At 66.6% G+C, this 112,408-nt stretch carries 106 protein-coding genes and 2 pseudogenes (2 of these 108 only partly in view); 48 read left to right on the top strand and 60 right to left on the bottom strand.

Annotated elements, in window-relative coordinates; genetic code table 11:
- The 6 genes from ppk1 to FG323_RS18760 form a co-directional block, all read left to right on the top strand.
- Positions 1-891, top strand: the 3' end of a protein-coding gene (ppk1, locus tag FG323_RS18785; RefSeq protein WP_141456249.1) for a polyphosphate kinase 1. Its footprint begins 1,200 nt before the window's first position; 891 of the gene's 2,091 nt are visible here — the last part of the coding sequence; its start codon lies beyond the left edge, outside the window; the stop codon is at positions 889-891.
- A 71-nt stretch (positions 892-962) separates the two neighbouring features.
- Positions 963-2,492: an exopolyphosphatase gene (ppx, locus tag FG323_RS18780; RefSeq protein ID WP_141456248.1), complete on the top strand. Its 1,530-nt coding sequence runs from the start codon at positions 963-965 to the stop codon at positions 2,490-2,492.
- Between the two features lie 176 nt (positions 2,493-2,668).
- On the top strand, positions 2,669-3,916 hold the full coding sequence (locus FG323_RS18775) for an EAL domain-containing protein (protein ID WP_141456247.1): 1,248 nt from the start codon (positions 2,669-2,671) through the stop codon (positions 3,914-3,916).
- A gap of 64 nt (positions 3,917-3,980) precedes the next feature.
- On the top strand, positions 3,981-4,952 hold the full coding sequence (locus FG323_RS18770; protein ID WP_141456246.1) for an aldo/keto reductase: 972 nt from the start codon (positions 3,981-3,983) through the stop codon (positions 4,950-4,952).
- Between the two features lie 340 nt (positions 4,953-5,292).
- Positions 5,293-6,435 (top strand): glycosyltransferase family 1 protein, encoded by a 1,143-nt coding sequence (locus tag FG323_RS18765; protein ID WP_141456245.1) that lies wholly within the window; start codon positions 5,293-5,295, stop codon positions 6,433-6,435.
- Positions 6,413-6,964, top strand: a complete 552-nt coding sequence (locus FG323_RS18760; RefSeq protein WP_141456244.1) for a phosphatase PAP2 family protein — start codon at positions 6,413-6,415, stop codon at positions 6,962-6,964. Before FG323_RS18765 ends, FG323_RS18760 begins: the two co-directional genes overlap by 23 nt.
- 78 nt (positions 6,965-7,042) lie before the next feature.
- Here FG323_RS18760 and FG323_RS18755 read toward each other — a convergent pair whose 3' ends face one another.
- The 9 genes from FG323_RS18755 to FG323_RS18715 form a co-directional block, all read right to left on the bottom strand.
- Positions 7,043-8,632, bottom strand: a complete 1,590-nt coding sequence (locus FG323_RS18755; protein WP_141456243.1) for a M20/M25/M40 family metallo-hydrolase — start codon at positions 8,630-8,632, stop codon at positions 7,043-7,045.
- Between the two features lie 121 nt (positions 8,633-8,753).
- The gene (locus tag FG323_RS18750) at positions 8,754-9,638 is read right to left on the bottom strand and encodes a carbon-nitrogen hydrolase family protein (RefSeq protein WP_141456242.1); all 885 of its coding nucleotides are present in this window, start codon (positions 9,636-9,638) and stop codon (positions 8,754-8,756) included.
- Complete coding sequence (locus FG323_RS18745) at positions 9,635-10,240, bottom strand: GNAT family N-acetyltransferase (RefSeq protein WP_141456241.1); 606 nt, start codon at positions 10,238-10,240, stop codon at positions 9,635-9,637. The genes FG323_RS18750 and FG323_RS18745 overlap by 4 nt, the downstream gene beginning before the upstream one ends.
- 38 nt (positions 10,241-10,278) lie before the next feature.
- Positions 10,279-10,605 (bottom strand): hypothetical protein, encoded by a 327-nt coding sequence (locus tag FG323_RS18740; protein WP_141456240.1) that lies wholly within the window; start codon positions 10,603-10,605, stop codon positions 10,279-10,281.
- Complete coding sequence (locus tag FG323_RS18735; RefSeq protein WP_141456239.1) at positions 10,596-11,048, bottom strand: hypothetical protein; 453 nt, start codon at positions 11,046-11,048, stop codon at positions 10,596-10,598. The genes FG323_RS18740 and FG323_RS18735 overlap by 10 nt, the downstream gene beginning before the upstream one ends.
- 9 nt (positions 11,049-11,057) lie before the next feature.
- Positions 11,058-12,437, bottom strand: a complete 1,380-nt coding sequence (gene creD, locus FG323_RS18730) for a cell envelope integrity protein CreD (RefSeq protein ID WP_141456238.1) — start codon at positions 12,435-12,437, stop codon at positions 11,058-11,060.
- Between the two features lie 191 nt (positions 12,438-12,628).
- The gene (gene creC / locus FG323_RS18725; RefSeq protein WP_141456237.1) at positions 12,629-14,050 is read right to left on the bottom strand and encodes a two-component system sensor histidine kinase CreC; all 1,422 of its coding nucleotides are present in this window, start codon (positions 14,048-14,050) and stop codon (positions 12,629-12,631) included.
- Between the two features lie 2 nt (positions 14,051-14,052).
- Positions 14,053-14,730 carry a two-component system response regulator CreB gene (gene creB, locus FG323_RS18720; RefSeq protein WP_141456236.1) on the bottom strand — a complete coding sequence of 226 codons (678 nt, stop codon included), beginning with the start codon at positions 14,728-14,730 and terminating at the stop codon, positions 14,053-14,055.
- 46 nt (positions 14,731-14,776) lie between these two features.
- On the bottom strand, positions 14,777-15,490 hold the full coding sequence (locus tag FG323_RS18715; protein WP_141456235.1) for an NAD(P)H-dependent oxidoreductase: 714 nt from the start codon (positions 15,488-15,490) through the stop codon (positions 14,777-14,779).
- A gap of 97 nt (positions 15,491-15,587) precedes the next feature.
- Between FG323_RS18715 and FG323_RS18710 the strand changes: the two genes are divergently transcribed.
- The 7 genes from FG323_RS18710 (at position 15,588) to mfd (ending at position 24,148) form a co-directional block, all read left to right on the top strand.
- On the top strand, positions 15,588-16,529 hold the full coding sequence (locus FG323_RS18710) for a LysR substrate-binding domain-containing protein (RefSeq protein ID WP_141456234.1): 942 nt from the start codon (positions 15,588-15,590) through the stop codon (positions 16,527-16,529).
- A 19-nt stretch (positions 16,530-16,548) separates the two neighbouring features.
- Positions 16,549-17,433, top strand: a complete 885-nt coding sequence (gene rlmJ / locus FG323_RS18705; protein WP_141456233.1) for a 23S rRNA (adenine(2030)-N(6))-methyltransferase RlmJ — start codon at positions 16,549-16,551, stop codon at positions 17,431-17,433.
- 71 nt (positions 17,434-17,504) lie between these two features.
- Positions 17,505-18,458, top strand: a complete 954-nt coding sequence (locus tag FG323_RS18700; RefSeq protein ID WP_141456232.1) for a DUF808 domain-containing protein — start codon at positions 17,505-17,507, stop codon at positions 18,456-18,458.
- 53 nt (positions 18,459-18,511) lie between these two features.
- Positions 18,512-19,063, top strand: a complete 552-nt coding sequence (locus FG323_RS18695) for a GNAT family N-acetyltransferase (protein ID WP_141456231.1) — start codon at positions 18,512-18,514, stop codon at positions 19,061-19,063.
- A gap of 138 nt (positions 19,064-19,201) precedes the next feature.
- Positions 19,202-20,251: a class I SAM-dependent methyltransferase gene (locus FG323_RS18690; protein WP_141456230.1), complete on the top strand. Its 1,050-nt coding sequence runs from the start codon at positions 19,202-19,204 to the stop codon at positions 20,249-20,251.
- Positions 20,252-20,267: 16 nt separating this feature from the next.
- Positions 20,268-20,540 carry a DUF4242 domain-containing protein gene (locus FG323_RS18685; RefSeq protein ID WP_141456229.1) on the top strand — a complete coding sequence of 91 codons (273 nt, stop codon included), beginning with the start codon at positions 20,268-20,270 and terminating at the stop codon, positions 20,538-20,540.
- A 122-nt stretch (positions 20,541-20,662) separates the two neighbouring features.
- Positions 20,663-24,148 (top strand): transcription-repair coupling factor, encoded by a 3,486-nt coding sequence (mfd, locus tag FG323_RS18680; protein ID WP_141456228.1) that lies wholly within the window; start codon positions 20,663-20,665, stop codon positions 24,146-24,148.
- A 458-nt stretch (positions 24,149-24,606) separates the two neighbouring features.
- Here mfd and FG323_RS18675 read toward each other — a convergent pair whose 3' ends face one another.
- Positions 24,607-26,163 (bottom strand): phospholipase D family protein, encoded by a 1,557-nt coding sequence (locus tag FG323_RS18675; RefSeq protein ID WP_141456227.1) that lies wholly within the window; start codon positions 26,161-26,163, stop codon positions 24,607-24,609.
- 188 nt (positions 26,164-26,351) lie between these two features.
- On the opposite strand from FG323_RS18675, the gene FG323_RS18670 reads away from it, so the two are divergent.
- The 4 genes from FG323_RS18670 (at position 26,352) to aqpZ (ending at position 29,444) form a co-directional block, all read left to right on the top strand.
- Entirely contained in the window at positions 26,352-26,873 is a 522-nt protein-coding gene (locus FG323_RS18670) for a phosphoglycerate mutase family protein (RefSeq protein ID WP_181444304.1), read from the top strand.
- A 53-nt stretch (positions 26,874-26,926) separates the two neighbouring features.
- A complete protein-coding gene (nfi, locus tag FG323_RS18665; protein WP_141456225.1) occupies positions 26,927-27,619 on the top strand; it encodes a deoxyribonuclease V in 693 nt (230 codons plus the stop codon).
- Positions 27,620-27,742: 123 nt separating this feature from the next.
- A complete protein-coding gene (locus FG323_RS18660) occupies positions 27,743-28,603 on the top strand; it encodes a pirin family protein (RefSeq protein ID WP_141456224.1) in 861 nt (286 codons plus the stop codon).
- A gap of 124 nt (positions 28,604-28,727) precedes the next feature.
- Entirely contained in the window at positions 28,728-29,444 is a 717-nt protein-coding gene (gene aqpZ, locus FG323_RS18655; RefSeq protein ID WP_141456223.1) for an aquaporin Z, read from the top strand.
- Positions 29,445-29,645: 201 nt separating this feature from the next.
- Here aqpZ and FG323_RS18650 read toward each other — a convergent pair whose 3' ends face one another.
- The 10 genes from FG323_RS18650 to FG323_RS18605 form a co-directional block, all read right to left on the bottom strand.
- On the bottom strand, positions 29,646-30,506 hold the full coding sequence (locus FG323_RS18650) for a pirin family protein (protein ID WP_141456222.1): 861 nt from the start codon (positions 30,504-30,506) through the stop codon (positions 29,646-29,648).
- A gap of 247 nt (positions 30,507-30,753) precedes the next feature.
- The gene (locus FG323_RS18645; protein ID WP_141456221.1) at positions 30,754-32,115 is read right to left on the bottom strand and encodes an NAD-dependent succinate-semialdehyde dehydrogenase; all 1,362 of its coding nucleotides are present in this window, start codon (positions 32,113-32,115) and stop codon (positions 30,754-30,756) included.
- 68 nt (positions 32,116-32,183) lie between these two features.
- Positions 32,184-33,026: an ABC transporter permease subunit gene (locus FG323_RS18640; protein WP_141456220.1), complete on the bottom strand. Its 843-nt coding sequence runs from the start codon at positions 33,024-33,026 to the stop codon at positions 32,184-32,186.
- Positions 33,023-33,937, bottom strand: coding sequence for an ABC transporter permease subunit (locus tag FG323_RS18635; protein WP_141456219.1), 915 nt, complete (start codon positions 33,935-33,937; stop codon positions 33,023-33,025). Before FG323_RS18635 ends, FG323_RS18640 begins: the two co-directional genes overlap by 4 nt.
- Complete coding sequence (gene potA, locus FG323_RS18630) at positions 33,934-35,082, bottom strand: polyamine ABC transporter ATP-binding protein (RefSeq protein WP_141456218.1); 1,149 nt, start codon at positions 35,080-35,082, stop codon at positions 33,934-33,936. Before potA ends, FG323_RS18635 begins: the two co-directional genes overlap by 4 nt.
- Before the next feature lie 107 nt (positions 35,083-35,189).
- A complete protein-coding gene (locus tag FG323_RS18625; RefSeq protein ID WP_141456217.1) occupies positions 35,190-36,326 on the bottom strand; it encodes a polyamine ABC transporter substrate-binding protein in 1,137 nt (378 codons plus the stop codon).
- Positions 36,327-36,486: 160 nt separating this feature from the next.
- Positions 36,487-37,617, bottom strand: coding sequence for a polyamine ABC transporter substrate-binding protein (locus FG323_RS18620; RefSeq protein ID WP_141456216.1), 1,131 nt, complete (start codon positions 37,615-37,617; stop codon positions 36,487-36,489).
- A 91-nt stretch (positions 37,618-37,708) separates the two neighbouring features.
- Positions 37,709-39,073 (bottom strand): aspartate aminotransferase family protein, encoded by a 1,365-nt coding sequence (locus FG323_RS18615; RefSeq protein ID WP_141456215.1) that lies wholly within the window; start codon positions 39,071-39,073, stop codon positions 37,709-37,711.
- Between the two features lie 131 nt (positions 39,074-39,204).
- Positions 39,205-40,596: a glutamine synthetase family protein gene (locus FG323_RS18610; protein WP_141456214.1), complete on the bottom strand. Its 1,392-nt coding sequence runs from the start codon at positions 40,594-40,596 to the stop codon at positions 39,205-39,207.
- Positions 40,597-40,639: 43 nt separating this feature from the next.
- On the bottom strand, positions 40,640-41,419 hold the full coding sequence (locus tag FG323_RS18605) for a gamma-glutamyl-gamma-aminobutyrate hydrolase family protein (protein WP_141456213.1): 780 nt from the start codon (positions 41,417-41,419) through the stop codon (positions 40,640-40,642).
- Positions 41,420-41,628: 209 nt separating this feature from the next.
- Here FG323_RS18605 and FG323_RS18600 point away from each other — a divergent pair, with 209 nt between their 5' ends.
- The 3 genes from FG323_RS18600 to FG323_RS18590 all read left to right on the top strand — a co-directional run bounded on the left by FG323_RS18600 (position 41,629) and on the right by FG323_RS18590 (position 44,870).
- Entirely contained in the window at positions 41,629-43,023 is a 1,395-nt protein-coding gene (locus FG323_RS18600; RefSeq protein WP_141456212.1) for a glutamine synthetase family protein, read from the top strand.
- Positions 43,020-44,309 (top strand): FAD-binding oxidoreductase, encoded by a 1,290-nt coding sequence (locus FG323_RS18595; RefSeq protein WP_141456211.1) that lies wholly within the window; start codon positions 43,020-43,022, stop codon positions 44,307-44,309. Before FG323_RS18600 ends, FG323_RS18595 begins: the two co-directional genes overlap by 4 nt.
- Positions 44,310-44,408: 99 nt before the next feature.
- On the top strand, positions 44,409-44,870 hold the full coding sequence (locus FG323_RS18590; RefSeq protein ID WP_141456210.1) for a bacteriohemerythrin: 462 nt from the start codon (positions 44,409-44,411) through the stop codon (positions 44,868-44,870).
- 113 nt (positions 44,871-44,983) lie between these two features.
- On the opposite strand, the gene FG323_RS18585 is transcribed toward FG323_RS18590, so the two are convergent.
- Positions 44,984-46,267 carry an MFS transporter gene (locus tag FG323_RS18585; RefSeq protein ID WP_141456209.1) on the bottom strand — a complete coding sequence of 428 codons (1,284 nt, stop codon included), beginning with the start codon at positions 46,265-46,267 and terminating at the stop codon, positions 44,984-44,986.
- Positions 46,268-46,608: 341 nt separating this feature from the next.
- Here FG323_RS18585 and FG323_RS18580 point away from each other — a divergent pair, with 341 nt between their 5' ends.
- A complete protein-coding gene (locus tag FG323_RS18580; protein ID WP_141456208.1) occupies positions 46,609-46,893 on the top strand; it encodes a hypothetical protein in 285 nt (94 codons plus the stop codon).
- 1,822 nt (positions 46,894-48,715) lie between these two features.
- Here FG323_RS18580 and FG323_RS18555 read toward each other — a convergent pair.
- Positions 48,716-50,218, bottom strand: coding sequence for an aldehyde dehydrogenase (locus FG323_RS18555; protein ID WP_141456205.1), 1,503 nt, complete (start codon positions 50,216-50,218; stop codon positions 48,716-48,718).
- 59 nt (positions 50,219-50,277) lie between these two features.
- Positions 50,278-50,826 (bottom strand): cupin domain-containing protein, encoded by a 549-nt coding sequence (locus tag FG323_RS18550; protein ID WP_141456204.1) that lies wholly within the window; start codon positions 50,824-50,826, stop codon positions 50,278-50,280.
- Between the two features lie 441 nt (positions 50,827-51,267).
- On the opposite strand from FG323_RS18550, the gene FG323_RS18545 reads away from it, so the two are divergent.
- The 3 genes from FG323_RS18545 to FG323_RS18535 all read left to right on the top strand — a co-directional run bounded on the left by FG323_RS18545 (position 51,268) and on the right by FG323_RS18535 (position 55,355).
- The gene (locus tag FG323_RS18545) at positions 51,268-52,644 is read left to right on the top strand and encodes an aspartate aminotransferase family protein (RefSeq protein ID WP_141456203.1); all 1,377 of its coding nucleotides are present in this window, start codon (positions 51,268-51,270) and stop codon (positions 52,642-52,644) included.
- Between the two features lie 81 nt (positions 52,645-52,725).
- A complete protein-coding gene (gene ald / locus FG323_RS18540; RefSeq protein WP_141456202.1) occupies positions 52,726-53,841 on the top strand; it encodes an alanine dehydrogenase in 1,116 nt (371 codons plus the stop codon).
- Positions 53,842-53,861: 20 nt separating this feature from the next.
- On the top strand, positions 53,862-55,355 hold the full coding sequence (locus tag FG323_RS18535; protein ID WP_141456201.1) for a CoA-acylating methylmalonate-semialdehyde dehydrogenase: 1,494 nt from the start codon (positions 53,862-53,864) through the stop codon (positions 55,353-55,355).
- Positions 55,356-55,817: 462 nt separating this feature from the next.
- On the opposite strand, the gene FG323_RS18530 is transcribed toward FG323_RS18535, so the two are convergent.
- Both FG323_RS18530 and FG323_RS18525 read right to left on the bottom strand, forming a co-directional pair.
- The gene (locus tag FG323_RS18530) at positions 55,818-56,939 is read right to left on the bottom strand and encodes an efflux RND transporter periplasmic adaptor subunit (RefSeq protein WP_141456200.1); all 1,122 of its coding nucleotides are present in this window, start codon (positions 56,937-56,939) and stop codon (positions 55,818-55,820) included.
- The gene (locus FG323_RS18525; RefSeq protein WP_141456199.1) at positions 56,936-60,163 is read right to left on the bottom strand and encodes an efflux RND transporter permease subunit; all 3,228 of its coding nucleotides are present in this window, start codon (positions 60,161-60,163) and stop codon (positions 56,936-56,938) included. The genes FG323_RS18530 and FG323_RS18525 overlap by 4 nt, the downstream gene beginning before the upstream one ends.
- A gap of 249 nt (positions 60,164-60,412) precedes the next feature.
- Between FG323_RS18525 and FG323_RS18520 the strand changes: the two genes are divergently transcribed.
- Entirely contained in the window at positions 60,413-61,348 is a 936-nt protein-coding gene (locus FG323_RS18520; RefSeq protein WP_141456198.1) for an AraC family transcriptional regulator, read from the top strand.
- A 4-nt stretch (positions 61,349-61,352) separates the two neighbouring features.
- Here FG323_RS18520 and xth read toward each other — a convergent pair whose 3' ends face one another.
- Both xth and FG323_RS18510 read right to left on the bottom strand, forming a co-directional pair.
- Positions 61,353-62,180 carry an exodeoxyribonuclease III gene (gene xth, locus FG323_RS18515; protein WP_141456197.1) on the bottom strand — a complete coding sequence of 276 codons (828 nt, stop codon included), beginning with the start codon at positions 62,178-62,180 and terminating at the stop codon, positions 61,353-61,355.
- The gene (locus FG323_RS18510) at positions 62,171-62,551 is read right to left on the bottom strand and encodes a VOC family protein (RefSeq protein WP_141456196.1); all 381 of its coding nucleotides are present in this window, start codon (positions 62,549-62,551) and stop codon (positions 62,171-62,173) included. Before FG323_RS18510 ends, xth begins: the two co-directional genes overlap by 10 nt.
- 130 nt (positions 62,552-62,681) lie before the next feature.
- Between FG323_RS18510 and FG323_RS18505 the strand changes: the two genes are divergently transcribed.
- Positions 62,682-63,248: an isochorismatase family cysteine hydrolase gene (locus FG323_RS18505; protein ID WP_181444303.1), complete on the top strand. Its 567-nt coding sequence runs from the start codon at positions 62,682-62,684 to the stop codon at positions 63,246-63,248.
- 12 nt (positions 63,249-63,260) lie between these two features.
- Here FG323_RS18505 and FG323_RS18500 read toward each other — a convergent pair whose 3' ends face one another.
- Positions 63,261-64,007 (bottom strand): metallophosphoesterase family protein, encoded by a 747-nt coding sequence (locus tag FG323_RS18500; RefSeq protein WP_141456194.1) that lies wholly within the window; start codon positions 64,005-64,007, stop codon positions 63,261-63,263.
- A 120-nt stretch (positions 64,008-64,127) separates the two neighbouring features.
- Here FG323_RS18500 and FG323_RS18495 point away from each other — a divergent pair, with 120 nt between their 5' ends.
- Together FG323_RS18495 and FG323_RS18490 are read left to right on the top strand one after the other, a co-directional pair.
- Positions 64,128-64,532: a VOC family protein gene (locus FG323_RS18495; RefSeq protein ID WP_141456193.1), complete on the top strand. Its 405-nt coding sequence runs from the start codon at positions 64,128-64,130 to the stop codon at positions 64,530-64,532.
- 50 nt (positions 64,533-64,582) lie between these two features.
- The gene (locus FG323_RS18490; RefSeq protein WP_181444302.1) at positions 64,583-65,044 is read left to right on the top strand and encodes a GNAT family N-acetyltransferase; all 462 of its coding nucleotides are present in this window, start codon (positions 64,583-64,585) and stop codon (positions 65,042-65,044) included.
- 5 nt (positions 65,045-65,049) lie between these two features.
- Here FG323_RS18490 and FG323_RS18485 read toward each other — a convergent pair whose 3' ends face one another.
- From FG323_RS18485 to FG323_RS19770, 9 genes are all read right to left on the bottom strand, one after another.
- Positions 65,050-66,675, bottom strand: a complete 1,626-nt coding sequence (locus FG323_RS18485; protein ID WP_141456191.1) for a PepSY-associated TM helix domain-containing protein — start codon at positions 66,673-66,675, stop codon at positions 65,050-65,052.
- A 21-nt stretch (positions 66,676-66,696) separates the two neighbouring features.
- Positions 66,697-66,999, bottom strand: a complete 303-nt coding sequence (locus tag FG323_RS18480; RefSeq protein ID WP_141456190.1) for a hypothetical protein — start codon at positions 66,997-66,999, stop codon at positions 66,697-66,699.
- Complete coding sequence (locus tag FG323_RS18475; protein ID WP_141456189.1) at positions 66,996-67,283, bottom strand: hypothetical protein; 288 nt, start codon at positions 67,281-67,283, stop codon at positions 66,996-66,998. Before FG323_RS18475 ends, FG323_RS18480 begins: the two co-directional genes overlap by 4 nt.
- Positions 67,280-68,338 (bottom strand): alpha/beta hydrolase-fold protein, encoded by a 1,059-nt coding sequence (locus FG323_RS18470; RefSeq protein WP_141456188.1) that lies wholly within the window; start codon positions 68,336-68,338, stop codon positions 67,280-67,282. The genes FG323_RS18475 and FG323_RS18470 overlap by 4 nt, the downstream gene beginning before the upstream one ends.
- Entirely contained in the window at positions 68,335-70,554 is a 2,220-nt protein-coding gene (locus tag FG323_RS18465; protein ID WP_141456187.1) for a TonB-dependent siderophore receptor, read from the bottom strand. The genes FG323_RS18470 and FG323_RS18465 overlap by 4 nt, the downstream gene beginning before the upstream one ends.
- A gap of 260 nt (positions 70,555-70,814) precedes the next feature.
- Positions 70,815-71,450 (bottom strand): DUF6348 family protein, encoded by a 636-nt coding sequence (locus tag FG323_RS18460; RefSeq protein ID WP_141456186.1) that lies wholly within the window; start codon positions 71,448-71,450, stop codon positions 70,815-70,817.
- A gap of 183 nt (positions 71,451-71,633) precedes the next feature.
- On the bottom strand, positions 71,634-72,020 hold the full coding sequence (locus FG323_RS19925) for a SymE family type I addiction module toxin (protein ID WP_255470232.1): 387 nt from the start codon (positions 72,018-72,020) through the stop codon (positions 71,634-71,636).
- A gap of 450 nt (positions 72,021-72,470) precedes the next feature.
- Positions 72,471-73,253 carry an aminoglycoside adenylyltransferase family protein gene (locus FG323_RS18450; protein ID WP_181444301.1) on the bottom strand — a complete coding sequence of 261 codons (783 nt, stop codon included), beginning with the start codon at positions 73,251-73,253 and terminating at the stop codon, positions 72,471-72,473.
- Complete coding sequence (locus FG323_RS19770; RefSeq protein WP_181444300.1) at positions 73,250-73,639, bottom strand: hypothetical protein; 390 nt, start codon at positions 73,637-73,639, stop codon at positions 73,250-73,252. The genes FG323_RS18450 and FG323_RS19770 overlap by 4 nt, the downstream gene beginning before the upstream one ends.
- A 374-nt stretch (positions 73,640-74,013) precedes the next feature.
- Here FG323_RS19770 and FG323_RS18445 point away from each other — a divergent pair, with 374 nt between their 5' ends.
- On the top strand, positions 74,014-75,219 hold the full coding sequence (locus FG323_RS18445) for an acyltransferase (RefSeq protein WP_141456184.1): 1,206 nt from the start codon (positions 74,014-74,016) through the stop codon (positions 75,217-75,219).
- 73 nt (positions 75,220-75,292) lie between these two features.
- Here the strand turns inward: FG323_RS18445 and FG323_RS18440 are convergent, their stop codons facing one another.
- Positions 75,293-75,913, bottom strand: coding sequence for a glutathione S-transferase (locus FG323_RS18440; RefSeq protein ID WP_141456183.1), 621 nt, complete (start codon positions 75,911-75,913; stop codon positions 75,293-75,295).
- A gap of 105 nt (positions 75,914-76,018) precedes the next feature.
- On the bottom strand, positions 76,019-76,915 hold the full coding sequence (locus FG323_RS18435) for a LysR family transcriptional regulator ArgP (RefSeq protein WP_141456182.1): 897 nt from the start codon (positions 76,913-76,915) through the stop codon (positions 76,019-76,021).
- 104 nt (positions 76,916-77,019) lie between these two features.
- On the opposite strand from FG323_RS18435, the gene FG323_RS18430 reads away from it, so the two are divergent.
- Positions 77,020-77,637 (top strand): LysE/ArgO family amino acid transporter, encoded by a 618-nt coding sequence (locus FG323_RS18430; protein ID WP_141456181.1) that lies wholly within the window; start codon positions 77,020-77,022, stop codon positions 77,635-77,637.
- Positions 77,638-77,656: 19 nt separating this feature from the next.
- On the opposite strand, the gene FG323_RS18425 is transcribed toward FG323_RS18430, so the two are convergent.
- From FG323_RS18425 to FG323_RS18410, 4 genes are all read right to left on the bottom strand, one after another.
- Complete coding sequence (locus FG323_RS18425; protein WP_181444299.1) at positions 77,657-79,072, bottom strand: GGDEF domain-containing protein; 1,416 nt, start codon at positions 79,070-79,072, stop codon at positions 77,657-77,659.
- 133 nt (positions 79,073-79,205) lie between these two features.
- Entirely contained in the window at positions 79,206-81,422 is a 2,217-nt protein-coding gene (locus FG323_RS18420; protein ID WP_181444298.1) for an EAL domain-containing protein, read from the bottom strand.
- A gap of 353 nt (positions 81,423-81,775) precedes the next feature.
- Positions 81,776-83,227: a serine hydrolase domain-containing protein gene (locus FG323_RS18415; protein WP_141456178.1), complete on the bottom strand. Its 1,452-nt coding sequence runs from the start codon at positions 83,225-83,227 to the stop codon at positions 81,776-81,778.
- 98 nt (positions 83,228-83,325) lie between these two features.
- Entirely contained in the window at positions 83,326-84,012 is a 687-nt protein-coding gene (locus FG323_RS18410) for a hypothetical protein (RefSeq protein WP_141456177.1), read from the bottom strand.
- Positions 84,013-84,312: 300 nt separating this feature from the next.
- Here FG323_RS18410 and FG323_RS18405 point away from each other — a divergent pair, with 300 nt between their 5' ends.
- Positions 84,313-85,110, top strand: a complete 798-nt coding sequence (locus tag FG323_RS18405; protein WP_141456176.1) for a winged helix-turn-helix domain-containing protein — start codon at positions 84,313-84,315, stop codon at positions 85,108-85,110.
- 59 nt (positions 85,111-85,169) lie between these two features.
- On the opposite strand, the gene arr is transcribed toward FG323_RS18405, so the two are convergent.
- The gene (arr, locus tag FG323_RS18400) at positions 85,170-85,571 is read right to left on the bottom strand and encodes an NAD(+)--rifampin ADP-ribosyltransferase (protein WP_141456175.1); all 402 of its coding nucleotides are present in this window, start codon (positions 85,569-85,571) and stop codon (positions 85,170-85,172) included.
- A gap of 307 nt (positions 85,572-85,878) precedes the next feature.
- On the opposite strand from arr, the gene FG323_RS18395 reads away from it, so the two are divergent.
- Positions 85,879-86,361 carry a LuxR family transcriptional regulator gene (locus tag FG323_RS18395; protein WP_141456174.1) on the top strand — a complete coding sequence of 161 codons (483 nt, stop codon included), beginning with the start codon at positions 85,879-85,881 and terminating at the stop codon, positions 86,359-86,361.
- 42 nt (positions 86,362-86,403) lie between these two features.
- On the opposite strand, the gene FG323_RS18390 is transcribed toward FG323_RS18395, so the two are convergent.
- Complete coding sequence (locus FG323_RS18390; RefSeq protein ID WP_141456173.1) at positions 86,404-86,808, bottom strand: VOC family protein; 405 nt, start codon at positions 86,806-86,808, stop codon at positions 86,404-86,406.
- A 127-nt stretch (positions 86,809-86,935) separates the two neighbouring features.
- Positions 86,936-87,328 (bottom strand): GFA family protein, encoded by a 393-nt coding sequence (locus FG323_RS18385; protein WP_141456172.1) that lies wholly within the window; start codon positions 87,326-87,328, stop codon positions 86,936-86,938.
- 177 nt (positions 87,329-87,505) lie between these two features.
- Between FG323_RS18385 and FG323_RS18380 the strand changes: the two genes are divergently transcribed.
- Positions 87,506-88,597, top strand: coding sequence for an alpha/beta hydrolase (locus FG323_RS18380; protein ID WP_141456171.1), 1,092 nt, complete (start codon positions 87,506-87,508; stop codon positions 88,595-88,597).
- A 60-nt stretch (positions 88,598-88,657) separates the two neighbouring features.
- Entirely contained in the window at positions 88,658-88,975 is a 318-nt protein-coding gene (locus tag FG323_RS18375) for a hypothetical protein (protein WP_141456170.1), read from the top strand.
- Between the two features lie 127 nt (positions 88,976-89,102).
- On the opposite strand, the gene FG323_RS19765 is transcribed toward FG323_RS18375, so the two are convergent.
- Positions 89,103-89,972 carry a type II toxin-antitoxin system RelE/ParE family toxin gene (locus tag FG323_RS19765; RefSeq protein WP_181444297.1) on the bottom strand — a complete coding sequence of 290 codons (870 nt, stop codon included), beginning with the start codon at positions 89,970-89,972 and terminating at the stop codon, positions 89,103-89,105.
- Positions 89,973-90,252: 280 nt separating this feature from the next.
- Here FG323_RS19765 and FG323_RS19920 point away from each other — a divergent pair, with 280 nt between their 5' ends.
- Positions 90,253-90,864, top strand: a complete 612-nt coding sequence (locus FG323_RS19920) for a DUF1294 domain-containing protein (RefSeq protein ID WP_181444296.1) — start codon at positions 90,253-90,255, stop codon at positions 90,862-90,864.
- 84 nt (positions 90,865-90,948) lie between these two features.
- Complete coding sequence (locus FG323_RS18355) at positions 90,949-91,689, top strand: hypothetical protein (protein ID WP_141456167.1); 741 nt, start codon at positions 90,949-90,951, stop codon at positions 91,687-91,689.
- A gap of 146 nt (positions 91,690-91,835) precedes the next feature.
- Here the strand turns inward: FG323_RS18355 and FG323_RS18350 are convergent, their stop codons facing one another.
- Positions 91,836-92,732 (bottom strand): SDR family oxidoreductase, encoded by an 897-nt coding sequence (locus FG323_RS18350; RefSeq protein WP_141456166.1) that lies wholly within the window; start codon positions 92,730-92,732, stop codon positions 91,836-91,838.
- A gap of 26 nt (positions 92,733-92,758) precedes the next feature.
- A complete protein-coding gene (locus FG323_RS18345; protein WP_141456165.1) occupies positions 92,759-93,502 on the bottom strand; it encodes an SDR family oxidoreductase in 744 nt (247 codons plus the stop codon).
- Between the two features lie 106 nt (positions 93,503-93,608).
- Here FG323_RS18345 and FG323_RS18340 point away from each other — a divergent pair, with 106 nt between their 5' ends.
- The 4 genes from FG323_RS18340 to FG323_RS18325 all read left to right on the top strand — a co-directional run bounded on the left by FG323_RS18340 (position 93,609) and on the right by FG323_RS18325 (position 95,687).
- Complete coding sequence (locus FG323_RS18340) at positions 93,609-94,502, top strand: LysR family transcriptional regulator (protein WP_141456164.1); 894 nt, start codon at positions 93,609-93,611, stop codon at positions 94,500-94,502.
- 107 nt (positions 94,503-94,609) lie between these two features.
- Positions 94,610-94,903, top strand: a complete 294-nt coding sequence (locus tag FG323_RS18335; RefSeq protein WP_141456163.1) for an autorepressor SdpR family transcription factor — start codon at positions 94,610-94,612, stop codon at positions 94,901-94,903.
- On the top strand, positions 94,900-95,274 hold the full coding sequence (locus FG323_RS18330; protein WP_181444295.1) for an ammonium transporter: 375 nt from the start codon (positions 94,900-94,902) through the stop codon (positions 95,272-95,274). Before FG323_RS18335 ends, FG323_RS18330 begins: the two co-directional genes overlap by 4 nt.
- A gap of 47 nt (positions 95,275-95,321) precedes the next feature.
- A complete protein-coding gene (locus FG323_RS18325; RefSeq protein ID WP_141456162.1) occupies positions 95,322-95,687 on the top strand; it encodes a cupin domain-containing protein in 366 nt (121 codons plus the stop codon).
- 45 nt (positions 95,688-95,732) lie between these two features.
- Here the strand turns inward: FG323_RS18325 and FG323_RS18320 are convergent, their stop codons facing one another.
- Genes FG323_RS18320 through FG323_RS18310 form a run of 3 tightly spaced genes read right to left on the bottom strand, consistent with a single transcriptional unit; the run spans position 95,733 to position 98,928 of the window.
- On the bottom strand, positions 95,733-96,299 hold the full coding sequence (locus FG323_RS18320; protein ID WP_181444294.1) for a gluconate 2-dehydrogenase subunit 3 family protein: 567 nt from the start codon (positions 96,297-96,299) through the stop codon (positions 95,733-95,735).
- Entirely contained in the window at positions 96,296-97,978 is a 1,683-nt protein-coding gene (locus FG323_RS18315; protein WP_141456160.1) for a GMC family oxidoreductase, read from the bottom strand. Before FG323_RS18315 ends, FG323_RS18320 begins: the two co-directional genes overlap by 4 nt.
- A gap of 2 nt (positions 97,979-97,980) precedes the next feature.
- Positions 97,981-98,928 (bottom strand): DUF1080 domain-containing protein, encoded by a 948-nt coding sequence (locus FG323_RS18310; RefSeq protein ID WP_141456159.1) that lies wholly within the window; start codon positions 98,926-98,928, stop codon positions 97,981-97,983.
- A 409-nt stretch (positions 98,929-99,337) separates the two neighbouring features.
- Here FG323_RS18310 and FG323_RS18305 point away from each other — a divergent pair, with 409 nt between their 5' ends.
- Positions 99,338-99,664, top strand: a complete 327-nt coding sequence (locus tag FG323_RS18305; RefSeq protein WP_141456158.1) for a YciI family protein — start codon at positions 99,338-99,340, stop codon at positions 99,662-99,664.
- A gap of 421 nt (positions 99,665-100,085) precedes the next feature.
- On the opposite strand, the gene FG323_RS18300 is transcribed toward FG323_RS18305, so the two are convergent.
- Positions 100,086-100,901: a trypsin-like serine protease gene (locus tag FG323_RS18300; protein ID WP_141456157.1), complete on the bottom strand. Its 816-nt coding sequence runs from the start codon at positions 100,899-100,901 to the stop codon at positions 100,086-100,088.
- 317 nt (positions 100,902-101,218) lie between these two features.
- Between FG323_RS18300 and FG323_RS18295 the strand changes: the two genes are divergently transcribed.
- Genes FG323_RS18295 through FG323_RS18280 form a run of 4 tightly spaced genes read left to right on the top strand, consistent with a single transcriptional unit; the run spans position 101,219 to position 104,186 of the window.
- Positions 101,219-102,370, top strand: a complete 1,152-nt coding sequence (locus FG323_RS18295) for an SPFH domain-containing protein (protein WP_141456156.1) — start codon at positions 101,219-101,221, stop codon at positions 102,368-102,370.
- 19 nt (positions 102,371-102,389) lie between these two features.
- The gene (locus tag FG323_RS18290) at positions 102,390-103,706 is read left to right on the top strand and encodes a TFIIB-type zinc ribbon-containing protein (protein ID WP_141456155.1); all 1,317 of its coding nucleotides are present in this window, start codon (positions 102,390-102,392) and stop codon (positions 103,704-103,706) included.
- Entirely contained in the window at positions 103,703-103,954 is a 252-nt protein-coding gene (locus FG323_RS18285) for a hypothetical protein (protein ID WP_141456154.1), read from the top strand. Before FG323_RS18290 ends, FG323_RS18285 begins: the two co-directional genes overlap by 4 nt.
- Positions 103,944-104,186: a hypothetical protein gene (locus FG323_RS18280; RefSeq protein ID WP_141456153.1), complete on the top strand. Its 243-nt coding sequence runs from the start codon at positions 103,944-103,946 to the stop codon at positions 104,184-104,186. Before FG323_RS18285 ends, FG323_RS18280 begins: the two co-directional genes overlap by 11 nt.
- 122 nt (positions 104,187-104,308) lie before the next feature.
- On the opposite strand, the gene FG323_RS18275 is transcribed toward FG323_RS18280, so the two are convergent.
- The 3 genes from FG323_RS18275 to FG323_RS18265 all read right to left on the bottom strand — a co-directional run bounded on the left by FG323_RS18275 (position 104,309) and on the right by FG323_RS18265 (position 106,062).
- A complete protein-coding gene (locus FG323_RS18275) occupies positions 104,309-104,872 on the bottom strand; it encodes a hypothetical protein (RefSeq protein WP_141456152.1) in 564 nt (187 codons plus the stop codon).
- Positions 104,820-105,338 carry a hypothetical protein gene (locus FG323_RS18270; RefSeq protein WP_255470231.1) on the bottom strand — a complete coding sequence of 173 codons (519 nt, stop codon included), beginning with the start codon at positions 105,336-105,338 and terminating at the stop codon, positions 104,820-104,822. Before FG323_RS18270 ends, FG323_RS18275 begins: the two co-directional genes overlap by 53 nt.
- 142 nt (positions 105,339-105,480) lie before the next feature.
- On the bottom strand, positions 105,481-106,062 hold the full coding sequence (locus tag FG323_RS18265) for a hypothetical protein (RefSeq protein ID WP_141456151.1): 582 nt from the start codon (positions 106,060-106,062) through the stop codon (positions 105,481-105,483).
- Between the two features lie 51 nt (positions 106,063-106,113).
- On the opposite strand from FG323_RS18265, the gene FG323_RS18260 reads away from it, so the two are divergent.
- Both FG323_RS18260 and FG323_RS18255 read left to right on the top strand, forming a co-directional pair.
- Positions 106,114-106,701, top strand: coding sequence for a helix-turn-helix domain-containing protein (locus FG323_RS18260; RefSeq protein ID WP_181444293.1), 588 nt, complete (start codon positions 106,114-106,116; stop codon positions 106,699-106,701).
- Between the two features lie 156 nt (positions 106,702-106,857).
- Entirely contained in the window at positions 106,858-107,817 is a 960-nt protein-coding gene (locus FG323_RS18255; protein ID WP_181444292.1) for a glycosyltransferase family 4 protein, read from the top strand.
- A 139-nt stretch (positions 107,818-107,956) separates the two neighbouring features.
- On the opposite strand, the pseudogene FG323_RS19915 reads toward FG323_RS18255, so the two are convergent.
- The 3 genes and pseudogenes from FG323_RS19915 to FG323_RS18240 all read right to left on the bottom strand — a co-directional run.
- Positions 107,957-108,064 (bottom strand): annotated as a pseudogene (locus tag FG323_RS19915) (DUF4440 domain-containing protein); the annotation flags it as partial.
- A 1,172-nt stretch (positions 108,065-109,236) separates the two neighbouring features.
- Positions 109,237-109,695, bottom strand: a pseudogene (locus tag FG323_RS19910) (nuclear transport factor 2 family protein); the annotation flags it as partial.
- Between the two features lie 602 nt (positions 109,696-110,297).
- Positions 110,298-110,783, bottom strand: coding sequence for a hypothetical protein (locus FG323_RS18240; RefSeq protein ID WP_141456148.1), 486 nt, complete (start codon positions 110,781-110,783; stop codon positions 110,298-110,300).
- A 397-nt stretch (positions 110,784-111,180) separates the two neighbouring features.
- Here FG323_RS18240 and FG323_RS18235 point away from each other — a divergent pair, with 397 nt between their 5' ends.
- Complete coding sequence (locus FG323_RS18235) at positions 111,181-111,402, top strand: SymE family type I addiction module toxin (RefSeq protein WP_141456147.1); 222 nt, start codon at positions 111,181-111,183, stop codon at positions 111,400-111,402.
- 38 nt (positions 111,403-111,440) lie between these two features.
- On the opposite strand, the gene rlmKL is transcribed toward FG323_RS18235, so the two are convergent.
- On the bottom strand, positions 111,441-112,408 hold the 3' portion of the coding sequence (rlmKL, locus tag FG323_RS18230) for a bifunctional 23S rRNA (guanine(2069)-N(7))-methyltransferase RlmK/23S rRNA (guanine(2445)-N(2))-methyltransferase RlmL (RefSeq protein WP_141456146.1). Its footprint extends 1,165 nt past the window's final position; 968 of the gene's 2,133 nt are visible here — the last part of the coding sequence; the start codon falls outside the window, past its right edge — the gene reads right to left on this strand; the stop codon is at positions 111,441-111,443.

Raw genomic sequence — 112,408 nt, 5'->3', positions numbered from 1 at the left:
CAGGCGGCGCGCAACGGCAAGGACGTCACCGTGGTGGTGGAACTGCGCGCGCGCTTCGACGAGGACGCCAACCTGGGCGTGGCCGATCGCCTGCAGGAAGCCGGCGTGCAGGTGGTGTATGGCGTGGTCGGCTACAAGACCCACGCCAAGATGCTGCTGATCGTGCGACGCGAGGGCAAGAAGCTGCGTCGCTACGTGCACCTGGGCACCGGCAATTACCACAGCGGCACCGCCCGCGCCTACACCGATCTGGGCCTGATCACCGCCGATGCGGACATTGGCAACGACGTGCACCTGCTGTTCCAGCAGTTGTCCGGCCTGGCCCCGTCGACCAAGCTCAAGCGCCTGCTGCAATCCCCTTTCACCCTGCATGCCGGCCTCATCCGCAAGATCGAGCGCGAGGCGAAGCTGGCCAAGGCCGGCAAGCCGGCCCGCATCATCGCCAAGATCAACGCGCTCAACGAGCCGCGCCTGATTCGCGCGCTGTACGCGGCCTCGCAGGCCGGCGTGCGCATCGACCTGATCGTGCGCGGCGCCTGCGCGCTGCGGCCGGGCGTGCCGGGGGTTTCCGAGAACATCCACGTGCGCTCGATCGTCGGCCGCTTCCTGGAACACAGCCGCGTCTACTGGTTCGGCAACGACGGCAACCCCGAGCTTTACTGCGCCAGCGCGGACTGGCTGGAACGCAACCTGCTGCACCGTGTCGAGACCTGCTTCCCGATCCTGGATCCGGACCTGGCCAGGCGGGTGTTCCGCGACGGCCTGCAGAATTACCTGGACGACAACCAGAACGCCTGGGTGCTGGATGCCGACGGCAACTACCACAAGGTCGTACCGGCCGAGGGCGAAGCGCCGCATTCGGCGCAGGCGACCCTGCTGGCCGGGGTCTGAGGGCGATGCAAGTGCCTGAAATGGCACGGACCGCGTTGCCAAGCCGCCGTCCCTGCCTCTAGGCTTTTCCGATGCCGCCCGTCTCCGCCCCCGTCTCGCCGCCGCCCCACGACGGCGAACAGCTTGCCGCCATCGATCTCGGTTCCAACAGCTTCCACATGATCGTGGCACGCTACACGCTGGGCCAGTTGCGCGTGGTCGATCGCCTGCGCGAGACCGTGCGCATGGCCGACGGCCTGGACGGCAAGGGCGGGCTGTCGCAGGCGGCGCGCGAACGCGCGCTGGATTGCCTGTCCCGCTTCGGCCAGCGCATCCGCGACATCCCGGCCAGCCGGGTACGCGCGCTGGCGACCAACACGGTCCGCCAGCTGGCCGATCCGCAGTCTTTCCTGGTGCCGGCCGAAGCCGCGCTGGGCAAGCCGATCGAAGTGGTGTCCGGCCGCGAGGAGGCGCGCCTGATCTACCTGGGCGTGGCCCACGCGCAGCCGCCCAAGGCTGGGCAGTTGCGCCTGGTCATCGACATCGGCGGCGGTTCCACCGAATTCATCATCGGCCGTGGCATGGAGACCCTGGAGCGCGAAAGCCTGCAGGCCGGCTGCATCGCCAGCACCCGCCGCTTCTTCCCCGGCGGCAAGCTGTCCAAGAAGCGCTGGAAGGAAGCCCTCACCGAAATCGCCGCCGAGTTCCAGCAGTTCGCCGGCCAGTACCGCTCGCTGGGCTGGCAGGAGGCGATCGGTTCCTCCGGCACCAACAAGGCGATCGGCGAAATCTGCGCGGCGATGAAACTGACCAAGGGCGCGGTCACCGCCGAGGCCCTGCCGCAGGTGCGCGATCGCCTGCTGCAGGCGGAGCGCATCGACGCCATCGACCTGCCCGGCCTGTCCAGCGACCGCCGCCCGATCATCGCCGGCGGCGTGCTGGTGCTGGAGGCCGCCTTCGAGGCGTTGGGCCTGCAGCGGCTGATGGTCAGCAAGGCGGCCATGCGCGAAGGCATCCTGTACGACATGCTGGGCCGCGGCAGCGACAACGATCCGCGCGACATGTCGGCGGCCGCGCTGACCCAGCGCTACGGCATCGATGAAACCCAGGCCGCGCGGGTGGAAGCCACCGCGCTGCGCCTGCACGAGCAGGTCGCCGGTGCCTGGAAACTGGACGATGACGATGCCCGCATGCTCGGCTGGGCCGCGCGCCTGCACGAGATCGGCCTGGTCATTGCCCACAGCCAGTACCACGCGCACGGCGCCTATGTGCTGGAGAACTCCGACATCGCCGGCTTCTCCCGGCAGGAGCAGCAGGTCCTGGCGGCGCTGGTGCGCACGCATCGGCGCAACATTCCCAAGACCGCCTTCGACGCCCTGCCCGACCGCCTGCTGTTGTCGGCCAAGCGCAAGGCGGCGCTGCTGCGACTGGCGGTGCTGCTGCATCGCGCGCACGAGGCCGCGCCGATTCCGCGCCTCGAGCTCACCGCCGAGGGCGACGAACTCCGGCTGGTGGTCGATCGCCGCTGGATCGAGGCCCGGCCGCTATTGAAGTCGGACCTGGTCGGCGAGCCCGAGGACATGCAGGGCCTGGGCATCACCTTCAAACCCTTCGTCGCCTGAGCCGATCCGCCTGGCCGCTGCAAACCGCAAACGCCCGCGCTAGACTCCGCCCGGGAAACCGTCGAGGCCACGCCGGGCGGCGCCGGATCGGACAGGGGACCGATCCCGCCTCGCCATAAAACCGCCCTGCGCCCGTGTCCGCCGATCGTTTTCCGCCCTGCCTTCAGGAGGAAGTCATGCGGAACGATGCTCCCTGGAATGCCATCCTGGCCCAAGGCGGGCCCGGCGCGCTGGCCATCGGCCACAACGTCGATCGCGTGCTCGACGCGGTACGCACCCATCTGGGCATGGACGTGGCGTTCATCTCCGAATTCGGTGGCCACTACCGGACCTTCCGCCACGTGGCGGGTTCGATTGAACCGATGCCGATCCGTCCCGGCGACAGCAGCCCGCTCGATGAAGGCTACTGCCTGCGCGTGGTCGAGGGCCGCATTCCGCAGTTGATACCGGATACCACCGCGGTGCCGGCGCTGGCCGCGATTCCGGAGACCGCGCAGGTGCCGATCGGCGCGCACATCAGCGTTCCCATCCGCCTGCGCGACGGCCGCGTCTACGGCACCTTCTGCTGTTTCAGCCTGCGCCCGCACCTGTCGCTGGGCGAACGCGACCTGCACATGATGCGCGCCTTCGCGGATCTGCTCGCCTACCAGATCGACGGCGATCTGGATGCCGTGCGCCAGCACCAGGAAAAGGTCGAGCGGATCACTTCGGTGCTCGAAATGGGCCAGCCCAGCATCGTCTACCAGCCGATCTACCACCTCGCCGAAGAACGCATCATCGGTATCGAATGCCTGTCGCGGTTCGATATCAATCCACCGCGGCCCCCGGACCTGTGGTTCAACGAGGCGCGCGAAATCGGCCTGGGCGTGCGGATGGAACTCAACGCGATCCTTACCGCGCTCGATGGCCTGCGCCACGTCCCCGGCGACTTCTATGTATCGGTCAATGTCTCGCCGCAGACGCTCATCGGCGGCGAGATTGCCGGCTACCTGGACGAACTTCCGCCGCATCGGCTGGTGCTGGAAATCACCGAGCACGACTACGTGGAGGACTACGCGGTGCTGCGGGAGCGGCTGGCGCCGCTGCGCCGGCTGGGCGTGCGCGTCGCGGTCGACGATGCCGGCGCCGGCTACGCGAGCATGCGCCACGTATTGGCCACCAGCCCGGACATCATCAAGCTCGACATGACCCTGACCCGAAGCATCGACACCGATTCACCGCGCCGCGCACTGGCCGCGGCGCTGATCGCCTTCGCCCGCGAAACCCACAGCGGCATCGTCGCCGAAGGCGTGGAGACGGCGGAAGAACTGGCCGCGCTGCGCGCGCTGGGCGTGCCGGACGCGCAGGGCTATTTCCTGTCGCGACCGCTGTCGTTGCCGGCGCTGCTGGCGCTGCTGGAGCCGCCGGGCAATCGGGTCCACTGATAGGTCGCCTCCGGAGCGGTGCGCCGCTCTGGCATGATCCGGCGTCCTGACCGGAACCCGTCCCATGCGCCGCTATCCCATTCCCCATACCGACCTGCGCGCCTCGCGGATCGCCTGCGGTTGCATGCAGCTGAGCCGCGCCTGGGACGACACCGATCCCACCGCGGAGGAACGCCGGCAGGCCGCGCAGCTCATCGAGACCGCGCTGGAACAAGGCATCAACCTGTTCGACCATGCCGACATCTACGCGCGCGGCAAGTCCGAAAGGCTGTTCGGCGATTGGCTGGTGGCATCGCCCTCGCGCCGGGACGAACTGATCCTGCAATCCAAGTGCGGCATCCGCTTCGCCCATGATCCGCGCCCGGATTCGCCGGGCCGCTACGATTTCAGCCACGCGCACCTCATCGCATCCGTCGAAGGCAGCCTGCGCCGACTGCGCACCGACTACCTGGATCTGCTGTTGCTGCACCGACCGGATCCGTTGGGTGTACCGGAAGAAGTCGCGCGCGCCTTCGACGATCTGCATCGCAGCGGCAAGGTGCGGCATTTCGGCGTCAGCAACCACACCGCCAGCCAGATCGCGCTGCTGCGGGCGCATGTCGATCGGCCACTGGTCGCCAACCAGGTCGAAATCAGCCTGCTGCACCATCACCTGATCAACGAGGGCGTGATCGCCGCCACCAGCGGCACCGCCTATACCGCCTCGGCCGGCACGCTGGACGAATGCAGGCGCCAGAGCATCCTGCTGCAGGCCTGGTCGCCGCTGGCCGGTGGCCGGATCTCGCACCCAGAAACCGCCGAGCCCGCACTGCGTCCGACCGCCGAGGCCGTCGCCCTGCTCGCCGACCGCCACGGCGTTTCGCCCGAAGCGATCCTGCTGGCCTGGCTGCTGCGCCATCCCGCCGGCATCCAGCCGGTCATCGGCACCACCCGCCCCGATCGCCTGGCCGCGGCCTGCGCCGCCGACCGCATCGAACTGAGCCGCGAGGAGTGGTATGCACTGTTCACCGCGGCGCGGGGTGGTCCGGTGCCTTGAGGGCGGGGATGACCGGCCATACGGCCGTTGAAAGCGGGGATTGGGGATTGGGGATGGCGGGATCTTCCGCTTTTGCGTCCCCCTTTGAAAAAGGGGGATTGAGGGGGATTTTGCTTTTTGCGCCAAGAGCAAATCCCCCGTCACCTGCTTCGCAGGTGCCCGCCCCCTTTTTCAAAGGGGGCTGAGCCGGGCGGCTACTCGATAGGGAACTCCGCCTTGGCTCCTCGAAGGCATCTTCCGCGGAAATCCAATCCCACCGCGCCCTGTCACGCGAACGCCATGTAACTGCAATGCGGGTTTCATCGCCGGTCTCCACCATACGCAAAACGTGGAGTCGCGCATGCGGTACGCCATCGTCACCGAAACCTATCCGCCCGAGGTCAACGGCGTTGCCTTGACCGTGCAGGGGCTGGAACAGGGTCTGCGCGCGCGCGGGCATCGGGTCTCGCTGGTGCGGCCGCGCCAGGAAGGCGACCCGCGCGAGCTCGACGACACCACCCTGGTGCGTGGCGCGGCGCTGCCCCGCTATCCCGGGCTGAAATTCGGCCTGCCGGCGGCGCGCCGCCTGGTCCGGCTGTGGAGCGAATCCGCACCGGATGCGATCTACGTGGCCACGGAAGGCCCGCTGGGCTGGTCGGCGCTGCGCGCGGCGCGGCGGCTGGGCATTCCGGTCGCGACCGGCTTCCACACCCGCTTCGACGAATACATGCGCGACTACGGCGCGGCGTTCCTGCAACAAACCGCGATGCGCTGGATGCGGCGATTCCACAACGGGGCCGACGCCACCCTGGTGCCGACCCGCGAGCTGCAGGAATTCCTGACCACACAGGGCTTCGCGCGGGTGGTGCGACTGGCCCGTGCGGTCGACACCTCGCAGTTCTCGCCGGTGCACCGGGATCACGGCCTGCGCGCGGAATGGGGCGCGGGCGCGGACACGCCGGTGGCGATCTACGTGGGCCGCATCGCCGCGGAAAAGAACCTCACCCTGGCCGTGCAGGCGTTCCGCGCGATCCAGCGCGACCGCCCCGACGCGCGTTTCGTCTGGGTCGGCGACGGTCCGGCGCGCGAGCGGTTGGCGGCGGCCAATCCCGATTTCGTGTTCTGCGGGGTTCAGCGTGGCACGGCGCTGGCGCGGCATTTCGCCAGCGGCGATCTGTTCCTGTTCCCCAGCCACAGCGAAACCTTCGGCAACGTGACCCTGGAAGCCATGGCCAGCGGCGTGCCGACCGTGGCCTTCGACTACGGCGCCGCGCGCGAGCACCTGCGCAGCGGCGTGCACGGCTTCGCGGTGCGCGACGACGATGCGTTCGTGGCCGCGGCCGTGCGGCTGGGATCCGACGACGCGCTGCGTCGGCGCCTCGGCGCCGATGCCAGCGAGGCCGTGCGGGTACTGCGCCCGGAACAGGTCGCCACCGATTTCGACAACCTGCTGGCCGGTCTGGCCGCGCAAAGGAGGCCGCATGAGAACGTCGCTACCGCGTAACGCGCTCCGGGGCCGCGACGCGGGCTGGTGCCTGCGCGCCAACCGCTGGGGCGAATGGCAGGGCGTGCGCCGCTTCTTCGCGGTGATCAGCCGCCTGGGCGACGGCGTGTTCTGGTACGTGCTGATGGGCGCGCTGATCGTGATGGACGGGCTGGATGGCCTGGCCGCCTCCGCGCACCTGGCCGCCACCGGCGTGATCGCATTGACCCTCTACAAGCTGCTCAAGCGCTGGACCCGCCGCCCGCGCCCGTTCGCTTCGGACGTGAGGATCCGCGCGTGGATCGCGCCGCTGGACGAATTCAGTTTTCCCTCCGGCCACACGTTGCACGCGGTCGCCTTCACCGTGGTCGCGATGGCCCATTACCCCGCGCTGGCGGTGCTGCTGATTCCGTTCGCGGCTTGCGTGGCGGTATCGCGGGTGGTGCTGGGCCTGCACTATCCCAGCGACGTGCTGGCCGCCACCGCGATCGGCTCCGCACTGGCCGGATTGTCGCTATGGCTGGTGCCGGGCGTGTCGCTGTTCGCCTGAGCGAACCGGAAAACCGCAGGAAAAAAAGAAGGCCGGATTCCTGCGAATCCGGCCTTCTTCACATCACGAGGATGATGCTCAGTTTTCCAGCAGCGGCTTGCGCGGCAGTTTCTGCTCGCGCATCGCGGCGTGGTAGGCGAACGAGGCCAGGATCGCCGCCGCCTGCTTCAGGTCTTCCGGCGACGCGTGATCGTAGGTGTCCAGATCGCTGTGGTGGACGTTGCTGAAGTAATCCAGGCCATCCTGCACGAACTGGAAGCCGGGCAGGCCGACGCGATCAAACGAAACGTGGTCGGTGCTGCCGGTGTTGCGCACGGTCACGATGGTGGCGCCGACGTCGTTGAACGGCTTCAGCCAGGCTTCGAAGATCGGCATCGCCGCCTGGTTTTCCTGCGCGTAGATGCCGCGAATCTTGCCGGAGCCGTTGTCCAGGTTGAAGTAGGCCGAGAACTTGTCGTAGTCGCGCTTGCGCTGGAGCGGGCCGGTGCGCTCCTGGAAGTAGCGCGGCAGCTTCTTCTGTTCCGGATCGGTGGCTTCCGGGTAATCGGCGAAGTGCTTGGCGACGTAGGCCGCCGAACCGATCAGGCCCTGCTCCTCGCCGCTCCACAGCGCCACCCGGATGGTGCGGCGCGGCTTGGCGCCCACCGCCTTGAGGATGCGCATGGCTTCCATCATCACCGCCACGCCGGCGGCGTTGTCGGCCGCGCCGGTGCCGGCGTGCCAGGAATCCATGTGTGCGCCGATCATCACGATCTCGTCGGCCTTGCCGCTTCCCGGGATCTCGGCAATCGTGTTGTAGCCGGGATCATTGGTCTCGCTGGTGAACTGCGCGTCCACGTTGATGCGCAGGCGCACGTCCTGCTTGCGCTCGATTGCGCGCAGCAACGGGTTGTAATGCTCGGCCGCCACCGCCAGTTCCGGAATGCCGGCCGGTTCGCCGGCACGGCGCGAACCGCCGCCGCCGACCCGGATGATGCCGTTGTCCCAGCCACTGATGCTGAGCGCGGCCAGCGCGCCTTCCTCGGTCAGGAAACGGTTGGTCGCCTGCACCAGATCCTGGCGCTGCCGGTACTCGGCCAGGCGCTTGCCGCGCTCGGCCGGGTTGGTGTCCTTGGGCACGCTGAAGGACAGCAGTTCGGTCAGGCCGGCTTCGTCGTAGCGGCGCGAATCCGCCTCGGTGCCGGGCTTGTACTCGCGGGCTTCGCTGAGCAGGACAATCTTGCCCTTCAGCTTGCCTTTGTACTTGTCCAGGTCCGCCTTGGTCTTGAGGGTGACGACCACCGCCTCGCCTTCGACCGGGCCCTGCGTGCCGGGGGTCCAGGCCTTGGGCACGGCGCGCAGCGAGGTCACCCGCGGCGCCAGCAGTTCCACGCTCGCGGAGCGATAGGTCCAGCCGCGGCCGAAGTCGTCGAACGCCTCGTCATGGACGTTCGACAGTCCCCATTCGGTGAACTTGCCGCGCGACCAGGCATTGGCCTGCGCCATGCCCGGCGAGTTGGTCAGGCGCGGCCCGATTTCCTCGGTCAGGTGGCCGAAGGTCGCCATCACCTGCGACCGGTGGAATGCCTCCTGGCGGATGCGGTTGACCATGTCCAGGTCCACCGGTTCATTCGCCTGCGCCATTCCGGCCAGGCCCAGGCACAACGCCATCACGCTCCGCTTCAACACGCCCCTGCTCTCCCCGGGTTAGTCCCCGAATGTGCACAAAGGATCGAGTCTGCCCCGGCCAAAGGTCATGGTCCCCCTGCCATCAGTCATGGTCGGGGCGGAGAGCCAGCGAGAGCCGGGCTCAGCGGAACGGTTCGCGGCGGGCGCGTTGCAATGCGGGAATGCCCTGCCCGGTCCAGTCGCGATCATTGGCCACCTGCGCCTGGCCACGACTGGCATCCAGCGCGTCGAAGTCGAGCTCGGCGATGGCCCAGACCTCGTCGCCGCGGGTCTGCGCCAGCGCGCCGTCGGCCGGAAAACCGCGATCCATCGGCGCGAACAGGGCCGCCTCGCCGGTATTCACGTCCAGCGCCGGACTCCATTCGGCGATGCCGGCGGTAACCGCCTGAGCCACGAAGAAACGGTTCTCCAGCGCGCGCGCCAGGCAACCGACCCGCACGCGGGTGGCGCCTGCCTCGGTATCGGTGCAACTGGGCACCACCAGCAGGCGTGCACCGGCTTCGTACTGCGCGCGCACCGGCAGCGGGAACTCGCTGTCGTAACAGACCGCGATGCCGGCGCGGACGCCTTCCACATCGAACACATTCAGCGCGTCGCCGCCCTCGATCACGCCGGTGGCCTTCTCGAAACCGGTGAGTTGCAGTTTGTCCTGCCAGCCATGGCGGCCGTTAGGCGTGAACCAGTAGCTGCGATTGCGGTAGCGCCGTTCGCCCACGGCGAGCAGGAACGAGCCGGCCACCACATGCAGGCGCAGTTCCGTCGCCAGCTTCGGAAACAGCATCATCCAGTCCGCGTGCAGCGCCTGGGTCGCCGCCAGCGAGGCTTCCAGATCGCCGCGCACATCCGCCGCGAAGATCGCGGCCAGTTCCAGCGACAGGTACTCGGGCAGCACCGCCACCTTCGCGCCCCGCGCGGCCGCCTCGTCCAGCAATCGCGCCAGCCGTTCGGCGAAGGCGGCGAAGTCGCGCGGCGCCTGGATCGGATACTTGGCCACGGCGACCTTCATGGCGTGGCCTCCAGCGGGCGCAGCCAGAACGTCAGCGCATGCGGGATTTCGCCGCGATCGATCTCGTCCCACGCCAGTTGCATGGTCATCCCGTCCCTGCGCCGGTAGCCGCGCTTGTGCCAGAAAACCTCGTTGCCGCGATGCCCCACCGGCCGGCGCGGGTCTTGCGGATCACGGTCCACCGCGCAGAACGCGGTCCAGCGGAAACCGCCCAGCGCGCGCGCATGCGCCTCGCGGCGGTCGAAGAAGGCATGGCCGATGCCGCGCCCGCGATACGCCGGCAGCAGCACCGATTCGCCGAAATAGAACACCTCGCGCGGTGCGATGTCCGTTGCCAGAAAGGGCACACGGAACGCTTCGGTGTCGTCCAGCAGCGGCAGCCCGGTGGATGCGCCGACCACGCGTCCGTCGTCCAGCGCCAGCACGAACAGGCTGCGCGGCGACGCCGCGTAGGCCGCCAGGTAATCGCGCTCGTAGTCGAAATCACCCTCGTACAGGTAGGGCCAGTCACGGAACACGGCCACGCGCAGGCGCGCCACGTCGGCCAGCCAGGGCCCGATGTCCGGTCCGCGGAATACACGGATGTCAAAGCAGGAATCCATCCGCGAACTTTACCGCAGGCCCGGCACGGCGACCGCGCTCACGGCATGGGATCGCCGCCGAAGCCGTCCGGCGGCGAGTCGATTTCCGCGCCGGCAACCCTGCGGCCCGCCGCCACCGCCGCGCCCGCGAGCAGGCCACCCACGATCAGCATCGCCTGCATGGCCATCACCATCAGCACGCCCAAGCCCTCGCCCGGGCCTCCGTCGTGGCCCGGCTGCGATAACGCGTGGCAGTGCTGCAACCAGAGCAGCGACAACAGCAGTTGCGGCAACAGGAACAGAACCCCATACAGACGCCATGAAATCACCGCCGCCATGACGTAGAACAGCAGGACCAGAACGGTTCCCGCCAGCATCACCGGCATCGTTCGGAGCCTCCCGCCGACAGGCTCCGCCAATCGTCCCAGTCGTAGACCAGGATGCCGGATTCGGGCAACACCCACAGGCGCGCGCGGCCATCCCGCGAGCAGGTCATGAAACGACGCGCGCGCGGTGGTTCACCCGTTGCCTGCCACGGCCCCCAGACGATGGGGACGGCATGCCGCGAAAGGCCTTCCCTGGCCTCCGTCGCGTCCTGCAGGAACATCATCGGCCGACTGCACAGGGCATCGCGCGTCTCCGCCGCAAGCCGGAACCCCAGCCAGCCCCGGTGCACGTGCCGCAGCGGCAACAGCAGCCTGGCCAGCGCGCGTTCGCTCGTGCCGAGCGCCCGGCCTTCATCTCCTTCGAGGGCGATCACGGCCTCGGTGTGCAGGCAGGCGGGCAACACCCTGCACGCGCGGCGATGCAATGTCTGCGGGTCCAGCATGGGCGTGCCTCAGCGCAACCCGTTGCCCAGGTCGTACCAGTCGACCTTGCGGGTCACCCACATGATCACCGCCAGGATGCCGAACAGCAGCAGCGTGCCCATCAGCAGCGCATTGGTCTCCGACAACAGCAGCATGTACAGCACGCCGTACAGCGCGGTCAGCATCACCGCGAACCCGGCCGCGCGCAGCCAACTGCGCAAGACCCCGGACAGATAGAAGAACTGCAGTCCGATGCACGCCACCGCCGACACCAGGTACGCCTTCCAGAAGGCGATGTGTTCGGACAGGCTGAGCAGCAACAGGAAGAAGATCGCCAGCGCCAGGCCGACCAGCAGGTACTGTAGCGGATGGATCGGCAGGCGCTTGATCAGCTCGAACAGGGCAAAGCCGACGAAGGTCAGCACCACGAACAGGATGCCGTACTTGCTGGCGCGATCGGCCTGGGTATAGATGTCCACCGGATCGACCAGATGGATGTCGGCGCTGTCGATGCGAGTGAGCGAGGGGCCTTCCGAGGACGCGTCGACGGCGGCCTGGCCGGTCAGCGGCATGCGCCGGGTGAAATCGCCTTCGGCGCTGGCCAGTTGCGCCTGCGCGTTGCTGGCCAGGGAGGAGATTTCCCAGTTGGCGGTGAAGCCGCTGGCCTCGACGGTGCGCTGGGTCGGCAGGAAGCGGCCGCCGAACAACGGATGCGGCCATTCCGAGTGCACGTCGATGCGGTTGCTGTCGGCGATCGGGCTGATGCCCAGCGATTCGGTGCCGGCCAGGCCGAAGTCCAGCTGCACGTTGCTGGCCGGCAGGAGCACGCCTCCCTCGCCGCCCAGCACCGCGTGGACGCCGCTCATCCGCGCGGACATCGCGCCGGTGCCGCCCTCGAAGGCGAGCGCGCGTCCGTCGACCTTGACGACCGGCGTTCCCACCAGCCCGCGCACGTCGCTCAATCCCATCACCAGGATGGGCTTGCCGTAGATGCGGCCTTCCGTCTGCTCCAGTACCAGCGACTCGAAGTGCGCGCTCATCCGCGCCGACCACTGGTAGGTGCGCACGTCGTACAGGCCGATGCGCCGCAGCGCGGGCTTCATGCCGCCCGCCGCCTGCAGGGTCTTGGGCGTCTGCAGCACGTAGCCACGCACGGTTTCCTGGCGGATTTCCGGCTTGCCTTCGGCGTTGACCACCGTGGTGTTGCTGGTCTTCTGCCAGGGCACGACGCGCAGCGGCCCGATCACCTGTTGCGGTCCGGCCATGCTCTCGGCGATGCGTTCGACCGCCTGCGTCTGGTAACGCTCGCGATCGCTGATCACGCCGCGCACCATCAGCAGGGGGATCATCAACAGCAGCACCAGACCGCCCACGGTCAGGAACCGCAACAACAGCTTCAACGACTTCATGTCTTCGCCCATCCGGGTGTGGAGATGGACAAAGCCTGGCGCCGGCCGGTGGGCAGGCGTGGAAGCGGATTTGAAGTCTGTGTGAAGTGGGTTGCCGGCGCCTTCTCCCTTGTGTGGGAGCGACGTGAGTCGCGATTCGACCCAGCAGGGTTTCGCGACTTACGTCGCTCCCACAGGATGGAGGGTTCCGATCAGGCCGCGGGCAGGGTCAGCACGGCTTCGGCGCCGCCGTCGGGATGGTTGCGCAGGACGATGTCGCCGCCGTGCAGGCGCGCGACTTCGCGCACGAACGGCAGGCCCAGGCCGGAACTGCGCAGGCCGCTGCCCGGGCGGGCCAGCGAATAGAAGCGCTCGAAGATGCGTTCATGCGCGTAGTCGGGAATGCCCGGCCCGTGATCGCGCACGCTCAGCTGGACGCGATCGCCGGCGGCATCGGCGGCCAGCACCACCTCCGCGCCGGGCGGCGAAAAAGCGATGGCGTTGTCGAGCAGGTTGCTCAGCGCCTGGCGGAGCAGGAAGGGATCGCCGCTCAGGCGCAGGCCCGGCGCGCCGCGCACGCGCAGGTCCAGGCCGGCGGCGCGCATCTCGGCGGCCTCGCGCACGGCTTCCAGCAATTCGTCCGCCGTCACCGTCTGGCGCTTCTGCAGCCAGCCATGCTGTTCCACCTCGGCCAGCGCCAGCAGCTTGTCGATGGTCTCGGTCAGGCGCTGTTCCTGGGTCTGGATGTTGCGGGCGAAGCGCTGTCGTTCGGCTTCCGGCAACGGCTCCTGCAACAGCTCGGCCGCGCCGCGGATCGCCGCCAGCGGGCTCTTCATCTCGTGGGTCAGCGACTGCACGTACTGCTCGACGTAGGCCTTGCCCTCCAGTTTGCGCCGCATCGCCTCCAGCGCGCGCCCCAGATCGCCGATCTCGTCGCGGCGCGGCTTGGGCGGTGGCACCGGCTCGCCGGCGGCCACCGCCTGCGCGTAGCGGTTCAGGCGGCGGATGCCGCTCACCAGCCACCAGGTGATCAGCGCGCCGATCAGCGCGGACAGGCCGATCAGCCAGGCGCCGCGGCGCATGATGCTGCGCTGGCTGGCGGTGATGAACGGATCGATGGTGTGGTTGGGCTGCGCCACCGTCAGCACGCCAATCAGCCGGTCGCCGTCGCGGATGGGCGCGGCCACGTGCATCACCGTGCGCTCCGGGTCGTCGGGTGTCTCCGGGCTGGAACGCGCGCCGTACTCGCCGCGCAGGGTCAGGTAGACATCGTTCCAGCGCGAATTGTCGCGGCCGACGTCGCGGCCCTGCGAATCGTAGACCACGATCCCGCGCGCATCGGTGACGGTCACCCGGTACTCGATGTGGCGCTTGGGGAAACTCCAGATGCGTGCGCGCAGGTCACGTCCCGCGGCTTCGGCCACCTTGGCCGCGAACTGGCCGTCGGCGATGCGGCCGGCCTTCAGATCGTCGGCGGCCATCACCGCCAGCAGGTTGGCGGTGTCGACCAGGGTGGATTCCATCGCCTGGCGCACGCCCGGCTTGACCTCGTTGACGAACACCCGCATCACGAAGAACGCGGCCAGTCCGACAATCAGGAAGAAGGCGAGGAACAGGCGGGCGCCCAGGCGCATGATCAGATCTCGATGGCGTAGCCGAGCCCACGATGGGTGCGGATCGGATCCGGCTCCGCGCCGGCCGCGCGCAGCTTGCCGCGCAGCGTCTTGATGTGGGTATCGACGGTGCGGTCCATGCTCTCGGCATCGCTGTCCCAGCCGCGATCCATCAACTGCGCGCGGCTGAGGATCGCGCCGGGCCGCTGCAGCAGCGCCGCCAGCACGGCGTATTCGTAACGGGTCAGATCCAGCGGGCGATCCTGGTAATGGATCCGGTGCCCGTCGCGATCGATGGCGAAACCGCCCTGTCGGATCCAGCCCGCGTCCGGCGCGGCCGGATGCAGCCGACGCAGCCGCGCGCGGACCCTCGCGACCAGTTCGCGCGGCGAGAACGGCTTGGCGACATAGTCGTCCGCTCCCAGTTCGAGCCCCAGCACGCGGTCGATCTCGTCGTTGCGCGCGGTCAGGAAGATCACCGGCACGTCGCTGAAGGCGCGCAATTCACGGCAGACGTCGAAGCCGCTGGCGTCGGGCAGGCCGACGTCCAGCACCACCACGTCCACGCCACCGGCGCGCACCCGCGGCACGACCTCGCGGGCGAGCTGACAATGCTCGGTTTCCAGTCCCTCGCTGCGCAGCGCGTACAACACGGTGTCGGCGATGGCGGCTTCGTCTTCGGCAATCAGGATCAGCGGCATGCGGCACAGGATAGTCGGCCCCCGCGCGGGCCGCCACGCGCCGGGCTCAACCCGTCGCCATCCGGACGAGGGATGCGCCGGCGCCATCGGCCATTTCCGCAATCAGGCGTGGCACCAGCGCATCCAGTTCGGCCTCGGCCGCCGCCAGCGAACCGGCCAGGCGCGCGTCGGCGAATTCGTCGTACTCCACCGCGATGCGGTCCACCCGATCGATGCCCAGGTACGCCAGCGGCACGGCGATGCCGTCCTCGACATGGTTCAGATGCGCCAGGCGTCCGCCCGGGCCGTAGCCGAAATCGCCGCGCGCGCCCAGCAGGACCAGTCGCCGGCCCTGCCCGGCCAGCATCGGCCAGTACGGCTCCCCGGCCCGACTGCGGTCGAAGCCGAACGTGCGCCCGACTCGCACCACGTTGTCGATCCACGCCTTGAGCTGGGCCGGCATGCCGAAGTTGTACATCGGCGCGGCGATCACGATCAGCTCGCTGGCAATCAGTTCGTCCACGAGGGCATCGCTCTCGCGCAGGGTTTCGCGCATCCGCTCGTCGCGCTGCTCCGGCCGGGTGAACGCCGCCCGCACCCAATCGCCAGTAACCGGCGCGGGCGGATGCAGGCCCACGTCGCGACGCACCACCCGGTCGTGCGGACGCCGCGCCTTCCAGCGACGGAGGAATCCGGCACTGAGGCGGCGGGTGTGCGAGCCATGCGCCTGCTGGTCCGAGCGGCCCGCGCGGGCGCTGGAGTCGATGCACAGGATGTTCATTTTCACTCATCTTTTGCGGCGCACCGGAACAGGTGCATGATGCGCATTTTCCCGGGGCTAAAGCCCCGATAAAAACGATATTTGCGAACCCATACAGATGAGCAGAATTCACCCTATCACCCGCCTGCCGTCGCTCAACGCACTGCGCGTGTTCGAAGCGGCCGCGCGGCATTCGAGCTTCCGGCGGGCCGCCGAGGAACTGGCGCTCACCCCCACCGCCGTCAGCCACCAGATCCGTCTGCTGGAAGACCGGCTGGGACTGCCACTGTTCACCCGCCAGGCCCGGCGGGTGGCGCTCACCGAGGCCGGCCAGCGGCTGTATCCGGTGCTGCGCGACAGCTTCGACAGCATTGGCCAGACCCTGGCGGCGCTGCGCGCGCCCTCGCCACGCCTGGCGGTCACGGTTTCGGCCACCCGTGGCTTCGCCGCGCAATGGCTGCTGCCGCGGCTGCCGGCGTTCGCCGATGCGCATCCGGACATCGATCTGCACCTGCATGCCTCCGACGCACCGGTGGATCTGCTCGCGGGCCAGGCCGATCTGGCCCTGCGCTACGGCCGGATGCCACCGCCCGGCCTGCATGCGGACATCCTGCTGCGCTGCCGGTTCGCGCCGGTGTGCAGTCCGCGCCTGGACCTGCGCGACCCGGCACGGCTGGGCGCGTTCCCGCGCCTGCGCTTCGAATGGCGACAGCGTGATCGCGCCACGCCCGATTGGCCGCTGTGGTTCCGCAAGGCGGGACTGGCCGCCGGCGATGCGCCGGAACGGTTGTTCTCCGACGAATCGCACGCCATCGTCGCCGCGATCTCGGGCCAGGGCGTGCTGCTGGCGAACCTGGCGCTGGTGGCCGGCGAGCTGCGCGACGGCACCCTGGATCAACCCTTCGGTCCGGTGCTGGAAGGCCATCCGATCCGGATGCTGTGGCCGCCGCGCCACGCAGGCAACGACGCGGTGGCGCACGTGCGCGCCTGGCTGCGGGAACAGGCCGGGGAGTCGCCGGGCACCGGCGCGGGCGCCGATGCGTTCCCGGCGACGGATTGAATCCCGGCATACTTCACCGATGAACTATCGCCATGCCTTCCACGCCGGCAACCACGCCGACGTCCTCAAGCACGTCCTGCTGCTGGCCCTGCTGGATGCACTCAAGCGCAAGGACACGCCGTTCTTCGTGCTGGACACGCACGCCGGCCGCGGGCGTTACCTGTTGGGCGCCAGCGAGAGCCGCAAGACCGCCGAGGCCGATGGCGGCATCGTCCGTTTGTTCGACAGCGCCCGCCTGCCCGCGCCGGTGGAGGACTACCTGCGCGCGGTGCAGGCCGACAATCCCGTGGGTGCGCTGGTCGCCTATCCAGGCTCGCCATTGCTCGCGGCACAGGCGATGCGCACGCAGGACCGACTGGCCGCATGCGAGCTGCAACCCGAGGAAGCGGCCGAACTGAAGGCGCTGTTCGCCCACGATCCGCGGGTGGCGGTGCATGCGCGCGACGGCTACGCGGCGATGCGCGCACTGCTGCCACCGCGGCTAGGCGAAACCCGCTTCGCCCGCGGGCTGGTGCTGATCGATCCGCCCTACGAAGCGCAAGACGCGGAGTACCCGCAGATCCTCGATGCCCTGCGCGAAGGCCTGCACCGCTGGCCCGCCGCGACCTATGCGGTGTGGTACCCGATCAAGCAGCGGCGCAGCCTGCTGCCGTTCTTCCGCAAGGTGGCGGCGCTACCGGCCAAGTCTGCGCTGGTGGCCGAGCTCCAGGTCCGCCCGGACGATTCGCCGCTGCGGCTCACTGGCAGCGGCATGCTGGTGATCAATCCGCCCTGGCAGTTCGACACCACCATCGCGCCCGCGTTGCCGGCCCTGCAGGCGGCGCTGGGAGAAGCGGGCGCCAGCAGCCGGCTGGAGTGGATCAAGCGCGAGGCCACGGCCGCGTCCGGCAAGCGTCCGGGCTAGGCGCGTCCACCTCCACGATCCCGCCGGGAGGCTGTGCGAGAATCGCCGCTCCCTTCCTCGCGCATCCCTCCATGGCCGGATCCAGCCTGTTCGCCCTCATCGACGACATCGCCACCTTGCTGGACGACGTCTCGGCGATGACCAAGATCGCCACCAAGAAAACCGCCGGTGTGCTTGGCGACGATCTGGCGCTCAATGCCCAGCAGGTCTCCGGCATCAAGGCCGATCGCGAACTGCCGGTGGTGTGGGCGGTGGCCAAGGGCTCGCTGGTCAACAAGGCGATCCTGGTGCCGGCCGCGCTGGCGATCAGCGCGCTGGAAACCTGGCTGCACGGGCGCGGCATCAACATCCCGCTGATCACCCCGCTGCTGATGCTCGGCGGCGCCTTCCTCTGCTACGAGGGCGTTGAGAAGCTGGCGCACAAGTTCCTGCACGGCAAAGGCGAGGACGAACAGGAGCACGCCGAACGCGTGCGCGCGGTGCAGGACGAACAGGTCGACATGGTCGCCTTCGAACAGCAGCGCATCCGCGGTGCGGTCCGCACCGACTTCATCCTGTCGGCGGAGATCATCGTGATCTCGCTCGGCACCCTGGCCGGCCGCACCTTCCTCGAGCAGTTGCTCACGCTGGTGACGATCGCCCTGATCATGACCGTCGGCGTGTATGGCCTGGTCGGCGGCATCGTCAAGCTCGACGACGCCGGCCTGGCGCTGAACCGCGACGAGCGCGAGGGCGGCTGGCCGCGCTTCAAGCGCGCTCTGGGCCGCGGCATCCTGCACAGCGCGCCCTATCTGATGAAGTTCCTGTCCATCGCCGGCACCGCCGCGATGTTCCTGGTCGGCGGCGGCATCCTGGTGCACGGCATCGGCGCCCTCCACCACTTCATCGAACCGTACGCGCAGGGCGCCCTCGGCGGGCTGCTGTCGATGCTGTTCAACGCCGGTGTCGGCATCGTCGCCGGCGCCCTGATCGTGGCGGTCACGGTGCTGATCGGGCGGCTGCGCGGGAAACGCCACGCTGCCTGAACCGCTGTTCAGGCGCCTCGCCCGCCTGGGGGATTTCGTGCGAGCATGATCACATGACCGCGCCGAAACGACTGCCCCCCTGGCATGAACACTTCCGCCTGCCCAGCGGGCGCGAGTTGCTGATCCGCCCTATCCGACCCGAGGACGCCGGCCCCATCCAGGGCGCCTTCACCCTGCTGGGACCGGACGAAATCCGCCAGCGCTTCCTGTACGCCCTGCGCGAACTGACCCCGGAAATGGCCCAGCGCCTGAGCCAGCCGGATCCGCAGACCGAGTTCGCCCTGGTCGCCGCCGAATCGCTGCCGCCGGGCGAAGCCCTGGTCGGCGCGGTGGCGCGCGCGTCGGTGGTCAACCGCACCCGCGAAGCCGAGTTCGCCATCCTGGTCAGCCATTTCATCGCCGGCCAGGGCCTGGGCCGCCACCTGATGCGCCGGCTGGTGAAGTGGGCGCGCTCGAAAAAGCTGGACCGGCTCTACGGCGACGTGCTGGACAGCAACCTGCCGATGCTGCAACTGGCCCAGTCGTTGGGCTTCAAGCAGGTCCGCGAGGCCGACGCCGCGCCCGGCCTGGTGCGGGTGGTGCTGGACCTCAACGAAGTCGCCTGATCCGGAAGTCTGATCCGGAAGCCCGAGCGGGCCACTTTCCGACCGGCGGACGGCCGTCCGCCACCGACATCGCCGTCATCATGACTGTCTGGGGAGGCCTGCGGCAGGCACTGTCGCGCGCGGTCGGAGGGCACCCCGATGGGCATCGACGAAACCCGGCTCAACACCTTCCTCGGCAAGGCCGTCGAGGACCTCGGCGCGGCGATCAGCGCCACCCTGATCCTGGCCGGCGACCGGCTGGGCCTGTACAAGGCGCTGGCGGAGGGACCGCTCACGCCCGCGGCGCTGGCCGAGCGCACCGGCACCCACGAACGCTACCTGCGCGAATGGCTGGCCAACCAGGCCGCCGGCGGCTACGTCACCTACGATCCCGGCAGCGGCGAGTACCGGCTGGAACCCGAACAGGCGCTGTGCCTGGCCGACCCGGCCAGTCCGGTGGATCTGGCCGGCGCGTACTACATCATCGAGGCGGTCTTCCATGCGCTGGATCGCACCGTGGACAACTTCCGCACCGGTGCGGGGCTGGAATGGGGCGATCACCACGCCTGCCTGTTCCACGGCACCGAACGGTTCTTCCGCGCCGGCTACAACGCGCACCTGCTCGGCGAATGGTTGCCGGCGCTGGATGGCGTGGTCGCCAAGCTCACTGCCGGTGCGCTGGTCGCCGACGTCGGTTGCGGCCACGGTGCCAGCACCCTGCTGATGGCGCGCGCCTATCCGCGCTCGCGCTTCATCGGCTACGACTACCACCCCGAATCGATCCGGGTGGCTGGCGAACGCGCGCGCGAGGCCGGGTTGGACAACGCGCGCTTCGAGGTCGCCGACGCCACCGGCTACGGCGAGCGCGACTTCGATCTGATCGCCTTCTTCGATTGCCTGCACGACATGGCCGACCCGGTCGGCGCGGCGCGCCATGCCCGCCAGGCGCTGAAGCCGGACGGACACTGCCTGCTGGTGGAACCGTTTGCTGGCGACAACGTCGAGGACAACCTCAATCCGGTCGGCCGGGTCTACTACGGCGCGTCCTCGCAGATCTGCGTGCCGGTGTCGCTGGCCCGCCACGGTCCGGCGCTGGGCGCGCAGGCCGGTGAGGCGCGCCTGCGCGCGGTGATGGAAGCCGGTGGCTTCGGCCGCTTCCGGCGCGCGGCGCAGACCCCTTTCAACCTGGTGTTCGAAGCACGCCCCTGAGCCACGGGAGATGCCCATGCCACGCTATGTGATCGAACGCGACCTGCCCGGCGCCGGCCTGCTGCCGGCGGAGGAACTGCGCGCCATCTCGCGCAAATCCTGCGAGGTGCTGGAGGAATTGGGACCACAGGTGCAGTGGCTGCAGAGCTACGTCACCGCCGACAAGGTGTACTGCATCTACGTGGCGCCGAACGAGGACCTGATCCGCGAGCACGCGCGGATGGGCGGTTTCCCCGCCAATCGCATCGCCGAAGTCCATGCGGTGATCGACCCGGTCACCGCCGAATGACGGCAATGCCGGCGGCGCCGGTGCCGGCGTTTACCCGGGCGGCAGCGGTGGCGCGGTAGACTGGCGGTCCCTTGCGCTGGTGGCGGACGACGCCTCCGGCGCTGCCGCTGTTTTGTGCGCCGATGACCACCGATCCGAATTCCGCTTCCTCCACCCCCGTTCCTCCCCTGCCCCGCGGCGCCCAGGCCCGCGCCTGGTGGCGCGCGCCGGCCTCGCCGTCCGCGCTGGCCTGGTTCCTGGCCCGCGCGGCGCTCGCCCACGACGGTCCAATCGTGGCGATTGCCCGCGACAACCACCAGGCGCACCAGTTGGAAGGCGATCTGCGCACGCTGCTGGGCGAACCGGGACGCCCGGATCTGCCGGTGCTGCCTTTCCCCGACTGGGAAACGCTGTCCTACGATCGCTTCAGCCCGCATCCGGACATCGTTTCCCAGCGCCTGGCCGCGCTGCACCGCCTGCCCGCGCTGAAGCGCGGCATCGTGGTGGTGCCGGTGCAGACGCTGATGCAGCGGCTGCCGCCGCTGCGCCACGTGGTCGGCGGCAGCTTCGACTACCGGGTCGGACAGGTGCTGGACTTCGACGCCGAGAAGCGCCGGCTGGAAACGGCCAGCTACCGACACGTGCCGCAGGTGCTGGATCCGGGTGATTTCGCCGTGCGCGGCGGCCTGCTCGATGTCTATCCAATGGGCGCCGACGCGCCGCTGCGCATCGAACTGCTGGACGACACCATCGACTCGATCCGCCAGTTCGATCCGGAAAGCCAGCGTTCGCTGGATAAAACCGACGCGGTGCAGTTGCTGCCCGGCCGCGAGGTACCGCTGGACGAGGCCTCGCTGGCGCGGGCGATGAACCTGCTGCGCGATCGTTTCGACGTCGACACCCGCCGCAGCGCGCTCTATCAGGATCTCAAGTCCGGGCTGGCCCCGGCCGGCGTGGAGTACTACCTGCCGTTGTTCTTCGAGCAGACCGCCACCCTGTTCGACTACCTGGGCGAACGTGCCCTGCCACTGCTGGCCGATGGCGCCAGCGCCGCCGCCGACGCGTTCTGGACGCAGACGCAGGGCCGCTACGAGCAGCGCCGCCACGACATCGAGCGCCCGTTGCTGCCGCCGGAGGATCTGTACCTGCCGCCGGACAGCCTGCGCGAACGCCTCAACCAGTCCGCGCGCATCGAAGTGTGTGCAACGGATCATCCGCGCCATGCCGACGCCGTGCCGCTGGGCGACCAGCCTTCGCCGACGCTGCCGCTGGCGCAGAAGGATCAGGCGCCGGGCCAGGCACTGCGTTCGTTCCTGGACCACTATCCCGGACGGGTGTTGATCGCCGCCGACTCGGCCGGCCGCCGCGAAGCGCTGCTGGAAGTGCTGCAATCGGCCGAACTGAAACCGGCGGTGCTGCACGATCTGCCCGCCTTCCTCGCCGACGGCCAACGCTTCGGCATCGCGGTCGCGCCGCTGGAAGACGGTTTCGCCCTGGACGCACCGGCGATCGCGGTGCTCACCGAGCGCCAGTTGTTCCCGGAACGCGCCACCCAGCCGTATCGCCGCAAGCGCACCGGTCGCGAACCCGACAGCATCATCCGCGACCTCGGTGAACTGAGCGAAGGCGCGCCGATCGTCCACGAGGATCACGGCGTCGGCCGCTACCGCGGCCTGGTGGTGCTGGAAGCCGGCGGCCTGCCCGGCGAGTACCTGGAAATCGAGTACGCCAAGGGCGACCGCCTGTACGTGCCGGTCGCGCAGCTGCACCTGATCAGCCGCTACTCCGGCGCCTCGGTGGAGACCGCGCCGCTGCATTCGCTGGGTGGCGAAGCCTGGACCAAGGCCAAGAAGAAGGCCGCCGAGAAGGTCCGCGACGTGGCCGCCGAACTGCTGGAAATCCAGGCCCGCCGGCAGGCGCGCGCCGGGCTGGCGCTGCCGGTGGATCGGGCGATGTACGAACCGTTCGCCGCCGCGTTCCCGTTCGAGGAAACCCCGGACCAGCATGCCGCCATCGAGGCGGTGCTGCGCGATCTGGGCAGCAGCCAGCCGATGGATCGGGTGGTCTGCGGCGACGTCGGTTTCGGCAAGACCGAAGTGGCGGTGCGCGCGGCCTTCGCCGCCGCCAGCGCCGGCAAGCAGGTCGCGGTGCTGGTGCCGACCACGCTGCTGGCCGAACAGCATTACCGCAACTTCCGCGATCGCTTCGCCGACTGGCCGCTGCGGGTCGAGGTGCTGTCGCGCTTCAAGACCGCCAAGGAAATCAAGGCCGAACTGGAGAAGCTGGCCGAAGGCAAGCTGGACGTGATCGTCGGCACCCACCGGCTGCTGCAGCCGGACGTGAAGTTCAAGGATCTGGGCCTGGTCATCGTCGACGAGGAACAGCGTTTCGGCGTGCGCCAGAAGGAGGCGCTGAAGGCGCTGCGCGCCAACGTCCATCTGCTGACCCTCACCGCCACGCCGATTCCGCGCACGCTCAACATGGCGATGGCGGGACTGCGCGATCTGTCGATCATCGCCACTCCGCCGGCCAACCGCATGGCGGTGCAGACATTCATCACCCCATGGGACCGCACCCTGTTGCGCGAAGCCTTCCAGCGCGAGCTCTCGCGCGGCGGCCAGGTGTACTTCCTGCACAACGACGTCGAGACCATTGGCCGCATGCAGCGCGATCTGCAGGAACTGGTGCCGGAAGCGCGCATCGGCGTGGCGCATGGACAGATGCCCGAGCGCGAGCTGGAACAGGTGATGCTGGGTTTCCAGAAGCAGCGCTTCAACGTGCTGCTGTGCACGACGATCATCGAATCGGGCATCGACATCCCCAACGCCAACACCATCGTCATCCATCGCGCCGATCGCTTCGGGTTGGCCCAGCTGCACCAGCTGCGTGGCCGCGTCGGCCGTTCGCACCACCGCAGCTACGCCTACCTGGTGGTGCCGGACAAGCGCAGCATGACCGCCGACGCCGAGCGACGGCTGGACGCGATCGCGGCGATGGACGAACTGGGCGCCGGCTTCCTGCTGGCCACCCACGATCTGGAAATCCGCGGCGCCGGCGAACTGCTGGGCGAGGACCAGAGCGGACAGATGGCCGAGATCGGCTTCAGCCTGTACACCGAACTGCTGGAGCGCGCGGTGCGCTCGATCCGCCAGGGCAAGCTGCCGGACGCGGACCTGGGCCAGGAGGCGCGCGGCGCCGAGGTCGAACTGCATGTGCCGGCGCTGATTCCGGACGACTACCTGCCCGACGTGCATACCCGCCTGACCCTGTACAAGCGCATCAGCAGCGCGCGCGACCGCGACGAGCTGCGCGACCTGCAGGTGGAGATGGTCGATCGCTTCGGCCTGCTGCCGGATCCGGTGAAGTACCTGTTCGCTGCCGCCGAACTGAAGCTCGACGCCACCGCCCTGGGCATCCGTAAACTGGACCTGGGCGAGGCTGGCGGCCGCATCGTGTTCGAGGCCAAGCCGAATATCGACCCAATGTCGGTCATCCAGCTGATCCAGAAACAGCCCCGCATCTACAGCATGGATGGCCCGGACAAGCTGCGCATCAAACTGCCGATGGTGGAACCGGCGGATCGCTTCAATGCCGCCAGGGGTCTATTGACCGCGCTCAAGGTGGCATGACGGCATCAATCAACCTGGCAGGATCTTGTGGGAGCGACGTCAGTCGCGATTGCCGTTGGCGACACGGCTGAAAAGCATTCGCGACTCACGTCGCTCCCACAGTTGGAATTGCGGGTTCATTGCAACTGCGACTTGATGGGCAGCCATTCCAGTAACTTGACGGTGCCTCTACTCCACTGGCCGATGCCTGGCGGATGTGCGGGAGCGAGGTGAGTCGCGATTGCCGTTGGCGGTCTGGCTGAAAAGCATCGCGACTGACGTCGCTCCCACAGTTGGGGAATTGCCGGCACCACAACTGCGATTCGATGGGCAGCCATTCCGGCGACTTGACGGGGCCTCACTCCACAGGCCGATGCCTGGCGGATTTGTGGGAGCGACGTGAGTCGCGATTTCCGTTGGCGGTCTGGCTGAAAAGCATCGCGACTGACGTCGCTCCCACAGTTGGGGAATTGCCGGCACTACAACTGCGACTCGATGGGCAGCCATTCCAGCACCTTGACGGTGCCGCGACGCCACAGGCCGACGCCGGGTTCATGGTCCCAGGTCCGTGGCGGAGTCACCGAGCCGTCGTCCCAGCGCAGTTGGCCGTCGGCCAGGCGCAAACGATAGCTGTGCGCGGGCGAGGTCTTGTCGTGGTAGCGCCGGGCCAGTTCGGTGGCGGTACCGGCATCCTCGAAGAACACGCCCATCTCGGTGTTGAGGCTGACCGAACGCGGGTCCAGGTTGAACGAACCGACGAAGCCGGACGTGTCGTCGACCACGAACGCCTTGGTGTGCAGGCTGGCGCCGCTGGAGCCGAACAGGCTGCTGTCCTCCTGCGCGCCGCGCGGCATCAGTTCGTACAGCTTCACGCCCTCGCGCAGCAGCGGCGTCCGGTAGGGCGCATAGCCGCTGTGCACGGCGGTCACGTCGGTGGCCGCCAGCGAATTGGTCAGCACGCCGACCTCCACGCCGCGCCGGCGCAGCCCGGCCAGCCACGCCACGCCGTCACGGCCGGGCACGAAGTACGGCGAGATCAGCCAGACCCGTTCCCGCGCCCCGGAGACCGCCGGGACCAGCCGGTTGATCAGCCAGCCGTCCCCGCCGTTGCCCTCGCCTTTCTCCGGCGGATCGGAATGCACCTGGGTCGACGCAGGCCAGTGCAGCGGCATCCGTCCCTCGACGAAGGCGCGCACGCCGGGGGAATTTTCCACCCGCTTCAGATAGGGCGCGGCACGGCGCGAGCGCTGCGCCTTGTCCACGTCGGCGCGCAGTTCGGCCAGCGCGTTTTTGTCCGCGCGCGCCAGCGCATGCAGCGGAATCACCGAGCCGCTGTTCCAGAACGCGTCGAAAATCGCTTCGGTCTGGCGCACCGCCGGTCCCAGCAGGGCCGCGTCCAGGTCCAGGAAATTGGTATCGGTGGCCGCGTCGAAATACTCGTCGCCGATATTGCGTCCCCCCACCACCGCAATCCGCCCATCGGCGATCCACGCCTTGTTGTGCATGCGCCGGTTGAGGCTGACGCCGCGCAGCAGCATTTCCATGCCGCGTCCGAGGAAGCCGGCACGGTTGCGCGACGGATTGAACATCCGCACCTCGATGTTCGGGTGCTGGTCCAGCGCCACCAGCAGCGAATCGCGGCCATGCGCGTTCATGTCGTCCAGCAGCAGGCGCACGCGCACGCCGCGGTCGGCGGCGCGCAGCAGTTCGCGATCGAGCAACTGTCCGGTGAGATCGTCGTGCCAGATGTAGTACTGCAGATCCAGGCTGCGCCCCGCCGCCTGCGCGGTCAGCGCGCGGATCGCGAAGGCGTCCAGGTTGTCCGACACCAGGCCAAGCCCGCTCCGATCCGGATGCGCTTCGGTCAGCGGCGCGATGGCGCGATCCAGCGCGGTGGCGTTGGCGGCGATCGGCAGGGCCTGCGTCGCCGGCCCCTGCACGCGCGCGGCGAACCGGCCGTAGCTGTAGAGCGACACCAGGCTGGCGATGACCAGGGTCAGCAGGATCAGGCCCAGCAGGCGAAGCTTGCGTGCCATCGTGGGCTCCTCGGGGACATGCGCCGATTCTACCGGGTGGGTCCTGACGGGTGTGTTCGTGCCCCACGTTCCCGTCGGCCCTTGTTCGCCGGTTCGTTTCCGCACCGACGCGACGGACGATGGCCGCCGCGCGGATCGCCCGCCGGCAGGCCTGCGATATGCTGCGCGCGCCCTCGCAGGAGTTTTCCATGACGACCTCGCTGAACCGTTTCCTGTGCCTTCTGTTCGTCGCGGCCGCGCTGGCCCTGTCCGGCTGCGCCAGCACGCCGTCGGCAGATGGCGCCACCTTCGTGGTGGTCCGGCACGCCGAGAAGGCCACCGACGACCCGGAAGACCCGCAGTTGTCGGAGGCCGGCCTGCGCCGCGCGCAGCGGCTGGCCGAAGTCCTGGCCGACGCGCCGGTGGTCGCGATCTACGCGACCGAGTTCAAACGTACCCGCCAGACCGCCCAGCCCACCGCGGATCGCCGGCACATTCCCGTCGACACCTACTTCTCGCGCGGCCCCGCCGCCGAAAGCGCCGCCCGCTGGCGCCGCGACCACGATCACGGCACGGTGCTGATCGTCGGCCACAGCAATACCGTGCCGGACCTGGTGGCCGCCCTGTCCGGCCAGCCGGCCACGCCGATGCCGGAGACCGAGTACGACCGCCTGACCCGCATCCACGTCGGCGCCGACGGCCGCGTGCGGGTGGAGATTACGCGCTACTGACCGCGCACGCCGTGTGCACGGAGCGTACCGGCGGCATCGGTTAACCTGCGCCGATGAACGACGCGCCCCCCGTGTTCGGCGCGTGGGACGGCAGCGCCCGCCACGCCCGCCTGCTGCAGAAGGAACTCGCCCGCCAGGTCCGCCTGCGCGACGATTTCGAACCACCACGCCATCTGGCCGGTTTCGATGTCGGTTTCGAGGAGGGCGGCGCGACCACGCGCGCGGCGGTGGTGCTGCTCGACGCGCGCGATCTGCAACCGATCGAAACCCAGGTCGCGCGCGTGCCGACCTCGATGCCCTACGTGCCGGGCCTGCTCAGTTTCCGCGAACTCCCGGCGCTGCTGGCGGCGCTGGCGATGCTGCGGCAGGCGCCGGATCTGGTGCTGGTCGACGGCCAGGGCATCGCCCACCCGCGCCGGCTCGGCATCGCCGCGCATTTCGGCGTGGCGACCGGCCTGCCCAGCATCGGCGTGGCGAAGAAGCCGCTGTGCGGCCGTTTCGATCCACCCGGCGATCGCGGCGGCGACCACACGCCGCTGCTCGACGGCGGCGAACAGATCGGCTGGGCGCTGCGCAGCAAGCCGCGTTGCCTGCCGCTGATCGTCTCGCCCGGCCACCGCGTCTCGATGGCCGGCGCGCTCGAATGGACGCTGCGGTGCCTGCGCGGCTACCGCCTGCCGGAACCCACGCGCCTGGCCGACCGGCTGGCGTCGCGACGGGGCGACGTCCCGCTCGCCCCTCGATAGGCAGGGCGACGGGGATGGATGCGGGGCGATGCGTCCACCGCGGAAACAATCCGTTGCCGCCGCCGGCCCTGCGCCCGTCATGGCGCTGTGCCATCCTGCGCGCAGCCACCCACGGAGGACGCCATGACCCTCATCATTCCCCCCCGCACCCATGATCTGGGCGGATTCCAGGTCCGTCGCGCGGTGCCCAGCCTGCAGGCGCGCAGCGTCGGCCCGTTCGTGTTCGTGGACCACATGGGTCCGGCGACCTTCGACGAAGGCCGCGGTGTGGACGTACGCCCGCATCCGCACATCGGCCTGGCCACGGTGACCTTCCTGTGGAGCGGCGCGATCAACCACAAGGACACGCTGGGTTCGGAGCAGATCATCCTGCCCGGCGACGTCAACTGGATGACCGCCGGCCGCGGCATCGCCCACTCCGAACGCACCCCCGCCGACGTGCGCGCGCATCCGCATCCGCTGCATGGCATGCAGACCTGGGTGGCGCTGCCGAGGGCCTACGAAGAGGTCGCGCCCGAATTCCACCACCACAAGGCCGACACCTTGCCGCAGCGGCGCCATGACGGCACCTGGCTGCGGGTGATCGCCGGCCGCGCCTATGGCGAGGAATCACCGGTGCGGGTGTTCGCCGACACCTTCAACGTGGCGCTGGATCTGGAAGCGGATGCCGAGCACGCCATTGACAGTGGCCATGTCGAGCGTGCGCTGTACGTGCTGGAGGGCGACGCCCAGCTCGACGGCGCCGACATTCCCGACAAGCACCTGGTGGTGCTGGATCCCGGCGCCCGGCCGGTGCTACGCGCGAAGACACCGGTGAAGGCGCTGCTGCTCGGGGGCGAGCCACTCGACGCGCATCGGCACATCTGGTGGAACTTCGTCTCCAGTTCGAAGGAGCGGATCGAACAGGCCAAGGACGATTGGCGCGAAGGAAAGTTCGGCCAGGTGCCCGGTGAGACCGAGTTCATTCCCTTGCCCGATCATTAATCAAGAGTGATGGTTGTCACACTTTTTTGAGTCACCCAAGGCATACTGGTGCCGCACCCGGGCGATCCTCGTGCGCGTGCGGCCCGTCGGACGACGGTTCCATCCATTCCTTGGGGGATTACAGATGAGTCTTGGAAAGAAACTCGCGGCGGAGTTCCTGGGTACTTTCTGGCTGGTGCTGGGCGGCTGCGGCAGCGCGGTGCTGGCAGCCAAATTCGGCGGTGACGCCAATCCACTGGGCATCGGCTTCCTCGGCGTCGCCCTGGCGTTCGGCCTGACCGTGCTGACCGGCGCCTATGCGTTCGGCCATATCTCCGGCGGCCATTTCAATCCGGCGGTCAGTTTCGGCCTGTGGGCCGGCGGCCGCTTCTCCATCAAGGAACTGGTGCCCTACATCGTCGCCCAGGTCCTGGGCGGTGCCGCGGCGGGCTTCATCCTGCTGCAGATCGCCAGTGGCGCCAGCGGGTTCGCGATCGATCCCAATGCGGCCGGCGCATTCGCCAGTAACGGCTATGGGGCGATGTCGCCCGGCGGCTATTCGGTGGCAGCGGCGTTCCTGACCGAAGTGGTGCTGACCGCGTTCTTCCTGATCGTCATCATGGGCTCCACCCACGGCCGCGCGCCGGCGGGCTTCGCGCCGATCGCGATTGGGCTGGCCCTGACCCTGATCCACCTGATCAGCATCCCGGTCACCAACACCTCGGTGAATCCGGCCCGCTCCACCGCCGTGGCACTGTTCGCCGGCCCGACCGCGATCAGCCAGCTGTGGCTGTTCTGGCTGGCGCCGATCCTTGGCGGCCTGCTCGGCGGCGTGATCTACAAGGCGATTGGCAAGGACTGACCTCGCCGCATGCGTTGCGAGAAAAGCCGGGCACTGCCCGGCTTTTTTTGTCACTTCATCTCTTCCCTGTGGGAGCGACGTAAGTCGCGATGACCATCAGTCGCAGGATGGCGGGACGTACGGTTCCTTTCTTTCGGAATTTGATGCCGGAAACGGTTCGCGACTTACGTCGCTCCCACAGGCCGGCATCTCGGGATGCGATCAGAACCGCCCTTCCTGGAAGTCGACGAAAGCTTGCATGATTTCCTGCTTGCTGTTCATCACGAACGGACCATGCCGCACCACCGGCTCGCGCAGCGGGCGACCGGCGACCAGAATCGCGCGGGCCGGTTGGTTGCCGGCGCGCAACGCGAGGCCATTGCCACCTCCGAGCACGGCCATTTCATGGGTCTCCAGTGCGCGGGCTTCCTCGCCCTCGCCCACCGTCAACGCGCCTTCGAAGGCATACACGAACGCGTTGTGGCCTTCGGGCAGGACGTAATCCCACGCCTTGCCGGCGTCGAGCGCGATATCGAGGTAGACCGGATCGGTGGCCGGTTGTGAGATCGGACCTTCCACGTCGCCGACCCGGCCGGCGATCACCTTGATGCCCACGCCCGGTCCAGGCGAGGCGGTCGGAATGCGTTCCGGTGCGAATTCCTGGTACTTCGGTTCGGTCATCTTCTCGCGCGCCGGCAGGTTCACCCACAACTGGAAGCCGCGCATGCGGCCGGATTCCTGCTCCGGCATCTCCGAATGCACCAGGCCGCGGCCGGCGGTCATCCACTGCACCGAGCCCGGCGTCAGCAGGCCTTCGTTGCCGTGGTTGTCGCGATGGCGCATGCGCCCGTCGAGCATGTAGGTGACGGTCTCGAAGCCGCGGTGCGGGTGCTCCGGAAAGCCGGCGATGTAGTCCTCGGCGCGATCGGTGCCGAATTCGTCCAGCAGCAGGAACGGATCCAGATCCGGCAGATCCGGGCCGCCGATGACGCGGGTCAACTTGACGCCGGCGCCATCGGAGGTCGCGCGACCGCGCACCTTGCGCAGGACACGGGCGGGATGGATATCGACGGGGGTGTTCATGGTGACCTCCTGGGCAATGCCGGGAAGATGGCAGCGCGGCGCCGGTTTCGGAATGGCGGCGCCCGTAACCATCTGTTCCAGCCATGGACCCGCCGCCCTTCCAGACCGCCGCAAGCCGGGAACGGACGGCGTGCCGGCAGGCGCCCCTGCCGGCCGCCAGCCAACCAGCGCGCCATTCACATCGCGGATACGGCCATCCCATCGAAAGCGCAATGGCGTGGTGGGCACTCCTGACCGAGGCCGGCGATCAGGCCACGTAGACAGACTTGATGTTCATGAACTCGTGGATGCCGTGCTCGGCCAGTTCACGCCCGAAGCCCGAACGCTTGGTGCCGCCGAACGGCAGGCGCACGTCGCTGCGCACGATCGCGTTGACGAAGGCTGCGCCGACCTGCAACTGGCGCGCCACCCGATCGCCACGCTCGGCATTGCCGGTCCAGACGCTGCCGCCCAGGCCGAACGTGGTGTCGTTGGCGACCCGCACCGCCTCGGCCTCGTCGCGCACGCGCAGGATGCTGGCGACCGGACCGAACAGTTCTTCCTCGTAGGCCGGCATGCCGGGCTTCACCCCATCCAGGATCGAGGCGGGATAGCCGGCATGCGAGGCATCCGGCTCGCACCCCAGCAGGGCCTTCGCGCCCCTGGCGATGCTCGCCTGCACCTGCCGATGCAGTTCGGCGCGCAGATCCTGGCGCGCCATCGGCGCCAGCGTGGTGGCATCGTCCTGCGGATCGCCCAGGCGCAGTTTCGCCGCTGCTTCGCTGAAGCGCTGCACGAAGCGATCGGCGATCGCCTCGACCACGATGAAACGCTTGGCGGCGATGCAGGTCTGCCCCGCATTGCCGAAACGGGACGCGATCGCACCGGCCACGGTCTTGTCCAGATCCGCGTCCTCCAGCACCACGAAGGCGTCGCTGCCGCCCAGCTCCATCACGCACTTCTTGAGCTGCTGGCCGGCGTTTCCCGCCACCGAGCGGCCCGCGCGTTCGCTGCCGGTCAGGGTTACCGCGGCGATGCGCGGATCCCGGATGACCTCGGCGGCCTGATCGTTGTTGATATGCAGCACGCCGAACACACCGGCCGGAATACCCGCGCCATGCAGCGCGTCGGCGATGACGTCGGCGCAGCCCGGCACATTGCTGGCGTGCTTGAGCACGGCGACATTGCCCGCCATCAGTGCCGGCGCCAGGAACCGGAACACCTGCCAGATCGGGAAGTTCCATGGCATCACCGCGAACACGCAGCCGATGGGTTCATAGCGCACGTAGCTGCGGCTGCCATCGGTGGTGATCGGCTCGTCCCTCAGGTAATCGGCCGCGTGGTTGGCGTAGTAGTCGCAGGCACCGGCGCATTTGTCGATTTCGGCCAGGGCTTCCTTGCGCAGCTTGCCCATCTCGGCGGTCATCACCCGCTGGGTGTCGTCGCGACGGCGGCGCAGTTCCGAGCCGACCCGGCGCAGCAGTTCGCCACGCTCGGCCAGCGGACGCGCCGACCAGGCGCGGAAGGCCGGCTGCGAGGCCGCCAGCACGGCCTCGACCGCGGCGGCGTCCATCAATGGTTGGGAACGGTCGACCTTGCCGGTCGCGGGATTGACGATGTCTACCTTCATGACGATCTCTGGGTTCTCGGGCAGGCACCCATTCTGGCGCCCGCCGCGTTAGCGCCGGGTGGGCCCGGTCAGCCGTTTTCCTGCAGCGCCAGCTGCATGTCGCGCTGGCGGCGCTTCTCCTCGCGGTACATCAGCCACCAACCGGCCAGCGCCGCGAGCGAGACGATCGCGATCATCAGCGTCGCCAGCGCGTTGATCTTGGGACTCAGGCCCAGGCGCACCGAGGAGAACACCTTCATCGGCAGGGTCGTCGAGCTGGGGCCGGCGACGAAGCTGGCGATCACCACGTCGTCCAGCGACAGGGTGAACGCGAGCAGCCAGCCGGACACCAGCGCCGGCGCGATGATCGGCAGGGTGATCAGGAAGAATACCTTGAGCCGGTTCGCTCCCAGATCCATCGCCGCCTCCTCCAGCGACTTGTCCAGTTCGGACAGGCGCGAGGAGATCACCACGGTGACGAAGGAAACGGTCAGGGTGACGTGGGCGATCCAGATCGCGATGACGCCCTTGGACGGCAGGCCCAGCAGTCCGCCCATCGACACCAGCATCAGCAGGATCGACAGGCCGATGATCACCTCCGGCATCACCAGCGGCGCGGTGATCAGCGCGCCGAACAGGGTCTTGCCGGGGAAGCGCCGCATCCGGGTCATCACCAGCGCCGCCAGGGTGCCCAGCACCATCGCCGCGGTGGCGGTCCAGAACGCGATCTTCAGGCTGATCCAGGCCGCCTGCAGCATCTGCTGGTCGCGGAACAGCTCGCCGTACCACTTCACCGAGAATCCCGACCAGACCGTGGCCAGGCGCGACTCGTTGAACGAGTAGACCATCAGGATCAGGATCGGCAGGTACAGGAAGGCGAAGCCGAAACCCAGCACCAGCCAGGTCAGGCTGCGTTGGCGCAGGCGGCTCATGTCAGCCTCCCTTCCAGCTCGCGCTGCTGCACCCGGTTGAAGATCAGGATCGGGATCATCAGCAGGATCAGCATGACGATCGCCACCGCCGAGGCCGCCGGCCAGTCGCGGTTGTTGAAGAACTCGTTCCACAGCACCCGGCCGATCATCAGCGTGTCCGGACCACCGAGCAGTTCGGGGATGACGAACTCGCCCACCGCCGGGATCATCACCAGCATGCAGCCGGCGATGATGCCGGCGCGCGACAGCGGCAGGGTGATGGTGAAGAAGGCCTTCCACGGCTTGGCGCCCAGGTCATAGGCGGCTTCCAGCAGGCGCTGGTCGTGCTTGACCAGGTTGGTGTAAAGCGGCAGCACCATGAACGGCAGGTAGGCATAGACGATGCCGATGTAGGCGGCCATCGGCGTGTACAGGATCTGCAAGGGCTCGTTGATGATGCCAAGCTTCATCAGCAGGTTGTTGAGCAGGCCGTTGTTCTTGAGGATGCCGATCCAGGCGTAGATGCGGATCAGGAACGAGGTCCACGACGGCAGCACCACCAGCATCATCGCGATGTTGCGGCTGGAGGGTGGCAGGCGCGCGATCACGTAGGCGATGGGATAGCCGATCAGCAGCGCGAAGAAGGTCGAGATGGCCGCGATCTGGATCGAGCTCAGGTAGGCCTGGATGTACTGGGAATCGGTGAACAGCGCCGCGTAGTTGCCCAGGTTGAGCTTGAGCGAGAGCGCCTCGTCCACGTATTCCAGGATCGGCGTGTACGGCGGCATGGCGATGGCCAGCCGCGAAAACGAGATCTTCAGGACGATCAGGAAGGGAATGGCGAAGAACAGCAGCAGCCACAGGTAAGGGACCGAGATCACCGCCCAGCGCGGGCCCGGCGTGGCTTTCTTGATCAGGTCGCGGAGTTTCATGAGGTCAGCACCACCCCGTCGTTGTCGCCCCACCACACCCAGACCTCGTCGTTCCAGGTGAGGCCTTCGCTGGCCCAGCGCTGCACGTTGGCGAAGTTGGCCATGAACTTGTAGCCGCCCGGCAGGCGCACGTGGTAGACCGAATGGCTGCCGAAATAGGCGATGTCCTCGATCACGCCCTTGGCTTTGTTGTATTCCTGCGCCGGCTCTTCCTTGCCGATGCCCAGCTTCTCCGGCCGCACCGCGAACGAGACTTCCTGGCCCTCGAAGCCGGAGATGCCGTGGCCCACGTAGACCGGCACCGGCAGCAGCGGGCTGCGGATGGTGACGTAGTCGGATTCGTCCTCCTCCACCACGCCGTCGATCAGGTTGACCGAGCCGATGAACTCGGCGGCGAAACGGCTGGTCGGCTGCTCGTAGATTTCATCCGGCGTGCCGACCTGGCGGATCCAGCCCTGGTCCATCAGGGCGATGCGGGTGGCCATGGTCATGGCCTCTTCCTGGTCGTGGGTGACCATCACGCAGGTCACCCCGGATTTCTCGATGATGTTGACCAGCTCCAGTTGCATCTGCGAGCGCAGTTTCTTGTCCAGCGCGCCCATCGGTTCATCCAGCAGCAGCAGCTTCGGCCCCTTGGCCAGCGAACGCGCCAGTGCCACGCGCTGCTGCTGGCCGCCGGAGAGCTGGTGCGGCTTGCGCCTGGCCAGTTTGCCCAGTTGCACCAGCCCCAGCATCTCCTCGACCCGCTTCTTGATGGCCTCCCTGGACAGGCCGTCCTGCTTGAGGCCGAAGGCGATGTTCTGCTCCACGGTCATGTGCGGGAACAGCGCGTAGGACTGGAACATCATGTTGAGCGGCCGCTCGTAGGGCGGCAGATCGTTGAGCAGTTGTCCGTCCAGGTAGATCTTGCCGGCGGTGGGTTTCTCGAAACCGGCCAGGCAACGCAATAGGGTGGACTTGCCGCTGCCCGAGCCGCCCAGCAGCGCGAAGATCTCACCCTTGCGGATGGTCAGGTTGGTGTCGTCCACGGCGACGAAACCGTCGAATTCCTTGCGCACGTCGACGATGCGCAGGTAGGCATCGGCACCGGCCTTGGCGGTCGCGGTGTCCTTGCCGTTGCCGGGAGGTGGGTTGTCAGCCGCCATCGGGTTCCCCTGTACCGCGCCGTGCAAGCGGCGCCGGTGTTCTCTGGATATGGAATGAAAATGTGGAAGGTCCAGGGCGGGCGTCGTCGCCCGCCCCTTCGCATGGATTACTTGCCGGTCTTCAGCTCGGTCCAGATCCGGGTGTACTGGCGATCCACTTCCGGCGGCAGGATGGCGAAGGTGAACAGCTTGGCCTCGACTTCCGGCGGCGGATACACGGTCGGATCCTCGACGATGGTCTTGTCCATCAGCACCTTGGCCTTGGGAATGGCGTTGGGGTAATGGATGAAGTTGGAGTTGTTGGCCATCACCTGCGGATCCAGCAGGTAGTTGATGAAGGCGTAGGCGTTGTCCACGTGCTTGGCGTCCTTCGGGATGGCCAGCATGTCGAACCACTGCGGCGCACCTTCCTTCGGGATGGCGTAGGCGATCTTGACGCCGTTGCCCGCCTCCTCGGCGCGATCGCGCGCCTGGATGATGTCACCGGACCAGCCCACCACCAGGCAGGTATCGCCGTTGGCCATCGCGTCGATGTACTGCGAGGAGTGGAAGTTGGTGATGTACGGGCGCACCGACTTCAGCAGCGCGGCGGCCTTGTCGATGACCTTGGGATCGAAACTGTTGGGATCCTCGCCCAGGTAGTTCAGCGCCATCGGGATGACTTCGGACGGTGTGTCCAGCAGGGTCACGCCGCAGTCCTTGAGCTTGGACACGTTCTCCGGCTTGAACACGATATCCAGGCTGTTGGCGATGTCGGTATTGCCGAACGCCGCCTTGACTTTGTCGATGTTGTAGCCGATGCCGGTGGTGCCCCACATGTAGGGAATGGCGTACTGATTGCCCGGATCCTGTCGCTCGATGCGCTTCATCAGCTCGGGATCGAGGTTGGCGTAGTTGGGAATCCTGCTCTTGTCCAGCGGCATGAACACGCCCGCCTGGATCTGCCGGCCAAGGAAGTTCAGGGTCGGCACCACGATGTCGTAACCGCTGGACCCGGCCAGCAGCTTGGTCTCGACCACTTCGTTGCTGTCGAACACGTCGTAGGTGACCTTGATCCCGCTCTGCTTCTCGAAGTTCGGGATGGTGTCCTCGGCGATGTAGTCCGACCAGTTGTAGACGTTCACTTCCTTGGCCCCGTCGGCCTTGGCGGTGCCGGCCGCCCCCTTGTCGGCATCAGGCTTGCCGCCGCAGGCGGCCAGGGTGGTACAGAGGAGGACAGCGGTGGCCAGGATTCGCAGTTTCATCAAGCTCTCTCCAGAGTTGCGCCAGGCATGGCAGTGATGAGTGGTGCGTTCTTGCGGTTTGACTGCGGGCACTCCGGGGAATGCCCTGTTCGTATCCGGGACACGTGGCCCCGGCAATCCCCCCCAAAGACCAGGGCCGCGCGTGGCGGCCCTGCTCCGGTTACTTGCCTGTCTTCAGTTCGGTCCAGATCCGGGTGTACTGGCGGTCCACTTCCGGCGGCAGCACCGCGAAGGTGAACAGCTTGGCGTCGACCTCGGCCGGCGGATAGATGGTCGGATCGTTGGCGATCGACGGCTCGATCATCGGCTTGGACGCCGGCACCGCGTTCGGATAGGTCACGAAATTGGTGTTGGCCGCCGCCACCTTCGGATCCAGCATGTTGTTGATGAAGGCGTAGGCGTTCTCGACATGCTTGGCATCCTTGGGGATGGCCATCATGTCGAACCACTGCGGCGCGCCTTCCTTGGGAATCGAGTAGCCGATGTGCACGCCGTTTTCCGCCTCGTCGGCGCGATCGCGCGCCTGGATGACGTCGCCCGACCAGCCCACCACCAGGCACACGTCGCCGTTGGCCAGGTCGTTGATGTAGGACGAGGAATGGAAGTTGCGGATATACGGCCGGATGCCCTTCAGCAACGCCGCGGCCTTGTCGATGACCTTGGGATCGAAGCTGTGCGGATCCTCGCCCAGGTAATTCAGCGCGATCGGGATCAGCTCGGACGGGGTATCCAATACGGTCACGCCGCAGTCCTTGAGCTTGGACAGGTTCTCCGGCTTGAACACCAGGTCCCAGCTGCCGGTGACGTCGGTGTTGCCGAACGCCGCCTTGACCTTGTCCACGTTGTAGCCGATGCCGCTGGTGCCCCACAGGTACGGCACGGCGTACTGGTTGCCCGGATCCTGCAGGGCGATGCGCTCCAGCAGCTTCGGGTCGACATTCTTCAGGTTCGGGATCTTCGACTTGTCCAGCGGCAGGAACACGCCGGCCTGGATCTGCCGGCCGAGGAAGCTCAGCGAGGGCACCACCACGTCGTAGCCGCTGGAACCGGCCAGCAGCTTGGTCTCGACCATCTCGTCGCTGTCGAACACGTCGTAGGTGACCTTGATCCCGGTCTGCTTCTCGAAGTTCGGAATGGTGTCCTCGGCGATGTAGTCCGACCAGTTGTAGACGTTGACGACCTTCTCGTCGGCCGCCTTGGCCGCCTTCTTTTCCCCGCCACCGCCACTGCCGCCGCAGGCCACCAGGGTACCGGCCGCGGCCAGCGCAATCGTCAATGCTCGGAACTTCATGGGGCTTCTCCTGGAAGCAGAAAGGTGATGGCGGACATGATACGCCCCGCCACCGGCCTGGGAACCCGTTGACGACCCGCCGTTTCCATCATCAGCGACCCAGCGCCTGGGCGGTGTCGTCCAGCGCCTTCCATGCCTTGTCGAACAGTTCGTCCACCTGCTCGCGGGTGATCACCAGTGGTGGCGACAGCAGCATCGCATCCCAGGTGGCCCGCAGGATCAGGCCGCGCTTGAGCGCGAAGTCGCGGCACATCACTCCGACCGAACCGCGATCCGGGAAGAACCCGCGCTTGCCCTTGTCCGGCACCAGTTCCAGTGCCCCGACCAGGCCGGCGATGCGTGCCTGCCCGACCAGCCGGTGTTCGCCCAACTCGGCCCAGCGCTGGGCCAGATAGGGCGCGATCTCGGTCCTGGCGCGTTCGACGATCTTCTCTTCCTGCAGGATGCGGATGTTCTCCAGCGCCACCGCCGCGCACACCGGGTGGCCGGAATAGGTCGCGCCATGGGCGAGTTCGCCGCCCTGCGCCTTGAGCACGTTCGCCACGCGGTCGTTGAACATCGCCGCGCCCAGCGGGATGTAGCCGGAGGTGATGCCCTTGGCCACCGGCATGATGTCAGGCTGGAAGCCGAAGTACTGCGAGCCGAACCATTCGCCGGTGCGGCCGAAGCCGCAGATGACCTCGTCGGCGATCAGCAGCACGTCATACTTGCGGCAGATGCGTTCGATTTCCGGCCAGTAGGTGCGCGGCGGGATGTACACGCCGATGGCGCCCATGATCGGTTCGCCGATGAAGGCGGCGACCCGTTCCGGCCCCAGCTCCAGGATCTTGTCTTCCAGCCGGCGCGCCGCGACCTGGCCGTACTCGTCCTCGGACAGCTCGCCGCCGTCGGCGAACCAGAACGGCGGATCGATGTGGTGGATGTCCGGAATCGGCAGCCCGCCCTGCTTGTGCATGCCCTTCATGCCGCCCAGGCTGGCACCGGCCATGGTGGTGCCGTGGTAGCCGTCGTGGCGACCGATGAAGATGTTCTTGCGCGGCTGGTCCTGCACCGCCCAGAAGTGCCGCACCAGCCGCAGGATGGTGTCGTTGGCCTCGGATCCGGAATTGACGAAGAAGGAATGGTTGATGTCGCCCGGCGCCAGTTCGGCCAGCTTGGCCGCCAGTTCGATGGTCGGCTCGGTGGTGCACTGGAAGAAGCTGTTGTAGTACGCCAGTTGGGTCATCTGCTTCGACGCGACCTCGCCCAGTTCCCTGCGCCCGTAACCGATGTTGACGCACCACAGGCCGGCGAAGGCATCGAGCAACTGGTTGCCCTCGGCATCCCACACGTAGCAGCCCTCGCCGCGGGTGAGGATGCGGGTGCCCTTCTTGGCCAGGGCGGCGTTGTCGTTGAAGGGATGCAGGTGGTGTTCGGCGTCGAGTTTCTGGAGGGTGCGGATGTCGAGGTGTTCCATGGGGACTCCGGGATGACGTTCTTTATGGCTTGTTGTCTACGCTGGACTCGAACTGAAGCGCTCAGGGCGCTTGCGCGTGATGGTGTCGTCGGTGCTCACCGATGGCCCAAAAAATCTCGCACCATGAACACTCAGACGTTCAACAGCAGGAATTCCCGCTCCCACGAACTGATCACGCGGAAGAAGGTCTCATACTCCTTGCGCTTCACCGACACGTACGCCCGCACGAACCGCGGCCCCAGCATCTCCTGCAACGGCTTGCACGCCTCCAGCCCGTCCAGCGCCTCGCCCAGCGAGCGCGGCAGGTCGTAGCCGATTTCCTTGGCGCTGCCGGCGGTCGGCGCAGTCGGCTTGAGCTTCTCGCGGATGCCCAGCAGGCCGCAGGCCAGGGTCGCGGCCATCGCCAGGTAGGGATTGGCGTCGGAACCGGCGAAGCGGCTTTCCACCCGCATGTTCTCCGGGGTGTCCATCGGCACCCGCAGGCCGCAGGTGCGGTTGTCGTAGCCCCACTGCACGTTGCTGGGCGAGACCTCGCCGAACATCAGCCGGCGGTAGGAATTGACGTTGGGCGCGAAGAACGCCATCGCCATCGGCACGTACTTCTGCAGGCCGGCCAGGTAATGCCCGAACACCGGACTGAACTTGCCCGGATCCTTGCCGGTGAACACGTTGTGGCCCTTCTTCGCGTCCACCACGCTCTGGTGGATGTGCATCGCGCTGCCGGGCTCGTTCTCCATCGGCTTGGCCAGGAAGGTGGCGTAGACACCGTGCCGCATCGCCGCCTCGCGCATGGTGCGCTTGAACAGGAACACCTGATCGGCCAGCGCCATCGCGCCGGCGTGGGTGAAATTGACTTCCAGCTGGGCCGCGCCGGATTCGTGGATCAGCGTGTCCACGTCCAGTTCCATCGCCTCGCAGTAGTCGTACATCAGGTCCAGGATCGGATCGAACTCGTTGACCGCGTCGATCGAATACGACTGGCGCGCGGTTTCCGGGCGCCCGGAACGGCCGGCCGGCGGCAACAGCGGGAAATCCGGGTCGGTGTTCTTCTGCACCAGGAAGAACTCCAGCTCCGGCGCGACCACCGGGCGCAGGCCGGCCTTTTCGTACTCGGCCAATACCCGTCGCAGCACGTTGCGCGGCGCCAGTTCGTGCGGCTGCCCGGCCTTGGTGTAGCAGTCGTGGATGATCTGCGCTGTGGGATCGGCGGCCCACGGCACCATCCGCACCGTGTCCGGATCCGGGCGCAGCATCATGTCCGAGTCCGACGGCGAGGTCAGTTCGTAATAGTCGTCCGGATAGTCGCCGGTGACGGTGGTGGCGAAGATGCCCTCCGGCAGGCGGGTGCCGTAGTCGTGCGAGAACTTGTCGGCGGGAATGATCTTGCCGCGCGCATTGCCGGTGATGTCCGGCACCAGGCATTCGACCTCGGTGATGCGGCGTTCCTTCAGCCAGCGCCGCAGCGCGCTCTCTTCGGCCTGCTGCGGCGTGGTCGGTTTTCGGGTGTTCTTTTTCTGGCTCATGGGGATACGGTTCGGAGTCGTGAACGGGAAGGACGCAAGCGCTTCATGCCGCGCGGGGCGGCGGGCGTTCGCGTGCGCGCCGTTCGGCACGCTCCCGGCAGGCGGCTCCGAACGCCTGGAAGATCGACAGGTAGAACGGGTTCCCGGCGACCCGCCATTCCGGATGCCACTGCACGCCGAGCAGGAAGCCCGGGCCGTCATGGCGGAAGGCCTCGATCAGCCCGTCCGGCGCGGTGGCTTCCACGATCAGATCGCGGCCGAGCCGGCGCACGCCCTGTCCGTGCAGCGAATTGACCTTCACCCGCTCCACACCGGCCCAGCGCGCCAGCAGGCCGTCCGGCGCCAGCGCGATGTCGTGCGCGGGGCCGTACTGGACGTCGAGCGGATCGTCCGGACGTTCGCGGTGATCCAGGAAGCCGGGCTGCTCGTGCACCTTCTGGTACAGGCTGCCGCCGAGGGCGACGTTGACCTCCTGGAAACCGCGGCAGATCGCCAGCAGCGGCACGCCCATGTCCATCGCCAGCGGAATCAGCGCCAGGTTGGTGGCGTCGCGGCGCGGATCCAGCAGGTTGCCTTCGTAGCTGGATTCGTCGCTGTAGTGATGCGGTTCGATGTTGCTGACCGAGCCCGTCAGCAGGACGCCGTCGACGCGGCGCAGGAACTCGCGCAGCGGCAACGCCGGGTCCAGGGTGGGCAGCAGCACCGGCATCGCGCCGGCGCCGTCGACCACCGCGCGGATGTACTTCTCTCCGACCGCGAGGAAGGGATGCGCGCCGATTTGCTTGTGATCGGTCGGCAGGCCGACCAGCGGCTGGCTGGTCATGCAGGGGGCTCGGGATGGCTTGGAGCCACCTTAGCCCGGCCGTTTTATTTTTACAACACGGGGTGCGAATCAGCGCCCATGCGCCCCGGATTGGTGCGTAGCAGCACCGGTTTCGGGCGTTTTTGAGATGCTAGGCGGCGAGTGTCGTTGAGTATTCTTGACAACGCATCTCCTCTGCTAAGCTGCCTCCGGCCTTCCGGAGCGCCTGCATGAACCTCCCTTCCCACCCCGAATCGTCCGCCGCCGCGGGCCTGCCCGAGGACGACGCGCTCACCCTGCGCGGCATCCACGGCTGCGAACTGATCGACCTGATCCTGCCCGACATGAACGGCCTACTGCGCGGCAAGCGCATCACCCGCGACGCGCTGGACAAGGTCTACACGGATGGGGTGTGCCTGCCGATGTCGTTGATCGCCACCGACATCACCGGCAACACGGTCGAGGAAACCGGCCTGGGCTACGACATCGGCGACGAGGATCGCATCTGCCGGCCCGTGCCGGGTTCGCTGCGCTCCGTGCCTTGGGCGCCGCGGCCGATGGCGCAACTGCTGCTGGCGATGGAGGACGCGGCCGGCGGCCTGTTCGAGGCCAACCCGCGCGAGGTGCTGCGGCGGGTACTGGCGCGCTACGCCGCGCGCGGGCTCAAGCCGGTGGTGGCGGTGGAACTGGAGTTCTACCTGTTCGAACAGCGCCCGGACGCCGACGGCCGTCCGGTGGCATCCCGCAACCCCGCCACCGGCGCGCCCAACCGCAGCACGCAGGTCTACTACATGGAAGATCTCAACGACTACCGCGGCTTCACCGACGCGGTCGCCGCCGCCTGCCGCGCCCAGCGCATTCCGGCCGACACCGCCGTCGCGGAATACGCGCCCGGCCAGTTCGAGATCAACCTCAAGCACCGCGACGACGCCCTGCTGGCGTGCGATGACGCCATCTACCTGAAGCGCGCGATCAAGGCGATCGCCCAGCAGCAGGGCGCGCTGGCCAGCTTCATGGCCAAGCCGCTGGTCGACCAGGCCGGCAGCGGCATGCACATCCACGTCAGCGTGCTGGATGGCGAAGGCCGCAACGTGTTCGCCTCGCCGGTCGGACAGCCGGCCGACGCACTGCGGCACGCCATCGGCGGCCTGCAGCGCAGCGCCGCCGACTGCCTGCTGCTGTTCGCGCCCAATGCCAACAGCTACCGGCGCTTCGTGCTCAACGCGTTCGTGCCGCTCAATACCTGCTGGGGCTACAACAACCGCACCGTCGCCATGCGCATCCCGCACGGCGGCGAGGCCAATACACGGGTCGAACATCGCATCGCCGGCGCCGACGCCAACGTCTACCTGGTCACCGCCGCGGTGCTGGCGGGCATGCTGCACGGCATCGAGAACGGCTTCGACCCCGGCCCGCCGATCACCGGCAACGCCTACGAGCAGACCGAGAACCTGACCCCGTTCTGGCGCGACACCATCGACGATTTCCTCGCCAGCAACTTCGTCGCCGAATGGTTCGGTACCCCGTTCCGGCACATCTACGGCCAGCAGAAGCTCAAGGAGATGCGCAGCTTCAATACCCAGGTCACCGATCTGGAGTACGACTGGTACCTGCGGTCGGTATGAGCCGGCGCGACACCGCCGCCTATCCGCCCTCCTGGTACGCGGCCAGCGCCGCGCCGCTGTCGCCGCAGCCGCGGCTGGAAGGCGAGCTGCAGGCCGACGTGTGCATCCTCGGCGCCGGTTATACCGGCCTGTCGGCGGCGCTGGAACTGGCCGAAGCCGGTTATCGCGTGATCGTGCTGGAAGCCGAGCGGATCGGTTGGGGCGCCAGCGGCCGCAACGGCGGCCAGGCGATCGTCGGCTACGGTTGCGAGCAGGACACCCTGGAACGGCTGGTCGGGCGCGCCGATGCACGGCGCCTGTTCGATTTCTCGCGCGAGGGCATGACCCTGATGCGGGACCGCATCCAGCGCCATGCCATCGCCTGCGACTGGCGCGACGGACACGCCAGCGTGCCCATCAAACCGCGCCAGGCGCAGGCGCTGAAGCGCTGGCAGGCGCACATGGCCGAGCACTACGACTACCCGATGGAATGGTGGGATCGCGAACAACTGCGCGCGCAACTGGCCAGTGATCGCTATCTCGGCGCCATCTACGACCCGCTCAGCGGCCATCTGCATCCGCTCGAATACGCTTTTGGGCTGGCCCGCGCCGCGCTGGCGGCGGGCGTGCGCATCTTCGAGCATTCGCGCGTCGTCCGGCTGGAACGTGGCGCCGCGCCGGTCCTGCACACCGACGCCGGGCGGGTCCGCTGCGACTTCGCCGTGCTGGCCGGCAATGCCTGGCTACGCGGCGTCGCGCCGGAGCTGGAATCGCGGATCATGCCGGTCGGCACCTACATCGGCGCCACCACGCCACTGGGCGAGGAACGCGCCCGCGCCCTGATCCGCAACGACATGGCGGTGGCGGACGTGAACTGGGCGCTGGACTATTTTCGCCTGAGCCGCGACCACCGCCTGCTGTTCGGCGGCCGCGCCAGCTATTCCACCTTGCCCCCGCCCAACCTGCGCGGCACCATGGCGCGGCGGATGCGGCGGGTCTTCCCGCAACTGGCCGATGTCGACATCGAGTACGTCTGGGGTGGCTACGTCGACATTTCGCTCAACCGCGCCCCGCACTGGGGCCGGCTGGCGCCCAACGTCTACTTCGCCCAGGGTTTCAGCGGACACGGCGTGGCGGCCACCGGCCTGGCCGGCAAGGTCATCGCCGATGCCATCCGCGGGCAGGCCGAACGGCTGGACGCCTTCGCCCGCATCCCGCACCGGCCCTTCCCCGGCGGCCGCCTGCTGCGCACCCCGATGCTGGTGGCGGCGATGGCCTGGTACAAGTTACGGGACGCACTCTGGTAGGGATTTTCCACCGGTTTGATCGGAATCAATGCCCGCCGGGCGGGCTCTTCCTAGAGTGTTTTCCAGGCACGCATACCCCGGCGTGCGGGAAGTACCGACATGGCCCTACTCGTCTGGCAGGACGACCTGAACACCGGCGTGGACGTGATCGACGCCCAGCACCGCCGCATCGTCGAGATGATCAACCGCCTGCACATCGCCAACCGTTCGATGGAACGGATCGCGGTGGCCGAGGTCATCGAGGAACTGGTCGACTACACCCTCTCCCACTTCGCCTTCGAGGAGGAGCTGATGGAGGAGGCCGGCTATCCGTTCTCGGCCGCGCACAAGCGCGTGCACCAGTTGTTCGCCAAGCGCGTGGGCGAATACCGGATGCGCTTCGAGGCCGGCGACGACATCGGCGACGAGCTGCGTTCCATGCTCGCCCGCTGGCTGTACAACCACATCCGCAGCGACGACAAGGACTATGCCGACGCGGTGAAGCACCACCTCAACCTGTTCGCCCGCGAGCACCAGGAAGGCGGCTGGCTGGGGCGCACCCTCAAGCGGCTGTTCCGGTGACGCGGCGCTCGCTCCGCTGACCGGCCAGCGGCTTCGGACGCATTCCGCCGAGCAAGCTCGGCGCTACATGCCGGCTTCGCTCCGCTGCGCCATGCCCGGCCAAGCCACGCCCCTCAACGCGAACGCGGCATCAGCCAAAGCGCCAGCAAGGTGAGCACCGCGGCGCCGCACAGGTAGTAGCCCACGTAGGCCAGCCCGAACTGTTCGGCCAGCTTGGTCGCCACGTAGGGTGCCAGCGACGCGCCGAAGATGCCGGCCAGGTTGAACGCAAGCGATGCGCCGGTATAGCGCACCTCGGTGGGAAACATCTCCGCCAGGATCGTGCCGCACGGTCCATAGGTCAGGCCCATGATGCCAAGGCCCAAGGCCAGGAACAGCAGTACGCCGGCGGCGCTGCCGGAAGAGAACAGCGGCGCGAACGCAAGCCCGAACGCGAAGATCGCGATGCTGGCGAGGATCATCGCCCGCCGCCGTCCGCGCCGATCTGCGTACAGCGCGGCCACTGGAATGCCGATGGCGAAGAACAGCACGCCGACCATCTGCAGCAACAGGAACTGCTCGCGTGAATAGCCCAGCCGCGAGGTGCCCCAGCTCAGCGCGAACACGGTCATCAGGTAGAACAGCACGAAGGTCGCCATCGCCGCGAAGGTGCCGGCCAGCAGCGCGCGCGGATGCTGCTTCAGCACGGTGATCATCGGCAGGCGCACGCGCTCGTCGCGGTCCAGGGTCTTCTGGAAATCCGGTGTCTCGGTGATGCGCAGGCGTACCCACAGGCCGACGATCACCAGCGCCGCGCTGGCCAGGAACGGGATGCGCCAGCCCCAGGCGAGGAACTGCGCGTCGGTCATCAATTCGGTCAGCAGCAGGAAGATGCCGGTCGAGCACAGGAAGCCAATCGGCGCGCCCAGTTGCGGGAACATGCCGTACCAGGCGCGCTTGCCCGGCGGCGCGTTCTCGGTCGCCAGCAGCACCGCACCGCCCCACTCGCCGCCCAGCCCCAGGCCCTGGCCGAACCGGCACAGCGCCAATAGCAACGGCGCGAAGATGCCGATGCTGGCGTAGGTCGGCAGCAGGCCGATGGCGACGGTGGACAGGCCCATGGTCAGCAAGGCGGCCACCAGCGTCGCCTTGCGGCCGATCCGGTCCCCGTAGTGGCCGAATATCGCCGAACCGACCGGTCGGGCGAAGAACGCCAGCGCGAAGGTCGCCAATGATTGCAGCGTCGCCGCGCCGGCGTCGGCCTCGGGGAAGAACAGTTTCGGGAACACCAGCACCGCGGCGGTGGCGTAGATGTAGAAATCGAAGAATTCGATGGTGGTGCCGATGAGGCTGGCGAACAGGACGCGACGGGGCGAGTTGCCCGGCAGGGCGGGATCGGCGACGGCAGTGGCGGTCATGGGGGCGCGGAAGGGGGTGACGGCCCGATTCTGGCAGATCCGGAAGGGGCGCAAAGGCAAATCCCCCTCGGTCCCCCTTTGCAAAGGGGGGAGGACCAGCCGTTCGATTGGCTTGCCTCTGACGCAAAAGGCATTCCCCCTCGGTCCCCCTTTTGCAAAGGGGAAGGTCATCGCGGACTGTCGTGATAATGAAGGACAGCCCCCTTTGAAAAAGGGGGCGGGCGCCTGCGAAGCAGGCGACGGGGGAATCGCTCTTGGCGCCATCCCACCAGGCCAGCAACTCCCCTTCCCCGCTTTCATGCGATCCTCCCCACGTTCTCCCTTCATGCAGGAGCCCGACCATGGATGAGGACCTGGACAGCCTTTCGCGCGACGAACTGATCGCCGAAATACGCCGCCTGCGCGCCGGCATCCGCGAGCATCGCGACAGCAGCGGCCACGACCTGTGCTGGCACCATCCCGCGCTGTGGGGCTTGCTGCCGGAGAAGAGCGACCCGCGACCCGAAGTGCCCGACTGGCCGCAGTTCCTGCGCGGTTGCATCCGCTACCGCCAATCGCTGGATCGGCAACTGCCCGATGCCCCGCGAACGAATCGCCCGTTCCCCCCCGACGACGCCGATCGGTAGGAGCGACGTGAGTCGCGACCGTCGTCCGAGGAACTTACTGTGGGAGCGACGTCAGTCGCGAAACTCGCAACGCTCCGCAAAGTCTGTCGTATGCGGAGCAAAAGCATCGCGACTCACGTCGCTCCCACAGGGAAACATGTTTTTGGCCGTATCAATCCGCGAGATTGATCCAGGTCGCCTTGATCTCGGTGTACTTGTCGAAGGCGTGCAGCGATTTGTCGCGGCCGTTGCCGGACTGCCCGTAGGAGCGACGTGAGTCGCGACCGTGGCCCGAGGAACTTCCCGTGGGAGCGACGTCAGTCGCGAAACTCGCAGCGATCCACGAAGTCTCTGAGCAAAAGCATCGCGACTCACGTCGCTCCCACGGGGAAATCTGTTTTTGTCCGTATCAATCCTCGAGATTGATCCAGGTCGCCTTGATCTCGGTGTACTTGTCGAAGGCGTGCAGTGATTTGTCGCGGCCGTTGCCGGACTGCCCGTAGGAGCGACGTGAGTCGCGACCGTGGCCCGAGGAACTTCCCTGTGGGAGCGACGTCAGTCGCGAAACTCGCAGCGATCCGCAAAGTCTCTGAGCAAAAGCATCGCGACTCACGTCGCTCCCACAGGGATATCTGTTTTTGTCCGTATCAATCCTCGAGATTGATCCAGGCCGCCTTGATCTCGGTGTACATGCCGAAGGCGTGCAGTGATTTGTCGCGGCCGTTGCCGGACTGCCCGTAGGAGCGACGTGAGTCGCGACCGTGGCCCGAGGAACTTCCCTGTGGGAGCGACGTCAGTCGCGAAACTCGCAGCGGTCCGCGAAGTCTCTGAGCAAAAGCATCGCGACTCACGTCGCTCCCACGGGGAAATCTGTTTTTGTCCGTATCAATCCTCGAGATTGATCCAGGTCGCCTTGATCTCGGTGTACTTGTCGAAGGCGTGCAGCGATTTGTCGCGGCCGTTGCCGGACTGCCCGTAGGAGCGACGTGAGTCGCGACCGTGGCCCGAGGAACTTCCCGTGGGAGCGACGTCAGTCGCGAAACTCGCAGCGATCCACGAAGTCTCTGAGCAAAAGCATCGCGACTCACGTCGCTCCCACGGGGATATCTGTTTTTGTCCGTATCAATCCTCGAGATTGATCCAGGTCGCCTTGATCTCGGTGTACTTGTCGAAGGCGTGCAGTGATTTGTCGCGGCCGTTGCCGGACTGCCCGTAGGAGCGACGTGAGTCGCGACCGTGGCCCGAGGAACTTCCCTGTGGGAGCGACGTCAGTCGCGAAACTCGCAGCGATCCGCAAAGTCTCTGAGCAAAAGCATCGCGACTCACGTCGCTCCCACAGGGATATCTGTTTTTGTCCGTATCAATCCTCGAGATTGATCCAGGCCGCCTTGATCTCGGTGTACATGCCGAAGGCGTGCAGTGATTTGTCGCGGCCGTTGCCGGACTGCCCGTAGGAGCGACGTGAGTCGCGACCGTGGCCCGAGGAACTTCCCTGTGGGAGCGACGTCAGTCGCGAAACTCGCAGCGGTCCGCGAAGTCTCTGAGCAAAAGCATCGCGACTCACGTCGCTCCCACGGGGAAATCTGTTTTTGTCCGTATCAATCCTCGAGATTGATCCAGGTCGCCTTGATCTCGGTGTACTTGTCGAAGGCGTGCAGTGATTGTCGCGGCCGTTGCCGGACTGTCCGTAGGAGCGACGTGAGTCGCGACCGTGGCCCGAGGAACTTCCCTGTGGGAGCGACGTCAGTCGCGAAACTCGCAGCGATCCGCAAAGTATCTCGTATGCGGAGCAAAAGCATCGCGACTCACGTCGCTCCCACAGGGAAATCTGTTTTTGTCCGTATCAATCCTCGAGATTGATCCAGGTCGCCTTGATCTCGGTGTACTTGTCGAAGGCGTGCAGTGATTTGTCGCGGCCGTTGCCGGACTGCTTGTAGCCGCCGAACGGCGCGGTCATGTCGCCGCCGTCCCAGTAATTCACCCAGACGCTGCCGGCGCGCAGCTTGCGCGCGACACGGTGCGCACGGGCGATGTCGCGGGTCCAGACCCCGGCGGCCAGGCCGTATTCGGTGTCGTTGGCCATGCGCAGCGCCTGTTCCTCGTTGTCGAAGGCAATCACCGACAGCACCGGTCCGAAGATTTCCTCGCGCGAGATGGTGTGATCGTGGGCCACGCCGTCGAACACCGTGGGTTCGATATAGCAGCCGCCGGACACCACCTCGGCGCGTCCGCCACCCAGCACCAGGTGCGCACCTTCGGCCACGCCTTTCTCGATGTAGCCGAGCACGCGGTTCGTCTGGGTCTCGTCGACCATCGCGCCCATCGGCGCGCCCGGGTCCAGCGGATGGCGGGGCTGCATCTTCCGTCCCGCCTCGACCACGCGGGCGACGAACTCGTCCTTGATCGCGCGTTCCACCAGCAGGCGCGAAGCGGCAGTGCAGACCTCGCCCTGGTTGTAGAAGATGCCGCCGGCCGCGGCCTCGGCGGCCTTGTCCAGATCCGGCGCGTCGGCGAACACGAGGTTCGGACTCTTGCCGCCGCATTCCATGTAGGCGCGTTTCATGTTCGACAAGCCGGCGCACTGCAACAGGCGCTTGCCGACCGCCGTCGAGCCGGTGAACACCAGTCCGTCCACGTCCATGTGCAATGCCAGCGGCTCACCGGCCTCCTTGCCGAAGCCAGGCACGACGTTGAACACGCCGGCGGGAATGCCCGCCGCCATCGCCAGTTCGGCCAGCCGGATCGCGCTCAGTGGCGATTTCTCCGAAGGTTTCAGCACGATCGAATTGCCGGTCGCAAGCGCGGGCGCGAACTTCCAGGCCGCCATCAGCATCGGGAAATTCCACGGCACGATCGCGCCGACCACGCCGAGCGGTTCGCGGGTCACCAGACCGAGTTCGTCCGGTCCCGTGGCGGCGATTTCGCCGTACACCTTGTCCAGCGCCTCGCCGGTCCAGCTCACGCAGCGGATCGTCGCGGCCACGTCCACCTGGCGCGCGTCGGTGACCGGCTTGCCCATGTCCAGCGATTCCAGCAGCGCCAGTTCGTCGCCATGCGTTTCGATCAGCTGGGCGAATTTCAGCAGCACCTTCTTGCGGTGGGTCGGTTTCGCGTTCGCCCAGGCGCCTGCCTCGAAGCTGCGTCGCGCCGCTGCCACCGCGCGATCGATGTCCTCGCTTCCGCCCTCGGCGACCTTTGCCAGCACCCGCCCGTCGATCGGACTGACGCAGTCGAAGGTCTTGCCGCCGGCCGCGTCCACGTAACGGCCGTCGATGAACGCCTGGCTGCGGATGGACAACCCGGCGGCCATCGCCAGCCAGTCTTCGCGGGTGCGGGGTGCGTTCATCGTCGGCTCCTGGGGGAAGGGAAATGCAGTGCCGCCCGCGCGGGGCGACGGCGATGGAATCAGAACGTGGCGGGAGTATTGGCGCTGACGATCACCGCGTCGCCCTCGCCCACGTTGCGGAAACGGTGCGGCACCCGGCTCTCGAAGTAGTACGCCTCGCCGGGGCCGAGCACCCGGACCTGATCGCCGACGGTGACCTCGACCTGCCCGGCGATGATCACTCCGCCCTCCTCGCCGTCATGGCGCAGCATGGTTTCGCCGGTGTCGGTGCCGGCCGGCATCACCTCGCGCAGGATGCACATCTGCCGCTGCGGGCGGTGCTGGCCGACCAGAAAGTAATGCACGCCGTTGCTGCCCACGTCCGGCAGGTCCGCCACACCATAGAACGGGTTGTCGGGCAGGCCGGCTTCCAGATCCAGGGTGAAGAAATCGGCCAGCGAGATCGGGATGCCGTCCAGCACCTTCTTCAGCGAGCTGACCGAGGGGCTGACCTTGTTCTGTTCGATCAGCGAGATGGTGCTGTTGGTGACGCCCACGCGCTTGGCCAGCTCGCGCTGGCTGAGGTGCTTGGATTTGCGGACCAGTTGCAGGCGGGCGCCGATGTCCATTCCCGTGGGCGTACCGGTGGCGGATGTTGCGGATACTTTACACCCGGTGAGGAGGGCGTCAATTTGGGCGACCGCTCGCGCTTTTGCCTTTGCTCTCGCCTTCCGGGCCCCATGAAGCCGGCAGGCCGGGCGGGCGAACACCCTGAAGGGGCGGCGCGCAGGGCGCGGGCCGTTTCGGTCAGGCACGGGGGGCGCACCATCCAGAATTGCCCGTCCGGACGGCAAACCCGGCCCGTGCAGCGGGTCGGGCGGCGCCTGAGGGGTGTGCTTTCCTTGGCCACTTTCTTTGCACAAGCAACGATATTGACTCGCGCTCGCAGACGCGAAGGCCATCGCCTTTGCTTCAGGGGTTCCCAAACCGCCATCGGGGCTGTCCAGCGGCAGTTGTAAAGTTTATTCAACGCGGTAAGCTTCGGCCCTACCCCGCAGCCAGGAGCCGCCATGAGCGCCGACGCCCCCTCCTCCTCCCGCGCACTGGCGGATTTCTATGAAACGCAGGCCCTGCAGGCGCCCGAATCACTCAACGCGTTCTGGATGCCGTTCACCGCCAACAAGCAGTTCAAGGCGGCGCCACGCCTGCTCGCCAGCGCCTCCGGCATGCATTACCGCTCGGTCGATGGCCGCGAGATCCTCGATGCCACGTCGGGCCTGTGGTGCTGCAACGCCGGCCACGCGCGGCCGCGCATCGTCGAGGCGGTGAAGAAGCAAATCGAGACGCTCGACTTCGCGCCCAATTTCTCGATGAGCTCGCCGCTGCCGTTCGTGCTGGCCGAGCGGCTGGCGGAACTGACCCCGGGCGACCTCAACCATGTCTTCTATACCAACTCCGGATCCGAATCGGTCGACAGCGCGCTTAAGATCGCGCTGGCCTACCACCGCGCGCGCGGCGAAGGCCAACGCACCCGCCTGATCGGCCGCGAGAAGGCCTATCACGGGGTCGGTTTCGGCGGCATCTCGGTCGGCGGCCTGCCCAACAACCGCAAGTGGTTCGGCAGCCTGTTGCCGGGCGTGGATCACCTGCGCCATACCCTGGATCTGGAGCGCAACACGTTCTCGCGCGGCCTGCCGCCGTTCGGCATCGAACTGGCCGAGGATCTGGAGCGGATGGTCGCGCTGCACGACGCCTCCACCATCGCCGCGGTGATCATCGAACCGATCTCCGGCTCGGCTGGCGTGATCATCCCGCCGGAAGGCTATCTGCGCCGCATCCGCGAGATCTGCGACAAGTACGGCATCCTGCTGATCTTCGACGAGGTCATCACCGGCTTCGGCCGCCTCGGCCGCGCATTCGGCGCGCAGCGCTTCGACGTCACCCCGGACATCATCACCGCCGCCAAGGGCCTGACCAACGGCTGCGTGCCGATGGGCGCGGTGTTCGTCTCGGAGAAGATCCACGACGTGTTCACCCACGGCCCGGACAACGCCATCGACCTGTTCCATGGCTATACCTATTCCGGCCATCCGCTGGCCTGCGCCGCCGCGCTGGCGACGCTGGACACCTATGCGGAAGAGAACCTGTTCGAGCGCTCGCTGGAACTGGGCGACTACTGGGAAGACGCCATCCACGGCCTGCGCGGCCTGCCGAACATCGCCGACATCCGCAACTTCGGCCTGGTCGGCGCCATCGAGATGGCACCGCGGGCCGGCGCGCCGGGCGCCCGCGCCTACGACGTGTTCAACCGCGCCTTCCACGAGGGCAACCTGCTGACCCGGGTCACCGGCGATGTCATCGCGCTGTCGCCGCCGTTGATCGCCGAACGCGGGCACATCGATCGCATCTTCGCCACCCTGGCCGATATCATCCGCACCACCGCCTGACGCTTTCCCGCTTCCCGACATCCGCCCCTGCACGCCCCGGCGCTCCCCACGCGCATCCATCCTCACGCAACGGAGAGAAACATGCTGATCGGCGTTCCCAAGGAAATAAAGAACCATGAGTACCGCATTGGCCTGACTCCGGCCGGTGCGCGCGAACTGATTGCCCATGGTCACCAGGTGATGGTGCAGAAGGACGGCGGCAAGGCGATCGGCCTGACCGACGAACAGTATGCGAAGGCGGGGGCGGAGATCGTCTCCGGCGCCGACGAAATCTTCCGTCGCGCCGACATGATCATCAAGGTCAAGGAACCGCAACCGGTGGAATGCGCGATGCTGCGGCCCGGCCAGGTCCTCTACACCTACCTGCACCTGGCGCCGGATCCGGAACAGACCAAGGCGCTGGTCGCCTCGGGCGTCACCGCGATCGCCTACGAGACCGTCACCGACAACCGTGGCGGCCTGCCACTGCTGGCGCCGATGAGCGAAGTGGCCGGGCGCATGTCGATCCAGGCCGGCGCGCACGCCCTGGAAAAGGCGCAGGGCGGATCCGGCATCCTGCTCGGCGGCGTGCCGGGGGTGAAACCGGCGGAAGTGCTGGTCATCGGCGGCGGCGTGGTCGGATTGAACGCTGCGCGCATGGCGATGGGCCTGGGCGCGCACGTGACCATCCTCGACCGCTCCATCGACCGCCTGAAGTACATCGACGAGCTGTACGGCGATCGCCTGACCACCATCTACTCCACCCACGACGCCATCGAGGAACGCCTGCCCTACACCGACCTGGTGATCGGCGCGGTGCTGATCCCCGGCGCGGCCGCGCCCAAGCTGGTGTCGCGCGCGCAGCTGAAGCTGATGCGCCCGGGCTCGGTGCTGGTGGACGTGGCCATCGATCAGGGCGGCTGCTTCGAGACCAGCCATCCCACCACCCACCAGGACCCGACCTACGAGGTGGATGGCGTCATCCACTACTGCGTCGCCAACATGCCCGGCGGCGTGGCCCGCACCTCCACCTTCGCCCTGACCAACGCCACCCTGCCCTTCGCCGTGCAACTGGCGAACAAGGGCGCGCGCCGCGCCTTGCTGGACGATCCCCACCTGCTCAACGGCCTGAACGTCTACGCCGGCAAGATCACCTACCGCGCGGTGGCCGAGGATCTGGGCTATCCCTACGTACCGGCGGCGCAGGCGCTGGGCTGAACCCGAACGCGAACTCCCCCATGATCGACACCCTGCACCACTTCATCAACGGCCACCCGGTGGCCGGCACCAGCGGCCGTCATGGCGAGGTTTTCGACCCCGCCTCCGGCCAGGTGGCCGCGCATGTCCCGCTGGCCTCGGCCGACGAGGTCGCGGTGGCGGTGCATACCGCGCAGGCCGCGTTTCCGGCCTGGAGCGCGGTCACCCCGCTCAATCGCGCGCGGGTGCTGTTCCGGTTCAAGGAGCTGGTGGAACGCCATGCGGACGAGCTCGCCCTGCGCATCACCTACGAGCACGGCAAGGTGCTGTCGGATGCGCGCGGCGAGGTGACCCGCGGGCTGGAGGTGGTGGAATTCGCCTGCGGCATCCCGCACCTGCTCAAGGGCGAGCATTCGATGAACGTCGGCCGCGACGTGGATTCGTGGAGCGAACATGCGCCGTTGGGCGTGGTCGCCGGCATCACCCCGTTCAATTTCCCGGCGATGGTGCCGCTGTGGATGTTCCCGGTGGCGCTGGCCTGCGGCAACACCTTCGTGCTCAAGCCATCCGAACGGGATCCCTCCGCCTCGATGATGCTGGCCGGACTGCTGCGCCAGGCCGGCCTGCCGGATGGCGCGTTCAACGTGGTGAACGGCGACAAGGAAGCGGTGGATGCGCTGCTGGACGACCCGCGCGTGCAGGCGGTCAGCTTCGTCGGCTCCACCCCCATCGCCGAATACATCTACGCGCGCGGCAGCGCCAACGGCAAGCGGGTACAGGCGCTGGGTGGAGCGAAGAACCACATGGTGGTGTTGCCCGACGCCGATCTCGACGGCGCGGCCGCCGCCCTGCTCGGCGCCGGCTACGGGTCGGCCGGCGAGCGCTGCATGGCGATCTCGGTGGCCGTGTGCGTGGGCGATCACACCGCCGACGCGCTGATCGAAAGGCTGGCCCCGCAGGTCGCCGCACTGAAGATTGGCGCCGGCAGCCGCGATACCGAAATGGGCCCGCTGGTGACCGGCGCGCACCGCGACAAGGTGCGCGGCTACGTGGATCTGGGTGTCGCCGAAGGCGCCACCCTGGTGGTGGATGGACGCGGGCTGGCCGTGGAAGGCTCGCCCGACGGTTTCTTCCTCGGCGGCTGCCTGTTCGATCACGTCACTCCGGACATGCGCATCTACCGCGAAGAGATCTTCGGCCCGGTGCTGTGCGTGGTGCGGGTGCCGGATTTCGACACCGCACTGCGACTGGTCAACGAACACGAATACGGCAACGGCGCCGCGGTGTTCACCCGCGACGGTGGCGCCGCGCGCGAGTTCGCCCACCAGGTACAGGCCGGCATGGTCGGCATCAACGTGCCGATCCCGGTGCCGATGGCCTTCCACAGCTTCGGCGGTTGGAAGCGCTCGCTGTTCGGCCCGCTGCACGTGCACGGCCCGGACGGCGTGCGCTTCTACACCCGCCTGAAGACCATCACCGCCCGCTGGCCCGAAGGCGCGCGCGGCGCCGAATTCGTGATGCCGACGATGAAGTGAGCGTCAGTGTTCTTTACCACCTGATTGTGGGAGCGACGTAAGTCTCGAGCTTTTCGCGTTTTCCCCGGCTCCGTCATCGCGACTCACGTCGCTCCCACAAGGGATGCTTTGGCTGGCGTCACGTCTTCATCGCATTGACCCTGGCCGTGACCGTCGGCCCAGCCGGAGCGAGCGTTGGCGCATCCTTCCGTTTGACTGTGAGAGCGACGTAAGTCGCGAGCTTTTGCGCGATTTTCCCGGCTCCGTCATCGCGACTCACGTCGCTCCCACAAGGGGTACTTTGGCTGGCGTCACGTCTTCATCGCATTGACCCTGGCCGTGACCATTGGCCCAGCCGGAGCTAGCGTCGGCCCATCCTTCCGTTTGACTGTGGGAGCGACGTAAGTCGCGAGCTTTTGTGCGTTTTTTCCGGCTTCGTCATCGCGACTAACGTCGCTCCCACAAAGGCAAGAATGGTGGAGGTTACTTCTTCACGACATTGGCCCTGGCCGTGACCTTCTGGCCGGCGGTCAGCATGGCATTGGGGGCCAGGACGACCTGTTCGCCCGGCTTCAGGCCGGAGAGCACTTCGGCTTCGTTGCCCAGGTTGCGGCCGAGCACGACCTTGCGGAATTGCAGCAGCGCGTCGCCACCCACCACCGCCACCTGCGCGCCGCCGGCGTCCTGCGCCACCGCCGAGACGGGCACCAGCACCGCTGGCACCGCGCGCGGCACCTTCAGGCCGATTTCGCCCAGCATGCCGGCGGGAATCCGGCCTTCCGGATTGGGCAGGCGCAGCTCGATGCGCATCGCGCCGACGCTGCTGGAAATGTTCTGCGCGCTGCGCACCACTTCCACTTCGAATGCCTGATCGGCCAGTTCCAGGAAGCGCATCTGCCCGGCCATGCCCGGACGCACCTGCAAGGCCGCGTTTTGCGGCACGTCCACCACGATGCGCAGCGGATCCAGCGCGTTGACCTCGAACATCGGCAGGGTCGCGGAGGCCGAATCGCCGACCACGCGATCGCCGCGTTCGACATTCCGCGCCACCACCACGCCATCGAACGGCGCGCGCACGATCTGGAAGCCCTGGCGTTCGCGGGCGCTGGACAGGCGCGCCTGGGCAGCCGAGGTGGCCGCGCGCGCGGCGCTCAGGCTCGCCAGGCGTTCGCTGTGCAGTTCCTTGGAAATGGCGCCGGATCCGACCAGCACGTCGGCGCGATCGAAGTTGGCCTTGGCCAGTGCCTGGTTGGCCTGCGCCAGTTCCAGATCCGCGGCAGCTTCGCGCACGGCCTGATCGACTTCCGGGGTGGCGATCGTCGCCAGCACCTGGCCGGCCTTGACGTGATCGCCCAGATCCACCCGGCGCTCGCTGACGAAACCGGTGGCGCGCGCATACAGCTTGGCCGACTCGCCGGCTTCGGCGCGCGCCGGCAGCCTCAACTCGGACTGCGGATCCGCGGCCTTGGCCGGAGTGGTCAACACGTCCGGCACGACGGTTGCGGGCTGGGTGGCGGCGGAGCTGCGGCCGCAGCCGCTGAGGGTGGCGATGCCGGCCACGACGGCGGCGGCCAGCAACAGGCCGGTAACGGGAACGGTCTTCATGGGGAGACTCCTGCACCGGCGGCGTCGCCGGTGGCGGTGGGGGAGGAAACATCGGAGATATCGATGGCCCGCGCGGCTTCGGCGCGGCGCTTCTGCCGGCGGCCGACCACGGCCAGGATCGAGGGCACCAGCACCAGCGTGGCCGGGGTGCCGAACAGCAGGCCGCCAATCACCGCGCGGCCCAGCGGCGCGTTCTGCTCGCCGCCATCGCCCAATCCGATCGCCATCGGGATGATGCCCAGCACCATCGCGCTGGCCGTCATCAGCACCGGACGCAGGCGCACGGCGGCGGATTCGTACGCGGCCAGTTCCGGATCGTGGCCGTCGGCGATCAGGCCGCGCGCGAAGCTGGTCACCAGCACGCTGTTGGCGGTGGACACGCCAATCACCATCATCAGGCCCATCAACGCGGGCACGCTCAGCGGCGTGCCGGTGACGAACAGGCCGATCGCCGCGCCGGCGATGGCGACCGGCAGGCCGGACATCGCCACCAGCGGCTGGATCCACGACTGGAAGTTGATCACCAGCACCAGGAATACCAGTACCGCCGACATCAGCAGCCCGCCGGCCAGTTCGCCATAGGCGTTCTGCATCTCGCCGGCCTGGCCGGTGATCTCGATCCGGTTGCCCGGCTTCATCCGCGCCTGCACGTCGGCGGTGATGCGGGTCAGGCGCGAATACACCGAGCCCAGATCGGTACCCTGCACGTTCGCCAGCACGCTGACGGTGGGCGCGAGCGTGGTGCGGGCGATGCTGGCCGGCACATTGCGCGGGGTGACGGTGGCGATGTTGCGCAGCAGGACCGCCTGCCCTTCCCCGCCAATCCGCAGCGGCATGTTCAGCAGGGTTTCGGCATCGGGAAGGCTGGCCGGCGGCGCCTGCACCTGCACGGTGTAGGCGATCGCGTTGACGGTGTCGGTCCAGTACACCGGCGTGACCGTGCCGGAGGTGCCGAGCACCGACAGCACCGCGCGGCTGGCCTGCTGCGCGTCAAGGCCCAGCTGGGCGGCGCGGGTGCGATCGATGTGCACGCGGTATTCGGGCAGGTCCAGGATTTGCCGCAGCGCCACGTCCACCGCGCCCGGTTCCTGGCGCAGACGGCTTTCCACTTCGCGCGCCAGCGCCAGATTGCCCGGTACGTCACGTCCGATCAGGCGCACCTCGAAGGCGGCGGCGGCCGAGCCGGCCAGGGTCCGGCTGGTGGCGTCCGGCGGACGCTCGAATACCTTCACGTCGGGGAAGCGCTCGGCCATGCGCTGGCGGATCTGGGCCAGGTAGTCGCGGGTCGGCGCATGCGGCGAGCGCAGCTGCAGCATCAGCTCGGCCTCGAACGATCCGACCACCGCGCTGTCCACCAGCGACAGGTTGATCGCGTCCGGCACGCCGATCTGTTCGTACACGGTCTGCAATTCCCCGGCCGGGATGATCCGCCGGATCTCGCGCTGGATTTCGGTCAGCCGCTGGGTGGTCTGCTCCAGCCGCGTGCCCGAGGGCATGCGCACCTGCAGGCGCAGCTGGCCGGCATCGACCTGCGGAAAGTACTCGCGTCCCAGCAGCGCGCCGGCACCCACGCCCACCGCGATCACCAGCAGCGCGGCGATCGCCAGCACGCCGCCGTGATGGCCCAGCCGCACCAGCAGTGCGTGGTGGCGTTCGCGCAGCGATTCCAGGGTGTGCTCGATCCTGTGGTTGATGCCAAGCAGCAGCTTTTCAGGCGCCCAGCGCGGATTCTCGCGGCTGCGGATGTCGGCCGGCAGCAGCAGGTAGCACAGCACCGGGATCAGGGTGCGCGAGAGCAGGAACGAGGCGATCATCGCGAAGATCACCGCCAGCGCCAGCGGGGTGAACACCCACGCCGACAGGCCGGTCATCAGCAGGATCGGCGTCAGCACGATGCAGATGGACACGGTGGAGACGAACTCGGGAAACACCACCTCGCGGGCGCTGTCCAGGATCGCCGTGGGCACGTCCTTGCCCAGGGCGATGTTGCGGTTGGTGTTCTCCACGTCCACCACCGCGTTGTCGACCAGGATGCCGATCGCCAGCGCCAGGCCGCCGAGGGTCATCACGTTGAAGGTGTAGCCCAGCAGATCCAGCATCGCCACGCTGGCCAGCAGCGCCAGCGGGATGGCCGACAACACGATCAGGCTGGAACGCCAGGAACCGATGAACACCAGCACCACCAGCGCGACGAGCAGGCCGACCAGCACCGCTTCGTGCTGGATGGATGCGATCGCATTGTCGACGAACACCGACTGATCGAAGATCGGCGCGATGCGCATGCCCGGCGGCGCCGAGGCCTCGATTTCCGGCAGCCGCTCGCGCACCGCGCGCACGATTTCAACCGCCGAGGCGCCACCCAGCTTGATCAGCGCCACCGACACCGCGCTGGAGCCGTCCATCCGCGCCACGTTGGTCTGCAGCGCGCCGCCGTCGCGGACCGAGGCGACGTCGCGCACGTACAGCACGATGCCATTGCGGGTGGCGACTGGAAGGTCCAGGAACTCCTGCACCGAGGCGGGACTGGCGTCGAGCGAGATCTGCAGCTCGCGCGCGCCCTCGCGGATGGAGCCGGATGGCAGGGTCGGGCTACCGCGCTCCAGCGCACCGGTGATGTCGGACGGGGTCAGGCCGTAGGTCTGCAAGGCGGACGGATTCAGGTCCACCATCACCTGCCGCGCGGCGCCACCGTAGGGCAGCGTCATGCGGATGCCGGGAATGGTCTGGATCTGCGAACGCAGTTGCAGGCGCGCGTAGTCGTACAGCTGCGCCTCGGTCAGCGAATCCGACGACAGCACCAGTTGCAGCACCGGCGTGCTGGACACGTTGTTGCGCACCACCAATGGCGGCGAGGTGCCCGGCGGCATGCGCCGCAGGATGGTCTGCGAGACCGCGGTAATCTGGCCCAGCGCGCGATCCAGGCTGACGTTGGGCTGGAAGTCGATGCGGATGATGCTGGCGCCGTTGATGGTCTCCGAACGCACTTCCTTCAGGTCATCCACGGTGTTGAGGATGGCCGCCTCGGAGAAGGTGGTGATCTTGGCGGCCATGTCCGCGGCCGACAGACCGTTGTAGGTCCAGACCAGGTTGATGGACGGAATGCCGACCTCGGGCAGGATGTCGGTCGGCATGCGCCGGGCCGACAGGGTGCCGAACAGCAGGATCAGGATGGCGAGCACCCCGATGGTGTAGCGACGGTTGAGCGCGTACTGGACGATCCACATGGGGGCGTGCTTCCAACGACGGGGGAAGCCGGTACGCGGGCGGCACCCCGGCGAGCGGGCACCACCCCGCGTCGCGAGGCGCGCAGGCGCCTCATCCGGTGGGGGACCTTTACGTTAGTCGGCTCATGGGCGCATTCGTTAGTACATTGCTGCCCAATGCTTGCCTATTTCTGCAAACCCGCGCAGCGACCTTTGCATGGGCGGCCGTGCTTCCGAATAATCGTCCTACCCCCGCCCCCCTCCATCGCCATGAGCGCCAACACTTCCGCGGATACCCTCGCCCAGCGCACGACCTGCGCGGCGAAGGCCGAACTGGCGGATCGGATTGCCCAATTGGCAACGTCCGATGGCAGCCACGCCACCGCCATCCCGCAACTGCACCTGATGCGGCGGGATACGCCGACCCCCTGCATTCCCACGGTCTACGAACCGCGCCTGTGCATCGTCGCCCAGGGCAGCAAGGAGTCGACCCTGGCCGGGCAGACCTATCGCTACGACCCGCTCAACTACCTGGTGGTGTCGGTGACCCTGCCGATGATCGGCCAGGTGATCGAGGCGACGCCGGAGAAGCCCTACCTGTCGCTGCGCCTGGACATCGACCCGGCGGTGATCGCCTCGCTGATGCTGGATGCCGGACCGCAGCCCACCTCCAACCGTCTCGACCCCGGACTGTATGCCGCCAAGGTGACGACCCCGTTACTGGACGCGGTGCTGCGGCTGATGCGCCTGCTTGATACGCCGACGGATCTGCCGGTGCTGGCGCCTTTGGCGATTCGCGAAATCTTCTACCGCGTGCTGGTCGGCGACCTCGGCCACAGCCTGCGCGAGATCGCCGCCGCCGACACCCGCTCGCACCGCATCTCGCGCGCGGTCGCGCACCTGCGCCAGCGCTTCCTGCATCCGCTCAACATCGACGAACTGGCGCAGTCGGTGCACATGAGCACCTCGTCGCTGCATCACCAGTTCAAGGCGGTGACCACGCTGTCGCCACTGCAGTTCCAGAAGCAGTTGCGCCTGCACGAGGCGCGCCGGCTGATGCTGGCCGACGGCATCGACGCGGTCGCCGCCGCGCACCGGGTCGGCTACGAGAGCCCGTCGCAGTTCAGTCGCGAGTACAAGCGCCTGTTCGGCGCGCCGCCGCGTTCGGAGATCGGGCAGGTGCGCTTCAACGCGCGCCAGGTCTGAGGTTTCAGGCGCCGGCCTTTTTCCGCGGTTTGGCGGGCCGGGTCATCCGGATCCAGGTCGGCGCGTGATCGCTGGGCTTGGGCAGCCCGCGCACCCAGCGGTCCACGCCTGCCTCGTTCAGGCGCGCGGCGGCCGGCGGATTCAGCAGCAGGTGATCGATGCGCAGGCCGGCGTCGCGCTCCCAGTGCTGGCGGAAATAGTCCCAGAACGTATAGACGTGCTTCTCCGGATGCCGCTCGCGAAGCGCGTCGACCCAGCCCGTCTTCAGCAGCTTCGCGTAGCGCTCCCGGCTTTCCGGTTGCAACAACGCATCCTTTCGCCAGGAACGCGGGTTGTAGATGTCCTCGTCGGTGGGCACCACGTTGTAGTCGCCGGCCATCACCACCGGCTGTTCCAGCACGTACAACCTGCGCGCGTGGCGGATGAAGCGATCGAACCACTTGAGCTTGTAGTCGAACTTCGGCCCCGGCTGTGGATTGCCGTTGGGCAGGTACAGGCAGGCCACGCGCAGGCCGAAGGCATCGACTTCCAGATAGCGCGCATGACTGTCTCCGGGATCGCCCGGCAGGCTGCGGCGCACCTCCGTGGACGCTTCGCCGCGGGTCAGCACCGCCACGCCGTTCCAGGAGCGCTGGCCCACCCAGCGCGCGTGATAACCCTCCGCTTCCAGTTCCGCGCGGGGGAAGCCCTCGTCCAGCGCTTTGAGTTCCTGCAGGCAGGCCACGTCCGGTGTCTCCCGCCGCAGCCATGCGATCAGATGCGGCAGGCGGGTGCGGATGCCGTTGACGTTGAATGTCGCCACGGTCAGCGTGCGTCGCCGGTTCACGGCCATCGATGGCCTTCCCTCGGCAGGTCGTCGCGCTGCTGGCGCAGCACGCAGAAGCGGTGCCCGGTCGGCGCCTGCATCACCCACCAGTCGCGGACCTGCGCGACCCGCCGCGCGCCAAGCGCTTCCAGCCGGCGCACTTCCGCTTCCACGTCGGTCGATTCGATGTCCAGGTGGACGCGGCTGGGATGCCGGACCGCCTGCAACAGGATGCCCGGCTGGCCGGGCGCGGTGTCGAGCTGCCGACAATGGCCATCGTCCGGATCCGGCAGGCGCCGCCATGGCTGGCCCAGTGCGCCGGACCAGAATCCTGCCGCGGCATCCAGTTCCGGCTGCCGGCAATCGATGACCAGTTGCGCCAGGGGGCTGCGGTGCATCGCCCTCTCCCTGTGCGGGTGTGCTTCCAACCTAGGGTCGGTGCCATCACGGGGGGGTGAAAAGCGCGCTTTCACGTGCCGCTGGCATCGCCCGAAGGATGCTGCGGACAGATGCCACGGGAGACACCGCTTGGTTTCGCGCCACTCCACTCCGTCTGCGCCCGCCGCGCTGCTGATCATCGACATGATCAACCTGTTCGACTACCCGGGCGGCGCGGCCCTGGCGCGCCAGGCACGGCCGCTGGCGCGCCGCCTGCAGGCGCTCAAGCAGCGCTTCCACCAGGCCGGCGCGCCGGTCATCTACGTCAACGACAATTTCATGCACTGGCAGGCCGACTTCAAGGAGCTCGTCGCCATCTGCGCGCATCCGCGCGCGCCCGGCGCCGCGATCGCCGAAAACCTGCGCCCGGGACCGGAGGACTACTACATCCTCAAGCCCAAGCATTCGGCCTTCCTTTGCACGCCGTTGGCACTGCTGCTGGCGAAGCTGGGCGTGCGCCGGCTGGTGCTCACCGGCATCGCCGCCGACGCCTGCATCCTGGCGACCGCGATGGACGCGCACGCGCGCGAGTACGCGCTGGAAATTCCCCGCGACGGCGTGGCTTCGCGCACCCCGCGACTGCGCGATCTCGCGCTGGCGACCCTGCAGGGCGCCGCAGGCATCGGCATCAGCCGCGTCTCGCGCATCCGGCCCTGAGGGCGGGCCAGGTCACGTCGGGACGTAGCCGGTCAGCAGCGCGTGCTCCCATTCCGGCCGCCCGCGTCCGCGTGCCAGCCGGGCCATCGCGTGGTGATCGTAGGGCAAGGCGATATGCGCCACCTGCCAGCCATGCGCAGCTTTCTCCAGGATCGCGTAGCGCGCATCCGGCGAACCGTTCTCGACTTCATAAGGCACCGGATGGTCGTCGCGATACGCCTGCAGGCCGACGCTGCCGGGATTGAACAGCAGTTGCCCGATCGGCGTGCGCAACGCGCGCGGCACATGGGTGTGCCCGCACGCGATGACAGGAGCGGTTTCACCCGCCAGGCGCGAGGTCACTTCATCCGCCGACGCCATCCGCGTCCCCGGCCCCACCACCGTTTCCAGCAGGTGTTCGCAATCGCTGCGCGGGGTTCCGTGGCACAGCAACAACTCGTCGTCCACGCGCACGCAGGACTCCAGCGAGCGCAACCAGTCCAGTTCCGCCTCGCCCAGTTGCGAGGCGGCGTGGCGATCCGATTCCCCGCCCCGCCCGTCACGCAGCAGTTCCAGGATCTGGCGCTCGTGGTTGCCGGCCAGCGACAGCCAGCCGGAATCCATCAGGAAGCGGGCGGTCTCGCGCGGCAGCAGCGGCCCGGACAGGTTGTCGCCCAGGTTGACCACGCGGGTGACGCCGCGTGCACGGATATCCGCCGCCACCGCTTCCAGCGCGGCGAGGTTGCCATGGATGTCGGAGAAGACGGCGATGCGGGTCATGCGGCGGCCAGCCTGTCGGACAAGCGGGTGAATCTAGCAGAATGCCGCGCCGTAGGCGGTGCGATACTTTGGCCGGCCGTGCAGGCCGGAACGGTGGTCTTTCCGCCCGGGAGCCGAATCATGAGCATCGAAGTGCGTGGCGTGTGCGCCTTGCTGCAGGTCTTCGACATGCCGACCTCGGTCCGCTTCTATCGCGACGTGCTGGGGTTCGAGATCGTCCAGACCTCGGCGCGCGAGGGCGACCGGTTCGACTGGGGATTGCTGCGGCTGGGCGAAGCGGAGCTGATGCTGAACACGGCATACGAGGCGGATGACCGGCCGGTATCGCCGGATCCTGCACGCCTGTCGCAGCATCGCGACGTCTGCCTCTACTTCGGTTGCCCCGATCCGGACGCGACCTACCGGCATTTGCGGGAAAAAGGAATGGACGTGGCACCTCCCAAGATCGCGCCCTATGGGATGAAGCAGTTGTACGTCAGCGATCCGGATGGCTTCCTGTTGTGTTTCCAGTGGTCCTCCACATGAGCGGCGCAGCCTTCAGGATCCGGGTGCTGCGGTCCGAGGACGCCGAATCCGTGCTCCGACTCAACGCCGCGGCGACGCCGGCGGTATTCGCGTTCGACGCGTTCGAGCTGGCACGGCTGATGGCGATGTCCGGCCTGCATCTGGCGGTCACTGCGCCGGAAGGCGGCCTGGTGGGCTACGCGCTGGCCTTTTCCCACGACCAGCCCTACGACGGCGAGGAGTTCCTGGCGCTTGGCCGGAGCATCGGGGTGCCCTTCCACTACGTCGATCAGATCGTGGTTGATCCGCACGCGCGCGCCGCGGGTCTCGGACGGATGCTGTATGAGCGGCTGGCGGAACACGCAACCGCCCGGGGTGCCAACGTGCTCTGCTGCGAGGTCAACCTGTCGCCGCCGAATCCTGTTTCGCTCGCCTTCCACCAGCGCATCGGTTTCAACCGTCTGGATGACATGGCCACCGTCGACGGGCGTACCGTCGCCCTGCTCCGCAAGGACCTGCCGGCGGGCGACTAAGTGGATCAGTGCACTGCCGGGTGTCCGGCCTCCCGTACTTCCGGTGACGTCGCGGCGATGCGCTTCGCCGTAGCGGCCCATACGCTGTCGCGTGGCCCCAGGCGCGCACGCCGTCGCGCATGTGCCGCCATCAGCACCAGCGCGCCCGCACCGAGCAATGCGATGCCGTCCACCCAAGCCAACATGCCGGGAGCGAACCACGCACCCCCCAGATGCCAACGACCGGCCAGACTGCTGAGCGGAATCAGCAAGGTGGCCGCCGCGGCAAACAGCGCCAGTTCCGACGACGCGCGACCGGCCCCGCGCAGGAAGGCCCATCCGACCGTCCCCAGGAACACCGCGTAGTAGACGATGCGATGCCACAGCGCCGGATCCTCGACGCGCCCCGGCAGCCATTTGGCCGCGGCGAGCGTGGCGGAGATGCCGGCGACGCAACCCAGCGCCACGCCCACGGTCAGGCAGGCCATCACCCGGCTCGAACGGCGCTGCGCGACGATGCCCTGGCCACGTTCCTTCCTGCGCCGCGACTCCAGCCAAAGCACGTTGCCGGTGTAGAACAGCATCGCCCCGGCCAGGCCCAGCAGGAAGTATGCCCAACGCACGGGCAGGCCACCGAAGTTGCCGAAGTGCAGGCTGAAGAAGCTGGCGATCGCGGTTTCGTAGCCCGCATGGCGGCCGGGAATGTCGTCGCGATGCAGTTCACCGGTATACGGATTCGCGCCGACCAGGGTGGAGATGCGGCCACGGATCGGATGGCGCGGATCCACGCCCTCCAGCCGCACCTGGGTCACCCCGCCACGGCTCTGGTAGCTCACCGCCAGCACCTCGAAACCCGGCGCCTGCAGACGCGCCTGCCGCACCAGTTCGGCCGGCGCCAGCACCTGTGCGCCGGGCGGCCGTTCCGGAGGCGGCTCCCTGCCCCATTCGATCGCGGTCGGATACACCGCCCGTTCCTGCAGATCGTAGAACTGGTCGTGGAAGGCGAACACCACGGCGGTGAGCGCCATGACGATGTGGAACGGCAGGCTCAGGATACCCAGCGCGTTGTGCGCGTCCAGCCACATGCGCTTGAGGTTGTGGCCGATGCGCAGCGCGAACAGATCCTTGACCAGGGTCGGCAACAGGACGATCACGCCGGATACCAGCGCCACGCAGTACAGCAGCGCGATGATGCCCATGATCGGCATTGCCACTTCGTGCGGGAACGGCAGGCCGACCTGCTGGTGCAGGACGTCGATCCATTCGGCGACTTCGGTTTTCTCGAGCGCCTGGGTCCGCAGGCGGCCCTGGCCATCCAGTGACGCGGCGAAGCTGGTGACCTCGCCCCTCCGCTCGCCCCGTACGTGCCACAGCATCCGCGCCGGTGTGTCCGGCGTGGGCGTGATGCGGATTTCGTAGTCGCGTGCGGCTTCCGGATGCGCGGCGACGGTCGCGGCGATGAGTTCGGGCGCCCGTTCCAGCGGCACGGCGGGCGCAAGTTGGCTCGGTGGACTGGCCCAGCGCTCGATCGGTTTTTCGAACATGGTCAGCGCGCCGGCATAGAACGCGATGAACAGGCACAGCCCACTGAGGATGCCCACCCAGATATGGACGTCCTTGTAGACCTTGATGATGTCGTTGCGGATGCGCATGCGAAAAACCGGTGGAAGGAGTCAGCCCAGCAGCCCCCGGCTGGCATGCAGCAGGCCGAACGCCAGCGCGTTGGCCAGTGACAGCCACAGCCACGCGCGCAAAGAGGTGCGGAACAGGAACACGAAACCCAGCACGACTGCCCAGATAGGCGCCATCAGCCACATGTTGAATTGCAGCTTGCCCGGCCCGCCGGCGATGCCGCCCGGTCCCCACCAGGCAAACAGGCCCGACAGCGACAGCGCCAGGCCGAAGCCCAGCAGCAGGCCCGCGCAACTCTTGCCTAGCCAGTGCCGGCTCTGCAGTTTCGGAGCGGCCTGGCTCATCGGGTCGTCCTTTTCCGGTTGCGCGCGCGCCATGCGCCGAGGAACGGCATCAGCGACCACACCAGCATCAACAGGGTCAGCCAGGTGAACGTGGCGGCGAGCGCGCTGAGCAGTTGCAGCAGCGCCAGCAGCGAGATCAACAGGCACAGGCCACCCGGCCAGCCGCGCGCACGCGCCGGCCACGGCCCGGCGGCGCGCCACGCCTGTTGCGGCGAGGCCAGATAAAGCAGCGCGGCACCGGCGATGCCGGTGCCCGCGGCCAGCGCGACCAGGACGGGATTCATGGCGACGCCAGGCCTGCGAACGCGGGCAGGAACAGTGGCAATGACGCGCCCAGCGTCTGTCCGTGCGAAAGACCCGGCAGCGGGACGTAGCGTGCTTCCACGCCACGCGCTTTTTGTTGTTCCACCAGAGACTTCGCCGCGCCCGGCGGCACCGCGTCGCGTGCGCGCCGCATGGGGGCGTGATCCGGTCGATCGGCGTTTGCGGGTCGTTGCTCGGCTTCGGTGGCCCCCACCCCGGCCCTCCCCCGCAGGCGGGGGAGGGAGTCATTGGGCATCCCGTTTTCGCCCCTTCCCCCGCTTGCGGGGGAAGGCTGGGATGCGGGCGCCTTTCCCGAAGCGACATCAGCGCCGTTCTCACCCGCCGCCAACCACAACGTCACCGCCGTGGCCGGTGCAGCATTGCCGGCCTCCTTCAACAGATACCCCTCTCCCCACCACAACGAAGGATCCACCGCCGCATAGGTGGCAAACGCATCCGGCCGCGAGAACAGCGCATGCAACACGAACACGCCGCCGTAGGAATGTCCCCAGATCGCCTGCCGCGCATCGTCCAGCGGCACCACTTGCCGCACGCGCTCGCGCGCGGCGCCGGTGAGGAGGTCGAGGAAACCATCCGCGCCGCCATTGCGCCGCCCCAGCGGATCGACCTGCGCGGCCTCCCCGCCGGGCAGGCGCGGCGTGTAGTCGTGCGCGCGCGCCGCGCTGTCGATGCGCAGATCGTTGTCGTGGGCGACGAACACCAGCAGCGGCGGCGAAGGTGCCTTCGCCAATGCCTGCAACAGGGTTGCCGGGGTTTCCATCAGCGCCGCGTTGCCGTCCAGCAGCCAGACCGCCGGATAGCCCGTCGCGGGTGGCGGCGCCAGCGGAATCCCGAGGTTGAACCGATATCCCTGTCCGCCCGCTTCCGTCGACAGGGTGACGCGCTCGAAACGGTATCCCGGCGCACCCGTGTCGGCGACGGTAGTGCCGACGCGGCGGCTCAGGTCCGGCTGCGCGACGACAGGCATCGCCGTCGCCAGCAACGCCGCCGCGATGAGGGCAAGCAGCGCCCTCACCAGCTGAACCTCGCCGTCGCCGTCACCGTGCGGCCGCTGCCGTAGTAACAGGAAGAGATGCCACCGCAGGTCGAGACATACAGCTTGTCCGACAGATTGCTGACGTTGAGGCTGAACTGCGTATGCACGCCGCCGAGATCGCCCAGGTCGTAGCGCAGGGCAGCATCGAACAGCGTGTAAGCGGGAATCCGGTACACGTTGGCGCTGTCGCCGTAGCTTTCGCCGTTGTAGCGCACGCCCGCGGCCAGGCTCAGTCCGCCCAGCGCGCCGCCCTGGAAGGTGTAGTCCGCCCACAGCGAGGCGGTGTAGTCCGGCACCATCGCGATCTGCTTGCCCTGGTAGAGGTCGCTGCGGGTCATCTCGGAGTCCATCCGGGTCGCCGCGCCGATCACGCTGAAGCCCTCCAGTGGGGTGATGCGGCCTTCCAGCTCGATGCCGCGCACGCGGCCCTCGCCATCCTGGATGGAGCAGCGATCCTGGCCGGTGGCGCCGCAGTTGCTGTGCGCGGTGTCCGGATCCTGGGTCAGCACGTTCTGCTGGCGCAGGTCGTACACCGACAACGTCACCAGGCCATCGAAACCGGCGGGCTGGTACTTCAGGCCCGCCTCCCACTGTTTGCCGGTGATCGGATCGAACGGTGTGCGGGTGAAACTCTGCAACACGCTGGTGGTGGACGGCTGGAACGACTCGGCGTAGCTCACGTACGGCGTGAGTCCGTTGTCGAACAGGTAGACCACGCCGGCGCGGCCGGTGAACGCCTCGGCGTCCAGCTGCGTGCGCGTCCACGGTCCGGTGACGCCGGTGGCCACGGTGTGGCTGGCGGTCGCGGTGTCGTCCTTGGTCCAGTCGTAGCGGCCGCCGAGGGTGAAGCGCCAGTTGTCCAGCGCGATCTGGTCCTGCAGGTACACGCCGGTCTGGCGGTTGATGCCGCGCGAAAGGCTGATGCTGCGGGTGACCGGGACGTAACCGGTGTAGACCGGACGGAAGATGTCGATCGGCGCGGGATTGGTCATCGCCCCGCGCTGGGCGTCCCAATCAGCCTTCTGCCAGTCCATGCCCAGCAGCAGCGTGTGCGAAGCCGCGCCCGTGTCGAACTTGCCCTGCAGGCGGGTATCGACGGTGTCACCATCCGAGTCGCCCGTGCCCCAGGTGGCGCGCCGATTCTGGGTGCGTCCGTCGGGATTGAGGCCACCGCTGGTAACCACGGTCTGGAACAGCGAGTCCACATGCGTGCGCCGCGCGCTCTGGCTCACCGTCCAGTTCGCATTGAACGCGTGCTCGAACAGCCAGCCGGCGGTCCAGATGGTGCGATCGAAGGTGTTCCAGTCCGGCTCGCCGATGAAGGTGGTGTTCTTCATCCGGCCATAGCGGGTCGGTCGCAGGGTGCCGTCCATCGGCAGGAACTGGTAGGTCGAGCCGCCGTCGTCCTTCTGGTACAGGCCCAGCAGGGTCAGGCGCGTGCGCTCGGCGATCTGCCAGCTGTAGCTCGGCGCGAGGAAGCCATGCTTCTGTTCGGTGTGCTTGATCTGGGTATCGCCGTCGCGATACAGGCCGACCAGGCGGAACAGATGCGCATCGCCCTGCTTGCCCGCGCCGACGTCGAACGCGGCGCTGGCCTGGCCGTGACCGTCGACGCCGATGCGCAATTGCTGCTCCGCGTCGGGCCGCGGGGTCTTGCTGACCTGGTTGACCATGCCGCCCGGGGCGACCTGGCCGTACATGACCGCGGACGGCCCCTTCAGCACTTCCACCCGTTCCAGGTTCCAGCTGTCGAACATGGTCCGGTTCCACTGCCCGCCCTGCGGCGCGCGCATGCCGTCGAGGGTGACGTTGTTGCTCCAGCTGCCGGCATCGAAGCCGCGGATGCGGAAATCATCGACGCGGTTGTCGATACCGGTGCTTTCCAGGCTGACGCCGGCCACGTAGCGCATGGCGTCGTTGAGGTTCTGCACGCCGCGCGCATCCAGTTCCTCGCGCGCGATCACCGACACCGACTGCGGCGTCTCGGCGATGGTGGTATCGGTCTTGGTCGCGCCTTGCGCGTGGGAAGTGGTCCGGTAGGCATTGACCCGGACGGTATCGAGCGTGGTGGGCGCGGGGGCGTCCGCCTCGCCCGCCGACGGCAGCGCGGTCTGCGCCGTGGCGGCGGCGGACAATGCCAGGAGCGAGGCGAGGGAGAGGGAAAGCGGGGTGCGCGCGAAAGCGCGCCGTTGCATGCTGGACACGGAACCAACCTGGAATGAAGAGGGTTGGCTGACTGCGTCCGCAGCGGCTATTGGGGCAATTCTACCTGGATGAGAATGATTCGCAATTGATTTAAATCAAGCTGACCTGGATTTTCGGGATTCCCCGTCCCGAAGAAGGCCGGGTCCCCTTCCTGCGGGTGGGTCGAACTACCATGAGATCTCTGCAACGCCACGCAAAGAGCGATTCCAGGTTCGCTGGAATGACGAGGTCAGGGATTTGACCAAGCCCGTCAGGCCGCCCGCAGCATCAGGAACAGGCGGACGCTGTAGTACCCGTCCTGCGCCGCCCAACCCGCTGACGCCAATGCCCGTTCGCCCACATCCCACGGCTCGCTGTCGCGCAGGGATTCGACAGTGAACGCGCCGTTGAGATTGCAGAAGAAAAACCGGAACCAGTGCGTGTGCCCCGCCAGCGGCTCGGCGCGGATCGCGGCTTCCAGTCGCGCGAACAGCCCCTCCGGTATCGGCGGTTGCGCGCCCGCCGAACCACGGGTGCCGAAATTGCCGATGTGCGCGGTGTATTCCCGGTCGCCGATCGACCAGGTCTCCACCGTCACCTGCTCCTCGTCCGCCTGCCCCCACAGCGCCGACAGGAACACATGGAAGGAATTGCGGGTGAAGTTGGCCAACCCGTCATTGAGTCCATCCTCGCCCTCGCCGATACCGGCGAAGTTCTCCTCGACGATGGTGTTGTCCGCCAGCACCACATGCACGTCCAGCCTTCCGGTGGTATCGCCGGGATGCCAGATCGCACGCATCGCCGGCAACTCGCCGTTCGGCGCGATCCAGTCGCCCTCCACCACATGGGCGACGCCGTGGTGTTCAAACAGTTGGGACAGGGCTTCGGTGACGGTGGACGTAATCATCAAGGCTTCACTTCATTTCCAGCCGCCATCATCGCGGCTGTAACCCGCTCCGCCAAGCACTCCCAGAACTCCCTTCCCCCGCTTGCGGGGGAAGGTGCCCGAAGGGCGGATGGGGGCACGCGATGCCGTCGGGCGGCGCTTGCTCCACTCCCCAAGACCATCAAACGCCGAGCAAGCTCGGCGCTACACCGCCCCACCATCCTCCTTCCGCCGGCTGAAAACCAATACGCCCTCACCCACAGTGACCTGCAATTCATCCCCCACCGCGAATCCGCATTGCTCCAGCCATCGTCCTGACAGCCGCAGCATCGGTACAGCACGTCCCACCACCTGTTCGCCACGACGCTCGTCGTAGTACTGGTAACCCACCGTGCAGCGCCGGGGAATGCGAAATCGCGGACGTGGCGTTGGTGTTTCCGATGCAGTATTTACTTCGGCGATGATTGGCGCCCTCGCCGGTTCTGACGGCTTTGACCGGCCAACGCGACGTTTGGCGGCGGACTCGGGAGCGTTCGACACGGACACTGCAACCTTGCTGGTCCGTGTGTTCTTCTTTTGGGGAGACATCATGTCTGGATTCCTTGTGGAGTGAGGAATCCGCCGCTCGCTGCTAAACGAAGGCGACGGACGGTGCGCGGTTAGCAGACCGGTCCACAAGAACCGGCAGACCTTGCGGCCTCCGCGCACCGCCCGCCATGAAACGGGCATGCCCATGCACCGATATTCGGGCACAAGAAAAGCGCCAGTCATCGGAGATGGGCGCTGGTGCGCCTTGTGGTTGCGGGCTGCTAAACCCGTCTGCCGGATTGACGGCAGCACTGCGATGTTGCGACGACACACAACGAAGATCAAGCACGTAGAGCGGAGTTTGCTTCGCTCCCCCTGGCGAACGTCACGCGCTCCCTTCCCCCGCTTGCGGGGGAAGGTGCCCGAAGGGCGGATGGGGGCACACGATGCCGTGAAGCGGAGCTGGCTCGGCCACCACCCAAGCCACAAACACCGAGCAAGCTCGGCGCTACCTCATACCAGGATGGCGTTCGTCTCCAGCCAATTGCCGCAGGCTTCGACCTGGTCCTCCCACCCGATCCAATCGTCCTCCGACTCACCGCGATACACCGCCACCGCATGCTGCAGGACCGGATGATGTTCACCAGGCAGATGCGCAAGGACATGTTCCGCCGCGACGTCCTTGGCGACAATCCCGCCCGTCCGCAACGTCACCCACATGCGCGCGAGGGTGAGCAGCGCGTGCTTCTCTTCGCCGCGCCAGTTGCGCGCCACCTCCGGCATCATCGCGAGGATGGCGTCGCGGATGTCCGCGTGTGGAATCGCCGGCAGCAGATCTGCCGCCGGCGGTCCGTGCAAGGCGATGCCCTTGGCGCGCGCCTGATCCAGCAGTAGAGCAATATCGGGATCTGGCTCGGCTGCGGGAACCTCGCCTGCTTCCAGCGCGGTCCGCAGCCATTCGCCGAACTGCAATTCGCGCCGGGCCGGAGCGCGCCACGGCTGGATATCGTCAAGAACCAGGAAGGTCACTTCCAGCGGACGCAATCCACCCCTCGCCGGGTACACGGAAATGACCAGCAGATCCCGCATCAACGGGCCGCGTTCGGCATCGGCCAATGGCCGCCGCAGGATCGCGAGCAGATCGATATCGCTCTGGGCGCGCAAGCCGCCTTCGACAAAGGAGCCGTAAAGATAGATGGCCAGCAGGTTGTCCCCCAATCCTTCCTGCAACGCATCGATGGCGTCGCGGGCCTGGGTGGGCACGTTGATGGCATGGATTGTCTGCAGAGAATTCACGACGTCAGGCCAGCCAGGTCTCGCCGATGCCGATTGCCGCGAGCCACCCACCATGAGGCCAGGCCCGCGCCCAGCGTCCAAGCCAGCAGGGTCTTGCCGCCGACCGGCAGACTGCCGATGGCCGCCAGCGCGACGACACAGGTCGCGACGAACGCCAGCAAGGCCGCGAGGATGTGCACGGACGCCAGCCGAAGCGCGACTCCATGGATTACCAGGGCAACCAACCACGCGCCGGGTCCAAACAGCACGAAAACATCCCATAGCTCCACGGGAAATCCTCGCGGCATGGCGATCGCGGCGGTGCGGGCCAGCGCATGGATGGAAACCTGGCAGGTCACGAACGCGGATGCGATTCCGATTGCCACGCCAAGCAATGCATTCCTCATGGTTGCTCCTGTTCTTCGCGCGGGCCGATGAGGAAACATACCATCCATCCCGTCATTTCCACGGGCCGGTCCGTGCCGCATGCGGCTCTTCCGCAGCGGCACGGAAGAAGGCGCTTCGGCGGGAGGCCACCGATATCGGAACGCCCTCCTCGGACAGGTTCGGATTGAATATCGGAGCGCCGTGATATTTCCCGTCCCGGCGCGAATCACGGTCGTACCTTTGCCCGGAGTCGCCTCCATGCCATCCGCCCTCCACCCGCCGGACCGCTGATCCGCCCAGCGGCCACGCGCCGCGTCATCCCCTGTTTCCACGCGCGTTCCTGCCGTCCCACGGCGGGCCGGGGACGCGCATGTCCCGATAAAGGAACCCTGCCATGCCTTCCTCTTCACTTCCCGCTTCCCCCGCCGACGGCGAGCGCCTGCATGGCCTGGACGCACTGCGCGGACTCGCGCTGCTGCTGGGCCTGGTGGTCCACGCCAGCATGGCTTTCATGCCGGGCGCGAAGGCGTTCTGGATCGCCCACGATCCGGATCCTTCCGCCTGGATCGGCCTTGGCTTCTACATTCCGCACATGTTCCGGATGGTGCTGTTCTTCCTGCTGGCCGGCTTTTTCGGCCGGCTGGCTTGCGAACGATTGGGAACCGGCGGTTTCATCCGCGATCGCGGCAGGCGCGTCACCCTGGTCCTGCTGGCCGGCTGGCCGCTGGTGATGACCGGCATCGTGTCGGCGCTGGCGCTGGGCGCGATGCTGGACAACGGCGGCACCCTGCCGCCGTCGCCACCGCCGCCACCGCTCACGCCGGAGACGTTTCCGCTGACCCACTTGTGGTTCCTGTATGTGCTGACGCTCTGCTACGCGGTGCTGCTGGCGCTGCGCGCCGTCATCGGCCGCCTGCCGTTCTCGCCGGTCCTGCTGCGATGGGGCGACGCGGTCACCCGCGTGCTGGCATCCCGCGCCGGACCGGCGTTGCTGGCCCTGCCGCTGGCGATCGCATTGGCGACCACGGCGAAGTGGTACGCGTTCTTCGGCATTCCCACTCCGGATCAATCGCTGTATCCCCCGCTGGCCGCGTGCGTCGCTTTCGGCAGCGCATTCCTGTTCGGCTGGTGGCTGCATCGCGGGCACGATCTGCTGCCCGGACTGGCGCGGCTTTGGCGAACTCAGCTCGTCATCGCGGCGGCATGCACGCTGACCTGCCTGGCACTACTGGGAGGCCAGGTGGTGCTGGTCCCCGCCGCGCAGGAACCGCGCACCTGGCTATACGCGGCGCTCTACGCGCTGGGCGCGTGGAGCTGGACCTTCGGCCTCACCGGCGCGGCGCTGCGGGCATTCGCGCAGGCACATCCCTTCCGCCGCTATCTGGCCGACGCGTCCTACTGGATCTACCTTGCACACATCCCGGTGGTGATGGCCCTGCAGGTGCTGATCGTGCGCGTGCCAGGCCCCGCCGGCCTGAAGTTCGTCGCCGTCCTGCTGATCGCGCTGGCGTTGCTGCTGGGCAGCTACGGGCTGTTCGTCCGCACCACCCGGTTGGGCGGCTGGATCAACGGGCGTCGGCATCCTCGCCGCTGGTCGTGACGGGTAATTCGTGGACGAATCCGCCCCACACCGTCGGTGGGATGCCGGTTCCCTCACCCGCTCCGTTGGCGCGTCAGGTCAACGCGGTCATCACCGCCATCCGATACGCAGGCCGTGCTTTCAGAAGCTCATACCAGGCGGACAGATGCGGCGTCGCCGCGCGCTCGATCGGCATCTCGAACCATGCATAGATGAAGCTGCCCAGCGGGATGTCGCCCATGCCGAAACGCTCGCCGGAAAGGTAGGGCTGTCCGGCCAGCGCCTGTTCGGGGATCCTCAGCAGTTCGTCGATTTCGTGGATGGCGGCATGGATGGCATTCCAGTCCTGTCGCTCGGGCGGGGTGCGCAACACACCCCAGAACACCGTGCGGAACGGTCCGGCGAAGGTGGAGGTGGTCCAATCCATCCATTTGTCCGCGACTGCCCGCGCCATCGGATCCGTCGCATACAGATCCGCGGTGCCGTACCGCGCCATCAGATAGCGGACGATAGCGTTGGATTCCCAAAGGACGAAATCGCCATCTTCGATCATGGGCACCCGGCCATTCGGATTCTTCTGGCGGTATTCCGCGCTGTCCACCACGCCGAACGCACCACCGGCGTTGATCGATTCGTAGGCCAGGCCCAGTTCCTGCGCCGTCCACAGCACCTTGCGGACGTTGGAGGAATTGATGCGTCCCCAGATCTTCAGCATGTCGCGGGTTCCTTCGGGAGAGGTGAGCGATGGTGGATGTCCATGCGCCTGGTTCATCGGGCACGCAGTATAGCGACCCTCTGATTACGCCTTCGTTCTGCTTCGTCAGCCGCGCAGCGTTTCCGCCGCCACTTCGCGCAGGGCATCGCTGATCTGCCTGAGCGTGGTGGATCGCACCGCCGCGTGCTGCCAGTACAGCGGCACGTCGATCCAGCGCGACGGGTCGATGTTGACGATCGCCTTCGCCTTCAATACGGGCGCGGCCATGGATTCCGGCGCCAGGCACCAGCCCAGGCCGAGCGCGGCGGCGTCCACGAAACCTGTGGACGTGGGAAGGTAATGCGTGGGCGGGGCGATGCGCGCGCGGGTGATGCGGCGGACGAAGCGCGCCTGCAGCTCGTCCTTGCGGTTGTAGACCACCATCGGCGCCCGCGCGAGCGAGGCGGCGTCCACGCCCGACGGGAAATGCCGCGCGGCAAAGTCTGGCGAGGCGATCGCGCAGTAGCGCATGGTGCCCAGCGGATGCACGTTGCAGCCCTGCAGCGCGCGTGCCTCGGCGGTGACGGCGCCCAGTACGGTGCCGTCGCGCAGCAGTTCCAGGGTGTGATCCTGATCGTCCACGCGCACATCGAACAGGTAGCCGTGGCGCTGGTGCAGGCGTGCCAGGGCGGCGATGAACCAGGTTTCCAGCGAGTCGTCGTTCACCGCGATGGTGATCGAGCGCGTGGCCGGCGCGGCGCTGGTCTCGGGCAGGAAGTCCGCCAGCGCCTCGGCTTCCAGCGCCTGCATCGGCCGGACGCGACGCAGCAGTTTTTCCCCGGCGGGCGTGGGCCGGCATGGCGCCTGGCGCACGACGATGACCTGGCCGAGGCGATCCTCCAGCGCCTTGATCCGCTGCGAGATGGCCGAAGGCGTGACCGAGAGACGGCGTGCCGCGGCTTCGAAGCTGCCTTCTTCCAGCACGGCAGCGAACGCGGCCAATTGGGGATGGATGAGGTCCATGGGCGGTGGCCTTGATTAGGTTTGCTTCATTACGTGAAGTAAAAACAGTTTGCCTTAATCCAGCGGGCGCGACAGGCTCCCCTCCCGCCCAAAGGAACACCACCATGCTGTTTGCCCCCGCCTCCGCCGGATTCGTCGCCGGCGCCGGCCTGATCATGGCCATCGGCGCGCAGAACGCTTTCGTGCTGCGCCAGGGCCTGCAACGCCGGCACGTCGGCCTGGTCGTGCTGACCTGCATGTTCGGCGACATCCTGCTGATCGCCTGTGGCGTGGCCGGCATCGGCGCGCTGGCGCGGCAGTGGCCGGCGTTGCTGGAAGCGCTTCGCTACGGCGGCGCGGCGTTCCTGGGCGTCTACGGATGGCTGGCCGCGCGGCGTGCCTGGCATGGCATGGGCTCACTCTCGCCTTCGGCCGGCGGGGAAGCCGACGGGCGCCGGGTGTGGCTGGCCTGTCTGGCCTTCACCTTCCTCAATCCACATGTCTACCTGGACACGATGGTGCTGCTGGGCAGCCTGTCCACCCGCTATGCGGGTTCGGCGCGGATCGCGTTCGCGGTGGGTGCCTGCCTCGCCAGCGCGGCGTGGTTCTCGACCCTCGGCTACGGCGCACGCCTGTTGCTGCCGGCGTTCCGCAATCCGATGGCCTGGCGGGTGCTGGATGCGCTGATGGCGGTGTTCATGGGCGCGCTTTGCCTGCTGTTGTTGCTGCGGCCGCTGGACTGAGTTCCGGCTTGCGAACCCGCTATCGCGCGCCCCGCTCCCGCACCCGGTTCCGCCCCTCGGCCTTGGCCTGGTAGAGCGCCTCGTCCGCTTCGGTCAGCACTTCATGCACGCGTCCGCCCTGCACCGCCGCGATGAATCCCACGCCGATGCTCACCGTGACCCGCCCTTCCGGCGTGGGGGACGGCAGCGCCAGTTGTTCGATCGCCTCACGCATGGCCGTGGCAACGTTCAGCGCGCCCGCCCGGCTGATCGACGGCAGCAACGCGGCGAACTCCTCGCCGCCGTAGCGCGCCACCGTATCGGACGACCGCGAGGCGCAACCCGCCAGCGCATGCGCGACCGCCTGGAGGATGCGATCCCCCTCCGGATGCCCGTAGGTGTCGTTGAGCTGCTTGAAATGGTCGATGTCGATCAGCAGCAGCGCCAGCGAATCACCCGAGCGCATCGAGCGCCGCCACTCGCGCTCCATGGTTTCCTCGAAGTGGCGGCGATTGGGAATCCGGGTCAGTCCGTCGATGCGCGAGAGCGCGTCGAAGTAGTCGCGTTCCTCGTAGGTCTGGATTTGCAGGAGAACCCCGCGGATGCCTGCACCCAGCGTCGCCAGCACGAAGCCCACGGTGCCCAGCAAGGGCTGCGCCTGCACCACCAGCGCGGAAATCAGCATCAGCGTCAGCGGCAGGAACAGGTGGCTGCCGGCCCGCGCCAGATGGCTGCGACGCGGCGGGTAGGCACGGACGGGTTCCACCGACGGGACTTTCCACGCCAGCGCCGCCAGCCACAGGAAGGGAAGCGGGATGATCAGATCGACCCAGTAGCCGAAATCGACATCGGCGAAGAAGTGGTTGATCGCCACCGCGACCAGCAGGTAAGCGACCGCGAAACACGACAGCGCGCGGAAAAACGCGCGGGTGCGGGTTGCGGTGGCGGTCACCAGCCGGGTCACCGCGAATACGGCGATGAACAGGTTTTCCAGGTCCAGCATCATCCGCAGGTCCAGGAAACCCGGGCTGCCGATGTCCTGATCCGCCGCCAGCGCCGCGGTGCGCATCGCGTACAACGCGCCCAGCGCGAGCGCCAGCACCGCGTCGATCAGCCGCAGGTACCAGGCTTCCCTGCCGACGCTGGCAATCGCGAATGTCAGCGGCACCCCGTAGAGCACGTACAGCAGCAGGCTCGCGGTGCCGGCGCCCGGGCTGCCGGTGCGAACCTGCCACATCGCCATGAACATGCCCGACGCCCACAACAGCATGGCGAACCCGACGGCCGCCCAGTTCTGGTCCCACCGGCGCGTTCGCCACATCCGCGCCGCGCAACTGGCCGCCGCGAGCGCCGGCGCGACCACCAGGAAGGGAAACGACGCCATTGGCGCCGCGGCCGACAGGCCGATCGCGCAGGCATGCGCCGCGACATACAGCAACATGATCAGGTAGGCCATGTCGGCTCCGGTGTCCTTTCTCCACCCGTCATCGCCACTAAAAATTGCGCTTCGTGATGTCCGGGTCAAGAGGGGAAGTTCCCCTCCAGTTCCGTCACCAGCGCCGCAAAGTGGGCCGAAGCGCCCATTTCGTTCAGGAAGGCAGCCATTCCTCCATCGGTTGCGGCCGGCCGAAGTGGTAACCCTGCCCCCATTGCACCCCCATGGCTCCCAACTGTTCGGCCAGGCTGGCGTTCTCCACGTACTCGGCGACCGTGGTGAGCCCATGCGCGTTGGCCACCGCCACCGCCGCGCGGACGATCTCCAGGTCGCTGCGCTGACTCTGCAGGTTGCGCACGAACTGTCCGTCGATCTTCAGGCTGTCCACCGGCATCTGCTTGAGCCGCTCGAAATTCTGCACGCCGCTGCCGAAGTCATCCAGCGCCAACCGGCATCCACGCGCACGCAGGTCCCGGAACAGCGTCAAGGCCGAGGCCTGGTTGGTGATGGCCGCGGTCTCGGTCAGTTCGAAGCACAGCGCGTGCAAGGGCAGCGGCGCGTCTTCCAGCAACGTCGACAATCGGGCCCGGAATGACGCCGATGCCAGGCTTTTTCCGCTCAGATTGACGCCGATGCGGGTGATGCCGGACACGCGATCCGGACGTGCGCGCAGCCAGCCAAACAACCTCTCGACGACCGCGATGTCCAGTTCCGCCGCGTGGCCGCCATCCTCGAGTTCGCTCATGAAATCCCCCGGCAGCAGCAGGCGTCCGTCAAGGGTGCGTAGCCGGCACAGTACTTCTCCCTGGAAGCCGGGGCTCGATGGTCCGCCATCAATCCGGACGATGGGTTGCGCATACAGCGCGATGCGCCCGGCGTGGATGGCCGCCAGTGCTTCCGCCGCCACCGCCAGGCGATCCCGGCGTGACTGCGGATTGTTTTCCGCATGCGAAGCCGCGGTCGCGCGCAACGGGCTTTTTTCGCCAGACCGGCGCGCGCTCAATGCCGCGTCGCAGGCGTCGGCCAGGCAGTCATCCAGCGCCTGCGAGCCCAGTTGCGCCGGCACCGCCAGGCCGAGATAGGGATTGACGTGCAGCCGGGCGCCCTGCCACTGGAACACGTATCCCTGCAACCGCCGCAGGATCTCCTCCATGCGCGCGGCATCTTCCTCCGGCCCCGAGGATTCGCGCGGCAAAAGCACGAACTCGCCGCCGCCCAGATGATGGGCCTCGGCCAACGGTCGCATGATCCGGCCGGCCTCGCGCAGCAGCAATGTCTGCGCACGCCAGCCGTAGCTGCCGAGCACGCGTTCGATCTGATCCAGCAGCAGGAACCCGACCACCGGCGGCGGGCGCGACAGCCTGCGCCAGCGCTCGCGGAGCGCATGCGCGTTCGCCAGCCCGCTGCTGGCGTCGTGCCGGCCCATGGCACGCACGTGGCGGTAGCGGCCCAGCCGTTCGCGGTTAACCAGGAACAGCATCGCCAGCATCAGCGCGATGAAATTGATTTCGACCAGATGCAGCGCCAACCGCGCCATCTGCACGGTGTCGGCCGCATACTGCGCCTGTCCGGTCAGCGCATGCAGCATGACCAGGTGCGCGAGGGTCAACGCCGGCATCGAGTACTCGACCCGCCAACGCAGCATGGCGATGCTGAGCAGGGCCGCGACCAGGGCACGGTAGTCGTACAGCCAGAACATCCAGGCCGGCGAACCCGCGCCGCCCGCGTCTTTCTCGAACGGCACATCCTCCAGCAGCAGCCCCGCCAACAGCCCCAGGCACAGCCAGATCACGGCGGCGACCCAGCGCTGTCCGGATTCTCGGGACAAGCGTTCGTCGCTCCAGAACAGCAGCAGCGGAAGGGTCAGCATGCCCACGCCGACGTGCTTGGCAATCAGCAACTGGAAGGCGACGTTGGCGATGGAGGCAGGCGATTCGCCCGCCGCCGCATACAGCGCCGCCGTCAACGCCGCCCAGCCGGCGGGAAACACCAGCAGGCCAACGAGTGCGTACTTGCCCATGCCGGTGGCGTGCAACCAGCGGCGACCGCCGAAAGGGCCGCCGGCCCAGCGTGCGCACAGTTCGGTCCAGCGCCACTGCAGCGCCAGCGTCGCTGCCACGCCGACGATGTAGGGAATTTCCGGCGACTGCAGTCGCGCGCGCCACCACCAGCCCAGGAAACTCGCCACGAAGGCCGTCGCGAGTACCCGCCTGTCGCCCCCCATCAGCGCGACCGCGAACAACAGGCCGGTCTGCACATGCGCCAGCGAACCCCGTCCTCCGAGCCACGGCTGGTCGAAGAATCTGGCGTCATAGCCCACATCGATGTTCTGCAGCAGGATGCAGGCCAGTGATACCAGCCCCGCATCCACCCACCATCGGCGACGAAGTGACTCCAACCGGCGTCCCCCTGCTGCCATGCGGGCGCCCGGATCACCGGGATCCCGCTACGATGGCCCCACCCTACTCCGACTTGTCGGCGGTTGCGACAAGGAAATCTCGCGCGTATCAGACAGGGATGAACACCCCCCGGATAATCTGGCCTTGTTCATTCCGTGGCGGTCTCCGGCCCGGGACCACGGCAACAAGGCACCACGTCACTTCAATCCTGCAAGCGCCACGGCATCCGTGTGACGGGGAGAAACATAGGTTGTCGTTCCCGTCAGCCGACATCGTCCATCTTCCATGAACAGCGCGCACTCCCTCTTCAGATCTCCGCTTCTCGCTACCGCCACGGCGGATCACCCGCCGGCGCCGCGAGCTGGCGCGCCTTCTCACGCAGCGTACTTGCCTTGTCCATGTTCCCTTTAGCCGCGTGGGCCTCCGCCAGGCTGTCCCAGACATTGGCCGACGCAGGGAACAGGACGGTATTCAGTTCGAACACGCGCAATGCCGCGTCCACGCCCAGGTTCTCGCGCACGGCGTAGCCGGTGCTGTTGACGACCCGCTCCAGGTCGGCGGCGTCGAGGACGCTGTTCGCGCGAATCGTCCGGGCCTGCGCCTGGACGTCGCCTTCGGCGGGCGTCTGCAACGCGTACGCCACCAGTGTTTCCGACAACGCCTCCGCCGGGAACTGGTCCGGCGCCGCCGCCATCGCACTGTCCACCAGGACCCGCGACCAGACGTTGCGGGTACTGCCATTGGTCAGATAGGCGAAGACATGGACGTCATCGTCCAGCGAATCCTTGAACACGATGCGGACCCGCACGCGGGCGCCACCGTCATGGCCGACCTGCCGGTAGCCGTCGCTCTCGCCGTACTCCCAGCCGGCGGCGAACCAGCCGCGCTTTCCACCGGACAGCGTGCGCGGCTGCCAGAGACGGCGCAGGGTCGTCTTGCCCACCAATTCACCCGAGCTCATCGCCCGCAGGAAACGGCCCAGGTCGTCCAGCGTCAGATACAGGCCGGCATGGCCGTAGGCATAGGTGGGCCAGGCCAGGTCCTGTTCCCGTTGCAGACGACCTTCCTTGCCGATGTAACTGGTCACCACGCCTCGAGGGGGCAATCCGGCCGGACCCAGCCAGGTGTGGCGCATGCCGAGTCTGTCGAGGATGCGCGTCTCCACGATCCGCGGATACGGCTTCCGGTAGCGGGCTTCCAGCAGCGCGGCCAGCACCAGATAGTTGGTCTGCGTGTAGCGCGTGTCGGTGCCGGGAGCGAACTGCATCGGCCTGTCCGCCAGCGAGGTGAACACATCCGCCAGATCCGGGGCGAACACCGTGTCCGCCGCCGCGCCCGCACCGTTCCGGTTGTCGAAATACTCCGGCACGCCCGAGGTGTGATCGAGGAAATCCCGCACGGCAATGGTTCGCCAGGTCACCGGCAGTCCGGGCAGATAGGCGCTCGCCGGCGTATTCAGGTCCACCTGCCCCTTCTCGACCAGTTGCATGATCAGCGTGCTGGTGAACAGCTTGGCCAGTGAATAGGCGGGAAAGACATCGCCGCTCGCGACCCGCCGGTGCGTTTCCACGTCGGCCTCGCCGTCCACGCCCTGGAACACCACCTTGCCATCATGCGCGACCAGCAATGCCTGGCCGGCGATGCCGTAGCGCGCGCGGTTGAGCGTCATTTGCCGTTCCAGTGAACGGGACAGCGCATTGTCGTCGCACGCGAAGGCGGCACCCGGCAACACGGCAACCAGCACGATCAGCACCGCCATCAACCTTTTGCACTTCATTCCGTCGCTCCTGTTGCCGAGCCCACCCACCCTCCCCCGCGGGCGGGGGAGGGGCAGTTTTTTGCTTGCCTTGTGATGCAGGCGATCTGGCCCGGCGCTCACCGGACGAAGAAGGCGGTGCGCGCCACGCCCGCATTGTTGCTCCGCCCCATCCAGGCGCGCACCTCCAGCTCATGCAGCCCGGATCGCTCGACGGGAATGTCCGCGCCGAACAAGCCGCTGTCCGGATCGAACCGGAGCGGATAGCGGCGTAGCGTGCCGCCGTCGACCGTCACATGGAGTTCGACCTCGGTGTCGGCCACGCGCCACGGCCCCTGCGCGGAAATCGTGCAGCCGCACAGCATCGTGACCCCCACCCGCACCGGCACGTTCGTACCGGTCTTGATCCACTGATAGGCGACCGGGCTGGCCAGATCGACAATCAGGCCCGGCAATTCCAGCAGCCAGCCATCGCCTGCGGTCAGGTGCCGGCCCGGCAGGATCCACTGCGTGCTGGTGGCGGTCGTGATGGCCTGCGGCTGGCCGAGCGGCCCGGTCACGCTTGCGGTGACCCGGCGCGGGCGATCCAGGTCAAGGGTTGTCCGGAACAGCGCCGAATCGGCGGTGGAAACTTTCCCGCCCGGCTTCCTTCCAGCGTCCATGATGATCCGGGTGTCGCCGGTGCTGCCCGATGTCTGACCCCGGACCAGGATCTCGCCGGTGTCCGCATCGCTCAGGACCACCCGCACCGGTGCGGTGTAGCCGCCGAGGAACTTGGCGCCCCGTGCCAGTACCCGGACTTCCACGTCCGTCCGTTCCGCATGGGCCGGACCGGCCACGCCGGCACAGACGAAAAGAAGGCACCACGCAACACGGATGGGAAAATGCATGAACAGGCTCCAGGGGAGTGTGGAAAGACGGCATATCACCGGCAGGCCCACCGCTAGGACGGCCTCGCGTGGGAGAATCCTTCCCCGTCCGGATACCGGCGGCGCGGTCCGGGAAAGCCTGGAGCCATCTGGCAGAATCGGCCACTGACATGTCGTGACATCGGCTGACATGTCGTCACCGCAAGGCTTTCGGGCCACGGGAATCAGGAGAAAGCGATGCTGTGCTTCGATGACGTCCGGCTGGATACGACCACCTTGCAGGCGTTCCGGAAAGATATTCCGCTGGATGCCCCGCCCCAGGTGGTGGAAGTCCTGGCCTACCTGATCGAGCACCGGGACCGGATTGTTACCCGCAACGAACTGCTCGAACGATTCTGGCCACGCGCCGGCACCGGCGGCGACGCCGCCCTCAACACCTGCATCCGCCGCATCCGCACCCTGCTGGAAGACGATGCCGAAACCCCGCGCTACATCCAGACCCGACCGCGCGCGGGCTATCGCTTCATCGCCACGCTGGCCGGCGAAGGCGATACCGCGGGACCACTGCCACCACCGGCTGCGCGCACCTCGCACCGGTGGCCGCTGGCCGGCGGCCTGCTTGCCGTGGCGCTGGGCGTCGGCGGCGCGCTGTGGGCGCATGCGGCGCTGTCCCCGCCCCAACATCGCATCGCCATCGAACCGGTGCAGGGCCTGTGCGAATACGTGCTGTTCCCGAAGTTCAATGCCGGCCTGCGCGAAAGCCTGACCGCGCGGATCAGCCACCGCCTGCCTGCCGGTTACAGCGTGGCCGCCGACAGCCGGGAAGCGGACCTGCACGCCCGCGTCAGCGTCCGGCAGACGCCGCGCCAGACCGTCGTGGTGCTGACCCTGGTCGACAAACGGGACGGACGCCTGCTGTGGTCGGGTGAGTACACCGGCGACACGGACATGGACGACTATGTGCCCTTGCAGCGCTCGCTGGCCGAGCGCATGGCGGCGGGACTGACCGGCGCGCTCGAAAACAAGCGTTCGTGACCGCAACGCCGCCACCGTGACGACGCATCGCGGCAGTTGCGGCGTGGAGCGGCATCGCCCTACTCCTCGATCGCCTCGATGCCCCGGCGGCGCAGGTCATCCAGATGCGCGCGCATTTCCGCCAACCGCTCGGGGGAATGCCCCTCCCATTCCGCAACCTCGCCGATCACGCGGAAGGGATGCGCCGAACGGTACGAACGGGTGGGGTTGCCGGGAAACCGCTTGTCGGTCAGGTTGGGATCGTCTTCGATGGGACCGGTCGGCTCTACGAGGTAGATCCTGCCCGGCCCGTCTCCCACGGCCAGTTCCGCGCCCCAGATCGCCGCGTCCAGCGTTGCGGACAGGTAGACGAACCGGGACTGCCGGCGCGTGCCGTAGTTGGAGGTGCGTCCGGGCGCGATTAATTCACCCGCTTTCAGGTCGGCCTTGGTGCCGTGGTAATAGGTTTGCGAATCCGCCATCGTTTTGCTCGCTGTCCTGTCGTTTCGACAGGCCGGCGATGCTGACGCATGCCCCGGGCCTTGCCGCACCCCCCCCGCCGTTATATAAATTCATGGCGGGAGGCGCGTGGCGCCTCCCGTTTTTTTTTCGCCGCTTTCATTTGCCGGCCATCACACCGCCAGGCGATGGTTGCCCGGCTTTCCCGAAGCAGACTCGACCGTCGCCTCGGGCAGAATGTCGCAATCCGCCAAATACATTCCTCCGGACCGGCGGTACGCTTGTTTCCCTGCGTCTGCACTTTATCCCTCCCCTTCGACGGAGATTCCCATGAAGACGATGTTCGCTGTCCTGCTGACCGCTGTCGCACTGCAAGCCGTGCCCGCCCTCGCCGACTCGCCGGCATCGTCTCCGCTGGCTGGAAAGTGGGCGATCGACGTCGACAAGCTGCCGATGCCGCCGGAAGCGCGGCCCAAGAGCGTGACCCTGGAGTTCCATACCCAGGCCGACGGCAAATGGAACACGCAGGTCAAGATCGTCAATCCGGATGGCAGCACGATGCATTCGGATGCCACGCTGCCCCTGGACGGCACACCGGGTCCGGTCACCGGCGACTACTGGGCCGACGTGTCGGCGATGAAAATGCCCGCTCCCAACGTGCTGGTGCTGCAACTGGCGTACAAGGGCACGCCCTCCTCCACCCGCATCTACACCGTCACCGGGGACGGCAAGACGCTGACCGAAACCAAGGCGTTCTTCAGCAAGGAAGGCAGCCCGATGCTGCAGACCACCACCTTCAGTCGCGTTCCCTGACGGTGACGCCGGGGTCAACCCATGCGGAACAAGGGACGAGATTCACGCGCCCTTGTTCTTCTCATCCCAGGGCATGGGTTCCCACAATTCCACCTTGTTGCCATCGGGATCCATGATCCAGGCGAACTTGCCGTTCTCGTGCGACTCCGGGCCACCCACGATCTGCACGTCCGCCGCGCGCAGCTGGGCGAGCAACTCATCGAGGTTGTCGACCCGGTAGTTGATCATGAAGGACGATTCGCTGGGGCTGAACCACTGGCTCTCCCGCTGGGCGAGATGCCACACCGTCAGTCCACCATCCTCGGCCTTATCATCCGGCCAGCGCAGGACCGCGCCGCCCCAGGATTCCAACGGCATGCCCAGGTGCTTCTCGTACCAGGCGGCCAACGCGGCGCTGTCGCCCCTGCACTTCAGAAAGACGCCACCGATTCCGGTAATCCTTGCCATCTCCGCCCCCAGCCCGTTGAGTTGCGATGCCGAAAGCCGGCCCGCGCTAGCAAATGCTCGATGGGGCGCTGCCGGGAGTCAAGGTGGTCATCGCCAGGGGCATCCTCCAGGTGTCGCGACGTATGGCTCATGCCTCACCAGGTCCCCCTTCCTCGCGATCCCGCTCGTATCGCTTCCCCAGCGGGAACGCCGGCAGCCATGCCTCCCGGCGGACGGTCCAGCACTCGTAGGTCGGCACCAGCTGACCGGGGACGTCCAGCGCCCCCAGATGCAGTTCGATTTCATCACCACTGCGGGCGAACACCGAAGAGCCGCAACGCGGACAGAAATGGCGCCCGGCGTAGTCGCGGGTTTCACCTTCGATGGCCACCGCCTCCTGCGGGAACATCGCCGCCGCAAAGAACAGCGCGCCGTGATGCTTGCGGCAATCCAGACAATGGCAGATGCCGACCCGATAGGGACGTCCCGACGCCACCAACCTGACGTCGCCACACAGGCAGCCAGCAGTGAATCGCTCCATGGGTGCATGTCCTCGTATCGGTCGGTCTGCCCTTTTACAACATCGGTGTTCGGTTCGCATGTCCGGGCACGCGGTTTGGCCGAAGCACGATCCGCCACGCTTTTCCGCATTTGCGGTGTAGTGGAACCGACCGGACGGATGCTATGTTCGCCCGGCCGCCAATCCAGGATGGACGCCATGCCCGCAGTTGCACGACTCGCTCTCCTTCTCGGCATCTCCCTGTTCGCACCGCACGTCCTCGCCGGGGCGCCGGTTGCGGAAACCGGCGAACTCCAGGGCGCCCCGTGGCGCATCGATGTTCCGGACAACTGGAACGGCGAACTCATCATGCTGGCACATGGATTCGAACCCGTCGGGACGCCACGCCCATCCGCCTGGCCCGCGAACGAGGCCACGCCCGCGCTGCTCGGCGCCGGCTACGCCGTGGCGCAAAGCGGTTACCGCACGCAGGGCTGGGCAGTCGCCGACGCGGTCGCGGATACCGAACGCCTGCGCCAGCATTTCATCACCCGGCATCCGGAAACCCGGCGCACCTGGATTCTTGGCTTCTCGATGGGGGGTGCGATCGCGATCGCCAGCCTGGAGCGGCAGCCCGACCATTACGCCGGCGGTGTCGCATTGTGCGGCGCCACCCTCCCCGGTGACGTGTTGGCCAGCGATCTGCTGACCACGCTGGTGGCCTTCGACTACTTCTTCCCGAAAGCGGGAGAATTGCCGGCGGACGGCCTCATCTCGCCGGCGGCGGCCGCGCTTCCCCAGATGCAGCTCCACCAGGGCATCGCGGCGGCGCTGCAAACACGGCCGGAAACGGCGCAGCGACTGGCCACCCGCCTGGAAGTGACACCCGAGGAACTCGCCGGCGTCATCAGCCTGCATGCGCTGGTGTTCCATGACATGGCCAGGCGATACGGCGGCATGCCGGTTGGAAACCAGGACACGGTCTATGCCGGATTCGGCGATGACGCGGCCTTCAACGCCGGCGTGAAGCGCTACCCGGCGGATCCGGCGGTCAGCACCAGATTCGCCGACGAACTGGCGCTGACCGGCGCGCTGAAGCGACCGCTGGTGATCCAGTTCAATCATCGCGATCCGACCATCGTGCCGCGCATGCAAGGCGTCTATCCGCAGCTGGCGGCCAAGGCGGGGGCGACATCGCTGCCCACGGTGCTTCCGGCGGCCGGCGAAGGACATTGCGGCTTCTCCGACGAGCAGACCGTCGCCGCGTTGAAAGTGCTCGCCGGAAAGGCCGATGCGATACCCGCGCCCTGACCTCCCACGGATGGAATGACGCACAATCGCGCGTGAACGATCAACACGTAATCAGGCATCATGACGCAAGCCCAGGTCCACATTCTCGCAGCCGCCTTCATTTTCTTCATCCTTGGCGCGGGAATGATCCATGTGACCTGGATAAACCCGTCATCCCGTTTTCGTCCCATCTTCTGCGCACGCTGGCGGTTGTTCGGACGCGTCGCATCCAGCTTCGGCGCGCTGGCGCAATCTTTTACCCTGCTTTCACTGGCGCTGGCGGCCCTGTTTTCGGGACTTGGTTTGCCCTTCGCTAGATTCACCCTCATCCCGTTTGGAATCGGCATCGTCGCCACCGGGATTGCACGGCTCGGCGATCTGAGGGACGACGAGATCTGACGACAAAGGGATTCAATTTTTCGCTGCACTGTCTGCCTGGACAGGAACTTCCTGGACATCAGCGGTACGTCTCGTGCACGTCTATCGTTTCAGATTTTCCGAATCGCCATATCGTCGCCCAGCAACCTCACCGGTAAGGCCCGGGTCCGTTCCAGACCAGTTCGCCCTGCTTGTAGACCTGCATCATGTTGACGGCCTGGCGGGCGTCGCCGATGGACTTCATTTCCGGGGCGTCCGGATCCAGCGCGCGGCATTTGCCCGAGCCGCGCTTCAGCGCGATCTCCAGTGGGCAGACCATGTAGTAGCGCGTTCCCGGCAGCGGCAGGAACAACTCCTTCATGCCCTGGTCGGCCCAGGAGCGCAATTGGACTTCGTTGCGCACGTCGTAATAGACCAGGTAACCGCCCAGCTCCATGCTGGGTCCGTTGGCCGTCATGTCGCGGCCGCGTCCGTTGCGGATGGCGGGGCTGTTGGTCATCCCGGCGTTCTCCGGCGCGGCGTCTTCCGCCATCAGGCCCGGCGGCCGTCCCGTCCAGGTCTCGGGACGGCGGCGGGCCGACGAGGGCGTGCTGGGCGGTTGTGGCTGCGATTGGCTCTGGCGCGGGACCGTGCTGGGGCTACGTCGCGCATCGCGGCTGTCGGACGGCATCCGCGCCTCGGGCGGTACCGGATCGTCGGCCCGGTCGACCAGCCTGGACGGGATGCGCGACGCCGCGGGCGGCGGCGGGACGGGTTCGGGTGGCCGCGCAGGCGGCGGGCTGGGCGGCGCCTGCACGGGCTGGTCGGACTGGTTGGGTTCGCCGATGAAATCCACCCGGACCCGGCTGCCGCCGGCAGCGCTCTGCGGCGCCGTCACCGTGGGCTTGGAGGAATACAGCAGGATGAACAGCATCAGCAGATGCAGCAGCGCGCTGAACAGCGCGGCGATCCAGGATTGCGAGCGTTCGACCCTGGGATCGGCTGCCCAGGTCTCCACGCGCTTCGAGGCGTTGCTCATGCCGCCAGGGGTGCGTGGGGGATGCGGGCCATCATGGGGGAGATCGACATTACGCGACGTGGGGAGTTCCGCATGGTAACGCGTCGGGGCGCGGCTTCCGATCCGGAACTTGTATAGGTTCCCCACTTTCCCGTCGCCGGTCCGCGTCTTTTCCCCCCAACTCGACGGGCCGGCGCCCGCGCGGCTTGTGAGCCAGCCACCGGAAACATAGGATCGCCCGCATCAGGGGATGGCGCGCCCACCGGCGCCCACGGACAAATCGCGTGGCCGGAGCACTTCCATGAGGTTCGCAGGACGCATCACCGACTGGAACGGCGAACGGGGCTTCGGTTTTGTCGTCCCCCACGGAGGCGGCGACCGCGCCTTCGTTCACGTCAGCGAATTCCAGCGAGGTTCGCGACCGCCGGTGGTTGGCGATCTGATCTCGTACGAAACCAGGAAAGACGCCAAGGGCCGATTGAACGCAAAGACCATCCGTTTTGCCGGCCAGAAGATTGAAGCCCCCGGGAAGCACCGACGCATTCCACGCCTGGGCATCGCCCTGGCGTTCTTCCTTCTGGTGGCGATTTTCACTCTTTTCGGCAAAGTCCCCGTCATGGTTTCGCTAGCCTACGTGGCCGTCAGTCTGGTTTCCTATGTGCTGTATTGCCTCGACAAGGCAGCGGCGAAAAAGGAATATCGCCGGATTCCGGAAACGACTCTCCATTTCATCGACCTTCTTTTCGGTTGGCCGGGCGGGCTGGTCGCGCAGCAACAATGCCGGCACAAAACCGCGAAGGATTCATTCCAGCGCACTTTCTGGCTGACGGTCCTGTTGAATCTCGCAGGTGCGTTCGTGCTGGTCGCGAGCGGCATCGCCCAGCGGCTTTCCAGCACCTTGCTCGGGGCCTGACAAGGCGCGTATCCGAAGTCGTTCGACGATCCGGCGCGGTTCGTCGTCCGGTATCACGACATCGTCCATCCGACAGCCCGCGACATGAAACCGATCCGCAGATTCAATCTTTACCTGACTCCCCTGCTGGACTTTCCGACGATACGAAGCGGCCGGGTCATCGACAGGCTGAATCGCGTCGATAGCACGGAGTGCCCTCTGTTCATCGCCGCGCTGGAGAGCGGCTTCCTTCACGCGATGCCGAAACTGCGCGAGGTTCACCTGACCTTGCTGGCATCGGACCGGGAGGAGGTGTCGGAAGCGCCATCGGAGCGTCGAGGTTCCGCCCGCGTCACGGTTCGTTTCGACGCGACGTCCGTGCTGCATGCAAGCGACGCCGACCTCGGCTGGCGGCTCTACCGGGCCGGCCTGTTGGGCCTGCTCGCGATATGCGATCACGGAATCCCCGGTCACGCATCGCGATCCGCGCTCGGCTCCCTCCACGCATCGATCCCGCTTCCCCGGGCGCATCCCTTCCCGACCGCCACGAAGGAGCAATGGGCGCTCTTCCATGCCTACTCCCTTCATTCGGAGGGGAAAGCATCAGGAAGCCTCACCATCGAACTTGCAGCGCCGGAAGGCAGTCCTCCGGGCTACGACTTCCAGCCCGTCTTCGACCAGCTGACCGCCGCACTCGCCGACAGGAAACTCGGTACTTGGGTGGGAGACAGCGGAAACGACATCGAATTCAAATCGAAAGACCTGAACACCGCGCGGGCTTTGGTGGAGGACCTGCTTGCAGGCAGCTTCGCGGGCAGCTTCAAGATTGGTCTGCTGCACGACTAGCGTCCCGCCAATCGGGCGGCTTCGGGCATCGCCGTCGACGGATCGCGTTCGCCCCCGCACGGTATCGGGCCGGGCAGTGCCCGGCCCAGGCCGAATTCGCATCTTGCGGCTTCGGACGTTCCGCGACGTCGTTCCAACGGGTTCGTTCAACGCGATACCGGCTTCAGCAGATCCTCCATGCCAAGATTCCGGTACATCTCGCGGCGCACGCGGTCACCCACGGCGTTGACCGTCTCCGCGCCGTCCTGCGAGGGATCCACGTGCACGCGGAACGGACGTTGCCCGTGCGGCAGATCGATCACGCGGGCGATGGCCGCCGCCACGTCGTCCACGTTGGCATCGGCGGGTTCCAGCGCCTTCAATCCTTCCAGGATCCGCTCGGGCACGCCGGCGTAGGGACCGGTGTCGTACTCGGCCGCGCGGGCCGCATCGGCGGGCTTGCCGGCATGGGCGAAGTGGTTGGTGCCGGCGGTGTAGGCGCCCGGCACCACGATGGTGGTTTCGATGCCCCAGCGGGACAGTTCGGTCGAGTACGACACCGCCAGCGAGTCCATCGCCGCCTTGGCGGCGAAGTACGGCGCCAGATAGGGCGGCGTGCCGCCGCGCGTGCTGCTGGAACCCACCCACACCAGCCATCCCCTGCCCTGCGCGCGCAGGTGCGGCAGCGCCGCGCGGTTGACCCGCTGCGTCCCGACCACGTTGACGTCATAGAGCTGCAGGTACTGCTCGGGCGAGAACGCTTCGGCCGGTCCGAACACCATGTGGCCAGCGTTGTGCACCACCCCGTCGAGGCGGTCGGCATCGGCCAGGATGGCACGCACGGCGGCCTCGGCCGAAGCGTCGGACTGCACGTCCAGTTCCAGCGTGCGCAGGTCCACGCCTTTCTCGCGCGCGTACCGCGCCGCCGCTTCCACCTGCGGCGCGTTGCGCCCGGCGGTGTCGCGCATGCTGGCATACACCGTGTGTCCCCGGTCCGCCAGATGGCGGGCGGTCAGGGCGCCAAAACCGGACGAGGCGCCGGTTACCAGGATGATCTTGTTCATTGCGAAGTCTCCGGAAGGAAAAGGGCTCAGACCATGCCGCCGTTGGCGCGGATGACCTGGCCGTTGATCCAGCCGCCCTGCGGGCCGGCGAGGAAGGCCACGACCGCGGCGATGTCCGCCGGCTTACCCAGGCGCTCGAGCGGATTCATCTTCGCCAGGCGTTCGATCAGTTCCGGCGACTTGCCTTCCAGGAACAGATCGGTGGCGGTCGGCCCCGGCGCGACGGCATTGACCGTGATCGCGCGCCCGCGCAGTTCCTTGGACAGGATCGCGGTCATGGTTTCCACCGCTGCCTTGGTCGCGGCGTATACGCCGTAGGTTTCCAGCTTGGTACCGACCAGGCTGGTGGACAGGTTGACGATGCGGCCGCCGTCGCGCAGGCGCCGCGCCGCTTCGCGCATGCCGTTGAAGCTGCCCTTGAGGTTGATGGCGATCAGCCGGTCGAACGCGGCATCGTCCACCTGTGCAAGAGTGGCCTGTTCCAGGATGCCGGCGTTGTTGATCAGCGCATCGACGCCGCCGTAGCGGGCCTCGGCCGCATCGAACAAGCGCTGCATCGCGACCGGATCGCTGACGTCGGCCTGCAATGCGATGGCTTCCGCGCCTTCGGCGACGAGGCGGTTCGCCAGCGCCTCGGCGTCGTCGCGCCGGCCGGCGTAGTTGATGACCACCGCATGGCCATCGGCGGCGAGGCGTTCGGAAATGGCGGCACCGATGCCGCGGGAACCGCCGGTGACGATGGCGACCGGACGGGAGGTTTGCGTGTTCATGGAGGGAGCTCGTTGGACCGCCCGATTGGCGGTGGAGCTACCTTATTGGCGGAGCTGTTCCGGATAATCTGGCAATATCCGCCAACACTATTCGGGAATCCGGACAATGGACCGCTTCGACGCCCTGCGGGTCTTCGTCAGGATCGTGGAACGCCGCAGCTTCACCCGCGCCGCGGAGGATCTGGCGCTGCCCCGCGCCACCGTGACCGACGCCATCAAGGCACTGGAATCGCGCCTGGGCGTGCGCCTGCTGCAACGGACCACCCGCCAGGTCAGCCTCACCCTGGAAGGGGAAATCTTCTACGCCCGCAGCCTGCGCCTGATCGCCGACATGGAGGACGCCGAAGGCGCCTTCCGTGATACGCGCCCGAAAGGCCCTCTGCGCATCGAAGTGCATGGCACCCTCGCCCGCCATCTGCTGTTTCCACGGCTTCCGGCGTTCCTGGAGGCCTATCCCGACATCGAACTGGATGTCAGCGAAGGCGACCGCTACGTGGACCTGGTACGGGAAGGTGTCGACTGCGCCGTCCGCGTCGGCGAACTGCGCGACAGCGATCTCGTCGCCCGCCGCCTGACCCTGCTGCCCGAGGCCACCGCCGCCTCGCCGGCCTACTGCGAACGCCACGGCATGCCGACGGACGTGGATGCCCTGGAAACCAGTGGCCACGTGATGGTCGGCTTCAAGTCGACCGCCATCGGCGCGTTGTTGCCGCTGGAGTTCCAGCAGGAAGGGCGCGTCCGCCACCTCACCCTGCCCACCCGCGTGCGGGTCAGCGGCGCCGAATCCTACGTGGGCGCCGCCTTCGCCGGCTTCGGCATCATCCAGGCGCCGCGCTACCGGCTGGACGGCTACTTCGCCGCCGGCACGCTGGTCCCGTTGCTCGAACGTTTCCCGCCGCTGCCCAGTCCGGTCAACATCGTCTACGCGCGTACCCGCCTGCCGTCGCCGCGGCTGCGGGCGTTCATCGATTGGGCAGGCGGGGTTTTCGACGCAGGCTGACGCCGCGCCCGAACGCGGATGCGGGCCGGCCAAACGCCATCTAGCCGGTCGTCGGTTTCCCGGTTCTTCCCCTTGACACAATTAGATATTTAGCTAATTGTCGCAACATGAGCCAGGTCTTCAGAGCCCTTTCCGACCCCACCCGCCGCCGGGTCCTGCAACTGCTGCGTCAGGGGCCGCTGAGCGCGGGCGAGCTCAGCGACCAGTTCGATGTCTCCAAGCCCACCATGTCGGCGCATTTCGCCGTGTTGAAGGAAGCCGATCTGGTCCATGCGGAAAAGGCCGGCAAATCCGTGATCTACCACCTGAAGCTCTCGGTGCTCGAGGATGCGCTGCTGGGTTTTGTCCATTCGTTCGGCGCCGGGTCGCCGAAGAAATCCAAGAAGGAGACGGCACGATGAACAAAGAACTGGTTTCGGATCTCGCATGGGGCGTCGGCATCGTGCTGCTCGCGCTCGGCGCCACCTACGCGCGCAAGCTTGGATACATCGATGGCGAAACCGTCACCCGTCTGGTCATGGGCGCCATCGGCCTGATGGTCGCCTGGTTCGGCAATCGCATGCCCAAACGCTTCGTTCCCGAGGCCTGGGCGCGCCGGGCCACGCGGGTCGGCGGTTGGTCCCTCGCCCTGAGCGGCCTCGTCTACGCCGGACTGTGGGCATTCGCTCCGACCCGGGTCGCGGCGGCGGGCGGTTCGCTGGCCGTCCTGCTGGGGATAGCCGTGACCATCGGTTATTGCCTGTCTTTGCGCGGCAAGACGAAGGTGTCCTAGTCCGATACGGCAGAATCCGGAATTCAACCATCAAGGAGTCGGGGCGCATGTCGGACACCGCCATCAACCTGCGGGACAAACTGGCCCGGTTCTCGGACCACTGGTCGCCCCGCGTCATCGCCGAGATGAACGACTACCAGTTCAAGCTGGCCAAAGTGCAGGGCGAATTCGTCTGGCACGCCCACGCGGACACGGATGAAGTGTTCATCGTCCTGGAAGGCGAACTGACGCTGGAGTTCAGGGACAAGTCCGTGCCGCTTGCCGCCGGGGAAATGTACGTCGTTCCCAAGGGCGTCGAGCACCGGCCCGTGGCCGCGCGGGAATGCTGCATCATGCTGGTGGAGCCGCGCGGCGTGATCAACACGGGGGATGCGGGGGGCACGTATACCGCGCGGAATGATGTGTGGGTGTAACTTATCTGGAACTGCCAGGCTCCCGTTCTCGCCCGGAATCCTCCCTCACGCCCATGCCGGCTGTCCCGGCTCCAGCGGCACGCAGCCGTCGTAGCGCCCAGGCACCGGGATGTAGCGCAGGGCCTGGGTGAGGCCGACTTCGGAATTGAAATAGGTCTGCAGCGCAAGCGCGCGCACGCTGTTGAACCAGTGTTTGTCCCCAGTCTTCTGCGCGGCCGCATCCAGCTCCGTGAGCAGGCGTTCGCGTTCCGCCACGGGCAGCGAGGCGAAACTGCCGCCGCGTTCACGGCAGGCGGTGCGAAGTTCCTGCAAGCCGGTGGCGACGCGCTGCTGCGTTTCCGGGCTCTCGCAGTCGGCCAGCATCAGCACCATCATCGCGCCGACGCCGGCGGCCTTGGCACCGGGAGATGCAGGCGTCGTCGGCAGCAGCGTATCCGCGATGTCCTCCAGCAAGGTCCGGTCGTCCTGCGCCGGGGACGGCGTCGCGGTAGCGGCCTCGGCGTCGCCGGGCATGCCGGCACACAGCAACAAGCCAGTCGCAGCCAACGCACTGCCGGCCAGCGCGGTCTTCAGCGCCTCGCGACGGGTGATGTTTTGCTTGGCATCGCTCACAGGTTCTGTCTCCCCAATTCCTCGACGGCGCGGTTCACCGCGCGCGCGGTCAGCGCCATGTAGAGCAGCGACGGCGACTGGTTGCCGGTGGACGTCATGCAGGCGCCGTCGGTGACGAAGACGTTCGGGCATGCATGCAGCTGATTCCATTGGTTGAGCATCGAGGTAGCCGGATCACGCCCCATCCGGCAGCCACCCATCTCGTGGATATCGCGCCCGGGATACCATTGGGTGTCCGCGGTCTCGATGTCGCGGCAACCGGCGACTTCCATCATCTCCTTCGCCTGCTCGCGCCAGTCGCGGACCATCTTTTCGTCGTTGTCGTCGTACTCCACCGACGTCACCAGCTGCGGGATGCCCCATGAATCCTTGAGCGTGTCGTGCAGGCGGACGTGGTTGCTTTCCTTGGGAATGGTCTCGCCCTGCATGTACATGTAGACCTTCCACTGTCCCGGCCGCGCCTGCGCGTCCTTGAACGCGCCGCCCATGCGGCCGGGCGCGGGCGCGCCGCGTTCGCGGAACGCGCCGGTGAACGTGGTGTAGCCGCCGACGAAATCCATCTCGTGCCGCTTGAGGTTGCGGAAGTTGGGGATGATGCATTCCGAAGGACGGCGTCCGTAGTAGTAGCCGTCCTCGAACCCGTCGATCAGACCGCCGCCGTTGGCGCGATAGCTCTGGAAGGCCACGTACCTGCCGAGCAGGCCGTTGTCGTTGCCCAGCCCGTGCGGGAAGCGCGCGGAGATCGAGTTCAGCAGGATCAGCACGGAGTTCAGCGCGGATGCATTCACGAACACGATGCGCGCGCGGTATTCGGTGATCTCCCCGGTATGCGCGTCCACCACCCGCACGCCCGCCGCGCGGCCCTTGCGCTCGTCGTGGATGATCGAGTGCACCACCGCATCGGGACGGATGGTCAGGTTGCCGGTCCTGGCCGCCCACGGCAGCGTGGACGAGTTGGAGCTGAAATAGGCGCCATAGGGACAGCCGCGCCAGCACATGTTGCGCGACATGCAGGGGCCGCGCCCCTGATCCAGGTGGATCTGCTCGGGTTTGGTCAGGTGCGCCCAGCGGCCCTGCACCACGTAGCGATCGCCGTAGTGTTTGCGGATGCGCTCGCTGTAGGTCTTCTCGACGCAGTTGAAATCGAACGGCGGCTGGAACTCGCCATCAGGCATCGAATCCAGGCCGTCCAGGTTGCCGGACACGCCGATGAATTTCTCCACGTGCGAGTACCACGGCGCGATGTCGTCATAGCCGATCGGCCAGCCGATACCGTAGCCGTCGCGTTCCGGCGCCTCGAAGTCGTAGCGGCTCCAGCGCTGGCAGGCGCGTCCCCACATGATCGATTTCCCGCCGACCTGATAACCGCGAATCCAGTCGAACGGCTTTTCCTGCACGTAGGGATGATCGGCGTCTTTGGTGAAGAAGTGCAGCACATCCTCGGCGGCGATCCGGGAAGCCACCGGGTTCTCTTCCCGGTACTTGCGCGTCAGCGCCCCGCCATGTGGCAGCTCCCACGGCGACAACCACGCGGTTGGATAGTCCTTGACGTGCTCGACGTTGCGGCCGCGTTCCAGCACCAGCGTCTTCAGGCCCTTCTCGCACAGTTCCTTGGCGGCCCAGCCGCCGGAGATGCCGGAGCCAATGACGATGGCGTCGTAAGTGTTGTCGTCGGCCATGCTCACAACGCCGGGGTCAGGGTGATATTGCGGAACTCGACGGGACCATGATCGCCTTGCAGCATCAGCGGACCCGGCGCGCCCTCGTCGCTGTCGAGCGCGCCGCCGGTGATGCCGGGAATCTCGCGATCGCAGATCACGGTCTTGCCATTGACCGCGACGGTCACCTTGCGCCCGACCAGGGTGATGTCCAGCGACTGCCATTCGCCCGGCTTCGCGGAAGCATCCTCGCTGGGTGCCAGGAAACCATAGATCGCGCCGAGGCTGTCGCTGGCCGGCTCGCCGAAGGTGTCGGCGATCTGCACCTCATGGCGGCCGCGCAGGTACACGCCGCTGTTGCTGCCCTTGGGAAAACGCAATTCCACGTGCAGCTTGAAATCGGTGAAGCGCTGTTCGCTGACCAGGTTGGCGCCGGCCTTGGCATTGCGCAGCACGCCGTCTTCCACGGACCATTGCGACGACTGGCCGATCGCACGCCAGCCTTCCAGCCCCTTGCCGCCGAGCAGGCGGATCGGCTGTCCCCAGCGCGGAGTTCCGATGCGGTGCAACAACGGTGCGCGCACCGCGCTCCAGTCGTGGCGCTTGCCGTCCGGCAGTTGCATCGTCCCGGAGAGCTTGCCGTCTTTCAGGCGTCCCTGGAACGACAGATCGCCGTTGCCGCCCTCCCATTGCGGAGGAATGGCGAAGCGCATTTCGCCGTTATCCGTTTCCACCCGCGACACCGGTCGCGCACTGCCGGCGGCGCCGACGAACTGTCCGACCAGCGCACTCGCGCCGGAACGGCGGATTTCCAGCCAGGAAGGCACGTCGCCGGTGGGCGTATGCACGGTGATGTCCCAGCGTCCAGTCAGCGCATCGGCGGGATTTTCCGCAGCCGTCGCGGAAACGGCGGACAGGCTCGCGAGCAGACCAAGCGCGAGCAGTGCTGGCAGGGTTCGGCGTGCGGCCATGGCGTTCCCGTTTGCTGGCAGAGGCGACCGACTTTAAATGACAGCGCTGGACAACGCTACGTGCCAGGCCGGACATTTCCACGAATCCAGTGCTGGAGAAGGTATCGGATTGGCATCGTATTTCCCTTCGCAACGCGCCGTCGGAAGCGGTCTTTAATTTTGTGCGGTGCGAGAAAATCTGTATCCGGTAGGAGGCGCGCCCTGTTCAGATAAAGGAAGCTTCGTCCGTCAGGGTCCTGCCGGGACCTCGGCGCTTTGATGCGACTCGATTCGGGCATCATTGCAATCTCCCTTCCCGCCAGGCACAGCGGTACGGAACGGGGCGACCGGCTCTCTCCGGGAGGCGGAAGGCAGCGGAGCAAGCTCCGCTCTACGCGGCGTCGTTTTCCCCAGACAAGACGAGGGCACCATGGCGATGTACCTGATTTCCTTTCCCAGCGCGGCGATGGTCGTGCCCGACGACGAAATGCAGGCGGTGGGCCGTGACGCCAATGCCGTGATCGACGAGGCCAAGGCCGCCGGCGTCTACCTCTTTGCCGGCGGCATCGAGGAACGCGTGTCCCCCGTGCTCGTTTCCGCCAACGGCACCTTCGCCGAAGGTGGCTACTCCTGGGCGCCCCCGCTGACCGGCGGCTTCACCGTACTGGAACTGCCTTCTCGCGAGGAGGCCATCGCATGGGCCGCACGCATCGCGAAAGCCTGCCGCTGCGACCAGGAGTTGCGGGTGATTGTTTGATCCGCGATCTTGAAGCCGCCAGGAAGTGCGCACCAACCGATAGGCCACAAGGTAGATTCGATGTCTGATTCTGATCAGGATCTGGAAAAGCGACTAATGGCAGCCGCAGTCTTTGAGTTGCGGGTGCTTCTTGCGTCTTATATTGGCGGTGACCAACCGCCCTCCATCCGTGCTCCGGCTGAGTTTGCGTATGCCCTCCACAATCAGGCCCTTGCGATCCTGGAAGGAAAACCTGTCGACGTCCCCGCAGCCCTCAGATCGTTGGAGCGTTTGGCCCCTCTCTTGGGTGAGAGGTATCTGAGTCATTTCCATCGTGTTGTGTTCGCAGATCCGGACACACCATGAGCACACACAGAATGATATTCCGGCCGGCGAGCGTTGCTCGTTCACCCATCCATCTGGGTGAACTCACCGGCTACGCCTACGGCTGCTCCGAGATCACGCCTTCAATCCACTCACGGTAGTGGCTCAGGCGGACATTGCAGCTGATCTGGCCATAGCGTCCCGGCCGTGCCGTCATGACGTGGCCGTGGACGAATTTCCAGGACGCCAGTCCGGCCAACGCCCGTTGGCCCTCGTTCTGGATCAGCACCGGGCCGCCGCTGTCCCCGTTGCCCAGTATGCCCTCCAGGGGCAGGGCCGCCGGCGGTTCGTCGAATTCGTAGCAGAACCAGCGGTCATGCGCGCTGCTGACTTTGTTGAACGCGCGGCGAAGCTCCGTCCGATGTGGGCTTTCCGGAGCGTAACCGCTCGCGCCCGTGCCCGTCGCGCCCTTCCCCACGATCTCTACAATCTGGCCGAACTCCTTGCCGTCCTTGTAGAGCGCGACGGGAGCGACGTCCGCGACAGGCTGTTTCAGCTTGATCAGGGCGACGTCGTCGGAATTGGCAAGGAACACCACGATCAACATCGCCTCTCCGGTGGCCGTGGCCTGCTCGATCAGGTCATGCGGCAGCGTCTTGTAGCCGGGATGGGTGACGACGCGTTCGACGCTTCTGGGTACGCCATTGATGACGACCTGCTCCAGTTTTGAATGCGCGGGAATCGTGTGCGCCGCGGTGATGGCCCACTGGGGAGCAATCAATATTCCGTGCCCTTCACCGGGCATGTCGACGAGGGCGGGAAATTCGGAGGCCGGAATCCGGTACTTCGCATCATCGACGTCATGCCGGATGACGATGGCGGTGGCTGCCGATGACACCATGAGGAGCGTTGTGAGCAACAAGGTTCGGATCATGTGCGGGGCCGAGGCGGAAGTGCGTTTCTGGTGAAGCGGCAAGATACTTGAATCCGTTCCCACGTGCCCGATCTGCGCCTCCCCCTGGCACACGACGGGGTTCTTCGCGCAGTCCCAGGAGAACCGGAAGAGTGTGCACAGGGCTTGCGACCCTGGCATGACAACAAGCGGCGGTTCACCGGCCTCGCCCCTGCCTAGCCCGCACCCCTTGCATCCATCCTTGGACCCGCCCCGCAACCTTTTCCGCCCCACCGCGCTGGTATAGTGCGGCGAGCATAGGGGCACGGTGCCCGTCCACGAACAGAAGGGAGTTGGTCATGGGTCTTGTACAGGCGGTGGCAGGTGCGGTTGGCGGTGTTCTGGCGGACCAGTGGAAGGATTTCTACACCGTGCCGGAGGGCTTGCCGGCGACGGCGGCGCTGTTCGCGGCGGTGCCGCGCGGGACCAACGCGGGGCGTGGTTCCAATACCCGCGGCTCCTCCAACATCATCACCAACGGCTCGAAGATCGTCGTGCCCGAGGGGTACGGGCTGCTGCTGTTCCAGGACGGCGCGGTGACCGGCTTCGTCGCCGAACCAGGTGGCTATGAATGGCGCTCGGACGACGTGAACTCGCAGTCGATCTTCGCCGGCGACGGCCTGGTCAGCCCGCTGATCAAGCAGAGCTGGGAGCGTTTCAAGTTCGGTGGCCAGCCAGGTTCGCAGCAGGCCGCGTTCTTCGTGTCGCTGAAGGAGCTGCCCGACAACCGCTTCGGCACCCAGTCGGAAATCTACTGGGACGACGGCTTCCTCAATACCCAGGTCGGCGCGGTGACGCGCGGCTCCTACACGCTGAAGATCACCGACCCGATCCTGTTCGTGAAGAACTTCGTACCGGCGCGCTACCTGCAACCGGGCGAAGTGTTCGATTTCACCGACATGGACAACGCCGCCGCCAGCCAGTTGTTCAATGAAGTGGTGGGTTCGCTGGCGCCGGCCTTCAGCCTGTATACGAACGATCCGGCCAAGGGCAACCGCATCACCAAACTGCAGCAGGACTCGCTGGGCTTCGCCAAAAGCCTGTCCGATGCAGTCGAGCAGGGTTACCAGTGGAGCTCGCAACGCGGGCTGGCGATCGTCAAGACCGCCATCGTTTCGATCGAGTACGACGCCAACACCCGCGAACTGCTCAAGACCGTGCAGCGCGCCGATGCGCTGTCCGGCGGACGCGGCAACTCCAATCTGCAGGCCAGCGTGGCGCAGGGCATCCAGTCGGCCGGCGAGAACGGCGGCGCCGCCGGGCTGGTCGGACTGGGCATGGCGACCGGCATGGTCGGCGGTGTCGGCAGCCTGCAGCAGCCGGTGACCCCGGCCGCGCCCGCGGCCGAAGACCCGGTGGCCCGGTTGAAGAAGGCCAAGGAGATGCTGGACCTCGGCCTCATCACCCAGGCCGACTACGACGCGCTCAAGGCCAAGGCATTGGGTCTGTAACAGCAGGCGTTCCGCAACCATGTCCGACCCCAAGACCCCGCCGCCGTTGCCGGCGGCGCCCGTGACCGGCCCCGGCTCGCCACGGGACGTGCCGCCCCTGCCCGGCCAGTTTCCGGTCGATCCGGCCACCCTGCCCGGCGCCATCCGCGATGAACTGGAGGCGCCTGATCCGGTGGCGCTGGATACCTCCGCAGCCGAACTAAAGGACGGTCTGAACCGCTGCCCGAAATGCGGCGCCACCGATGTCCGTCTCAGGCTCGGCACCGACGTGCTGGTCTGCCAGTACTGCCGGCATGAATGGCACGGCGCGCGTGTGGAAGAGGAGTTCGGGCTGGGCGAAGGCCTCGACCAGCTGCGCGGCACGGTCATCGCCTCGGGTGCGCGCGACATCGAAGCCGACGCCGCCAGCCTGATGAGTTTCAAATGCACCGGCTGCGGCGCCGAAGTCACCGTCAACACCGAAACCACGATGACGGCGCGCTGCCACTGGTGCCGCCACGTGTTCGGCGTCAACGAACAGGTCGCCAACGGCGCGGTGCCCGATGCCGTGCTGCCGTTCCATATCGGCAAGGAGGATGCGGTCGCGCGCATCCGCCAGTTCGTGGACAAGCGCCGCCTGTTCGCGCTGAAGGCGTTCAAGGAACAGTTCACGCCCGAGAATGTCGTCGGCGTCTACCTGCCCTACATGATCGTCGATGGCAACGCGAGTGCGGCCGTCGCCGGCAAGGGCGAAATCAAGACTCGCGAGTACACGCGCGGCAGCGGCGACAAGAAGAAGACCTACTACGACGCCGACGTGTACCAGGTGAACCGCGCGGTGGATTTCACCGTGGACGACCTGCCGCTGGAATCCTCCTCCGATCGCGGCAACCTGGACACCCGCGTCAACACCAACAACATCATCAACACCATCCTGCCGTTCGATACCAAGAATGCGCTGAAATGGAACGCCTCGTACCTGCTGGGTTTCACCTCGGAGAAACGCAACCTGGACGTCGAGCGGATGCGGCCGCGCCTGGAAGACCAGTTGCTGTCCATCGCACGCGCCCAGGTCGAAGGCTCCGTGCGCCGCTACGACCGCGGCGTGCGCTGGGAGCGCGAGCAGCTCGAAGTCCACGGCACCCGCTGGGTGTCGATGTACCTGCCGGTCTGGCTGTACTCCTATCACCAGCCCGGCCGCAATGGCGGCATGCTGCACTACATCGCGGTGAACGGCCGCACCGGCGAAACCATGGGCAGCGTGCCCGTGCAGCAATGGAAACTGCTGCTGGCCGCGCTGGCCACCGGCACCTTCATCGAATCCCTGGTCCTTTGGTTCCTGGTGGTGGCGTCATGAGCGACGAAGGCGGACTCTGGTTGCTGGCGGCCGGCCCGGTCGGCGCGACGGCGCTCTATTGGGCCCTGTACCGGTACTACCGCAACACCGACAAGTCACACGCCTTCGAGCGCGAGACCACGGTCGAAGCCAAGCCGGTGACCGGTTCGGACTCGAAGGTCGATACCGTGACCGGTACGCGTGAGACACGCATCAGCGGGGACAACGTGCATGACTACCGGGCGCGGGTGCGGCGGGATGAAGGGTGACGGCGGCGCATACCTGATCGTCGTCGCCCCTGCTCCAGGGGCTGCACTCCAAGCGAACAGTCATCACGATTGTCCGATCAGGTCGGTCGCGGTGCCGGAGACCCTCGACGGCGCCCAGCGCATAGACTTCTCGCTGGGACGGATCCGCCTGCATGCTACTGGTAATGGCGATTGGAACCAGGACAAATTGCTGGCGGCGGTCAAGGCCAAGGGTGCCGAATCAAGGTACTGAAAAAGGCCTGAAGCAGTGCAAGGCGCAGTCGCTTGAAATCCCTTCCCTGCCATCCTTGCCAACCCCGTTGGACACCATACCAACGTTTCCAGCATGTCATCTCAAATGGGTTCGGCTGGACGTCAGTCGCGCGAACCAAATTCAGTAACTTCTTGCATATGGGACGACAACAAGCCCAGATCGACCTGCACCTCCCAATCATCAAACCGCCTGTCCGAGTCGAGACGAACCACCACGTGCATTCTTGGTTCTTCATCCAGATAGCAATCCTTGCATCGCTTGACCGACAGGATTTGCATCGTCGAGCCTTCGGGAAAGTCCGTCCTGGCGAGAACCTCCGGCCCACCGAAGCCTGGCGACTGGACTATCTCGTAAATGCTCGGCAACGGGCCGTAGTTGCGTTCCATGCTGATGCGATAGATCTCCATGTCTTCCGTGGTTCTGTATCGGGTTCCCACATATTTCGAGTACTCGGGTTCACCACTGACGTCCTCATAGCTCACGAAGCCGCAACCAGTCAGCAACAGGAACGTCAGGGCCGCAACGCATCTGAGCAGCATAGAAATTGGTCCCCGATTGGGCCAAGCCGGAAAGGTCCTGGATTTGATGAACTGCCGGTCACCACTGAAGGGCCTATCCAAGACACCACCAAAACCAAAGGTGATGATCTTTGCTACCGATGGCATGATCGCCCCGCCCTTTGGCGATACCCTGGATACCCTCGCTCAATGGCGCTAGCCATGAGGTTCCCAGCGTAACGACGGCCGGTTCGATTGCCGGCGGAAAGGACCAATCGTCCGGGCGTGCGGACAAGATTACCTTCAGCTTGTCCGGCGCCTGCCAGGCCGCGAGACCGGACTTGTTGTTGGGTACGCGCAACTGATCGTTGGCCGGCGCTGAAATGCTCACGGTTCGAGTCCCCTCGCCATCCCTGGACAGGGCGTCAAGCAAGGCCACCAGCGAATGGCAGCCTGCCGCATCTGCATTGAAGTGCCAGCCCGGGTAGTTGCGCTCGTTCTCGGTATAGCGCCACAGCGAGATTCGCCCGGATTGCTTCCATATATGTGCTGCCCGCATCAACAACATCCAGCCTGTGAAGAAATCGGGAAACCCTCTTTGCGGTAGCTTCGCAACAATCAGCAACCCAATCAATCGATTTATCTGACCGATCCGAAGGGAATCCTGGCGCCTTATGCCGTGAATCCTGTCCGTTGTAAATGTTGGTGGAACAATTTGCGCATCGGGTCGGCCATCCTCCAAAGGATCTTCGGTGGTGCCGGGTAACCATCTCCCCCTACGTCCCATCCCCGATGCGCGTATCGACCGCGATCCAGTTGGTTTCCCAATGGCGTCCACCGTCGTCCGAGTAAGCCTGCTCGAATCGCGCCGAGTTGGGGGTGATGTCAGAGATGACGAAGCGCACCAGGATGGCCTTGCCGTCGAGGTCTTCCTGGCCGTAGAACTCGCCACGGCCGTTGCGGAAGCTGCCGTGGACCGGACGGGTCAGGGTGCCGCTGCGGGCGCCGGCGTAGTGCAGGCTCCACTGCCCGGCCTGCGGGTTGTACAGGCGCAGGCTCACGCCTTCGATGTTTCCGGTCGGGCCCGCCACGCGCAGTTCAACCAGGTTGGCGCGTCCGTCCAGCACTTTCCGGACGACGCTGGTACCGGCGTATTCCACCCACTCCTGCGAGCCGGACAACGGCTTGGCCAGCCGCCACAGTTCGGTCTTCCAGGTGCCGATTTCCCAGTCGAAGTCGTGCTGGCCGTCGCCCGGCACGACAGCGACGACTGGCGGCGTCCGTGCCGACGCGTTCATCGCCAGCAATGCCACGGCCAGGCAGGTGCCGCCGAGCCAGCTTCGCGCAGGGTTTTGCATCGTCTCGTCCCGTCTCCCATGATGCGCGCAGGATAGGAACGCGAGGCCAGCATGAACAAGAAGGTACCTGCGGGTAACCATGCCCGGCCCAATCCGCTCGAAGGCTGCCCGCTGGCGGCCGCCTTCGCCGCCATCGGCGGCAAGTGGAAACTGACGATCCTCTACTGGCTGGCGCACAGCGAACTGCACTTCGCCGGCCTGCAACACCGCGTCACCCCGATCTCGAACAAGGTGCTCGCCGAACAATTGCGGGAGCTCGAAGCTCATGGCCTAGTAGATCGCATCCCTACCGGCCCCGTGCCCGCGCCGGTGATTTACCAGCTGACCGAGTACGGCAAGACCTTGCTGCCAATAGTCGAGGGGGTGCGGGTGTGGGGGGAAGGCCACTTGCGGCGGTCTTCGGTGGAACAGCGGACCGACTCCATGGGGTGCGATACCGAGGTCCGTTCCCACGAAGCGGACATTAGCTCCGCCGAGGCGGCCTTGCCCGGCGGACCGTCCGCTATCGGCGGCCATTCGTCGCGTGAAACATCTGGCATGTCAAATGCCACGCGAAAAGACCCAGAGCTGGTAGTAATACGTGGCCGCCAAACGGCTCCGACGCTTGCGGCGTCAAGCTGGCCGAACTCGCAGGAGTAGCCAGTCCATCTGATACCATTCCCCTCGACTTGTTGGAGGGTGCCTCCGATGGGAAATCTGGGGATATCGGCGTGGTATAGAGCGCCGATGGGTGGGCTACAGGAAAACATCAGGGCAACCGCGCTACATGCTCGAAGCGAGAATTTCGATGTTCGCTTGGCTCTGCCGTTTGGACCGTTTCGAGACTCCTTGTTGGCCCAAGGCTTCGGTGTCATTGGTGTCGACTTCGACTGCGAGAAGTCGCTTGGCGAAGCTAGGGACTATCTCGCGCCGTGCAATGTTCTCCACGCACACCCGGGGCCATCCCGTCAGCTCCTTCTCGATCTGTCAGCCAAGACCGGTGCGCCGCTGTTCTTCACGGTGCATGGCGAGTGGGTCGATTCGATCGCGCAGTATGCCGATCGGCTGGCTCACGTCTTCTGCGTATCCGCGTCGATTCGACGTCGGGTCCATAGCCTGATCCCGGCTTGCCACGACCGCATCAGCATTGCCCCCAACGGTGTTGATTTCACTCACTTCGCGGCGCCGTCGGCGGTCGAGGCGAGGACGATCGTGGTGGCCTCCCGCTTCGATGCAGACAAGCGGAACGTCGTTGACCTAGTTCGGCTCATGTGGGAGCGGCAAGCTGCCGAACAAGATTTCGACGTGGAGTGGATCGTTGCCGGGCAGGGCACCCTCATCGGGGAGCTTCATGAGGCCGCTGAATCGCTTTACTCGAACGCCGGAAAGCGCTTGGTAGCGTTCGATGGGTGGATCACATCGCCACAACTGGCGAAGCGATACAGCGAAGCCTCGGCGATTATTGCTGCCGGCCGCGGCGCGATGGAGGCCATTGCGATGGGGCGCCCGGGCATAGCCGTGGGAAGTGGAGGGGCATGTCCGTTGTTCGACATGCCGGGGCTGCTCGCGGCCGCTGAATGCAACTTTGGCGGCCTCGGATCGGCGGCGTTGGCTGATCTCGACATCCCGTCGCTATGGACGTCCTTGAGCAGCGCATCAAGTGGCGGCTATGCCGACTTCGGCAGAGAAGGATCCGCATTCATCCGTAAGCACCTGCATGTTGACGCGATCAACGCGAGGATGTTCGAGCGCTATCGGGATGTTCTTTCCGCCTGACCCATCGGCAAGGCAATCTCAGGTTCATCAACACCGCGTCGTGAAGGTCGCGCAATGCCCCGGGCAAATCGTCTGGATCAATGTCCGCTTCCGGCCATGAAGAGACGTTCGCGGACGGTGTTTCCGAAGCAGGCCGGGGGCGTAGCCGCAGCGGGCCGCCGCTCCCACCTTCATAGACGGCCTGGATGGCCTTGCGTCCCCGGACGGGCGGACGATTGCTTTGCAGGATGAAGCCATCCTCCGCGAACGGGACGATATTTCCGTTCTTACGGAACTTCTTGAATTGGAAAGTCGCTCCCGTCTTTTCTGAATTTTTCTCCAGAAATGGAGAGTCGTTGTCTAACGAGAGTTTCCTGATTCTGGAGCGACTCCAATCCCTCGGCCATCGCAAATCGCTTGTCAGGCGCAGCCAAATCGACCGATATCAACACCAGTCGTTGTCCTTTTTCCACTAGGCCTCTTCTTTCACGAAGACCTGATCGACCACCCCTGGTCGCCGGGCAATCACCTTTACCCATGGCTTATCTAGACCAACTACGCCATGCGCGTACTCGACTCACGAGTACTTTGCCCAGGACGCCGATGCTATAAGCGCAGCGAAGACGATTCCCGCACCTATTACAAGATTTCTACTTGACCTGCTATCCGATAGATAGATCTCACCGTATACCCGATGAGATCTACTATCTTTGACGTCCGATCGGAGGAGCGAAGACATTCCCTTACCCGCCTATACTCTTCAAGGCCACACGTCTTCTGAAACATTGGAAATCCGAGCCAGATTTACTCTATCGAGTTCATCAACTCCCACATTCCCGGATGCGTCCAATCCACACGAACTAGCCAAGGATTGTCATTTTTCTTTACGAGTAGCGTAATCTGACCCGCACTAGAATCCGGGCTAGGAAAATACCGCAATCCAGAAATATCCAAGTTTGTTTTGAACAGCGCAACCTTCTTTCCATAGACTCCACCTGCGCTCTTCAAGAACACGGCAACCTCTGACGAGGATGGACTCCGCCAAAGTCCTAGGTAGGACTCCTTAATTCCAGACTGATCTCTTAGATAGCCAATCCTGGACGCTTGGACAAAGTTGGAACCCAGATCGGCGTCGCCACTGATGATATCCGGCCCCTTGAAAGGATATCGCGCCTCCTCCCTGGCTATCCTCCCTTCTATATGCATGGCTATCCCGCCATGGAGGTAAATTCCATCAACCATAAATCCGACTATCTTCGTTACACAGGGTCCTAGTGCTTCTTGGACTCCCGCCACCTGGTATCCCCCAAGCCCCCCGAACCCTTCACTTTCAAACGTTCTTGAAACCTCATCAGCAGGGACATCCTTCAATTGGATATCAGTGATGTTTCCCTTTCTGCATGAATCCGCCTCACCAGCGTCAACATTTCCAGACCCAGGCTTTGGCGGCGCGTTCTGATTATCCATGTCCGAGAAGATCAGCCACGGCTGGCCGGGGGTGCGGCGAAGCGTGAGGGTGAACTTGCCGGTGTCGCCGGGGCTATCACCGTAGCCGTAGGCGCCGACGATGTAGCCGGTCGTGGCTTCGGTGTAAAAGGCGAGCGCGCGTAGCCGCAGCGGACCGCCGCTTCCGCCTTCATAGGTGGCCTGGATGGCCTTGCGTCCGCGGACGGGCGGACGATTGCTTTGCAGGATGAAGCCATCCTCCGCGAACAGCGCCGCGAGGGCCGCCGCGTCACCCGCGCGCCATGCGCTCTCGTAGTCGCGGAGTACTCGATCCAGTTCGGGCGGCAGCGTGACACTGGGAACGTCGGTGGGCTCTGGAGCATCTTGTGCAAAAACTGGCACCGCAACCAACATCAGGGCGAAGGCGACAACATCAAGGAAAAGACGGCTCATAGGTCTCAACCAAATCGGAGTTCAGTAGTTGGGAAAACGGAATAGAGACTCAACAGGTTGGCCATTATCACAGAGTTAAGAAAATCTACACTCCGCCTGTTCTTGCAACTGCACTAATCATCCCTGCCTAGCAGATGTCCGCTTTCGGCCAGGAGCGACATCCAAGCGCACACGAATCTCACAAGTTACTAGCGAGCTCGACGGAGGCCAACTCGTCGAACCTTGCCACTACTTCGGCGGCCGACGTCCCCCAACTTCCGCCGTTCAACTTTCAGAAACAAAGACGGCGCATTCGCGAAGTTGAACTCGACTCCCGATTCCGGCAGGTCCTGTAGCTGGATCCGAACCACTGCGCGGCCTTGTTCGAGATGCCATACCAATTCGTCGATGATCGGGTTCCAGCCATCTCGGTCTAGCTTCTCGATCCACTGCATGGGTGCGGGAACTCCAAAAATTTCCGCTTTGGTCGAAACCGGACGTTAGCACCCGACTTGCGGTCCGGCCAGCTCGATGGCCGCTTTCGGCCAGAAACGGACATCGGGAAACACTGAATTAAGCCTGCCAGCAAAGCGGTTCGGCTTGAATGAATTGTCAGGGGGCGGCTAGAGCTCTTGCCACGATACCGCTACATGGTTGGGCGATAGCGAAACCGTAAAACCAAAGGGAAAGGCATCACTAATGTCTGGGCCAAACTCAATCACCCGAACGTTTCCATTGGCTCGAACATCACCGCGCCCGCCGGCCAACGCTTCCCCCAGCGACTTCGCATTAGTAGCTGACCAGTATCGCGCTACTGCTCGAACGAGGTCATCCTGAGTGAGCGGCGCACGCGAGCCGACAGGCTTAGATACAGAGACTTCGACGCCAAGGTCCACGCAGCCGCCATAACCGATCTGTATCTTTCGACCGGAAGCCTCGACCCAGAGGAACTCGGAGGGTGAGATCTGCGTGGCTCCAGGGATCTTTTTAGCCTTCGCCGAGAGCTGTTGAGCGACAGCCGTCAGATCAAAGTCGCACTGATCTTTTGCCAGCGCTCGGAATGGCATGACAAACAGAAATACAGATGCCACGCATACGATTATCTTCATCCGGCACCTAATTACCTGATAGCCGGATCCACGGTCCGGTCATACGACTTCTACGCAGCGCACCGTATGGTGGGCTGTCCCTTGATACCGCTGGATCTTATGGCCGCTGGCACCGGCCAACAAGCCGACGTATAACCGGACCTACAGAGGCTGTGTCTAAAGGTACGTTACCTGGGTTTGGGCGCGCCCCTAATCGAGCGAGCGAGACTCGCCCGTTCTTCGACCGCGTAAGATATCCCCGGATGTCCGCTTTGGGTCATAAGCAGTCAACCGACAAACAGCGTCATGGTCTTCAGCCTTTGAGGAAGTAGTTTAAGCACCGGTGCTCAACACACCTCCCCCGCTAGCGGTGTCCGCGTCCGTCCTCGCGGTTTTCCGATATCGACCGGAGGCCAACATGGCAGGCAACAAGACCCGCCGCCCCTACCCTCGCGAGCGCCAACTCAAAACCGGCTACGCCTATTACCCACACACCGGCAAGGGCCGCCCCACGCCGCCCTTCCCCTCGCTGCGCCTGCAAGGCCGCTGGCTGGAGCAGGCTGGCTTTTCGATTGGCCAGACCATCCAGGTACGCATACGCGCCGGCCGCCTGGTATCGGAGCCGGTGAAGTCGGATTAGTGGGACTATCCGCCGCCCCGGGGCGGCGGTATCCGGACTCAGAAGCGGGTGAGCTTCCAGCAGCGGTGGATGCGGGCGTTGCGCTCGAAGTCCGGGGGGAGGGTCTGCGGAGTGATGTCCTCGCAGCGGGCGAAGGCGGCGATTTCGTTTTCGTCCAGGCGGAAGCGGCGGAAGTTGTTGCTGAAGTACAGCACGCCGTTGGGCGCCAGTCGGGCGACCGCCGCGCGCAGCAGGCGCACGTGTTCCTTCTGGATGTCGAAGTCGTCGGCGCGGGCGGAGTTGGAGAAGGTAGGCGGGTCGCAGAAGATCAGGTCGTATTCGCCCTGCTCGGCTTCCAGCCAGCGCACCGCGTCGGCCTGCACGAGGCGGTGGTGGGCGCCGCCGAAGTTATTGCCGGCCAGATTGCGCCCGCACCATTCCAGGTAGGTGCCGGACAGGTCCACGCTGGTGGTGGTGGCCGCGCCGCCGACGGCGGCCTGCACGCTGGCGACGCCGGTGTAGCTGAAAAGGTTGAGGAAGCGCTTGCCGCGCGCTTCCTGGGCCATGCGCCGGCGCAGCGGGCGGTGATCCAGGAACAGGCCGGTGTCGAGGTAGTCGAACAGGTTGACCTGCAGGCGGGCGTTGTTTTCCCGCACCCACAGGGTCTGGTCCTTCTGGTCGAAGCGGCCGTACTTGCTGCCGCCCTTGCCGCGCGCGCGCGACTTGATCGCCACCCGATCCGGCGGCGCGGCGAAGACTTCGCGCGCGGCGGCCAGCAGCTCGCTGAAACGGCGGCGCACGTCGGTTTCCGGGATGCTGGCCGGGGCGGCGTATTCCTGGATGTGCAGGTAGGCGCCGCCGTCGTTCTCGGCTTCGTACACGTCGATGGCGGCGGCGTATTCGGGCAGGTCGGCGTCGTAGGCGCGATAGCAGGTGACGTCTTCGCGGGCGCGCCAGCTCTTGAGCTTCTTGAGGTTCTTGCGGATGCGGTTGGCGACCATCTGCGCGCCTTCGCTGAGCGGACGCG

Source organism: Pseudoxanthomonas sp. z9 (assembly GCF_006542425.1).
In the GTDB taxonomy this organism is placed as follows: Bacteria; Pseudomonadota; Gammaproteobacteria; order Xanthomonadales; family Xanthomonadaceae; genus Pseudoxanthomonas_A.
This window is presented reverse-complemented; position numbering and strand designations above follow the sequence as displayed.

Excerpts from the sequence above, each read along its gene's own strand:
- ppx (WP_141456248.1), top strand. The coding sequence starts at position 963 with ATGCCGCCCGTCTCCGCCCCCGTCTCGCCGCCGCCCCACGACGGCGAA.
- FG323_RS18775 (WP_141456247.1), top strand. The coding sequence starts at position 2,669 with ATGCGGAACGATGCTCCCTGGAATGCCATCCTGGCCCAAGGCGGGCCC.
- FG323_RS18770 (WP_141456246.1), top strand. The coding sequence starts at position 3,981 with ATGCGCCGCTATCCCATTCCCCATACCGACCTGCGCGCCTCGCGGATC.
- FG323_RS18765 (WP_141456245.1), top strand. The coding sequence starts at position 5,293 with ATGCGGTACGCCATCGTCACCGAAACCTATCCGCCCGAGGTCAACGGC.
- FG323_RS18760 (WP_141456244.1), top strand. The coding sequence starts at position 6,413 with ATGAGAACGTCGCTACCGCGTAACGCGCTCCGGGGCCGCGACGCGGGC.
- FG323_RS18750 (WP_141456242.1), bottom strand. The coding sequence starts at position 9,638 with ATGAAGGTCGCCGTGGCCAAGTATCCGATCCAGGCGCCGCGCGACTTC.
- FG323_RS18745 (WP_141456241.1), bottom strand. The coding sequence starts at position 10,240 with ATGGATTCCTGCTTTGACATCCGTGTATTCCGCGGACCGGACATCGGG.
- FG323_RS18740 (WP_141456240.1), bottom strand. The coding sequence starts at position 10,605 with ATGCCGGTGATGCTGGCGGGAACCGTTCTGGTCCTGCTGTTCTACGTC.
- FG323_RS18735 (WP_141456239.1), bottom strand. The coding sequence starts at position 11,048 with ATGCTGGACCCGCAGACATTGCATCGCCGCGCGTGCAGGGTGTTGCCC.
- creD (WP_141456238.1), bottom strand. The coding sequence starts at position 12,437 with ATGAAGTCGTTGAAGCTGTTGTTGCGGTTCCTGACCGTGGGCGGTCTG.
- creC (WP_141456237.1), bottom strand. The coding sequence starts at position 14,050 with ATGCGCCTGGGCGCCCGCCTGTTCCTCGCCTTCTTCCTGATTGTCGGA.
- creB (WP_141456236.1), bottom strand. The coding sequence starts at position 14,730 with ATGCCGCTGATCCTGATTGCCGAAGACGAAGCCGCCATCGCCGACACC.
- FG323_RS18715 (WP_141456235.1), bottom strand. The coding sequence starts at position 15,490 with ATGAACATCCTGTGCATCGACTCCAGCGCCCGCGCGGGCCGCTCGGAC.
- FG323_RS18710 (WP_141456234.1), top strand. The coding sequence starts at position 15,588 with ATGAGCAGAATTCACCCTATCACCCGCCTGCCGTCGCTCAACGCACTG.
- rlmJ (WP_141456233.1), top strand. The coding sequence starts at position 16,549 with ATGAACTATCGCCATGCCTTCCACGCCGGCAACCACGCCGACGTCCTC.
- FG323_RS18700 (WP_141456232.1), top strand. The coding sequence starts at position 17,505 with ATGGCCGGATCCAGCCTGTTCGCCCTCATCGACGACATCGCCACCTTG.
- FG323_RS18695 (WP_141456231.1), top strand. The coding sequence starts at position 18,512 with ATGACCGCGCCGAAACGACTGCCCCCCTGGCATGAACACTTCCGCCTG.
- FG323_RS18690 (WP_141456230.1), top strand. The coding sequence starts at position 19,202 with ATGGGCATCGACGAAACCCGGCTCAACACCTTCCTCGGCAAGGCCGTC.
- FG323_RS18685 (WP_141456229.1), top strand. The coding sequence starts at position 20,268 with ATGCCACGCTATGTGATCGAACGCGACCTGCCCGGCGCCGGCCTGCTG.
- mfd (WP_141456228.1), top strand. The coding sequence starts at position 20,663 with ATGACCACCGATCCGAATTCCGCTTCCTCCACCCCCGTTCCTCCCCTG.
- FG323_RS18675 (WP_141456227.1), bottom strand. The coding sequence starts at position 26,163 with ATGGCACGCAAGCTTCGCCTGCTGGGCCTGATCCTGCTGACCCTGGTC.
- FG323_RS18670 (WP_181444304.1), top strand. The coding sequence starts at position 26,352 with ATGACGACCTCGCTGAACCGTTTCCTGTGCCTTCTGTTCGTCGCGGCC.
- nfi (WP_141456225.1), top strand. The coding sequence starts at position 26,927 with ATGAACGACGCGCCCCCCGTGTTCGGCGCGTGGGACGGCAGCGCCCGC.
- FG323_RS18660 (WP_141456224.1), top strand. The coding sequence starts at position 27,743 with ATGACCCTCATCATTCCCCCCCGCACCCATGATCTGGGCGGATTCCAG.
- aqpZ (WP_141456223.1), top strand. The coding sequence starts at position 28,728 with ATGAGTCTTGGAAAGAAACTCGCGGCGGAGTTCCTGGGTACTTTCTGG.
- FG323_RS18650 (WP_141456222.1), bottom strand. The coding sequence starts at position 30,506 with ATGAACACCCCCGTCGATATCCATCCCGCCCGTGTCCTGCGCAAGGTG.
- FG323_RS18645 (WP_141456221.1), bottom strand. The coding sequence starts at position 32,115 with ATGAAGGTAGACATCGTCAATCCCGCGACCGGCAAGGTCGACCGTTCC.
- FG323_RS18640 (WP_141456220.1), bottom strand. The coding sequence starts at position 33,026 with ATGAGCCGCCTGCGCCAACGCAGCCTGACCTGGCTGGTGCTGGGTTTC.
- FG323_RS18635 (WP_141456219.1), bottom strand. The coding sequence starts at position 33,937 with ATGAAACTCCGCGACCTGATCAAGAAAGCCACGCCGGGCCCGCGCTGG.
- potA (WP_141456218.1), bottom strand. The coding sequence starts at position 35,082 with ATGGCGGCTGACAACCCACCTCCCGGCAACGGCAAGGACACCGCGACC.
- FG323_RS18625 (WP_141456217.1), bottom strand. The coding sequence starts at position 36,326 with ATGAAACTGCGAATCCTGGCCACCGCTGTCCTCCTCTGTACCACCCTG.
- FG323_RS18620 (WP_141456216.1), bottom strand. The coding sequence starts at position 37,617 with ATGAAGTTCCGAGCATTGACGATTGCGCTGGCCGCGGCCGGTACCCTG.
- FG323_RS18615 (WP_141456215.1), bottom strand. The coding sequence starts at position 39,073 with ATGGAACACCTCGACATCCGCACCCTCCAGAAACTCGACGCCGAACAC.
- FG323_RS18610 (WP_141456214.1), bottom strand. The coding sequence starts at position 40,596 with ATGAGCCAGAAAAAGAACACCCGAAAACCGACCACGCCGCAGCAGGCC.
- FG323_RS18605 (WP_141456213.1), bottom strand. The coding sequence starts at position 41,419 with ATGACCAGCCAGCCGCTGGTCGGCCTGCCGACCGATCACAAGCAAATC.
- FG323_RS18600 (WP_141456212.1), top strand. The coding sequence starts at position 41,629 with ATGAACCTCCCTTCCCACCCCGAATCGTCCGCCGCCGCGGGCCTGCCC.
- FG323_RS18595 (WP_141456211.1), top strand. The coding sequence starts at position 43,020 with ATGAGCCGGCGCGACACCGCCGCCTATCCGCCCTCCTGGTACGCGGCC.
- FG323_RS18590 (WP_141456210.1), top strand. The coding sequence starts at position 44,409 with ATGGCCCTACTCGTCTGGCAGGACGACCTGAACACCGGCGTGGACGTG.
- FG323_RS18585 (WP_141456209.1), bottom strand. The coding sequence starts at position 46,267 with ATGACCGCCACTGCCGTCGCCGATCCCGCCCTGCCGGGCAACTCGCCC.
- FG323_RS18580 (WP_141456208.1), top strand. The coding sequence starts at position 46,609 with ATGGATGAGGACCTGGACAGCCTTTCGCGCGACGAACTGATCGCCGAA.
- FG323_RS18555 (WP_141456205.1), bottom strand. The coding sequence starts at position 50,218 with ATGAACGCACCCCGCACCCGCGAAGACTGGCTGGCGATGGCCGCCGGG.
- FG323_RS18550 (WP_141456204.1), bottom strand. The coding sequence starts at position 50,826 with ATGGACATCGGCGCCCGCCTGCAACTGGTCCGCAAATCCAAGCACCTC.
- FG323_RS18545 (WP_141456203.1), top strand. The coding sequence starts at position 51,268 with ATGAGCGCCGACGCCCCCTCCTCCTCCCGCGCACTGGCGGATTTCTAT.
- ald (WP_141456202.1), top strand. The coding sequence starts at position 52,726 with ATGCTGATCGGCGTTCCCAAGGAAATAAAGAACCATGAGTACCGCATT.
- FG323_RS18535 (WP_141456201.1), top strand. The coding sequence starts at position 53,862 with ATGATCGACACCCTGCACCACTTCATCAACGGCCACCCGGTGGCCGGC.
- FG323_RS18530 (WP_141456200.1), bottom strand. The coding sequence starts at position 56,939 with ATGAAGACCGTTCCCGTTACCGGCCTGTTGCTGGCCGCCGCCGTCGTG.
- FG323_RS18525 (WP_141456199.1), bottom strand. The coding sequence starts at position 60,163 with ATGTGGATCGTCCAGTACGCGCTCAACCGTCGCTACACCATCGGGGTG.
- FG323_RS18520 (WP_141456198.1), top strand. The coding sequence starts at position 60,413 with ATGAGCGCCAACACTTCCGCGGATACCCTCGCCCAGCGCACGACCTGC.
- xth (WP_141456197.1), bottom strand. The coding sequence starts at position 62,180 with ATGGCCGTGAACCGGCGACGCACGCTGACCGTGGCGACATTCAACGTC.
- FG323_RS18510 (WP_141456196.1), bottom strand. The coding sequence starts at position 62,551 with ATGCACCGCAGCCCCCTGGCGCAACTGGTCATCGATTGCCGGCAGCCG.
- FG323_RS18500 (WP_141456194.1), bottom strand. The coding sequence starts at position 64,007 with ATGACCCGCATCGCCGTCTTCTCCGACATCCATGGCAACCTCGCCGCG.
- FG323_RS18495 (WP_141456193.1), top strand. The coding sequence starts at position 64,128 with ATGAGCATCGAAGTGCGTGGCGTGTGCGCCTTGCTGCAGGTCTTCGAC.
- FG323_RS18485 (WP_141456191.1), bottom strand. The coding sequence starts at position 66,675 with ATGCGCATCCGCAACGACATCATCAAGGTCTACAAGGACGTCCATATC.
- FG323_RS18480 (WP_141456190.1), bottom strand. The coding sequence starts at position 66,999 with ATGAGCCAGGCCGCTCCGAAACTGCAGAGCCGGCACTGGCTAGGCAAG.
- FG323_RS18475 (WP_141456189.1), bottom strand. The coding sequence starts at position 67,283 with ATGAATCCCGTCCTGGTCGCGCTGGCCGCGGGCACCGGCATCGCCGGT.
- FG323_RS18465 (WP_141456187.1), bottom strand. The coding sequence starts at position 70,554 with ATGCAACGGCGCGCTTTCGCGCGCACCCCGCTTTCCCTCTCCCTCGCC.
- FG323_RS18460 (WP_141456186.1), bottom strand. The coding sequence starts at position 71,450 with ATGATTACGTCCACCGTCACCGAAGCCCTGTCCCAACTGTTTGAACAC.
- FG323_RS19925 (WP_255470232.1), bottom strand. The coding sequence starts at position 72,020 with ATGATGTCTCCCCAAAAGAAGAACACACGGACCAGCAAGGTTGCAGTG.
- FG323_RS19770 (WP_181444300.1), bottom strand. The coding sequence starts at position 73,639 with ATGAGGAATGCATTGCTTGGCGTGGCAATCGGAATCGCATCCGCGTTC.
- FG323_RS18445 (WP_141456184.1), top strand. The coding sequence starts at position 74,014 with ATGCCTTCCTCTTCACTTCCCGCTTCCCCCGCCGACGGCGAGCGCCTG.
- FG323_RS18440 (WP_141456183.1), bottom strand. The coding sequence starts at position 75,913 with ATGCTGAAGATCTGGGGACGCATCAATTCCTCCAACGTCCGCAAGGTG.
- FG323_RS18435 (WP_141456182.1), bottom strand. The coding sequence starts at position 76,915 with ATGGACCTCATCCATCCCCAATTGGCCGCGTTCGCTGCCGTGCTGGAA.
- FG323_RS18430 (WP_141456181.1), top strand. The coding sequence starts at position 77,020 with ATGCTGTTTGCCCCCGCCTCCGCCGGATTCGTCGCCGGCGCCGGCCTG.
- FG323_RS18425 (WP_181444299.1), bottom strand. The coding sequence starts at position 79,072 with ATGGCCTACCTGATCATGTTGCTGTATGTCGCGGCGCATGCCTGCGCG.
- FG323_RS18415 (WP_141456178.1), bottom strand. The coding sequence starts at position 83,227 with ATGAAGTGCAAAAGGTTGATGGCGGTGCTGATCGTGCTGGTTGCCGTG.
- FG323_RS18405 (WP_141456176.1), top strand. The coding sequence starts at position 84,313 with ATGCTGTGCTTCGATGACGTCCGGCTGGATACGACCACCTTGCAGGCG.
- arr (WP_141456175.1), bottom strand. The coding sequence starts at position 85,571 with ATGGCGGATTCGCAAACCTATTACCACGGCACCAAGGCCGACCTGAAA.
- FG323_RS18395 (WP_141456174.1), top strand. The coding sequence starts at position 85,879 with ATGAAGACGATGTTCGCTGTCCTGCTGACCGCTGTCGCACTGCAAGCC.
- FG323_RS18390 (WP_141456173.1), bottom strand. The coding sequence starts at position 86,808 with ATGGCAAGGATTACCGGAATCGGTGGCGTCTTTCTGAAGTGCAGGGGC.
- FG323_RS18385 (WP_141456172.1), bottom strand. The coding sequence starts at position 87,328 with ATGGAGCGATTCACTGCTGGCTGCCTGTGTGGCGACGTCAGGTTGGTG.
- FG323_RS18380 (WP_141456171.1), top strand. The coding sequence starts at position 87,506 with ATGCCCGCAGTTGCACGACTCGCTCTCCTTCTCGGCATCTCCCTGTTC.
- FG323_RS18375 (WP_141456170.1), top strand. The coding sequence starts at position 88,658 with ATGACGCAAGCCCAGGTCCACATTCTCGCAGCCGCCTTCATTTTCTTC.
- FG323_RS19765 (WP_181444297.1), bottom strand. The coding sequence starts at position 89,972 with ATGAGCAACGCCTCGAAGCGCGTGGAGACCTGGGCAGCCGATCCCAGG.
- FG323_RS19920 (WP_181444296.1), top strand. The coding sequence starts at position 90,253 with ATGAGGTTCGCAGGACGCATCACCGACTGGAACGGCGAACGGGGCTTC.
- FG323_RS18355 (WP_141456167.1), top strand. The coding sequence starts at position 90,949 with ATGAAACCGATCCGCAGATTCAATCTTTACCTGACTCCCCTGCTGGAC.
- FG323_RS18350 (WP_141456166.1), bottom strand. The coding sequence starts at position 92,732 with ATGAACAAGATCATCCTGGTAACCGGCGCCTCGTCCGGTTTTGGCGCC.
- FG323_RS18345 (WP_141456165.1), bottom strand. The coding sequence starts at position 93,502 with ATGAACACGCAAACCTCCCGTCCGGTCGCCATCGTCACCGGCGGTTCC.
- FG323_RS18340 (WP_141456164.1), top strand. The coding sequence starts at position 93,609 with ATGGACCGCTTCGACGCCCTGCGGGTCTTCGTCAGGATCGTGGAACGC.
- FG323_RS18335 (WP_141456163.1), top strand. The coding sequence starts at position 94,610 with ATGAGCCAGGTCTTCAGAGCCCTTTCCGACCCCACCCGCCGCCGGGTC.
- FG323_RS18330 (WP_181444295.1), top strand. The coding sequence starts at position 94,900 with ATGAACAAAGAACTGGTTTCGGATCTCGCATGGGGCGTCGGCATCGTG.
- FG323_RS18325 (WP_141456162.1), top strand. The coding sequence starts at position 95,322 with ATGTCGGACACCGCCATCAACCTGCGGGACAAACTGGCCCGGTTCTCG.
- FG323_RS18315 (WP_141456160.1), bottom strand. The coding sequence starts at position 97,978 with ATGGCCGACGACAACACTTACGACGCCATCGTCATTGGCTCCGGCATC.
- FG323_RS18310 (WP_141456159.1), bottom strand. The coding sequence starts at position 98,928 with ATGGCCGCACGCCGAACCCTGCCAGCACTGCTCGCGCTTGGTCTGCTC.
- FG323_RS18305 (WP_141456158.1), top strand. The coding sequence starts at position 99,338 with ATGGCGATGTACCTGATTTCCTTTCCCAGCGCGGCGATGGTCGTGCCC.
- FG323_RS18300 (WP_141456157.1), bottom strand. The coding sequence starts at position 100,901 with ATGATCCGAACCTTGTTGCTCACAACGCTCCTCATGGTGTCATCGGCA.
- FG323_RS18295 (WP_141456156.1), top strand. The coding sequence starts at position 101,219 with ATGGGTCTTGTACAGGCGGTGGCAGGTGCGGTTGGCGGTGTTCTGGCG.
- FG323_RS18290 (WP_141456155.1), top strand. The coding sequence starts at position 102,390 with ATGTCCGACCCCAAGACCCCGCCGCCGTTGCCGGCGGCGCCCGTGACC.
- FG323_RS18285 (WP_141456154.1), top strand. The coding sequence starts at position 103,703 with ATGAGCGACGAAGGCGGACTCTGGTTGCTGGCGGCCGGCCCGGTCGGC.
- FG323_RS18280 (WP_141456153.1), top strand. The coding sequence starts at position 103,944 with ATGAAGGGTGACGGCGGCGCATACCTGATCGTCGTCGCCCCTGCTCCA.
- FG323_RS18275 (WP_141456152.1), bottom strand. The coding sequence starts at position 104,872 with ATGCCATCGGTAGCAAAGATCATCACCTTTGGTTTTGGTGGTGTCTTG.
- FG323_RS18265 (WP_141456151.1), bottom strand. The coding sequence starts at position 106,062 with ATGCAAAACCCTGCGCGAAGCTGGCTCGGCGGCACCTGCCTGGCCGTG.
- FG323_RS18260 (WP_181444293.1), top strand. The coding sequence starts at position 106,114 with ATGAACAAGAAGGTACCTGCGGGTAACCATGCCCGGCCCAATCCGCTC.
- FG323_RS18240 (WP_141456148.1), bottom strand. The coding sequence starts at position 110,783 with ATGAAGATAATCGTATGCGTGGCATCTGTATTTCTGTTTGTCATGCCA.
- FG323_RS18235 (WP_141456147.1), top strand. The coding sequence starts at position 111,181 with ATGGCAGGCAACAAGACCCGCCGCCCCTACCCTCGCGAGCGCCAACTC.